Below are 115,343 nucleotides of genomic sequence, written 5' to 3'. Positions count from 1 at the left end.
TCCTTAGGTAACTCACAAGGCAAATTATCTACTGCCATCACTACTACGGCTTCCGGATCTTTGAAATCCACTTCTTCTTCTCTACCTGGGTGGTATCCATAAATAGGATCCGCAATAGTAGAAGGCCTAATTGTTGTTGCAACCGGGCCATCAATATCACAAGAAACATCCGCCACTATACTGATATTAAAGTCCTCAGATTTTGCATCTTCTCGAGTGTAGATAAAAGGAGCTCCATCTCCAAAAAAGTGGCCGGCAATATACATATCACTGACTTTGGCAAATCTCATAAAGTCACTAATATATTCTTGTGGATTATCATAAAAATCTTTTTTATCAATCACTTGACCATCCTTACGCTTATTATAATCCAAAACATCAATCTGTGTATAAACCGGTTCATTAAAAGTAGTGTTTAGATAATCACCAACAGAGACTTCTTTGATCTTCATAGCGTCCAAAATTTCTTTGGCTCCACCACCTACTTTTCCTTTTCCGGTAAGTACAATCTTAATGCTTGGCAAATCGATCTTGGATAGTTCTGATTCTAATGCCTTTTGATCGGGCAAAGTTTCTGCTTTGGGAAGCTGGAAACTATCCTTTTTAAGACCTAGTGCCCTAAAACCATTATATGCACCAACAATACCGGCATAACGACCAAAACCAATAAGTCTAAACCCTCTTTCATTAATAATCACCTCATGATCATACAATTCGATGTTTTTATCAAGGATTGCATTAAGCAACTTTCTATTATAAGGTTGTTTTTTAATAGTATGTGAAAAGAAAAAATATTTTTTATTTGGGATCAAAGCATCAATCGGAACTTCTTTTACTCCTAACAAAACATCACAATCAGAAAGATCATTAATAATCTCAAAGCCCGCAGTTGTATAATCTGCATCACTAAAAATTCTAATATCAGAGCTTTCAACCTTAAAAGAGGCCTCAGGAAATTGAGACACGGTGTCACTAAGACCGTTTGGTGAGAAGACTACCCGACGATCTGGCGGGTTTTTTCGTTCTCTGATAATTCCGAATGTAGTCATAAAGTTTTGGTATGTATTTTGTTTATGTAAAAGCGCGGCTAAGATATGACAAATATGATTATCTTTGCCATCCATTTTGAGTGAGGAGTTCAGATTTTTTTTAGAATGTTTTAATAATCTGAATTTGCAATTCTTCATTCGTAATTAGTATTGGGGTCGACTGGTTTTGACAGCGAGATTAATAGAGTGGTAAGCACGTCGAGCGCTGGGATATAGCTCGTAAATATCATATTTCACCTTTTTTAAACGGCGAGAATAACTACGCCCTAGCTGCATAATCTGAATTTTAGTAGGATAATGCCTCGGTCTACAAGGTAGACAAGCAGGATACTCTTCAAAAGCCTTGGTTTATGGCGTTTGGTTTTGAGTATCGTAAAAGTAAACCTAGAAACTATAGTATCTTGATATAGTTTCGAAATTTAATTGAGAATAAGCGATACGTTGGCGGTTTTTGGTCTTTCATATCGACGAAAATTAAACAAAAACTAAGCGTGTAGAAAGCTATTGTATTACTTGTTTGGACGAGGGTTCGAATCCCTCCGACTCCACTTTAATCCTGCCATAAGGCAGGATTTTGTGTTTTCGGGGGATTCCAACAATGCGTCAAACCCTTTTTTTCCTTAAATCATCCATTGATAATTTTTTAACACTCTATAATTTCAACTCAAATTCAAATTTTGCTTGAAGCACACTATATTTTCTTTTAAGAAGTTATCAAAATCATATGTATTTGGTAAGAAACTACATACTTGGGGTAAAATTATAATACACAACTCCAAAAAAAATGGATAAGTTGCATTGTTTAATCAACTTATCATACACACAAAACTCAACAAAATGAAGAGAACATTCATCGTACTGCTCATCTCACTTCTATGCATGACAGTAACTTCGCAAAAAAAAGAACCCGCTAGAAACATTAAAGAAATAATCTCTAATCCGTTTCTGATACAAAAAAATGGTCAAAAAGTAACCTTTGATGATATTATAAAAGAAGCAGATGCTTATTTTAAAATAAGTTGTCCGGGATTGACTTTTGCAGAATTATCACAAGGGGACTTTAGAGACGGTGATTTCGTGAAATATCAAAGGTGGAAAAGTTTTTGGAAACACCATCTAAATGAAAATGGTACTCTAGGAGATTTCACTCAATCTAATATATCCCAAAAACGTTCTTCTAATGCCAATTGTCAAGATTCTGATTTTAATGCACAATGGAGTGCAGTAAACTACAATGGTAATTTTGGTTATCAAATTGATATGGGTAGAGTAAGCAGTATCGGATTTCACCCTACGGACCCTGATACGTTTTGGGTAGGTGCTGCTTTTGGAGGAATCTGGAAAACTACAGATGGAGGTCAATCGTACACCAATTTAAACGACAACTTACCTCACACAGCGGTTTCAGATATTATTGTGGATTCTGCTAATCCGGATAGGATTATTATTGCATTGAGTGATATTGTTTGGTATGGTCCTCCTGGTATTGGTATATACGAATCAAATGATGGAGGCGTAAGCTTTGCACCAACTAACTTAACATTCACCTTACCACAAAATATTAGAATTTATGAAATAGATGTAAACCCCAATAACGCTGATGAATTTTTAGTGGCAACCTCTGATGGACTATATAGAACAACCGATTATTTTAATACTACTACTAAAATAATCAATGCAAATATCAGAGCAGTTAGATATAGTATAAACTCTAATGACGCATATGCAGGTGGGTCTAGCGGTCAGTTCTATTTAAGCACTAACAATGGTCAAAGCTTTAACCTAAATAATGATTTTGGAAGTGGTCAAGTTAGAATTTCAGTTTCAACCAAATCCAATTCCGGGTATGTAGCCATTACTAACGGATCTACGCTTAATGTATCATCAGACTTTGGACAAAACTTTAGTCAAAAAACCTTACCAGAATCTAATTGTGTTGTTTCCTTCGCTAATAATTCTGATTCAAATATCGTTGTTGGTAATTTTGAATGTTATGCCTCCAGTAACGAAGGTGATAGTTTTCAAGCTACAACACAGTGGTTAGGACAAAATGGCCTACCTTTTATACATGTAGATCAACGAAATATTTACACGAATCCATTACAGTCAGATTTTATCTATTATTGTAATGACGGAGGAATATTTAGGTATTCTGTATCCAATAACTCCTTTGCGAACTTATCTTCGGACTTATTTATCACACAATACTATGATATTGCCATTTCTCAAACCGATCCGAATATATTAGGAGCAGGATCTCAAGATAACGGAAACGTAACCAGAAACTCTAATGGTTCTTGGCAAAGTTATGAACCCACCGCTGATGGAATGGGACAAGAAATAGATTTTAATAATCCTAATAACCGATACTATGCCATTCAAAATGGGGCGTTAAGGAAATGGGTCAACGGAACCCGAACTTTCATTTCTCCTCCGGGAGAGGACGGAAATGGAGCTTGGGAAACTCCTTTCAAATTAGATCCTAACAATTCTAATCGCATTATTATTGGATATAATAGTGTATATGCGTCAGATGATCAAGGTACTAATTGGACTATTATTGGTAATAATGTGAGTCCTTCTGATGATTTGGAACAAATCGCAATTGCTAAAACTAACTCTGATAAAATATATGCTTCTCGATTTAATGTAGTTTATGCAAAAGATCCAACTAATTTAAATTGGTCTTCGAATAGCACTCCGCTAAATCAATACATATCTGATCTGGAAGTTCATCCAACGGATGAAAATACGGTCTTCATCTCGTATGGCGGATATACCAATAACGGTAAAGTTTATAAATCGACTGATGGAGGAATTAATTGGGAAAATATATCTTATAATTTGCCAAACATTCCTATTTTATCATTGGAAACTTATGATACCCAAGCGGGTTCTATTTTTATTGGAACATACAACGGTGTATTCTTTCTTGAAAACGAAACACAGGAGTGGAAAAAATATGGATGTCTGCCGAATACATCAGTCAATGATATTGAGATTCAGTATTTAAATGAAGACAAAATATTTATAGGAACGCATGGAAGAGGAATTTTTGAAGCCTCATTATCACCATTACAGTGTGACGAAGTAGTTACTCCATTTGTAAACAACGGAACAGAATGGCTACAACAAAGTACTCTTGAAGTATGTCAGGGAACCAATATTTATTTAGGAATGCAGAATGTAGGATCAGAAAATGTGCAAATACAATATCCGGATGGAATAATCGATGATACTCCGGATGTATCTACAGCGTGGATCTTCAATGACGTTCAACCATCGGATTCCGGTTCGTATCTGGTTTCTTATGATAATGGATCTTGTATTGCACAAGCAACCATCGTATTGAACGTACAGGAACCACTTGCACTGACGCCATTTGTAAATGATGGGGCCAGTTGGTTTCAACAAGATAATCTGGAAATTTGTGAAGGCGCCAGTATTTATCTTGGAGTCCAAAATGCCGGCACATCTAATTTCGAAATCAAATATCCTGACGGAACCATAGATACAACGCCTGATTTATCAACTGCCTGGCAATTGACCAATGTAGCACCATCCGATTCTGGGACGTATATTGTACGGTATAAAAATCAGAATGCCTGCGATGAAGATAGTACTCAAAATCTAATTCTAACGGTATATCCGCTGAATGCAGACTTATCTGACGCTGTCCAAATAAATATAGATAATACTGAATACACTAACATAGCAAATACTACAGAATTGAATATCGATACAGGCAGTGATTTCAGCTTACGATTACCGTCCAACCTATACGATGGTGAATTAACTTGGACAGCTCCAAATAATACTACGTATTCATCAGAAGAGATTTCGTTTACCTCTGTTTCGGATAATGATACTGAAGTAGAAGGTAATTGGACGGCGCAAGTTGATTTTTCAAATGATTGTAACGGAGCTTCCCAAACCATACAATTTACGATCAATATTGAGTCAACCCTGAACATATCAGAATTGGATAAAAACAGTATTAATATTTATCAAAATCCATTACTTAATCTTGTTTATATTAATGGAATTCCAAGCAATTCAGAAATCCATATTTCAGTTTTAGATATCAACGGAAAACTTATACAAAGAACATCTCCAAATTCGTTAAATCAAACTTCACAAATAATTGATTTATCCACATATAGAAATGGCGTTTATATTTTGATTTTAGAATACGGAACCTCAAAATTGATAAAAAAAATAGTCAAAAGCTCTTAGCAAACTATTTTATATAGTAGTTATTAATAACAAAAAAGCTTCTGTTGACAGAAGCTTTTTTGTTATGCTACAATGTTCAATCTCGAAATTTGATAGTAAAGCGATTCGACTTTATTGTAATCAAATCTTTGTTAATCTAGTTTCTCTTAATATCATCAAAAATACTGATCTAGCATATTTCATCTAATATCAACACCATCATTACCTTTGTAAAATCTTTTGACTTCCATATGATTACCTACGTGTACTTTGATTAGGTATAGTCCTTCTTCCAATAAAGAGAGATCGATTTCTCTATCGAGATGTAATTTTTTCTGAATTCTAATGAAACCGGATTTGTCAATAATCTTAATTAACATAGGTTCTTTTACATCAGATAAGATGGTAATAGACTGTTGCGTAGATGTGGCGTCGAGCTCAAAAGAAAATGCTTTATCATTTACAAAAGTTAATACATTAGCTTCAGTGTAACCTATGTTGGAATACAAAGAAGTTAAACCAACAAAAAACAACATAATAAGTAGTACTTTTTTCATAATTTCTATTTTACCTTAAGATACTAACAAACAATATTTTACGTTGTTAAAGATTCCCCAAAAAGCACTAAAACCGTACGTTTTTAGAAAAGTTTATACATTGTTTATGGTATATTTAGCGTTTGATTCAATTAGCCGGTAAAATTTTTAAAAGTAAAACTCAGTTTTTTAGATTATTCAACTTCTGTCAAATGCTATTCAATATTTCAGTATACAATTATCTAAATGGATTTTTAATAACCATTCATTAGACAATCATACTAACTTATGTCTCCAAGTAGATAATTATCAATCAAAATCAAGTAAGTATCAATTTCTATTATTTACAGGGGAAATTGACACATATATTCGTATTTCAATTTAAAATAAATTCACAATGAAAAATACCGAAGGAAAAATCTCCGGTATTTTTGCAATTTGACGATTCGTTTATTTTAGTGTACTTTATTTATTGAGCTAAATAAGGGCTTGTATATGGATGTGCAATATTCCGACTCCATACTAATCTTCTATATAGAATTGCTGCAACTTCTGCTCTAGTTGCATTTCTAGTAGGATTTAATCTACGCTTATTAGCGTAATTAACAATAAGTTTGTTTTTAAAAGCTCTCAAAATAGCTGGTTTTGCCCAGTTAGCTATGGAGTTAACATCACTAAAAAAGTTTAACTCATTAACATTATTTGAATTAGAACCTACTCCATTAGTTAACGCTACAATTACTTCTTGTCTTGTAACATTTCTATTAGGGCGGAAAGTACCATCAGGATATCCAGACATAAATCCTGCTCTTGCCACTTGTTTAATAGCATTCTCTGCCCAATGTCCTGAGATATCTGATAATGTAGGTGCATTGTTAGAAGAGCTTAGCGGAATAGTAGCAACAATCATAGCTGCCAATTCTGCTCTGGTAATAGAATTATTTGGTCGAAAAGTTCGATTAGGGTATCCTCTCAATTTTCCATTACTGATAAAGTGAGCTATTTCATTATAAGCCCAGTTTCCATTAATATCAGTTATTGCATTGGTATCAAATTTATTTGGATACATAAAATCTACAACCTCAATATCTTTTGGACTCAATCCATTACGCTGTACATTAAATGTACTTCCATCTTTTTTTGTAATAGTTGGTTTACGATCATTTGGATTGCTAAAAAAGAAGGAGCCATACATCATAATAGAGCCAAAATCGAAGCTCGTTGTTTCAACTGAATTTGCATTTAGCTTTCTAAAATTCCCTACCCTACCTTGAGGAAATACATTCTCTTCCAGAACGTTTACAAAATTATCCCTTTGAGGATGTCCCTGCTCATGAAACAAACCTATAGCATGACCAATCTCATGGATTGTATTTCCTGTAGAACATCCACTCCCAACAGATATAATTTGCTCACCACCTGCCTCTAATTTTCCAACAATAGAAAAACAACCATTACGTTGCTCAAACTTCACATAATCTCTTTGATTAGTGCGTGGAATAAAACGTATAGATGTTCTCTGTTCCCAATGGCGAATTGCATCATAAACTCTTTCTTTTCTTGGCAAACTAGGATCAACTACATAATGAACTTCGTGAAAATCTCCACGCTGTGGCCATAGACGACTGCTTAGATTTTCGATAACACCTTTAGCAATATTATTTGACTCTTCTACTTGCTTTTTAGTCAAAAGCATATCACCCAGGACATAAAAATTTTCTACCGTATGAAACTCAGTTTCCGCACCAAAAAAACTTTTTGTAAAGACAGTTTCACTATTAATTAATGGATACCTTTCATTCTCAGTGTTGAGCTCCAGTGCAAGCGCATCTACTTCTGAAATATCGGATAAAGACCCCTCATCCGTTTGACAACTTGTGAACATAGCTACTACTATAATTGCACATAAAAAATGTAATAATTTCATATTGTTAGTTTAAGTTACTGAAATATTTGGTGCAAACTTAAACTTGCTATTCTCAATGAAAAAGGTACACTTGACCGTTGGCAATTTTGGCTTGGTAACTGGTGAGTAAATTATAACAACTGTTGGTTACTTGAATACTTTAGGATAGCAAAAAGGCTCTTTTCCCTATATAAAAGTTCTTAATACATTAGAGAATCATATAATTAGTCAATGACGAGTAAATTCTTTCATTTAAGAAACAGTTTTTTAAAGGTTTCTTCTTTTTTAGATTTGGAAATAGATAATACTTTACCATCTTCCATCGTAACACATCCTCCATCGGTTCTGGAGATACGCTTTATAAATTCGGAATTAATTAGACTAGAATGATGTATCCTAATAAAACTAAAGGATTTTAGCAGCTCTTCATAATATTTGAGATTTTGAGAACCTATAATACTACCTCTATCTTTGGTGACAACCTGCGTATAACTGCCATCTGCGATGCAGTATAGTATGGAATTAGCTTTGATCATTTCATAACCATCAGCAGTGGGAACAGGAATGTACTCCTTTTGGGTATTAGGTTGTTTAATTTTAGACAACACATCTTTTGCATGATTAGAATAAGCATCATTACTGATTTTTAGATTTGCCCTATTTACTGCATCAATTAATTTTTTTATATCTATAGGTTTTAGTAGGTAATCGACAGCATCATATTTAAAAGCTTTTAATGCATGATTATGTGCTGAAATAAATATAATTTCAAAAGTTTTCTTTTTTAATTTGGAGATCACATCAAAAATAGTGGAATTACCTATTTGTACATCCAGAAAGATTAAATCAAAATCAATAGTATCAATGATCGATTTTGCTTCTTCTAACGTCTCTCCTGTATTGATGATTTCTAATTGAGGACAAAATTGGGTAATAAGTTCCTCTAGATTTTCTATTCCACTAGGTTCATCATCAATTATTACTGTTTTTAATCTTTTGATCATTGGCTTGTCATTATGGGTAATAAAACGGTAACTTTTGTTCCAGATGGCTTTTTGGCACTATCATAAAGATCTTCAATATTAAAAAAAGAATCTGGATGTCCATTTTTTTGCAACATTTCAATACGCAATTTGGTATTCATACCAGACATAGACAAGTGCTTATTTACTTTTTCCTGTGTTTTTATTACTGAATTTTCTCTACCTATACCGTTATCCTCGATAATACATTTCACCATATTATTCTGCTTACGGATTGTTAATTTAATAAATCCTCCCTCTTTTCTACCCATTAAACCATGAATAATAGCATTTTCGATAATGGGTTGAAGAATCATAGCAGAAACTTGAGTATTATCATTATCTACATCAAAATTTATATCCTCAATATATTTAATTTTATTTCTAAATCGTAATTGCTCTAAATCTACATACATCCTGATTAACAATATTTCTTTGTTTAGCTCTGTAAAAGAGTGCTTAGAATTATTTAAAATTAAGCGTATCAATTCGGAAAATCTATTTAGATAATTGTACGCTTCAAATTTTTCAGATTTTAAGATGAAGTTTTGCACACTATTAAGTGTATTGAAAATAAAATGAGGATTCATCTGAGATCGTAATGCGTGTAATTTACTTTGTAATATTTTCTCCTTATTTTCCGCAATTATTGCTCTATTTCTTAAGGCATAAAATACTATTCCCAAGAACAAGGTCACAATACATACCAAAAGAACAATTCCATATTTATTGTAGCTTTTTTTTAATTCATTTTCACTATTTACTCTATCTATAGAAAGGTTTGCAATCTCCTGATTTTTTTTACTAACCAACTTTTCTGATTCAATTTTATTTATTTTTTGAAAGGTTTGAATATTAAAAACACTATCTCTATACCGAATATATTCTTGATAAAAATGTAATGCTTTTTCAAAATTTCTTTTCTCTTTTTGAATATCATATAATCCCTTATTACAATCAATAAGACCTTCTTTGTAACCGCTTTTAAGAGATAATTCACAAGCTTCCAAAAAATAAGCTTCTGAAATATCATATTGCTTTGTAAAAAAATAAGAGACACCGAGGGTATGCAAAGTATTACTAATATATTCAGGATTACTTTGACTTTCTTTTAAAACTTCTAATCCTCTTATTCCATGAAAAACACTATTCTTATAGTCTTTCATTAAAAAAAAAAGTATATGCCATATTGCTCTGAGAAAGCCCTTTAGATAAAGGTACATTCAATGAGTCTGCAATTCGATAAACTTCTTTGTAATACATTATTGCCTTTGAAAATTGTTTTTCATCCTGGGCAATATTCCCTAAGTTAAGATTAGGTACCAACGAAAATTCTGAGAGTTTAAGAGATTTAGTGATTTTCAAAGCACGGTTTAGGAAGGACTCTGCCTTATCTAATTCTCCCGTAGATAAATAAAAAGTCCCTAAATTATTACAAACTGAATATAGTAAAAAGCTATCTTTTTCATTCTCCAGTAACACCAATGCTTTTGAGGTTGCTTCTAACTCTTTATCATACTTACCTAATCTAGAATAACCAACGCCTATATCTATTAGAACCTCTGCCATTTTGGTTGTATCCTCGAAACGGACATAAAAAGAATATGCGGTATCTAGATACTTGATACTCTTCTCATATACTCTTTGATCGTTATAATAATTCCCATAACTGTCATAAAAAAAAGCAATATGTGCAGAATCCTTAATCTGTTTGGAAAGGTTAAGCCCTTTGTTTATATATTTAGCTGCGGAGTCAGAACTAACATTCCAATAAACTGTGATCAAAGAATCTAACCTATTAAGTTCTCTATACTTTTTATTTAATTTTTGTTCTAATCCCTGAATTTCGGAAATCGAATAATTTTGCGCGAAGCTTTTGAATTCACTAAAAAAAACGCTGCGAAGATCATAGTGATTACTAAAGCATTTGACTTTAATTTCATTCGTATTGAAAAAATAGCTAATGTTGGGAAAAATTGCATATTCTTGGTTCGATATATCTAAAATGTTTAAATAAGAAATCAATTATTAAGTCAATATGGTATGATGTAGTAAACATACTAGTTATTACATCTTGATCCTAAATTTTTAAAAAGATTGAGCAAAACTGCTTAGATTTTTTGCCTTCTAAATAATCATTGGATTCAAGTTATGGCGAAATATAACTAAGATATCAATTCATATTAAGTAAGTATCAATTCTCTTAAAAAATCAATTTATCTAATAGTAACTTTAGTTCATTGATAATACAACTTGGATGGAATGATGCCTATAGTAATGAATCTTAAAGTTGATACAAAATCATACTATTAAGCAATCTAAAGTTTGATTCTAAAGAGTTTAAAAGTTAATTATACAAGTATAATCAACTTATTTCTCATCTAATCACGGAAAATAACAAAATAAACAAGAACGAAAAATCTTACATAAGTAAAAGAAAAAAAAGAAACCCCATTGCTATTAACCTAGTAAATCACTATACTAATAAAGAATCGATTTTAATGTATTCATAAAAATAATGCATTCTAATTACCATAATCTCATTAATTAATCCAAAAAAATACACTTTATATCGAAAACTAAAATTACACTGAAAAACAATAGAAATAAATTTTAACTTTAAAGTGTCACAAATAAAACTAACACTATGCTACATTTAACTTATTATTCCACTCAACACTTATCAAGTACTTTTTTTAAAAAAACAAGAAATCAGGCAATATGCATCTAAACATACTTCGGTTCAATTTTCTTACGAAACCCTGCCAATAATTTTTTGTTTAGTTTATTAATTTTCTTTTGTAAAAAAGTACACACATGAAAGAATACGATGTAGTGGTCGCCTACGATGATCCTCTTAAGCGTCTTGGAATAAGGGCTATGCTAGAAGCTCCCAAAGACATGAAATTTAACCTGTATGAAGACATAAGCAGTCTAGAAACTTTGAAAAAAGTAATTGTAGATCGCCAACCCGACTTCATCGTCATTGACGCTACATTGAATTCTGATAATTCCGGTATAGAATTGGCAAAATACGCTAGACTTCACGCGAATAGAACCAAAATAATCATTATGTCTTTTTCTATGGATGATTGGCTTATTAGAGAACTAAAAAAATTGGAGATCAAGTGGATTCTATACAAAGCTGAAACAGTAGAAAATATAACCAAATGTGCGGGAAGAGCAATTCAAAATAAACCGTATATAAGTAGAGTTTTTAGAGAATCATGGTGGAATGGAGAGGGCAATCCTATACCAAAACCTTCTCATAAAATACAGAACACCTTGTCTAAAACAGAAATAAAAATCCTAAATCAAGTCGCTTCTGGTAAAACAAATAAAGAAATTGCTATTGACCTTTTTAAAAGTGAGAAAACGATCAAAAATCATCGACAAAACATTTGTAAAAAGTTAAATATAAGGGGAACCAATGCATTGTTTAAGTTCACAATGAAGCTAAAGGACATTTACCATTAAATCATATAATCAAAGCTTTACGAGGCAAATTGAGAACAAGTGCCTAATTATTTTTAAAAAAGTGTTCATACATTTCGAACTAATTCTAAAAGCTTATATATTTTCTATAAGTGTTTAGAATTAATATCAAACCACACAAACTCGTCATTATGAAAAACACTACGTTAAATACCCTTTGGGTATTATTGTTCTGCATATCTATCTCCAGTGCACAGGAAATTATTTTTGACCAAAATGGAAAAACATTTTCCTTTGATATAGAAACTAGAAAGAAAAATAACATAACGTCTAAAAACTATAATTCTAACTCCACATTTAAAGCTTTAGACAAGATCGCAATCTATCCAGAAGAAATTTCTACAGAAATAAAACTATCTAACGATTATGACTTATTTCAAGCACTGCAAAGTCCTTTTGATGCAGAGCGTTGGGTTTTCATGGAAAGAGAACAATTCGAAGCTGGTTTTAAACTTACTGAGTTTAACGGTAAGACCTCAAAAAACAGACAACTTCTCATAAATAAAAACACAAGTAGAAATCAAAAAGCATTAAAACCTATTGGATGGATAAATGCTCCTAATAAGATTTTAGTAGAATTATTATATCTGGACAGTGACCGAGAGCATGAAGGTATTTTGATTTATGACCTATCTACTAAAGAAACAAAAAAAATTAATATTCCTTTTCATTATACTAGAACACCCCTAATATCTCCAGATCGCTCCAAACTATTCTTTTTGGGAACATTGGACGATTCCGTTGATTATATTCATGGTAACACGGATGTTCTATATGAGTTTAATATACAAACTGGTAAAGCCAGAACTATTATATCCTCTAAAGGACAATCAATAACTTTAAAAGGTTGGAAACATCAAATTAGCAATTCAACATCTCAAAAAACTCAAAGTAAGTTTTCATCTCTTGATTATTACCTTCCTTGGGATGCTGGAGTAAGTCTTTGTGTATCAAGACACGGAACTCCAGGCCCATCAGGATCTCATGTAAATCAAGGCAGATGCAATATTTTTGGCCCTGGAGGTCATCATGGATATGCAGCAATTGATTTTGCTACTTCGTTGTCAAGTGATCAAAACGTTAGGGCCGCTGCAAGTGGAACTGTTACGTTTTCCGGAGTTAGTGGAAGTCTAAGTTCTGGCTATGGTAGGTTAGTCATCATAAGACACAGTGATGGAACAAGAACATATTACGCCCATAACAAAAGTCTTTTAGTATCTAATGGCCAAACAGTAACAAGAGGGCAAGTGATTGCCAAAGAAGGTACCACGGGAGGATCGACAGGGGATCATATCCATTTTGAGTGGAGAGCAGCAGGAGGAAATGCTTCTACAAAAGGCAGATTTAAGGGAATAGGAGAACCTAGACAGGATTATCGCTATAAATCAAACAATACAGTTGGTACACCTCCTCCATCCTCTGATACCTCAGCTCCTACTACATCGATCAGCGCATCTGGAGGAAATACTCAAGCTGGAGATTTCACTGCCAACTTTTCTGATAATGATAATGTGGGAGTAACTCGTAGGTTTTATCAGGCATTAGAAAAATATGGAGACAATTGGTATGCTAACAGAGGAAATGGATTCTTTAATGACAATTTTAATGTACTCTATTCCGGATATACTACCGGTGCAGGAAACTGGAACATCAACGATAAACACCTGAGACAATCTAATACTTCGTCCGATAATACAAAACTAAGTACCTATCTTTCTCAAAATTCTGGTTTGCCATACCTATATGAATTTTCAGCTAAAACAATATCCACTTCCGGACCGCGTAAATTCGGAATCCATATTATGGCCAGTGATGCAACACAATCACAACGCGGAAACTCATATCTCATTTGGTTTAGTGGAGAAGATAATAAAGTCAGAATATATGAAACTATCAATAATGTTTTAAACTTTAGAGTAATTGCAGACGTTTCTCTCGATAATAACTGGGCGAATTACAAAATTACCTATAGTCCGGGTTTTGGAGTACTGGAAGTATTTAAAAACAACCGCTCTATTTTAAAATGGACAGATAGCTCCCCCATTAAAAACGGAAGCACTATATCACTGAGAACTAATAAAACTGTAGTAGAGTTTGATGACCTTAAAGTCTATAAATTTAGAGCGACAGGAACACAGGGGATTTCTGCAGGAACGGCAGTTACGAAGGATATTCGAAGAAGAAATGGAAAAGTAAAAAGTTTGGTAAGAGATGCAGCTGGTAATTGGTCCCTTCCAGGGAATCTGGATGTAACTATAAGCTCCTTAACCAAGGAAAATCCAAATATCCAGGATGACACTTATATTGAAACAAATGATATTTTGGTATACCCGAACCCTACAGATGGAACAAGTATAATCCTAAACTATCAATCTGCATCCGACGCTTATACCGCCATATCTATTACTGATATTACGGGACGGGTTTTAACATCTTTTTACAAGTATTCTAAAGAATCAGTTCATCAATCTCTGAATCTGAGTAATTACTTTACTTCTTTTAAAAATGGACAATATTTTATTAAAGTAAGTAGTAAAAATGGTTCGAAAGTATTACCCGTCATCAAAAATTAGTTTGAAAATGTGTGTGTAAAAGGGTTCTATCAGTTTGGTTAACGATGATGATAAGAAAATTATCAGAACCCTTTTCTTCTTTTTCAAACCGATGTCTACAACGTACACTTAAAATAAAAATATCTTTATGAAAACAACAAAATTAATAGTGTGTATTGTCATATGCGCTTTATTCAGTTCAATTGTACAATCTCAAATTATTTCTAATAGCAAACCTATAACGAATGAAGGAGAATATAGCACTCCGGTTTGGTCTCCAGATGGACAGAAAATCCTGTTTACAGATAATCATAATGACGCCCTTTATGTATTAAAAATAGGAACTAAACCTAAAATTAGTAAAGTAAAAAGCGCACAAGGAATTGGCTATTTAGCTAATTGGACACCAGATAGTAAAAACATAATTTTTCGAGCAAAACCGAAAGGAGGAACTTTTTCTGATGTACAAGTAAAAAGTATTAATCTTAAGACAAGAAAAGAAAAAATATTAAAAGATGTTCATCCAAATAGTACGAAAATCAATAAATCCAATAAAGACCTTATTGTCTATATAAATCAAGAGACATTAAAACTTGAGGCAAAAGAAGGTATCAATGGAACACCTTGGATAATTAGTAAGGAAGATGGTCAATTTTACCATCCCATTGTTTCTCCTGATCAACAATCTGTTATTGTACACAATGGCCCAATGATCTATTTGTATTCAATTTACAAAAGTCAGGAAAGAAAAGAATTAGGAGTCGGAATAGCAAGTTCCTGGTTACCCGATAGTAAAGGTGTTATTACTTTTGAAGATCAAAGTAATGATGGACATAATGTAACATCATCAGATCTTTACTTTGTTTCGACAATATCTTTAAACAAAAAACAACTGACTTCTACTAAAGATCGAATAGAAATGTGGGGAGATGTTTCTCCGGATGGAAAGAGAATTGCTTTTTCTGATGAAAAAACAGGTAAAATTTTTATTGCAGATTTTAAACTTAAAAACTAAACCAATGAAAAATATATTTTCAAAAAATAATATTCGCTATTATGTTTTCTTTCTTTTTATCCTTTCCCTCACAGCTAATGCGCAAGTAGTAGTTATAGATCCCGGACATGGTTATGCATCTAATGGAATAACCGATCCTGATGGAAGAACAGACACAGAACATGCTACAGCGTTATCTGTAGGGTTAAAACTTCGTAGTAAACTCCAGAATGGTTGTGGTAACTGGACCGTAAGAATGACAAGAACGACTAGAAATGGTTGGATTTCACTTACACAAAGAAGAACCATGTCTAATAGTTGGAACGCGGATCGATTTATAAGTATTCATTGTAATGGTGGTGGTGGTTCCGGTACTGAAACTTTTTGGTGTAATCGTAGCAATTCTAAAGATGCCGATAATAGTCGATTTTCTAGGGAAGTGCAAAATAGAATGGTAGAGAAAGGGCAGTGGAAAGACAGAAGATCCGTTGAAGATGCATCTTATATATTTCACCTTGGAGTTCTTACCAGTAATAATGCTATCGGTGTTCTTAACGAAATTGGCTTTGTGGATTCTTCAGACAAATCAAAATTGTTGAGTGATTCTTGGAGAAACAAATTTGCTGATGCTTATGTAGCTGCTTTAGAGAATAGTATTGGTAACTGCTCTGGTGGTGGTGGCGGTGGATCTGATACCACAGCTCCTACTACATCGATCAGCGCATCTGGAGGAAATACACAATCCGGAGACTTTACTGCCAACTTTTCTGATAATGATAATGTGGGAGTAACTCGTAGGTTTTATCAGGCATTAGAAAAATATGGAGACAATTGGTATGCTAACAGAGGAAATGGATTCTTTAATGACAATTTTAATGTACTCTATTCCGGATATACTACCGGTGCAGGAAACTGGAACATCAACAATAAACACCTGAGACAATCTAATACTTCGTCCGATAATACAAAACTAAGTACCTATCTTTCTCAAAATTCTGGTTTACCATACCTATATGAATTTTCAGCTAAAACAATATCAACTTCCGGACCCCGTAAATTCGGAATCCATATTATGGCGAGTGATGCAACACAATCACAGAGAGGAAACTCATATCTCATTTGGTTTAGCGGTGAAGATAATAAAGTAAGAATATATGAAACTATCAATAATGTTTTAAACTTTAGAGCAATTGCAGACGTTTCTCTAGATAATAACTGGGCGAATTACAAAATTACCTATAGTCCAGGTTTTGGAGTATTGGAAGTATTTAAAAACAATCGCTCTATTTTAAAATGGACTGATAGCTCCCCCATTAAAAACGGAAGCACTATATCACTGAGAACTAATAAAACTGTAGTAGAGTTTGATGACCTTAAAGTCTATAAATTTAGAGCGACGGGAACACAAGGAATTTCTGCAGGAATAGCAGTTACAAAGGATATTCGTAGAAGAAATGGAAAAGTAAAAAGCTTGGTAAGAGATGCAGTAGGTAATTGGTCTACTCCGGGAAACCTGGATGTAACCATCAGTTCCTTAACCAAAGAAAACCCAAATCTTCTGAATGACACTTATATTGAAACAAACGAAATTTCGATATACCCAAATCCTACAAATGGAAAAAACCTAAATATATCGTATCAAGCAACTTCTAATGAATCCACACTCATTCAGATAATTGATATTTCTGGTAAAATTTTAAAATCTATAGAAGATAAAGTAAAAGAAACTGGACCAAGAAATTTAAACTTAGGTGAATATGTTTCTTCCATACCAAATGGTAATTATTTTATAAAAGTTAGAAAAGGAAAGAATACAAACGTCTTTCAAATTATAAAAAAATAATTGTACCTACTATGCACGGTAATATCTACTACACCTTATGAATAAAGAGGTGTAGTAGATATAAAATTAATTCTTAGTAAACTCTTAAAATTCGTTCCATGAAAATCATCAACTATTTCATATTCATAACGCTATACATATTTTTAACAAATTCGGCTTATAGTCAGGAAAAAGAGCGTGACAATTTTAAAGGAGAAGATTATCAGGAAACTAGACTTCTCTTTAATACCAAAAGTATTATAGAAAAAAGTTCGGAAGTTAATCAAAAAGCCACAGAAATATCAACGAATGAAACCGCTCAAGAATCACCTATTTTAATTCTTAAACCTCACAAAATCAAGATAAATGCACCTAAACCTTTTATAGCAGCTCATACCTTGTGGCAAGGAACTAATTTATACAGAAATAATATAATCCTTCACTTTCGAACATCAAAGAATGGAAGAAATTGGTCACATTGGAAAGAGAGTAAATTTGATGGTCATTTTGAAGAAAATGGTAGAAAATTAGCTTCTGTAATGGAATTCTTAGAAGTCGATATACAATACATTCAATACAAAGTGACCTTTTTAGGAAAACAGAAAATAACAATTACGCAAACGACTTTAAGTCAATATAGCCCTGGAGACACTCCTGAAGAAATAAAAACGATCATACAAGAAAGCGGTAATCAAATTGCTAAAGCATCCTGCTCAAAACCAACAGTTATATCCAGAAGCCAGTGGGGAGCAAGGAATCCTGCAAGTAGTTTTCCAACAACAATTGCAACACATTTAATTGTACATCATGAATTAGGTCCAAATTCCAGTAGTGATTGGGCAGCTAGAGTACGATCTGTTCAAAATTTTCATATGAACACAAGAGGTTGGTCTGACATAGGTTACAATTTTTTGATCTCCCCTACCGGTACTATCTACGAAGGAAGAGCGGGTGGCGATCGTGCACAAGGTGCTCATTTCTGTGGAAAAAATGCAAAAACAATGGGGGTTTGTTTGCTTGGAGATTATAGTAACAGCGGTACAAAACCAACCACAAATGCTCAAACTTCACTGAAGAGAATACTAGCATGGAAAGCAAATAAAGAGAATATCAACCCTACAGGGGCTTCATATCATTATTCTATTAATGCAAGTCTTAAAAACATTGCTGGGCATCGTGATGGAGGTGCAAGTTGCTCATCCTGTCCAGGAAACGGAGGATATAGTATTCTAGGAAGCGTAAGAACTGGAGTGAGTAATTTAATAGCTAATGACTGCGGTGGCAGTGGCGGTGGATCTGATACCACAGCTCCTACTACATCGATCAGCGCATCTGGCGGTAATACTCAAGCTGGAGATTTCACCGCCAACTTTTCTGATAATGATAATGTGGGAGTAACTCGTAGGTTTTATCAGGCATTAGAAAAATATGGAGACAATTGGTATGCTAATAGAGGAAATGGATTCTTTAATGACAATTTTAATGTACTCTATTCCGGATATACTACCGGTGCAGGAAACTGGAACATCAACGATAAACACCTGAGACAATCTAATACTTCGTCCGATAATACAAAACTAAGTACCTATCTTTCTCAAAATTCTGGTTTGCCATACCTATATGAATTTTCAGCTAAAACAATATCCACTTCCGGACCGCGTAAATTCGGAATCCATATTATGGCCAGTGATGCAACACAATCACAACGCGGAAACTCATATCTCATTTGGTTTAGTGGAGAAGATAATAAAGTCAGAATATATGAAACTATCAATAATGTTTTAAACTTTAGAGCAATTGCAGACGTTTCTCTCGATAATAACTGGGCGAATTACAAAATTACCTATAGTCCGGGTTTTGGAGTACTGGAAGTATTTAAAAACAACCGCTCTATTTTAAAATGGACAGATAGCTCCCCCATTAAAAACGGAAGCACTATATCACTGAGAACTAATAAAACTGTAGTAGAGTTTGATGACCTTAAAGTCTATAAATTTAGAGCGACAGGAACACAGGGGATTTCTGCAGGAACGGCAGTTACGAAGGATATTCGAAGAAGAAATGGAAAAGTAAAAAGTTTGGTAAGAGATGCAGCTGGTAATTGGTCTGCTCCAGGAAACCTGGATGTTATTATTAGTACACTTACTAAAGAAAACCAAAGCTTGCAAGACGATACATTTGTTGCAAAACTAGATATGATTGTTCATCCAAATCCCACAGATGGCTCTCCCATTGTTCTTACATATCAAGCTCGAGCCAATACTACATCTAATATATCTATTCTGGATATTACAGGAAGGGTTTTAAGATCTTTTAATGAAACTGAAAATGAATCAGGAAGTAAAAGTATACCCCTTGATCAGTATTTTTTATCCTTACCAAGTGGACAATATTTCATAAAGATGCGTAACGGAAAAAACAGCTACTTCTCAACACTGATAAAAAATTAGTGAGAGACTAATAGTATCCTAGAGAATAGATTTTTAAACATGAAAAAGTCTATTCTCTAATAAAAATGGGTTCCAAAACCAATTCTTGATTCAGAATTATCTTAAACAAATATCCAAAAACTCACAAAAGTTATGAGAAAGCTAAGTTTAATTCCAATTTTCATTATTCTCTTTGCGTGTTCTAACGAGTTAGAAACGTTTGAAGATGAAGACACTACAAATGTTGGTTTTGGCATAAAAGCTATTAATACCGCTTCCTGTAATATACAATCCTATACTGTCTATCATAGTTTCGGTACTTCCTGGAGCAGAACAGTTCAGCTACCTGCTACCGGAAAGTTTGTTCAAGAAAGTCATTACGTAACCACCAAGGACAAATTCCCAGGAGGAAGATTATTTGCAAATACAGTGACTGAAAATATAAATAGTCACTTACAAAGGTCATTTAACTTGTATAAAACATATGATTCCAATAAGACGTTTAATCAACTATATTCTGCTTCATTTCAAAAACAATGGACTCCTGCAGAATCTGGATCTATAGGTCAGGGGTCTGTAGGTAATATTCAGACACAAGAACTTACTCCAGAAAAAGAAATGTGGTTTATGACTATGATGTGGGCTCCAGGAACGCGACCAGCAAGAGGTACCAAATTTCTTTTAAGTGCTAATGGTAAAAAAGTAGTCGTAATTGCGGGATATGAAACAGGACCTCGATCTCAGACTTTTTTAGGAGGTTTAACTACAGAGACACATGCTTGGCTAGGAACAAATAATAATTCTCAAATCACAGTATCTTACCTAAAAAATCAAGCTACACCTATTGGTCCCATAGCTTGTGGAAGTAATCCGGATTTAGATACCACTCCGCCTACTACTTCAATAAGTGCTTCTGGAGGAAATACACAGTCCGGAGACTTTACTGCAAATTTCTCAGATAACGATAATGTAGGAGTTACTCGTAGATTCTATCAGGCGTTAGAAAAATATGGGGATAATTGGTACGCAAACAGAGGAAATGGATTCTTTAATGACAATTTTAATATACTATATTCAGGTTATACGACAGGAGCGGGAAACTGGAACATCAACAATAAACACCTGAGGCAATCCAATACATCATCCGATAATACAAAATTAAGCACCTTCCTTTCTCAAAACTCAGGTCTACCCTATTTATATGAATTTGCAGCTAAAACAATATCTACTTCCGGACCGCGTAAATTCGGAATCCATATTATGGAGAGTGATGCAACACAATCACAGAGAGGGAACTCGTATCTCATTTGGTTTAGTGGAGAGGATAATAAGGTACGAGTATACGAAACAATCAATAATAACTTAAATTTCAGAGCAATCGCAGACGTATCTCTTGATAATAAATGGGCTAATTACAAAATCAGTTATAGCCCAGGATATGGAGTATTAGAAGTATTTAAAAACAATCGCTCTATTTTAAAATGGACTGATAGCTCTCCCATTAAAAACGGAAGCTCCATCTCATTGAGAACAAACAAAACCAGTATGGAATTTGATGACCTAAAAGTATATAAATTCAGGGTAGGAAACACTAAGACTATTACTGCAGGAGGTAATGTCACCAAAGATATTAGAAGAAATAATGGTAAAATAAAAAGCCTAATAAGAGATGCTGCCGGAAACTGGTCGACAGCAGGAAATCTAGACGTAAAGTTAGAATTTTAAACCGTAAATACAAAAAAGGAGGTACTATGAAATAAGAATTACATACCAACTATGCACCACAACGTATAACCACTAAACATAAACTCGTAAATCTTATACAATGAAAAAAAACATTCTTTCAATTTTAATGCTTTTAGTAATTTTTTCTTGCTCTACTGAAAGTATGGAAGACAATACTGATATACAACGAGATAATAGTCAAAAATTACTTTCTATAGCAAAAGTGAATGAATATATCGACAAGGAACTTAAAGAAAACGGAGATTTGGACTGGACAACGGCGCCTGCGGTTTTATTATGGAGTGCAGCAATACATTCAGATGGAATGATTACTATTGGGTACGGCAATGAAGGTGAAAGCTTTTCAGAAAATCGTTCTCCACAATTAATTAATGCTAAAAAAAATATTCTTGATGTAGTTACTTCTATTGAGCAATCGACCAAATCCAATACAGTTCAATATGATGACGATATTTTAAACTTCATAGAATTAAAAGTGAGTAAACTTGAAACGATCAAAGAACTTCAAGAAACAGATAAAATCCGATATATTGAACCTAACTATTCTTTATTCTTACCAAAAGAAGACCAGCGTAACTTTGGGTGTGCCACCGAAGGAAGAATAGTAAACCCGGAAGATTATCGAGTAATTACTCCCAATGCTTGGTTACCGTGGTCATTTGATATTCATAATATTCCTGCAGCTTGGGAGTTTAGTACAGGACGAAATATTACCGTTGGAGTTGTAGATTCTGGAATTTCACAAACTCAAAATTTTTTGGGAGAGGATTTTAACGATGGTTTCTCAAATGGCCGAACAGTTGAACAATACGGCACTTTTGATGGTTCTATTTATGATGATTGTGGCCACGGAACTGCAATGTCTGCCGCAATAGCATCTCCACGTAATGACGATGCCATGCCGGTAGGTGTTGCTTATAACAGTAATTTAATAGTTTATAGAGGTACCGGTGATGTTTTACTCGAGGGAAGTAAAGAACGAAAAGCTGTAAGTAAGGCTATTAGAGAGTTAGGAGATAGACCAGATGTTAAAATAATATCTATGTCAATTGGATGGGTATGGACTGTTAGAAATATAAAAGACGCTGTTAAATATGCATATGCTAAAGACAAAATGATTATTGCTGCTGGTGGAACTTCTACACAATTCACTAATTGGTATGCTGTAATTTTTCCAGCTAGTATGAAAGAAACCGTAGCGGTAACTGGTATCAAGGAAAATGGTAAACGTTGCTTTGTATGTCACGATGGTAAAAAGATTGACTTCACCGTAGCAATGGAAAGAGACGCTGCCAATAATAGAACGCTTCCTGTTTTAGGATTTAGCTCGGATGTTAGGAATGTGGTAGGAGGTTCTTCAATTGCTACCGCTACTACTGCAGGAATTGCTGCTTTGGTTTGGGCAACTAATCCAAACATGACCAGAGAACAAGTACTAAATAAAATGCAAAAAGCGGGAGAATATTATCCAAATCGTAGCAACAAATATGGATACGGAAAAATCAATGTTTTAAAAGCTGTTCAATAAATAATCACTGTTTACAAAAAAGAGATTGCATACTGCAATCTCTTTTTTGTATATAATAACTAGGATAAGAAAGATAATTACTTAACCAATACCTTCCCTTTATATTTCCATTCTGTAATCCCACCATCTAGGTCATAAATCTTAGTAAATCCAGCTTTTTTCATATAAGCAGAACATTTACCACTTCTTCCCCCACGACCACAATACACCGCTACAGGTTTTGATTTATCCACTTCAGAGATCAAAGTTTCAAAGTTCTCATCACTAAAGTCTATATTAATTGCACCTTCAATATGTCCTTCGGCATATTCCTTTGGCGTACGAACATCTACTAATTGTACTTTTTCCATTTCCAGTAGAGAATCCATTTCTTCTACCGTAATAAGTTCTACAGCAGTATCTTTAGTATTATTTTCTTTACAACTATACAATAAAATTGAAAGAATAACTGCGGTTAATATTGTTTTAATTTTCATAAGTATGATTCGATAATGTTATTCGGCAACTTCGCCATCCCAATTCATAAAACCGCCGATTAAATTATATGTAGTTTTGAAACCCATTTGATTCATTAAAGCACATGCTTGTGCACTACGAGCTCCAGAACGACAATACACATAATAGTTTTTAGACTTATCCAGTTTCTCTACTTCATCGAGAAAACCTTGTCCCATACGTATATCAAGATTAAGCATGTTTGGTATAAAACCATCTTCTACTTCCTCTTCCGTTCTTACATCCAGAATTATTGCATTATTATCTTTAGAGATTAGATCTTCCCATTGATCCTGTGTTATATCTTCGGCCATTTTATATTTCCTTTTTTAAAATTGAACTTTTATCCATGCAATTCCTTACAAATATAAGAGTCCTAAACGAATTGTACGAAGCCATACATTCATTTATCCAAAAATATAACATTAGATATGCTTATGCTTTTATACTACAACCAATAGCTTTTGTAGTTTCAACAGGAACTTTTTCTCCTTTAAGCAAAGCATTAACTGCATCTTCTACATATTTTTGATCAGCAGACGATGCATCTTTGTAATTATTATCAATTGCGCCGATGTAGCGAACGACATTACCATTTGCAGTTTTTTCCAGAATATATACATGTGGAGTTTTTGTAGCACCATATTGCGGATAAATCTTTTGTCCATCATCGAATAAATAAGGAAATGTAAATCCTTTCTCCTTAGCCCTAACCTTCATATTATCGAAACTATCTGTGGGATATGCTTTAGGATTGTTGGGATTAATTGCAATTACAGGATAGCCTTTTGATTTAAAAGTTTTATCTAATTCAATAATTCTATCTTCATAAGCCACAGAATACGGGCAATGGTTACAGGTAAAAATGACAATAAAACCTTTGGCATCTTTATAATCTGCTAAAGACACCATAGTATCATCAATATTCTTAAGTTCAAAATCTGTTGCACTATCTCCTATAATATATCCTGCATCAGTCTTCGATATATTAACTTTATCTATCGCAAATGCACTTATGGCAAGTACTAAAACAACTGCTACTAAAATCTTTAAAGTTTTCATTTGTTTGTTCTATTAAGTTTTACTCATTAAGATTGGAAACTCTTACTAATATTATAACATCTTTTTCAGTTCTCTTTCCAACTCATCATATGTAAAAGAACGTTCATAAAAATTTGAAGTATTTCCTTTATATATAATAGTTGCAGGAATAGAGCCTGACCAATTTTCATTTACTTTTGGAATCCAGCTATTAGCATCCGGATCATCTAGTAATACAATTTTACTTTGTATCCGCTGTTTTCTAACAAAAGGGATTAGTTTAGATTCTACTTGATCCGGAAGATCTAAACTCACCAAGATCACCTCCACCTCATTATCTGGATATCTGCTGTCAATCAATTCGAAATAAGGTAATTCGGCAACACAAGGTTTACACCAAGTAGCCCAGAAATTAATAATCCGAGTTTTTCCATCATTGATACTCAGTAAATACTCAAAATTTTTAAAATCATACACAGGTATCTCTACACCTTTGCCAGAAAATACATTGGAAGCCTCTATAGCTACTTTCTGTTCTCCTTTACAATTCACCAACAATATGGCTAATCCTATATATATCCACTTCTGCATTATACTAATGTATTAAAACGCGTCATTACCCAAAAGGAAATTAACAAGGTTTATGTAATTCATATAGAGAATTTTAGGATTTTGGCATTTTTTCAATCCAACAATAATAATATTTAACAATAATAATCATGAGAACTTTAACAAAGAATTAGTATCTATTTATCGTTTCTTAAACATTCAATATCATACATTTGTATATACAAATATTGTACAGACAAATGAATATTGAAGATATCATAAAAACCAAAAAGGAACTTCCACTTTCCAGAAAAGTGATTGTAAACCTATTGTATACCGAAAACTGGATAAGTGATCAGATAAATTCTGAATTGAAGGTTTATGACATCTCTATTCAACAATTTAATGTACTTAGAATTCTTAAAGGTCAAGAAGGTAAACCTGCTAATTTATCTACCATACAAGAAAGAATGGTAAGCAAAATGAGTAACACCACGAGGCTAGTAGATAAACTTATTAAAAAGGATTTAGTAAAAAGAGTTACCTGCGAATCCAATCGCAGAAAAGTAGAAATTACAATCACTGAACAAGGTCATAAGTTTTTGGAAGAAGTAAGTCCTGCCATGAATAATTTCGAAAAAAGGATAACATCTAATCTTTCACAAGAAGAACTAATTACACTAAACAATCTATTGAATAAACTTAGAAATTAATTAAGTAACACAATTATATAATCATTAAATTTTAAAAATCATGAAAACCAAACTTAAATCATTATTCTTAGCATTCACTTTAATAGCTACTGCATCTATCTATGCACAACAAAAGCAAATCAACGCTGCAGAAAGCTCTATTAATTGGACCGGTAAAAAAGTTACAGGCCAACACACAGGAACGCTTAATTTCTCTAGCGGATTCTTAACCTTTGAAAACAATAACTTAAGTGGTGGAGAATTTATAGTAGATATGACTTCTCTTGTAGTTACTGATCTCGAAGCAGGAAAAGGAAAAGAAAAGCTGGAAGGACACCTTACTTCGGATGATTTCTTTGGTGTTAAAAACCACAAAAATGCCAAGCTAGTAATAAAAGAAGCCTCAAAAATGGATGGAGGCTACAAAATTAAAGGAGACCTCACCATAAAAGGAAAAACGAACCCAATCACTTTTGATCTTGCTGTAAACGGAGCTGCTGCCTCAACTACACTAAACGTAGATAGAACTAAATATGATATCAAATACGGATCTGGAAGTTTCTTCGATAATTTAGGAGATAAAACCATTTCTGATGAGTTCGAATTAGCAGTAAACTTAAAAATGTAATTTTTTATTTTTTGAATTACAATAAATTTATATCTTTGACTCAAGAAATTAGAAAATGAATTTAATCTTAACAAATACCTGGTGGTGGTCATCTTATAACGAAAACGTCGTGAGATAGATCCTGTCATATAGTTAAGTAAACATATCAAAGGCTTGTCAAATCACGACAAGCCTTTTTTTTGTTCGTATAAATAAGGGGTTTTTATAAATTATTAATATCAAAATATAACATGAGTTATACATTAACTACACATTTCAAACAAATTCTCGCAGATACTATCACTCCGGTAAGTGTGTATCTAAAAATTAGAGATCGTTTTCCTAATAGTTTGTTATTAGAAAGTAGTGATTATCGAGGAAACGAAAATAGTTTTTCTTATATCTGTTGTAATCCTATCTCGAATATAAAGATAGAAAATGAAACTATTTACGAATCTTTTCCGGATAAAACCAACAAAAAAACCCCAATAACAAAAGATACTAACATTCCATATATCATCGAGGAATTTGGACAGCAATTTAAAACATCCAAAAGTGACTTTAAGTTTATAAACAATGGATTGTTCGGATATATTTCATATGATGCTGTAAGATATTTTGAAGATATCGATATTACTAAAAAAGAAGGAGGATTAAATATTCCAGATATGCAATATACCGTATATCAAAATATCATTGCTATCAACCATTTTAATAATGAAGCCTACATTTTTGCGCACTGTTATGAATCAGAAAGTAATATTGCAGAAATAGAGTCTTTACTCAATGTAAAAAACTTTGCTTCTTACAACTTTGCCACTATAGATGAAACCACCTCTAACTTAGGTGATGAGCAATATAAAGAACACGTTGCCCTAGCCAAAAAACATTGCCAGCGCGGAGATGTTTTTCAACTAGTTCTATCCAAACGTTTTTCTCAGAAGTTCAAAGGTGATGAATTCAATGTGTATAGAGCATTAAGAAGTATCAACCCATCTCCTTACCTATTTTATTTTGATTATGGAGATTTTAAAATATTCGGTAGTTCGCCAGAGGCGCAATTGGTAGTCAAGGACGAAATAGCCGAAATTCATCCAATCGCAGGAACTTTTAAACGAACCGGTAATGATGAACAAGATGCAGAACTAGCTAAAAAATTATCTGCAGATGAAAAAGAGAATGCAGAACATGTGATGCTGGTAGATCTTGCCCGTAACGATTTAAGTCGCAACGGAAGTGAAGTTACCGTAGACACGTATAGAGAAGTACAGTTTTACTCACATGTGATTCACCTAGTAAGTAAAGTAACCGGTAAAAAACATAAGGATACGACAACCATGCAAGTAGTTGCAGATACATTTCCTGCAGGAACGCTAAGCGGTGCCCCCAAACATATGGCAATGCAGCTTATAGAAAAATATGAAACCGTAAATCGTGATTTCTATGGTGGCGCCATTGGTTTTATGGATTTCTCCGGAAATTTTAATCACGCCATTATGATCAGAACATTTTTAAGTAAAAATCACCAACTACATTGGCAGGCAGGAGCTGGATTAGTTAACGAATCAAACGAAGAAAACGAACTACAAGAAGTATACAATAAACTAGGAGCATTAACAAAAGCATTAAAACTAGCTGAAGAAATATAAGGAGCTGATAAACTCCTGAACAATGAGATGAAAAAAGTATTAGTAATTGACAACTACGATTCATTTGTTTACAATCTGGTTCATTATTTAGAAGATCTAGGTTGCGAAGTGACCGTAAAACGTAATGACCAACTAAGATTAGAGGAAGTAGCGCCTTTCGAAAAAATATTGCTTTCACCAGGACCTGGAATTCCTGATGAAGCTGGGCTGCTAAAAGATATTATCAAAACCTATGCGGATACCAAAAGTATATTTGGCGTTTGTCTTGGTCAACAAGCTATTGGCGAAGTATTTGGTGGAAGCCTTATTAATCTGGATGAAGTCTATCATGGTGTTGCAAGCGAAGTAAAACTCACCGTATCAGACGAGCTTCTTTTCCAGGGACTTAATGAAACTTTTGATGTGGGTCGATACCATTCATGGGTAGTAGCAGATACTGATTTACCTTCTTGTCTGGAAGCAACCTCTTTTGATGAAAACGGACAAATTATGTCTCTAAGACATAAAGAGCTGGATGTTAGAGGTGTACAATTTCATCCCGAATCTGTACTTACTCCTGATGGAAAAAAAATGTTAGAAAACTGGGTTAATAACTAATCTTGGAAACAAATAAAAATGAATATTAATTTAAATAACAACCCTGTAATGCTCCCTCTACCCTTTGGGGAGAGGGCTGGGGTGAAGGGCTTATGAAGAATTTATTAAACCGATTAATCAATCACGAAACCATTTCTAAAGAAGAAGCCAAAGGTGTTTTAGTAAATATTTCTAAAGGAGCTTATAACCAAAGCCAGATTGCTTCTTTTCTAACAGTCTATATGATGCGTAGTATTACAGTAGATGAGTTAGAAGGTTTTAGAGATGCATTATTAGAGCTGTGTGTTGCTGTAGATCTTAGTGAATATAACCCTATCGATCTTTGTGGTACAGGAGGAGATGGAAAAGACACTTTTAATATTTCCACACTTTCATCTTTTGTCTCAGCAGGAGCTGGTATTAAAGTAACCAAGCATGGTAATTATGGAGTTTCTTCTAAGTGCGGTAGTTCTAATGTAATGGAACATTTAGGTATTAAATTCAGTAATGATAAAGATTTTCTAAAACGAAGTATTGACGAAGCAGGAATTTGTGTTCTGCATGCTCCCCTATTTCATCCTGCTATGAAAAATGTAGCTCCGATACGAAGAGAATTAGGTGTCAAAACATTTTTTAATATGTTAGGACCGATGGTAAATCCTGCATTTCCAAAAAATCAGATTGTAGGTGTTTTTAATCTAGAACTAGCAAGAATGTATGGGTATTTATATCAAAATACTGATAAAAACTTTACGATTATTCATGCGTTAGATGGATATGATGAAATATCTCTTACCGGAAGTACGAAGACGATTTCTAATCATACGGAAGGGATACTAACTCCACAAGATTTTGGAGTAAATACTCTAAAAATGGAAGAAATAGTTGGGGGAGATTCAATAGAAGAATCCGCAACAATTTTCATGAATATACTTAATGGAAAAGGTACTGAAGCACAAAACAACGTAGTTTGCGCTAATGCTGGTATGGCTATCGCTACTGTAGAAGGACTAGAACCAATACAAGGATTCGAAAAAGCGAAAGAATCATTGCTTTCTGGAAAAGGTTTAGAAGCGCTGAAGAAAGTGCAGGAATTAAGTAGAATTAGTTGATAGTGTCATTCCGGCGAAGGCCGGAATCTATATTAGCAACAAGTAATAATGAGATCCTGAAACAAGTTCAGGATGACAAGTGAAAAAATGAACATATTAGATAAAATAGTAGCAGATAAATACAAAGAAGTCGAACTTAGGAAGAGTTTAATACCTATCCATCAACTAGAAAACTCAGTATTATTTGATCGAAAAGGAAATTCTTTGGCAAAAGTTTTACGTACTAGTGACACCGGAATCATTGCTGAACATAAACGTAGATCACCGTCTAAATCAGTAATCAATCAAAAAGTTAGTGTACAAGACGTAGCTATTGGTTATCAAGAAGCCGGAGCTTGTGGAATGTCTGTTTTAACAGATGGAAAATACTTTGGAGGATCATTAGATGATCTATTATTAGCTCGAGCTTCTGCAACTATGCCTTTACTGCGTAAAGAATTCATTATTGATGAATACCAATTATTAGAAGCCAAAGCATATGGTGCTGATGTAATATTATTAATAGCTGCAGTGCTGTCTAGAGATGAAATAAAATCATTATCAGAGTTTGCAAAGAGTTTATCTCTGGATGTATTGTTAGAAGTCCATAATCTAGAAGAGCTAGAGAAATCAATAATGCCTTCATTAGATATGTTAGGAGTTAATAATCGTAATCTCAAAACTTTTGAAGTGAGTACCGATGTGAGTAAAGAACTAAGCAAACATATCCCAGATGATTTTGTAAAAGTTTCAGAAAGTGGCATCAGTAGTATTGAGGCTATAAAGGATTTACAGCAATATGACTATAAGGGTTTTTTAATTGGAGAAAACTTCATGAAAACTGAAAATCCAGGTGCTAATGCAATAGAATTCATAAAATCATTGAAGGCATGAAACTGAAAGTGTGTGGAATGAAGTATCAAGAAAATATTGAAGCTGTAGCCGCGTTACAACCAGACTACCTTGGATTTATTTTCTATGAAAAATCTCCAAGAAACTTTGATCAAGATATTCCTGAACTACCAGAAACTATCAAAAAAACTGGAGTTTTTGTGGACGTATCCATTGATTTCATTTTAAAAAAAGTAAAAAAATATAATTTTAAGGCAATACAATTACACGGAAATGAATCCGCAGAATATTGTAAAGCATTATCACAAAAATTAAAAGAGGTCTCGACTCCGCTTGACCAGACAGCGTTGACTGTCATATCGAGCGGAGTCGAGATATTCAAAGTCTTCTCTATCAAAGATGAATTTGACTTTGAGATACTCAAACCATACGAAGGTATTGTTGATTACTTCCTTTTTGACACAAAAGGAAAAGAAAAAGGTGGGAATGGATATACTTTTGATTGGAATGTTTTAAAGGACTATAATTCTACTACCCCTTTCATCCTAAGTGGCGGTATTGGATTACAAGAAGTTGACAAAATAAAAGCGATCCTAAAAACAGATTTACCGATATATGCTATTGATATCAATAGCAAATTTGAAATTAAACCAGGATTAAAAAACATACATGATTTAAAAGAATTTAAAAATAAAATAGCTGTCATTCCAGCGTAGGCTGGAATCTAAAAAAATTGCAATATGAGTTATCTAGTAAACGAAAAAGGATATTATGGAGATTTTGGCGGAGCCTATATTCCTGAAATGTTATATCCTAATGTAGAGGAATTACGATCTACGTATCTGAACATTATGAATGAGCCTTCTTTTAAAGAAGAATTTAATCAATTATTAAAAGATTACGTAGGGCGACCATCACCTTTGTATTATGCTAAACGGCTTTCAGAAAAATACAACACCAAAGTATATTTAAAACGAGAAGATCTTAATCATACAGGAGCTCACAAAGTAAACAATACGATTGGACAAATTCTTGTTGCTAAAAAACTAGGTAAAAATCGAATCATTGCAGAAACAGGTGCTGGGCAACACGGAGTTGCTACCGCTACGGTTTGTGCCTTAATGGGGATTGAGTGTATTGTATATATGGGAGAGATCGATATCAAACGTCAAGCTCCTAATGTAGCCCGTATGAAAATGCTAGGAGCAGAAGTAAGACCGGCAAAATCTGGAAGTAAAACGCTAAAAGATGCTACTAATGAAGCTATCAGAGACTGGATCAATAATCCGGTAGACACGCATTATATTATTGGATCAGCCATCGGACCTCATCCATATCCGGATATGGTGACAAGATTTCAATCCATCATTTCTGAAGAGATTAAATGGCAGTTAAAAGAAAAAGAAGGAAGAGAAAACCCGGATTACGTAGTAGCGTGTATTGGTGGAGGAAGTAATGCGGCAGGAACTTACTATCATTTTTTAGATGAACCAAGTGTAGGAATCATTGCAGTAGAAGCAGCTGGAAAAGGAGTAAATAGTGGAGAAAGTGCTGCTACATCTCAATTGGGTAAAGAAGGAATTATTCACGGATGTAAAACCTTATTAATGCAAACACCTGATGGACAAATTACAGAACCGTATTCTATTTCTGCAGGATTAGATTATCCTGGTGTAGGTCCATTACATTCGCATTTATATAAAACAGGTCGAGGGGAATTCTATTCCGTAACGGATGATGATGCCATGACCGCTGGATTAGAATTGTCGCAACTAGAAGGTATTATTCCTGCTATAGAAACCTCGCATGCTTTGGCAATATTTAATGACAAACAGTTTAAACCAGATGACATTGTAGTAATCAGCCTTTCCGGACGGGGAGACAAGGATCTTAATACTTATATAGATTATTTTAAATTATAGAAACAAGCTTGCTTTGTCAATTTCCGTGTAGACGGAAATCTCTAAAGTATATTCGAATGTCCAATAATGAAACTATATTTTATGTTTACATTTTAACTAATAAAAATCATACCGTGCTATATGTTGGAATGACGAATAACCTAACGAAGAGATTAAAACAGCACAAGGGTCGAATCTCTGGAAGTTTCACCAAAAGATATAATATTAATAAGTTGGTATATTTTGAAACAACTATTTATATTAATAACGCAATCAAAAGAGAAAAACAAATAAAGAAATGGAATCGCGAGTGGAAAATTAACCTCATCAATGATCTAAATCCTGATTGGAATGATCTTTCTAGTCGATTTTATTAAAGTTAAAAGATTTCCGCCTTCGCGGAAATGAAAAAATAAATTTTTCAATGAACAGAATTAATACAGCTCTTGAGCAAAATAAAAAACTATTATCTATCTATTTCACAGCAGGATATCCATCACTTAATGACACCAAAAAAATCATTCAAGATCTTGAGAAAAGCGGAGTAGATATGATAGAAATCGGATTGCCATTTAGTGATCCACTGGCTGATGGTCCGACTATACAAGAAAGTTCTACAGCCGCTCTAAAAAATGGAATGACCACCAAATTATTATTTGAACAACTTGCAGATATTCGTCAATCGGTAAAGATTCCTCTAATTATTATGGGATACTTTAATCCAATGATGCAATATGGTGTAGAAGCTTTCTGTGCTAAATGTCAGGAAATTGGTATTGATGGATTGATAATACCAGATCTACCAGTTGCAGAATACCATGAACAATACCAAGAAACTTTTGAAAAATATGGTTTGATTAATGTTTTTCTGATTACACCGCAAACCTCTGAAGAACGAATTAGATTCATAGACAGCGTATCTAATGGATTCATATATATGGTTAGTTCTGCAAGTGTCACAGGATCAACATCCGGTTTCGGAAACACTCAAGAAGCTTATTTTGAACGTATTGCAAACATGAATCTAAAGGCTTCGCAGATTGTAGGATTTGGTATTAGTGATAATGAAACATTTACACAGGCAACTAAAACTGCAAAAGGTGCAATTATTGGATCAGCTTTTATCAAACACTTAACTCTAAATGGAGTTGAAAGTATTGAAGGTTTTATAAAAGGAATTAGATAATATTCATAAATTTCGGAATTAAAAATTAACTGTAATTGTATATATTAGAACCATACATTTAGAATTAATATGATGACTCCAACTTTTTTAATAAGCTTTATATCCATTCCTTTACTAATTGCTATTATCATCATTTTATTATTTATCAAATGGTTGAAACCGGATTTTTTGCAATTCAAAAAAAGCATTACACAAAAACCAGAAGGATTACTGGATATTGATGATCGTTACAACGTAAATAAAATTGAAAAGGAAAAAGAATTAAACCGGTTATTGGATAAAATAAACAATCAGGGAATCGATAAACTTAGTAAATCAGAAAAAGAAAGATTAGAGGAGTTGTCTAAATAAGAATATTATTCTTTAGTAAATAAATTACCCAAGAACTTTTCTAGTTTTTCTCTTTTTAATTGTTGAACATTCAGTTTGATTTTTGTAATAAAACCATATGAATCACCATCAATACCGACAGCACCAGAAATATACAATTCGTTTTTTTCGTCCAATCGTATTTTATGAAGATCAAGAATTGGGTACTTCAATAAAATAGATGCTACCCCATCAACGCCATAATCAGAATCTACATCACCATTACTTAGTAGTTTTTTAATTAATATTTCGAACTCACTATCTAAGCTCTTAGAAATAACAAACACTTCTCCTTTTTCATTCACTACAAAATCCGTGTTGTAAATATCTGTACTATACCCCATTTTTCCAGAATCAAAAAATGATGTGTCCAGATTTCCTTTCTCTCCATATTTACGGATGCGATATACACCTTCAGTCTCATTTTCTATCTGAGATGTATATAGTTTAGAATTTGAAAAAACGATATGATCAAAGGATTGATAATCTTCTTCTATAGTAAGACAGTATAGGTTATCAGATGCCATTTGATTACTATCAAACCCAGCTAAATAAGTGGATTGTTCTTCTCCATTATCTACTGACTCGGAATACCCAAGTAATAAATAGTCATCTTCCATTGCCGAACAATTTAATGTGAAATGATGATCATCATATAGACTGGATGACAAGGTTTCTCCTATATCCGAAAGCTTTAGGATGGCAATTTTTTCTTCCTTTTTCGAAGGATTAAAACCTCTAACTTTAGCAACAACAATTATTTCATCACTAGATGATGCATAAATATATTGACCATAATTATCGTCTAAATTATCTAGTATATTCTTTTTATATACCCCACTACTTCCAAATTCGTTATTAATACTTCCATCTTCATAAAATCCATTTATAGAAATCATCCAGCTATGTCCACTCCAAAAATTGGATAAGACTAAAATGCTTCCGTCTGATTTAGAACTCATAGCTACTGGTATCGTATTTTGATTATCTAAATTAGTAGAAGTTATATCAAAATTAATATCCTTTGTACCATTCTTATAAAGGCGTACCAGGGTTTTTCTAGCATCCGCCTCATACAGGACGTTAATTTTATCCTCTTCAATAACATCAAAATCAATAATATGAGAAGAAACCATGCCTAACTCCTTAAACAACAGTAATCCATTTCTAGAAAACTCGGTATCTATCTGTTGAGCATAACAACTTGTTAGCAGACAATAGAAAAAAATAAACAAGTGATAAATTCTCATAACGAAATATCGTAGTAACTTTATTTAGTCACCTTCGCAAAAGAAGTACATTCAGAAAAGAAGATTAGGGGGACAAAACAAACTTATACAAGCTACTTAAAGTAATTAGTTTGTTTTTAATCAGCATCAAAAAAAAGAATTATTATATTATAATGCAAGATTTTTCTTAATAATAAAAAATTAATTTTGTTAACCTTATCAAAATAAGACCATATGAAGAAGCAAATCATACTCTTACTATTTTTTATAGTTTCTTTATCTCTTTTTGCTCAAGAAGACTTTTACAACCGTTTATCCGATGCCTCCTTATCATTAACCACACAGGACGTAACATACGATCCTGCCTACTTCTCTATCGAGTATCCTAACGGAGATGTACCCAGTAATAAAGGCGTATGTACAGATGTAGTAATCAGAGCATATCGAAAGTTAGGTATTGATCTCCAAAAAGAGGTACATGAAGATATGAAAGCTAATTTTGGTTTATATCCAAAAAACTGGGGATTATCAAAAACTGATAAAAACATTGATCATAGGCGAGTTCCGAATCTTATGACATTCTTTTCCCGATTTGGCAAAGTAAAATCTATTTCTAAAAAAGCACAACATTATCTCCCTGGAGATGTTGTATGCTGGAGTCTAGGAGGTGGACTCACCCATATTGGATTAGTAGTTGATAAAAAATCTGAAGATCAACAACGATATTTAATCGTTCATAATATCGGTGGTGGACAAGTAGTAGCCGATTGTTTATTTGACTATAAAATTATTGGACATTATCGCTACAAGAAATAAAGACCTCCTATAATTTTTAAAACAAACATCGTACTATTGATATACTTTAAATCGTTTTATCGTAAAGATCGAAAAACCTATATTTCCAATACGCACTTTCTTTCCATTTTGTCTCTGTTGAATAGTATTTTGTTAATTTCTCTATATAAGATTGGAATGCATTTTCTAAAATATATCGATATACTAACATGGCGTCTTCTTTATCTAAAAAATAACTTGCTAATGCTTTTCCAGCATAAAAACCTGAAGCGAGTGCAGATGTAATTCCATAAGAAGAAACAGGATCATATGCATAAGCTGCATCCCCAACGGCAATCCATCGATCTCCATATGGTATATCAAGGCAACTAGTCCCTGCGGGCATAATCCTTATCTTTTCGAAATTGCAAGTCATAGGGTTCAAAATTTTGGATATATGCTTCAAATGCAATAATTCCTTTTCTAGAAACATTTCTAATTCTTCTTTCTTCGGAATCAAATCTTTGGTCGTAAAAAACATTAATGTATACTGATTATTACCCTCTGGTGCTACATACCACCATCCATTTTCTGTAGTCTCCACCATAATTTCGTTCGCAATGATCGATAAAGTTTTTACACTAAATGTAATTGCAAATTGCGAATCGATAGCTGTTTTATAAATTCCCAATTTACGACAAACTGATGCCTTACGTCCTGTTCCATCTACAATGTAAGATCCATTGATGGTTATTTCATTTTGAGTATTACTTATGACTGCCTCAATCGCAGACTTACTTCTGGAAACTGTATTTAATTTATATCCTTCATAAAAAGCGGTTCCATTCTTCTTAACTTGTTTTCTTAATTGCTTCTCAAAATACAAACGATCTAACAAATATCCGTATCCATGTATTCCTCGAATAAATTCTTTTTGTTCTAAATCTTCAGACCCCCAACAAACTTTGTTACCATAATATTTTATATGCCTTGGATGCTCTATCAAATGTTGAATCCCTAATTGTTTTAGAATTGGTTTTGCATTAGGAGGTATTGCTTCTCCGCATTTTTTTGTTGGTTCGATCGTTGCTTCTATAATACAATTTGATATTCCGATTGAGGACAATGTTAGAGAGGTAGCGATCCCTGCTGGACCGCCCCCTACAATAACAACTTTATAATAAGAATTATCTTTCGTCACGTCTAAATGTTCTTCTGGCTCTAGTTCTTTCTGGAGCTATTCCTTTTCTTAATAACCCACTTTCTTTTACACTCTCTAATGCCGGAATATCTTCTTTTTCTGCATAAATCACTTGTTCAAAAGTAGGATCTCCACCTGTAAAATGTCGATCTGATTCTTTCCAGGAAACATCAGGAAGATATCCTTCTTTATTATTTGGTATCTCATCTTCAGCTTTAGCTATAATTCCAAGTTCATGCCATTCACTAATCATAAGATTGATTTTTTTCTGATAATTAGATCCAAAATCACGAAGCCAATCTTGTCTATAATCAAAATGTTTTAATCGTTGCGCAATATTTACGTCTCCATCTTGCATCCTTAAATAACTCTGCTCGCTTAATACTTGATTAGGAACACGAGCTGCCCAAAAAGAAGGCAATGGTAAATATGTAGAAGTATCATAACCTGACAAACAGCTAGCTTCATCGGTTTGCCAAGGCACACCTAACCATCTGGTTAAAGATCCCGGACCACTTTTTGACAAAGGGCCATCGGCTCCTAATGCAATTGCTGGAGATAGTAATGGTCCAAAATCTAATCTTGTAGCTTCTCCTTTATCGACTACATTTAGACGATATGGTTTTTCCCACATTCGTTTTATTCTCATAGGCCAAGTAAGTTCTATTCCTGGATGAAAAGGACCTCCTAAACATTCTTCTAATGGAGCTTGATTTAAAGAATGTAGCTGTTCATCCAACGTTTGCTCAGAAAAAGGTGTTGGAACTACTGGTTTCCCTGTTGTAAAATCTCCTTGTGCCCATTTTTTTAAACGTTGGTATTGCGTTCTTGTAATCGGCAAATCTACGAGTGCAATCTTTTCATATTCTCCAAAACCATCTCCATAAAACGGAGGAACTTTGGTAGGTGTATATTCTGTAGAATCCGGATCTCTAAACCAATTAAACACACGCTCCCTTTCATTGGCAGATTGGTCAGAAGGATCTTGCAGAGTTTTTAGCAATGTCGTATTCGTAAAATCGGAGGGAGAATTTTTTCCGAACAACATAAAGAACCCTTGATTTACCCACTGAGTTTCGGTCATACGTCCTAATATTGGATAAATATGATCCCAAAACACAACACCATCTGCGGATGGGTTAGGATACCCCATTTCTCTAATAAACAGGTCTTGTACTACATCATTCATCGTAATAACTCCAAACAATCCTGGTCCAAAATTAGGAGGTGTAACAGCAACCATTGCAGGTGTAGCTTCTAAAACAGTATCTCCAATATGTACAGTTGCTCTGATTACTCCATCACAAGTATCATCATGCCATCCATCATTGTTAGCAAAGGTAATAGCAGGTTTATTATCCTTAGATTGTGCATCTCCATTACCTGGAAAAAACAATAATCGTCCAACTTCATCAGTTTCTACATGTCCTAGATTCACTGGTGTTCCATAAAACTTTCCATCAGCAAAGCTGTTTTTTTCATCCTGTATGCTCGTACCTGATATTTGTACTGGAGATGGAGTAATTGCTAATTGTTTTCGATCATCATCAGTGACTTTTTCGTTTCTATATGCAGAAGGGATACCTGCTTGTGGTAAATCCAATGCATTATTGAACTGGTACCAAGCAGCTTTTATATTCGCGACCTCTATATGCCATTGAATAGTAGCTTCTTTTGCTGTGATTTCACCAAGAACCTCTCCAGCTTCATTAAAGGCATACACTCTGTAACGTACCACTTGTTTTTTAACACGACCGTCCGCATCTTTATAGCCTCCTTCGGGATCCGGTGCTACACCTGGAACTTCTGACGCCATAAAATATTCTGATGAGTTTCCTATACGTGCAATGCCGATTGGAGGATAAATAGCTACACTACTAATTTCATTTTTAATCATTTGGATAGGTTTTGAGTTTTTATTTTTTATTCTTGTGAATCTCTAATTTCAATTTCAATTCGTTTATATTTTCTTACTAGTTTCATAGGCTTTCAACTGTTCTGCAAAAGCAGGAAAAACACTGTTGTAATTTGTATAATAACATTCTCTGATCAAGTGATTATCTTCTTTTGGTTTCCAATACCCCTCTTCTGTCAGGATTGGAGAAGATACTTCATGTGATGGAACAGATCCAGGGTTTATGAACCAAGCGATATTGATCAAATCCCAAATATTCCAGATTTGTCCAAAAAGATTGTTTTTATCTTTTCCATACCAGGTAAATAAAGGGTTGTTCATGTATCGATTATAAAGTGCTTTTCCTATCGGACCTGAGTCCATAAACCAAGCCTCCATATCAGCCTGAGATAAGGTTAATTGTTGACCGACATAAAATCCAGGAATATAAACTAGAGGAACACCACTGCTAAATAATATTTGAGAAGCTTCTATGTCTTGTGATAAATTGAAAGAAGTATTTTGTAAATCCGTTACATTAGTTGGATACCCTGCTGTCCAGGTATATACTACTTTATCTATAATATCTGGCGCTATCATTATAGCCGATGCAAGATTGGTAGCACAGGCAATACCCATAACATAAATTGGATCATCGATAGAAGCGCTACGCGCCAATGCTATAAAATGATCAACCGCTTCGCTTCTCACAGGACAACCATCTTTTAGATAATGTGTAGCGCCCTTTAAAACAGGAATCTCTGGTCTGTCAAAAAGTTTCATGAATTCGAGTAACTTATCATAACTACTCTCCATTCCTTCTTCAGGTGTCATCGCCACATGACTTCCTTTATCCAAAAGACTTTCTGGAGTAATCCCTAGTTTTTCTATAGCCTCTATTTGTCCTTGGTATTTATTTACCAACGCTTGTTCCTCTTCTGTCAGATTATCTGGTGCCGCTTTGATAAGATCATTTGCTCTTAGCAAAGCTTTTAATCTCTCTAAAAATGAAAAAGGTGCTGCATAAATCCCTTCGACCTTAATATTTTCATGAGGTAATAATAACCAGGTTAATGCAAAAAAATCGTCTATTTCATTGTCAAAATCAGTATCTACAACTACTCTTAATGGTTTATTTCTTTTGTTAGGTAATTGCAACAGATTTTTCATCTGCTCTTCTGTTAATTTTGGGTATTCACTCATGTATAAAGTTCGTTTAGTTTTGATTAATTAGCATAATGACCAATCCGGGTTTAAAGTTTCGTCTTCTCCTGCTTTTTTAGTTCTATATTCAATTGAATCCGGGATATCGGTTTTAGGGATATGAACGTGTACGATAAAATTATCATTAGGATATTTATCAATCTGTTGCAATGCTATATCTAGATCCTGCTGTGTCTTAACTTCTAGTCCAATCCCTCCGAAGGCATCCGTAAGTTTTGCATATTTCCAATTATTCAAATCATTATAAGGATACACTTTATTCAGATCTTCCTGAGGATAGTCTATTTTGTCTTTTCCTCTAAATGGATTTGGGTTCACTAACATTTGCTCTATACCATATATTTTATTGTCTAGTACAAATACAACAGTATTATGCTTTAGATGATGTTGGGTTGAAACTGCCTGACAGGTTTCCTGAAAAGCGCCATCTCCTACAAACACCATCACTCTCTGATCGGGTGCAGCACATTTAACTCCTATTGCTGCAGGCACAGAATATCCAATAGACAGCCAGTTTGCCTGTGCAATAAATGTATTTGGTTCTCCTCTATGTAATCCCTGAGCTCCCAGCAAAGGGAATCCTGCATCAACTACCACAGTATTAGCAGCAGTGATATAACTATTCATTTTTGTAAAAAATCGATCATATGTCAACTCATCAGAAGTCTGAACTTGTGCTGACTTTTTTAGTCCATTACTGATCGCTGCATCCATAGAAAATCCTTTGAATTTCTCTTTACGCTGCATCAATTCTTCTCTAAGTGCATCTATAAATGCTTCTAACGACATGTTTGCATAGAATTTTGCACCTACTCTAATTCCAGAATGATTCGCTAAGACGGTATTATCATCCCAAATATTAAATCCACCCAGATTTTTACCTGTTGTCCACGCTCCTATTCCTATTTTAGATCCTGCTTTCGTAAATCGTTCATAGACATCATCTGGAGAAGCGTTCCCATTAAAAACACCTTTAAATAATGGATGATCCTCAGAAACTATTGACTTCCCCATAATAGAAGTCGTAAACTCAATACCCGTATCTTCTACAAGTCGTAAGAATTTCTTTTGAAGCCCTTTACGCTGAATTTCTACTCCTGCCCAAAAAATTGGTTTGTCTTTTGCTTCGATTAAATCAGCTGTAGCTACCGCAGCACTTTTTGCAGTAGAGATACATAGCTCACTATGTTTTCGGGTAATAGGCCGATCAGGTATATCACATTCTGATCTCCAAACATCTTCAAAAACTTCTAAGTACACAGGTCTACCATAACTAATCATAGCATTTAAGACGGCATCTATTTTATAAGGCGCTTCTCCTCCTCCTGTAACTTGTTCTGCTGCGACAGTTACATTTCGAAACACATTAATATTACTATACATATCGCCTGTCATATGCGAAGCCATCAATCCTTCTCCAAGGTTTTTTGATTGTTCAGCATTCGTAGGAGCACCATTAATCACTAAAACAGGATTGTGTTCTACGTAGGATCCTGCTACTGGATTTAAAACACTAAAGGCGCCAACACCGTACGTAACACCAACTGCTCCGATACCTTTTAGTCTTGCATACGCATCTACACAATGTCCGGCATTTATTTCATTGGTATTTCCGATAATCTTAATTTTAGCTTTCGGATCCTCAATAATTGTATTTAGAAAAGGTGCTGAATAGTTTCCTGCTACACCAAAAACTGTATCTAATCCAAGTTCTTCAAGTCGAAGTTGTAGATATTTTGCTACTGTTATTTTGCTCATGACACTAGATTTTTAAAATTCTACAGGAGTTTCATTTACTTCTAATGCTGCTCGAATACCAGATTCGATGGCTCCTTCTATCCACGCATGCTTTAATGATGTATGTTCTCCGGCAAAATGTGCTTTTCCATCCCATTCAGGTTTTTCTATAGCTCCCTGTAATAAATTTAATTGTCCAGGTGTAAAAATGGCTGCCTCGCCAAAGGCGTACGGATTTTGCATCCAAGCTACAGTAGCAGCTCCTTTTATTCCATCTACATACGCTGGATCTTCTGGTGCATCAGGATTAAACACAGATAAGGATTTAATTCTTCTTTGTTCTTCTAAATCATCTGGTGCATGTGCTACGGCTATATTATCTAATGCATATATATAACGGTCTTTGTGACTCATAGAATCCCACTTTCTGGCATCGTCTGCCCAGCAATAGCACGCTAACATTAATCCATTTCCTTCTTTATTAATATGCTGACTTGGATAATAGATAAAACGATTAGACAAATCGGTAATGGTTCCTCCTCCCACAATATTATATGGAGCTTTTTCCCACCATCGTTCTTTAAATTCTATCAACACTTTGGTGGCTGCATCATAATGCAGTTCACGAATTGCTTTTCTTTTGTCCTGAGAAAATTTAGGCCACACATGTACCATTCTGAATGCTGAGAAGGGTATCGTAACTATAACCTCATCAAATTCCATTTCACTTACGGGTACTTCTTGTTTTTTATACCCTATCTTTTCATAATAGGATGGATCTCGTTTGATTTCTATTTCTGTAGAGATTCTTACTTTTCCATCTCTTAGATAAAGATCAGTCATTCTCGTATCAAGATGAGTGATATCCTTTAACTCATGTTTTTCATAAAAAGACTCCGTAATAACATCTGTTCCTCCAACTACCTGCCAAAATACCGTGTCATTTTTGATAATATTAGATTCTATAAAACTCTGTAAGAAATCATAGGACATACGTGATTCCAGATTCTGGATGACTGCAATCATTTCTATAGCATTCTCCGAATAATTGGTAAATTCTTTCAGAAAGCGACGCATGGAGTATTCTCCTAATTTCTCAATCAGTTTTGGCCAGTTTGCTACCGGATCAATAGCGATAAAATCCTTAAGTGGTTGTAGTGCATTATTTAATAATACATTGGCAGTCTGGTTTTCGTCCGGAACATTTGGATCCTTATTTGTTTGTACGTGATAATCCAACAATTTATTAATATCAGCACCTTCTTTATAATACTCACTCTGAACTACTTGTTCATAGTTTACATATAAAAATGAGTTGAATGTTTTCTCTGGAAAAGTAGCACTCTCTTTTTCATAATTCACATAATTTTCTTCTTTGTTTTTTAGTGCCTCTTCTTTGTCTACAGAGACATAATAAAAAGGCTCTAACGGAACCTTAAGTTGCTTACAATACTCCAATACCATATAATGAAAGTTTGGCAAGCGCATGGCTCCTGCCTCGGCATATAAAGAACTATCTTCCCAGTACTTTTTACCTTCCGTATTTCTAAAAGTTTTAACTCTTCCGCCAATTCGGGTATTTGCTTCTACGATGGTGACATTATGGCCAGACTGTCTTAAGGCAGAGGCGGCAACCATCCCTGCCATACCTGCTCCTACAACCAGTACATCTTTTTTCTTCCCTTTGGCTTTGGGGAATCCTGTTTTAATATATTCTAAATATTTCTGAACGATTGGATCATTGTCCTCATCTAATAAACTATGTAAGTATGTTTTCATGAAAAGTGTTTTAGTGCGGTGATAAACCACAGGAATTAATATGATGTATGCTATGCTTAAGCATACTACAATTTACTGCATATCACGATGAAATGAAATAGGGGTTTATACGGGAAATTAAGGGAAAATGCAGTTAAAAAAATTCTTGATACTGCATCACTCTAAAATCTATAGTATTAAATGCTGGGTTTTGATTTTTTAAGTCTTTATAGGATTGTAAACTTCCTATAGATCTATTAGCTGCACCAGATGGTGCTGTTAGAGACACTGTTTGTATGATTCTGTTTGAATGGTCTCTCGACTCCGCTCGAGATGACGGTTTTGAAGGAAGTACGAATTGATGTATTCTGGGAATGTCATTCGACACCAATTCAAATTGTAATTGGTAATCTTTAAGATGTTTTCTAAAGAAATATTCTGGCCCGTTTTTACTATTACCACCTGTAAATAAAAGTGTATCGATTTTAGGGTATTGCTGTAAATATGATACCACATCTCTTAATTGTATGTGTTGCATTCCTAGATCCGAAGCATCAATTTTATCTCGTTTACAACTATGGACAATATCACAAACTCCTATCCCACGAGAAGTTAAGAAATTCTTACGTTGCGCTACAGCTTCCTGAGTGGTTTCGAATTTTAGTTTTAAATCAAAAATACGATCCAACACCGGCCATAGTAATCCACTGATACTGCCATAACAAAAATCAACGTCTCCTTCTTTTAGTTCTCCCGAAGTAAATCGCGGAGGTGGCAAGGTTCCTACTATGAGTTTAGTAGCTCCTTCTGGAAAAAAAGGTTCGTATGGATGGGTGTGATGGAACAAGGTAAATTTTGATTTATGAATTACGATTTACGAAGGTAGTAAGATTTTTAAGATAGTAGTTCGTATTAAGTAGTAAGGAGTTAATGAGGGCTGAGTCTGTGAGAAATGAGAAGACAGGAGAAAAGGAGTTAATAAAATTGAGGTTCACCACGAAGCTCGAAATTCCCCCTCCGAAGGGGGTTAGGGGGATGTTATTTATGAATAATGAATAGTAAGTACAGAAGTCTGAGGGTTGAGCGGAGTCGAAACCCGAAACCTAAAACTCGTCAGGTCGAGTGTCCGCCTTGGGCGGATATATCGAGACCCATCCAGCTCTAAATAATCTAACAATCCAACTGTTTAGTATTAAGTAGTTACTACATAGAATCGCTACACAATTTTGTTTTATGGGGAATTTTACGTTATTTTTAGAATCTATATAAAAAATAACCGTAGAATTAAACGTTTATTATACGTTTGTAATCGTTTATAATTGAATATATAAAAGAAATATGCGTACTAGTACGTATATAACCATGTTGTAGCCAATTACTAGAATCTATATTTAATATTGAAAGAAACGTCCGACATATTCTTTGAACACCAAGCTTCCTTATCTAATAGTAAATGGAACATAAATTTGTTTTATGAAAACTCAAATGAAAAAAGTAAAGAAATTAAGCTTGATAAGGATATTAAAATTATTCCTGTAGCTGAAAGTGGAACATTTAATTCTTTAATAAAAATCAATATTGAGGATAAAGAAACTAACGTTGAAAAAAGTTTCATATTAGTAGGAATCGATGGTGCTTTTATTTTATATCCTAAATCTAATAAGGAAAACGAAGGACAATCTATAGCTTTAAAAAATGACAACCTGATTTTAAGCATTGGATTTACCTTAATCTCTATTGATATAACAAATCTCTCTGTAAATTGGAAAATACGACCTGACATTGCAGAAATATTTGAATTCTATGATTTCGAGAATGACTTATTATTAAGAGGTGAAATTGGAATTCATAGAATTGACTTAAATGGAAATATAAAATGGACATTTAGTGCGCGTGATATATGGGTGAATATGGACGGGAAAGAGGAAGTGAAAATTGAGGATAATGGAATTAGACTTATGGACTTTGAATCCAATGAGTACTTTATCAATTTTGATGGACAATTATTAGAAGATAAACCTATTAAGATTGAGGAAACTCAGACTCGAAAATGGTGGCAAAGAAAAAAATAACTGGCTACAACAACATATATGTGATCATAGCAGCTAAGTGACCAATCGAAAGGTTATTGTATATTTATGAAGGCGCAATGCTTGCAGAAAATAAAAGTTAGCAACCAATGCGCAGTTTTTGTCGAAAATAGGGTAACATTTTGCTCTGCTACGACACATATATTAAACGTTGTGAACAATTTATAAACCTATGAAAGTATTATTCATTTTCGTTTTTATTACAAGTATCGTTTTCGGACAAACCAATACAAGGGAATTCGAAATCAGGACTGATATATCTGGAATTGAATACAGAAAGCAAATTAAAAGTGTTGAATTGGGAACGGAAAAAATGGACATAAAATTTATGCGTGAGCACTTTTACATCCCTTATTACATACCTATGGAATTTGTGAACAAAAAATATAGCAATGAAACTATTGTTATCTGGAATAACGAAAACGGTAAAAAGGATTACACCGAAAATTGGACAAATAGCTACACTTATGACACTTTATCGCGCATAACTGAATATTCATACTCAGGTTGTATATCTTGTTCAAGTATGCCCTACAATTACAAAGTAACATACAACCTAAAAGGTCAAGTAGTCGAATTGAAAAACACCATTGCTGAGAAAGAATCATTTGAGTTTAAATATGATGAAAATGGAAATATCAAAGAAATGAAATCCTTATCTTCTAATGGAAAAATTGAAAAAATAATTGGAGCTCTGGAATAAAACTGTTCACAACATTATATATGAAATCAGAGCAAAGTTTAGTGCTAGATCAAAAGGTCATTTCCTTTTTGCAGTGGCGCCAGATTTTTATAAATTAAACAAGAAATAAAAATGCGCAGATAGATCGATTGGTTCAGGCATACTTGCCTTGCTCCGATTCATATATTTGTCGTTGGCAACCATACAGAGAAATACTTATAAAATGCAATTAGTAAAAGTAAATAAAGAAGATTTCAAAATATATAATTGCGATAATGAAGAAACTGAATTTGAATATAATAATTTCAAATATAAATTACGACTGGCTGATCTAGCCGAAATCGGAATGTCAAATTACATTTATTTTGACGTAAAATTCTTCAAAGAAAATAAATTATTGATGTCAGGAGAAATGCAACTACCTGATAAGTATTATAATCCTATTTCACCAAATAAAAAATTCATTTATATTCCAATTAAAGGTGGTTCTGAATTAATCAATCTTGACTCTGAAAAGAAAATCGAAAGTTCTGTAAGTTGGTTTAATGGTAATATTTATAATAGTGATTCTTCCAAAATGATAATCAATGGCTCAACTGAATTTAAAGTAATTGATTTAATAGAAATGAAAGAAATATATCATTCTAATTCTGAAAAAGAATATCTAAATGACGCTTTTTTCATCAACAATGATATAATATGGAGATTTCTAACTAATGGAAAGATAGAAGAACTTAATCTACAGACAAAGGGAATAAGATTAATTTCAATGGAATTACCTTTCGAAAAGTATAATATTGAATTGAGTAGATATCAAAGCTTGATTGTTGAAAAAACACATTGTCTTGGATTGCCAAATGGAGGAATGGCATACTCAGGGAATCTCAATAGCTGGAGTTATTTAAACACAAAAGACAAATTAGTTTTTGAAACTTTAATTCCGACATCGGACATAAAATATAGTAAGAATTACAATCGAGACTATTGTCTTGTAGAATATAAATATGTTGAATTAATAAGTACGGTTGCCAACAATGTATAAGAAAACATAGAGCTTTTGAGGTTAATCAAAAGGTCTTTGTCTATTTGCAAAGTCGCCAACTATAAAATTTGGCATTTTCAACAAAAAAGATAAAAGCAAAATATTATATTTGGCTTAGTACCAATCCGAAACGTATCGCTTATCACCTGCCCTACGTTTCTTATACGAGACGTTAAATCTGCAATCTTCGCTTCGCTCGCTTGCAGATTTAACGTTGTGCATAATAACCACTCAATCGAAATCTAGCTAATTAATGAAATCTGAAGAAGAAAAAGAATACGAAAAAAGAGTAAAAGCTAGAGTTCTAATTTTAAAAGAATATCTTGAAAAAGGCGATAAAAAAATAAATATCGTAAATAAAGAAGATGCAGTAAATTTTGAGGAAAGTTTTCGAAAAATCCGCTTTGACTCAATAGGAGAACCAATATTAGAAACTGTAGATGGTAGAATTAGGTCACTCGCTTTGGTTATAGAGCAAGTTGACCATAGAGACAAAATGAAAAGTGCCATTTCCCTTCAACAAATTCAAGAAGGGTATTTCAATAGAATTGAAGGCAACTTTAATCATTTCTATAAGATAATGCTAGAAAATAATGTTTCACCACATCAAGTGGCAAATGTTATTGCATACGGAGAACAATCAATAGACCATTTAGATGAAGTTATAAGTCCTATTTTAAAAGACCTTGAGGAATTTTGGGAATTGGTTGCAGAATCAGGCTATTTGCACCTTGAAGATGATTATGATTCAATTAAAGCAGTATTTGGTGGAGATTTATTTCCATCTAATGAAGAAAACATAGCTTCCAAATGTGGAATTTATACAGATACAATAATACTTCCTTGCCCATTTATACGGTCAAGACATATGTTTGATGTTTTGGATAAAAAGCAAAGAGTATATTATTTACTAAAACACGCTTTAAACATCTTACAATATAAAGAACTTGCATTAACAGAACTTGATAAACCAATAATAGCAATACTTCCAGACAAAGAAATGATGGATGAATTTGCATATGAGAAAGTATCGAAACTAGGAGAAAAAGACGCACTTTATCACGCTGGAAAAGTTTTCGATAGAAAATTTGAAAGTATAGATGAACTTCTAGATTTTGGAAAAAGCCTAGATACTATAGAAAAAGTCACTAATGAAATAAAAGACCGAAATCGTGTATTATTTGATACAGAGTTTAAAGATTCTTTAGAGCTACAAATAAAAAATCATATAGAAGGTGATTCTGCAAAAGCTATGAGAACCGATAATCCTGGAATTTTAGTTTCAATGATGGGATTTGGTAGAATGAGTGTTTGTAACGAACTACTATTAAAATCATCCAAAGTAGGTGGAATTCCACTAATTGACGCACCAACTTCTTGGGAATATTTCAAATGGAAATTAGAATATGATTCCGAAAGAACTTATCCTGATAAAGATTATTCTAAACTTCATATTGTAAAAGGATTAAATGGTCTTGACAGTTCTAAATTACAATGGATTGGAAAAATTCCACCCAAAGGTCTTATAGAATTAAGAAAAAATGGTGCAATTAATGAAATTAGAGAAATTCTACTAAAAGGGATTGATGAATTAGTAAATGCGAATCAATTTGATTTTACAAGTACATCTCATAAAGTATTTAACAACTTGAATTTTGCATTTAATCAACATCAAGAAAACATAAAAAAATTAACAAATAAAAAGTGGAAAATAGCAGGAAAAGATTTTGGTTCTTGGTTAGTTATGGGTTCAGTTGAGATAGCTTCTGCTTGTTTAGGAACTCCTTTATATGGACTTTCAACAGTAGCTTTAAATCAGATAATTGATGCACCAAAAATAAAGGATTTACCCAAAACGGTTGAAAGCATAAAACAAACTGAAAGAGAAAAAGAGCAACTTAAAAAATCACCATTAGGCTTGATGTTTAATTATAGTAAATAAAAAAATTACTATGCACAAGCCGTATATAATTTATTGCTAGTTATAGCCTACTTACGAAAATACTCGCGGATTTTCTATTCGGTTTTTATTTGCTAAATTAGGTGCTTAACCACGCAACAAACCATATACAACAACGTTGTACACAATTATGAGAAACATCCCTTACTCTTTTTAAACTGTAACAATTTGGTTTAAAAGTACTCTTATATTTAATCAACCTATTAAATATAAAAACATGAATTCTTCAATCAAAAAAATCAAATCGCCTTCTTTCTTAAATCTATTTCTTTTACTGTTCTTAATTTTTTTATCAAGTAATGTTTTTGCGCAGAAAGAAGAACTTTGGTTTGGAACTTATACAGACGACAATGGGAAAGTACATCAAGGAAGGTATAACATAATTAAAAATGGCAGAGCCTTGACTAGTATAATTCTTGCACCTTATGGAAAACCTGCAATGGAACTTACTGTAATTAAAAATGATACTATTCAACGATTTGTTGAAATTTCATGGCCAAATAAACCTAATAGAATTGCAACACTTATTCAATATACAGATGGATATTACGCAGGAAATTTTGAGGATGGGACTAAAATACTTCCAATTGTTATAAAAGAATTTAACTTTCAAGATGCCCAATTACAAGGTAACTGGTTTAAACCAAGTCAAATTGAAGTTAAGATAATTGAGAACACTATCAAACTACTTGACTCTAATGATGTTTGGAATAAAAACGACAATCGAATATGTAATGCTTCAAACATTAATAGCCTATTCTGCGCAATATATAAATCCTCAATCGAAATTGATGGAGAATATCGCCACTTAAGACCTGCTGTGAAATTTATTCGAGATGCTATACAAGAAAAGTATCCTAAAAAATATGACCACGTTTTAGTTGACTTTAATAATGCTAAAGAAATAACTTTAAAAGACTTACATGAAATTTTGAAGCTAGCTAAAGATAATCTAATTAAAGCTATAAAATAACTGTGTACAACGTGTATAATTAATTGCTTTGGTCGTTGCTTATTTGGAAAATTCCTTCGGAATTTTCTCGCGTTCGTTTTTGTTTACTAAATTAGTTGCTGAAACACGCAACTAACCATACACAAGACATTGTAGATAATTCGGTCGATATTTTGAATAGACTAATAAAAAACAAATTAATTCTTTTCCCAACTATAATGATTTTGGGACTTATTCTATTTTATAAGTTTATGACTTATGATAGAAATTATACTTGGTCAAAAGAATATTACTTTGAAATACAAAACATCGTTGGAGATTTAAACTTTGAAATTCGAGAACCAATAAAAATTGACCCAAAAAACGTCCAACTTTCAAAAGAGAAATCAATTAAGCTCAATATTCAAAAAGTATTGAGTAAAGTTAATCTAATGAATTATGGAAGTGAATATGGTGAAAAAATTGTCCTAAATTCAACTAACTCTGACCAAAAAATCATCTTTAAAAGTTGGTGCTTAAGTGATCACTTAATCGGAATTGAAATTGAATATGAAAATTGGGATCCATCTTCATTAGAAAGAATAAAGAACTTGTTTGAAAAGCAATTCTCAAATTATGAGATCATATGGAATGAAATATAAAAACTATCTACAACAACATATATGATGTCATAGCTACTACGTGATCAATCGAATCGTTATTGTATTTTTGGTATGGCGCAATGCTCGCTCCAAAAAAGTTAGCAACCAATGCGCAGATTTGTCCAAAACTAGGGTAACATTTTGCTCTGCTAAGACACATACTTATAACGTTAGTAGCAAAACAATGAAAATATCTACAGCCGAAAAAAAAGACCTCAAAGCAATATTAGAATTGCAAAAATCTTGCTATGTAGAAGAAGCGGAACTATATGATGATTTTTCAATTCCTCCGCTGACTCAAACTTTGGAATCTATTGAACTTGATTATGAAAAAGAAAAAATCTTAAAAGTTGAATTTGATGGAAAAATAATAGGTTCAGTTAGAGCTTTTTTGGAATCTAACACTTGTAAAATTGGCAGACTGATTGTAGACAAGGATTTTCGAAATAAAGGGTTAGGCAAACAATTGATGAATCAGATTGAAAATGAGTTTGACAATGCAAATCGCTTCGAATTATTCACTGGACACAAGAGTGTAAGGAACTTATCTTTATATAATAGACTTGGATATACCGAATTTCGTAAACAACGGATAAATGAAAAACTGGAGTTAATTTTCCTTGAAAAATCTAAGAACTTGGACAAATGAAAGTAAGCCTGCTACTAACACGGTGTATAAAACATAGCTAATAAGTGCTAAACCGAAAGGTTTGTGAGTAGAAATCAACTACCACACACACAAATCCCTTACAACCCAGCTTTATTTAGTCAAAGTCAAACCATCAACTTTCCAAAGATCTAATACTCTAAAAATCCAACTTTCTAAAAAAACTCCAAAAACACTGGTAACAATTCTATAGTTCCATACACAATGGTATAGTGACTCGCTACAAAAGCGAGCACATAATAAGAATACTAATTATAAAAAAAATGAACGTATGGCACAAGAGAACCAAATTAGTGTAGTCATTCCACAAGAAACTATTGATGAAGTAGCCACTAAACTACAAGAATGTAAAACCGCTTTAGCCCCTTTTTTACAGGCGTTAACAGCAAACGAACGATCAGGGCTTTTTAAAATGGGAGATAAATCCTTACCTACCGTACAAAAGGTAAAAGGATATACAGAAACCAATCCGGAGTTTATGCCGGGCTATATGGATAAAGACGAATTCTTAAAAGATGAAACCGTAGTATCCCAATTAACACCTATTGCTAATGTGCTGGAACAATTGTTTTCTGATGTAGATGACACGCGACTATTAGCCGGTAGTGAAGCCTTACAAGCTGCATTATTGTACTACGGGCAGGTAAATGAAGCCAACAAAAAAGGAGTGCCTAGCGCCAAACCGGTTTATGAGGACTTAAAAAAGCGGTTTTCTAAAAAATAATTTTTCGATCAAAAAAATCCGGTAACATAACCAGAAAGATTCGTCCTTGAGTCTTTCTGGTTTTTTTATGAATATCCGATACTTGAAGTTGAGTAAAAAACACTCGACATTGAGTATAAAAGACTCAAGCTTGAGTATAAAACATTCAAATTTGAATATAAATGACTCGAATTTGAGTAAAAAACATTCAAAATTGAGTAAAAAACACTCAATGTTGAGTATTCATGACTCGAATTTGAGAAAAAAACACACGACCTTATTTTGGCAAACCTTCAACTAATTATCAACTTTTGTACTCAGATAACATCTCGATACATCCGCCAGAGGCGGACACTCGATGTGACGTATTAGTACGAATTAGTAAGGAGTTAATGAGTGGTGAGTTTGTGAGAAATGAGAAGACAGGAGAAAAGAAGTTAATGAGGGTTGAGAGTTAAGCGGTCCTACTGAGGCGGACAGGTCTCGAAACTGTCAGTCTGAGCTTGTCGAAGACCAAGAAACCTAATAACAATACGCTTTCTAAAACTGAAAATAAATAAATGGTTGGAAATCGGCAGCATAGGTTTGATAACAGATTATAGCCACAATCGTAGCTATTAATCCTTTAATCACGATATTACTTTTAATAAACTGATCTAGCAACCAATCTTTTGTTTTATAGGGTAGCCAATGTGTAATATATCCGATCAGCATTACAATAAAAACTACTCTATATTCCCAAAGTACGACCAATGCATTCGTCCAATCCATATTGGTCATTATGGATTGATAGAAACGATCGATATGATCCATACTATTCCCTCTAAAATAAATCCGGGTAAATGTGATGAAAATAAAAGTAAAGGTAATCTTCCAGATAGTCGCTAACCATGCGTTGGAGTTTTCATAAGGGCTTATTTGGCGCCAATATTTATAAGCAACAACCCCTAGACCATTAAGTCCGCCCCAGATGACAAATTTCCAAGACGCTCCGTGCCATAACCCTCCGACCAACATGGTGATCATAATATTTACGTTCCTATTAAAATGCCAAGCCAGTTTAGCCGAAAACAATGTTACTATGAGTAACAACCCTATTCCGGCAGTAGCGATAATGGCAATACCAAAGTCTGCGTAGGCAAATGCTCCTAAAAAAGTAAAAACAATAATGAATACGTATGAAAAGATACTTCCGTTACGGTTTCCTCCTATTGGAATATATAAATAGTCTTTTAACCAACTGGATAGTGAGATGTGCCATCGTTTCCAGAAATCTCCACAATGTATGGCCTTATAGGGTGAATTAAAGTTAATAGGTAATTTATACCCCATCAGCAATGCTAATCCAATAGCGATATCGGTGTACCCTGAGAAATCTCCATAAATCTGCAATGAATATCCAAACATTGCCATGATATTCGTAAACCCAGAAAACATCTCTGGAACATCGAATACGCGATCCATAAAATTCATAGCAATGAAATCTGCGAAAAGCATCTTCTTTATCAGTCCTTTGAGAATCATAAAAGTTGCATTGCCAAAATCTTCTTTGGTAATATTGATCTCTTTTCTGATCTGTGGTACAAAATCCGCTGCACGAACAATAGGACCAGCCACTAACTGAGGAAAGAAACTCACGAAAAAACCAAAATCAATAATAGAATTCAACGGTTTTATCTGTTTCCTATAAATATCCACACTATAACTTATCGTCTGGAAGGTATAAAAAGAAATTCCTACGGGTAATATAATAGTATCAACAGTAAAGTAATCCGCATTTGCCCAAGTATTAGCAAACTGGGCCAGATAATTGATGACCTCATAATCTGTATTAAAAAGATTATTATACGATTCTGTAAAGAAGTAGGCGTATTTAAAATAACAAAGTGTTCCTAGATTAATGATTACACTTATTGCTACCAATGTTTTCTTTACTGCAACGGAAGTACTGTGATAAATAGCTTTACCTAAAAAGAAATCATTTACCGTACTGAAAAGCAAAATCCCAATAAACAAACCACTCGTCTTATAATAAAACAATAAGCTAATGGCAAAAAGATACGCACTACGGAGACTCTTTTTACGATATATTATCGCATACAAAAAGTAGATTGCTGCGAAAAATATCCAGAAATCTGCTTGTGTAAATATCAAAGGAAAATCCTCTGAAAAAGAAAAAATATCTTTTAATCTATTCATTAATAATTTGATTCAAAACAGAATTTGGCTCTAACTGTAATTCTTTTTCCCACGAACTAGTCAATGCCTGTAATAGTAAATCTGCTTTAATTCTATATCCCAACTGTGTAAAATGTATTCTATCTCGTGGCATCAATTTATTCTGATACCAATTTTTGGAGGAATTAAAACCTCCCATTATTTCATAAAAATCCCAAACTGCCATCTTATGCTTTTTTGCCAAATCGTAAATAATCTTCTGCATCACTCTTGTTCTAGGATTTGGGAATTTTCGCTTATAATAAGAATCATTAGGCACTGTAAGTAGCACTGCACAATCAGGATTAGCTTTTTGAGCAGTTAAAATAAGAGTTTCATAATACTTCCTATATTCCTCTGGCTTAAAATCAGGATGATATCCATCATTAGTTCCGACAGAAACTATAAACAGATCCGGTTTATAGAGCATCAATTGTTTATTAAAATACTTACATCTATTATAATAGTTAAAACTTGCTCCATTCACCCCTATCGTCGTATATTCTACACCTTTATTGTCATTCATCAATTCCATCCCCATCATTAGGAACTCAGGATTTTCGGGATTTCCTATTCTTTGTACACAAAACTCTAATTCTTCTAATGTTTGTGTAAGTATGAATTCAATAAAATGGGCTTCTTTATTTACTTTGGTATCCGCAATTAATCCTGATTCTTTAAAATTAATTTCATAGTCATCGCTCCAATTATCATAAAAGACTCTGATCCTATTAAAATCATATTGTTGCGCATCATAGCCTCTATGATTTGCTTTGATCTTAATATTAGCAATAGAATCTTTAAAAACAGCACTTACTCCTGCCATTCCCCAAGCTACACTATCCTTTTTTATAGAACAACGATATCCAGCCCAGTCTCCATCATACTCGACATTATAATTGCTGGGATTATTAGTACCGGCAATTTTATATGGATAAATAAACCCGCGTTGACCTTTGGCGGTCGGACTCATATGCTGTAAATATGTTCTCAATCTATTCGAATAAATATCTGCCTGAATATGTGATCCTCCAATATGAAAAACATGAACATCTTCTTCACTTCCATTGACAATGGTATCCAGCTTACGAAATAACTTGGCAAATGATGGCGCATCTTCCGCGAACTTGATTTGATTAGCTTTCCAATTCACAAAAGGATATTTATTCTGAATTGTATCCAAAACATAGTCCTGAGCCAATATTGAAGAACTCACTAAGAATAAAGAGAAAAATAATATGCTATGTCTCATCATTTGGTTCTTCTTTTAGGTCAAGGTATAGGGCTGTAAAAAATAATTCCGAAATAATTTTGGTTCCTTTCCAGGTAAAATGCATATAATCGTTAGCAGTAAGCTTTTCTTCTACCCAAAAAGGCATGGATCCTTTTCCTCCCATGGCATCATACATACTCCAATACGCTACATTATTCTGAGAACAAGTTTCCATTAATTTAGCATTTAGATATGGTAGTAAAGGATATGTTTCCATCTTACCATTTACAGGAAGACACATATCTGTAGGTCCGATAAATATAAAACTTACATTTTTAGTTCTTCGTCTCAACCAGTTTATTTGATTGGTAATAGATTTAGCATAATTATCCACTTTTGTAGAATCCTTAAGATAGGGCATTGTATTACCTCCATACTGCATAATGATGATCTTAGGTTTTAAATTCCTTGTCATCTGCCCATATATAGCAGCATTTGTACTAGAAAAAATCGTTCCTGAAGAACCGCGCATCGCCACATTATCCATCTGTACTCTTGATCCTCCATCTAAGGTTACTCCATAAAAATCAGCACTTACTTTTCCTTCTAACTCAATTTTTAGATTACTTGGAGTGGTATTCGTTTTTATTCTGTATTTATGATATTTCCCATCCGGAATCAAACTATCTTGTTGAATTAACTTTCCGTCATTATACACCGAAATTTTTATTGGAACATTACAATTACCGTAGTGCAATCCAATGCTAGTAAACCTTCTAAATTTAGCATACGCTTTTTTAGATTTACCAATGGTTACTGAAGCCTTCACTAATGGTAAAGAATCTAATGTAACACTATCCGGAAGTGTCTTTTTATGTTCTGTAAATCTAGATACTGACATATATGCCCCGTACTTTCTATGCTTAAATTTCTTTTGTGTAGGATCAAATCTGGCGTATCTGAACCAGTTCTCACTTGGTTTTACTATTGCTGCAATTTGCTTATATACTGGTTTCACAGGAATAAATCCAGGACCACTACCTCCGTACATTCCTTGTAATCTATTTCTAACGTACCCTGTAATTCTATCTCCTTCAATCTGAGAATCTCCATAATGAATAATTCTACAAGATCTGGAAGATAATTTAGCTTTTAATTCGTCTGCAAAATTGGGATTATCGGCAGGATATCTGATCCTTTCAATTCTTGTTGTATCAATTTTGGAAAAATCAGGTCTCTGAAGGCTATCTTTTTTAGCTACTGCATCAGCCGTTAGGGTTTCTGGTTCTATATCCGATTCATCCGCTACAGGCACGACTGTTTCAGTAACTTTAAGGATATCTTGTTTCTTGATAAGAGATGAGTCCTTTTCTAAGGCCAAAAACGTTTTATAGGTAGGGTATTTAAGAGAAACTCCTTCGTAAGAGAAACCATCTTCTTGTATTTGTTCTTTTTGGATTCCTCCTTTTTCGCTTAAAAACATTAACCCAAATAATCCTCCCAATACGAGTATCAAAAACAGGGATATTTGAATAGGTTTGATTTTCAAGACTATCGGGGACTATTGATTTTTGTAAAAATAGAAAGTTTTTGCGAAATGCAAAGAAATTATTAGCCTATAGTAGAGAAAAGATACACTACGTTTCAGTTTATACAAAAAAAGCTGCAATGTTTCCATTACAGCATATTATTAAACTTTGGTGTTTTATTTAGGCAAATATTCCGCCTCCACCTCCAGAACCACCTCCACACTGTCTGGCATTATAAATAATTGCCGGATAATTTAGAAGACAATACTGACTTGCTCCTGATGGTTGTCTGGCAGTAGTTCCCGGACAATTGCAGTTTAATCTACAAGGTCCTAAATGAAAGAATGGATAACAATTACCTCGTGACGAGCCACCGTTAATTGTTTGTTGTTCTTTCTTAGTAATTGCTTGAGCCCCGTTTAGTTTTAAGAGATTTTTAAACATAATAAAAAATGAGTTAATATTTAGTATTCCTTGAACCATTATAAAGGCAATCAAGGTTTTGCCTCTATAAGGAATAGTTTTAATAGACAATCTAACGATTAGTCAAAATGAAATTCCTCATTCTTAAAGATAGTATAATTTGGGGAAAAATCAACCTTCTGCCGGAAGCATAACATTTTATTATTATAAGGAAGACGCTAATTTCTTTACATCGTTAACTACTCCCCTATACTTATTCCGATTGGGTTTAGACATATGCTGGGATTCTAATATGATCTCTTCTAAAATATTTTTAGCTTCTGCAGTTTTTCCTTTCTTATCAAGGAATTGAGCTAAAGTATAACGTTCTTTATAATTAGAATATCGCTGATCGATTGGTTTTAGGTTTTCTTCTGCTTCTTTAGACCTTCCTTTTTCCTCTAAAGCTATACCGTAAAGAAACTGACTTCTGGAACCTCTAAAATCGGATCTGGAATTAATTTGCTCCGCACAAAAAATAACTTTGTCGAATTGATTTGTTTGATGATATCCTTCAAGTAATTTTTTAACAACACCTGTGTCCTGATTATAATTACCTTTTAAAGCAATTTCATACTCTCCAATACCTGAATTATAATCACCCATCTCATAAAAAGCATCACCAAGATATATTCGATTCTGGAATGTATCTGCAAATTCTACTTGTTTCTTAAGATCATTTACTTTCTTAGTAGGATTAATCACACTCACGATCTCATTTTGAACCACATCCAAATCTTTTTTATTAAATACCTGAGTTACCAAATAGATTATACTTCCGATAACCGGTAAAAATAAAATCAAAAAGTACCAATAGTACTCATTTCTGTTCTTAATAGCGTGATAAATACAAAATCCTTGTAAAGCGATGATCAAAAAATATGGCATTTGGCAAAAATAGTAAAACTCTACTATTTTACACTAAAGCTACCCAAAGCCTTGAAGTTAAAAATAAAAAGTTCAAATAATTATCGAAAAGCGTCACATCTGCGATATTCTTTTGAAGTAATTTTGGCCACAAAATGATCCAATTTCATTGTTAAAGTTATTAACAAAAAATAATTATCTATATTTACGCCGTAAACATTTAATAACCTTAGAGTCATAATAGTAGACATCCTTATACAAATAAGCCCCCTATCTACATTGTTAATAACTTTTAAATGGAGTGTTAACAACTCAAAAAGGTGTATTTAAAATACTTAGAAAGTGAAAAAAAATATACTTGTAATTGCAATATTTCTTATTGCATATACTAGCTTTGGTCAATGTTCTATGGAGAACGATGATGACCAGTTGATTAGTGCAACTCCAAACACAATCCGAGCAGGGCAAAGTTTTACTGCCTCTTGTAATGGAATTTTGAATTCTATTGGTATTCTCACGTTTATCAACGAGTCTGTCAACGTAACCATATACGATGGAGAAGGATATAGTGGCTCAATCTTAGGAACAATTACCAATCAGCCTACGAGTCCATTTGCTACTTCTTCTGACTATTCTTTTATTGATTTTTCAGCATTGAATATTACCTTGATTGCGGGTCAGAAGTACACTTTTGACATTTCCAATTTAAGTTTTGCTATTGCTTTTGATAATGAGTCGACTCCTGATTATACGGAAGGAATACGTTTTTCAGGAGGAAGTCCTCAACTTGATTCTACTGACTTACTGTTTTTGGTAAATCTTGATGCAATTCCTTGCACAGATCCAGATGTTCCAACCGTTACGCATGCTCCAACCACTATTTGTGATGGAGACAGCACTACACTTACTATTTCTGGAAATCTTAACGATGCTACAGAGTGGCATATATATACTGGATCTTGTGGTGGTATGGAGATAGGAACTACAACTTCCGCTACTTTTATCGTAACCCCATCTATACCAAGTACCACTTATTTTGTAAGAGGTGAAGGTGGCTTATGTGTAATACCGAGTTCATGTGGAACTGTCAATGTTAATGTTACCGCAAATGATGTCGTTTCGTATACAGCTCCATCAGATCTGTGTGTTAACGAAGGTTTGCAATCCGGATTAGGCGGAGGAAGTCCTGTTGGAGGTATATATACAGGTCCTGGTGTAACGGATGATGGTAATGGAATGACCTATAGCTTTAACCCTGCAATAGCAGGTCTAGGCACACATATAATTACCTATACAAGTGCTGGCACTTGTAGTGACAGTGCAAATGACACTGTAGAAGTATTTGATTTACCAACAGTAACTTTTACTGCCCCAGCTGATCTATGTATTGATGTAGGTGTACAAAATGGGTTAGGTGGAGGAACCCCAACCGGAGGAATCTATTCAGGAGCTGGGGTAACTGATGATGGAAATGGAACAACCTATTCTTTTAATCCAACAACAGCCGGTATAGGAGTTCACACAATAACATACAGCCTTACTGATGCTAATGGATGCTCTAATGCTGCTTCAGATACCATAGAAATATTTGATATACCAACAGTAACTTTTACAGCTCCAGCAGATCTGTGTATTAATGCAGGTGTACAAACTGGATTAAGTGGCGGAACTGCAACTGGTGGTGTATATTCAGGAGCTGGAGTTACTGATAATGGTAACGGAATGACATTTTCTTTTGATCCTGCAACTGCTGGTGTTGGTATTCATACAATAACATACAGCCTTACTGATGCTAATGGATGTTCTAATGCTGCTTCAGATACCATAGAAGTATTTGATGTACCAACAGTAACATTTACTGCTCCTGCAGATCTGTGTATTGATGCAGGTGTACAAACAGGATTAAATGGTGGAACTCCAAATGGTGGTATATATTCAGGAGCTGGTGTAACTGATGATGGGAATGGAATGACATTTTCTTTTGATCCTGCAACTGCTGGTGTGGGTGTTCACACCATAACATATAACTTTACGGATGCTAATGGATGTTCTAATGCTGCTTCAGATACCATAGAAGTATTTGATGTACCAACAGTAACATTTACTGCTCCTGCAGATCTGTGTATTGATGCAGGTGTACAAACTGGATTAAGCGGTGGAACTGCGACTGGTGGTGTATATTCTGGAACTGGAGTGACTGACAATAGTAATGGAATGACATTCTCTTTTGATCCAGCAACTGCTGGTGTAGGTGTTCATACAATAACATACAGCTTTACGGATGCTAATGGATGTTCCAATTCAGCATCTGATACTATAGAAGTATTTGATGTACCAACAGTAACATTTACTGCTCCTGCAGATCTGTGTATTGATGCAGGTGTACAAACTGGATTAAGCGGTGGAACTGCAACTGGTGGTGTATATTCTGGAACTGGAGTCACTGATAATAGTAATGGAATGACATTCTCTTTTGATCCTGCAATTGCTGGTGTGGGTATTCATACCATAACATATAGCTTTACGGATGCTAATGGGTGTTCTAATTCAGCATCTGATACTATAGAAGTATTTGATCTACCAACAGTAACGTTTACAGCTCCTGCTGATCTGTGTGTTGATGCAGGTGTACAAACTGCATTAAGTGGCGGAACTGCAACTGGTGGTGTATATTCTGGAACTGGAGTCACTGATAATAGTAACGGAATGACATTCTCTTTTGATCCTGCAATTGCTGGTGTGGGTATTCATACCATAACATATAGCTTTACGGATGCTAATGGTTGTTCTAATTCAGCATCTGATACTATGGAAGTATTTGATATACCAAATGCTTCAGTAGACGATTCTTCTGCGCCTACTTTTACCGCTAATACAAATGGAGGATTCTATCAATGGATTAACTGTGATACGGACACACCTATTATTGGAGAAAACAACCAGTCTTTTACTGCTACTGAAAATGGTAATTACGGGGTAGAAATAACAATAAATGGGTGCACGCAAAGATCTTCTTGTTTTGTTGTTGCAACCCTTAGTACAGAAGAGGAAGAACTTACGATTGATCAGTTACGTGTATATCCTATTCCGACTATAGGTTTAATTAACATTTCAATTCCAATAAAAAAGGTAACTGTATATAATATAGTGGGTAAGAAAGTATTTGAAACACTTAATAATCCTTTTGATATTTCTGAATTAAGTTCTGGAATATATTTTATTAATATCGAAGGAGAAAAAGGAAGTATTATAAAACGAATTATTAAAGAATAGCATCTATTTTAAATTAAAATAGAAAAGCCTCTTAGTTTCCTATGAGGCTTTTGTTTTTATTGGTAGCACCAAAAAATTATTATTTTAAGGTTATCACCAAATCATCTGCTTCAACCATCGTCCCAGATTTAAGCACTACTTTTTTAATCGTCGCGTCTTCATTAGCAGTAATAGTCGTTTCCATTTTCATAGCTTCAATAATAAACAATGGATCGTTCTTCTTCACTTCCTGACCTGTCTTTACCAATACCGAGGATAAAGATCCTTGCAGTGGCGCCCCAATCTGCTTAGTATCTGTTTTATCTACTTTTGAATGTACTACTTTATCGACCTTAATGGAATTGTCTTTAATCTCTACATTTCGAGTCTGACCATTTACTTTAAAGAATACAGTCACCATCCCATCATCGTGAGGTTCTCCGATTGAGATTAGCTCAATCAATAAGATTTTTCCTTTATCTAATTCTATAATAATCTCCTCTCCAGGAGTCATTCCGTAAAAGAAGTTTTTAGTCGGAATATTCATCACATTACCATACTTAACGTGGTGATTATATGCGCCTGTGAACACCTTTGGATATAATTTGTACGAAAGAAAATCTGTGATATCCAGTTCTCTACCCATTCCTTTTTTGAAGACTTTTACAAAATCTTTGAACTCTGTTTCAAAATCTACAGGTTCCAGATGTGCATTCGGCCTATTGGTAAATGGCTTCTGATCCTTTAGTACTGATTTCTGAAGATCTTTCGGGAATCCTCCTTCTGGTTGTCCTAATTCTCCTTTGAACAGATTAACTACAGATTGCGGAAAAGAAATGGTTTCTCCTCGTTCTTTTACATCCTCTATAGTAAGATTATTACTTACCAGATATTGCGCCATATCCCCAACCACTTTGGAACTTGGTGTTACTTTCACAATATCTCCAAAAAGTGTATTCACCTCACCATACATCTTGGTAATTTCATGAAAACGATCTGCCAAGCCTAATCCTTGTGCCTGAGGTTTTAAATTAGAATACTGTCCTCCCGGAATTTCATGCTGATAAACCTCTCCAGTTCCTGCCTTCAGACCAGATTCGAAAACATAATAATATTCACGTACTGCTTCCCAATAATTAGAATATTCATTCAATTTTGTCATGTTCATTGGATTCTCACGTTCGTGGAACCTAAGCATTTCCATAATTGCATTAAAATTAGGTTGTGCAGTTAATCCAGAAAGTCCTCCTAAAGCAACATCTACTACATCCACTCCTGCTTCAATCGCTTTTAGATAGGTAGCCGATTGTACTGAAGAAGTATCATGAGTATGCAAATGAATAGGAATATTAATTTCAGATTTTAATGCCGAAACTAATTCATAAGCCGCATATGGTTTCAACAAACCAGCCATATCTTTAATTCCTAATATATGCGCTCCTGCATTCTCAATATCCTTTGCCAATTGCACATAATACTCTAATGTATATTTAGTTCGTTTTGGATCTAAAATATCTCCAGTGTAGCATAAAGAACCTTCAGCCAGGCCTTGTGTACGGGTTCTAACGTGTTCAATACAAGGAGCGATGGATTTCATCCAGTTTAATGAATCGAAGATTCTGAAAACATCGACTCCATTTTCCCAAGATTGCTCCACAAACTTTCCTATCAGGTTATCGGGATAAGCAGTGTATCCAACACCGTTTGATCCTCGAATTAACATCTGCAATAACAGATTAGGCATTGCTTTTCTTAATTCACGAAGACGTTCCCAGGGATTTTCTCTTAAAAACCTAAGGCAAACATCAAACGTTGCTCCACCCCAAACTTCCATACTAAAAACTTCTGGGTGGTTTTTAGCAAATCCTTCTGCCACTTTTTGCATGTCATAAGTACGCATTCTAGTAGCCAGTAAACTCTGATGTGCATCTCGCATTGTGGTATCCGTAAAATGAACTTTCTTTTCATTTTTTAACCAAGTTGCAAATTTCTCAGGTCCTAATTCCGTTAATAAATCTTTGGTTCCTTTTTTATATCCATTCGTTTGATCGAATTCCGGAACTTTCGGAAGAACAAAAGTCTTTGTTGGATCCACGGTCTTTACATCAGGATTACCGTTTACAATAATGTCTCCTAAAAAGTTTGCCAATTTGGTAGCCCGGTTTCGAGATTCTTTAATAGTGAATAACGTTTTTGTATCTCTGATAAAATTAACCGTAACTGCTCCCCTTCTAAAAGTTTCATGCTTCAGGATATTGTCTAAAAATGGCATATTTGTTTTTACACCACGAATCCTAAATTCTGAAAGAGCTCTGCGCATTTTTCTACATGCTCCGTCTAAGGTCCTACTATTAGCAGAAACCTTTACAAGCATGGAATCAAAGAAAGGTGAAATGGTAACACCTTGATATACACTACCGGCATCTAATCGAATACCAAACCCTGAAGCACTTCTATACGTGGTAATAGTTCCGTAATCAGGTTTAAAGTCATTTTCGGGATCTTCGGTTGTAATCCTACATTGTACCGCATACCCATTTACTTTAAGATTCTCTTGGCTTTCTATTTTTATTTGTGTATCAGATAACTTATAACCACCTGCAATAAAAATTTGGGCTTTGATCAAATCGATACCCGTTACTATTTCGGTAACTGTATGCTCTACTTGAACTCTAGGATTTACTTCTATAAAATAAATACTACCATCGTCATCAACCAAAAATTCTACAGTACCAATATTATTATAATCTACTGCTTTACATATTGTTAAAGCATACTGATATAAATTGTCTAGAATTTCCTGCTCAACCCCAAAGGAAGGAGCATACTCGATCACTTTTTGATAACGTCGCTGCACAGAACAATCACGTTCAAAAAGATGTACCATATTGCCATGATGATCGGCAACGATTTGTATTTCTATATGTTTTGGGTTTTCTACGAACTTCTCAAGAAAAACGGTATCATCCCCAAACGCATTGAGAGCTTCTCTCTGGGATTCAGGATATGCTTTTTCTAATTCTTCTACACTACGGATCACACGCATTCCTCGACCACCACCACCTGAAGCAGCTTTAAGCATTACTGGAAATTCAATTCGCTTAGCTTCTTTGATTGCTACCTTTACATCTGTAAGATCCTCTATATTACTTTGGATAATCGGAATATCGTTGGCAATAGCGACTTCTTTTGCCATGATCTTGTCACCTAATGAACGAAGTACTGATACTTTAGGCCCAATAAAAATGATATCGTTTTCCTCGCATCTCTGTGCAAAATCAGCATTTTCCGAAAGGAAACCATATCCCGGATGTATTGCATCTACATTGTTCTTTTTTGCAACCTTAATAATTGCTTCAATATTTAAATACGGTTTTAACGGCTCATTATCTGCTCCTATTTGATACGCTTCATCTGCTTTATATCGATGTAAAGAATATCTATCTTCATAGGTGTAAACTCCTACGGTTTGTAACCCAATCTCTGTACAAGCTCTAAAAATTCGAATAGCTATTTCCCCTCGATTGGCAACTAAAACCTTTTTGATTTGCATGATAATAATTTTGTGTTTAAATAATATTTAGCGAACATTCGCTGCGAAGATATTGATTAGAATGAATACTTCCAATACATTTTAATCAGAATAAATCAAATAATTAATTTTTACATTAATAATTAACTAATTCTTCTAAGGTGTTATCTAGAACACTTTAAGAATGGCAATTAAAAAAAATAACCGTGTCGAAATTTATTTCTGAATTTTATTGTAGTAGGCTTTTTCAGTTATTTCGGACCATTTAGATATTCTGTTTTGAAAACTAGAATAGCTCTCATATACCTCTTTGGATAAAGGATCATCCCCTATCATTTCCTGTATAGCTTCATCAGTAAAACCCCTTAATGCATCAAGCGTTTCTTTAGAAAATTCTCTGATTTCAACTCCTTCTTCATTAACTAACTTGTCTAGATAAATACCATTTTGTTTATCAAATTCTGACAACACCCAAACTTGAGCTCGTTTAGCGGCCGCCTGTAAAACAGCTTGTAAATGTGGAGGCAAACCATCATGAAGATTTTTATTAATAAAAAACTCTAATTGAGAACCCGTTTCATGCCAACCAGGCGTATAATAATATTTCGAAATTTTATGGAATCCCATTTTATAATCATGATATGGGCCAATCCATTCTGTAGCGTCAATAACTCCACGTTCTAAACTTGTATAAATCTCACTACCGGCTACCAAAACAGCAGCTCCTCCAGCTTTTTCTAATACCTTTCCTCCAATTCCTGGTAAGCGCATTTTTAACCCTTTAAAATCTTCTATTGAATTAATTTCCCGATTGAACCATCCACCCATTTGCACTCCCGTATTCCCTCCCATATAAGGCACCAAATTAAATTTCGCGTAGGTCTTTTTCCATAGTTCATAGCCGCCACCTACTTCTAACCAAGAGGTAATTTGCTGACTATTCATACCAAAAGGAACTGCTGCAAAGAACTGTGCCGCCGGAGTTTTCCCTGCCCAATAATACGCAGCTCCGCATCCCATCTCGATTGTTCCTTGCGAAACTGCATCAAAAGCTTCTAGCGGTGGTACTAATTCTCCGCCTCCATACACTTTAATTTTGATCTGACCATTAGAGAGTTCATCCACCCATTCAGCGTACTTCTCAGCTACTTCTCCAACAACCGGAAAATTAGGTGGCCAGGTGGTTGTCATTTTCCAATGAAATACTTTATTAGGTTTCGTCACATCATAGGATGAAGGGTTATTCATACTTGCCGGTGGTTCTCCTAAGCAGGATGAAAAAAATGAACTGACTAATAATAATACGAATAACCTTTTCATATCATATGTTCGGAATAGTTGTATTAAAATAGAATTCATTTTTTGATTTTTATTAGGCTCTCAATTTATAATTATTCCTAATTAAATACTATTTCTTGTTCTAAGAATTCTTTTTCCTATCAAATATTCAAAACGAAAATGTACTTCTTTGGTTTCATTTATGACTAAACCATTTTGAAAACCTAACAACACTTATTAATAATCAGACGAAAAAACAGGCTATAGTTTTATATTAATTTTAATATTTAAAAACTCGATAGGGAATGAAGTTTGATCGTTAAACAATGATCATTATTATACTTAAAATTAATAATTATAGAATATATGCTAACATATACCCATCTAACTCCCCACTTAAAATGTCTTTATTCAAAAAAAACCGTACGCCTTTACTTACAAAAAGAGATGAATTATATAAAACCATTATTTCTAAACTCCCTATTCAAAATCGTATAGATTATTGCGAATCTTTAATTTGTAGAATTCAATTCGATTTATTGAAATCAAAATGTAGAATACAAAAGAGAAAATTTAAAAAACAACTAAAAGCCGCCAAAACTGAAATAAACAATCTAAAAAAACTTTAATTATAACTTAAAAACATCTAATAGATTTTTCAATTTACTTCGAACTAAAAATAATCTCCGGAAAAAACATCACTAAACTAACGATGATTAGTTGAATTACAATAAAAGGAATAATTCCTCGATATATCTGACTGGTTTTGACCGTTGCTGGCGCAACTCCTTTTAAATAAAACAATGCAAATCCAAAAGGAGGCGTAAGAAATGACGTTTGTAGGTTTAATGCCATCAAAATTCCCACCCAAAGCATATTCATATCAAAAGCATTAAAAATCGGAGTCACAACAGGAACTATTATAAATATAATCTCAATAAAATCGATAAAGAATCCTGCAATGAAAATTACTAGCATTACTAATAACAGAAACATCAAAGGAGTTAACTGAGAAGACATGATCAATTCCTGAAGGTATTGATCTCCTCCTAATGTTCTAAATACTAATGTAAAAGTCGTTGCGCCCAACAAAATAAAAAACACCATGGAGGTTAACTTTGTGGTTTCTTGGGCAACTTCTTTTAGAATTTTAAAAGAAAACTTTTTCTGAACAATGGTTAGAATGGTTGCTCCCAATGCCCCAATTGCAGAAGCTTCTGTTGGAGAAGCTACTCCCGTAAAAATCGAACCCAAAACGATTACTATCAACAAGACAGGTAACAAGAGTACTTTAAGTACCTTAGGGATGAAATTATCTTCTCTAAATGCTGCAATTTCTTCGGCTGGAATACTTGGCGCATCATCCTTATGGATAAATGATTTTACTAAAATGTATACTATATATAATCCAACTAAAATCAACCCAGGAAACAAAGCTGCAGAAAACAATGTTCCTACATCTACCGATGCAGCTCCTCTTGAAGAACTATTGATAGTATCTGCCAATAATACTAAAACAATAGAAGGTGGAATAATCTGCCCCAAAGTCCCTGAAGATGCAATTACTCCTGCCGCTAACTCCGTTTTGTATCCTCGTTTTAGCATTGTAGGCAAACTAATTAATCCCATAGTTACTACAGTTGCTCCCACAATGCCTGTTGAAGCAGCCAATAAAGCTCCAACAATTACTACAGAAATTGCCAGACCACCTCGTATTCGTCCAAACATCATGGCCATAGTTTCTAATAAACTTTGTGCAAGTCCTGATTTCTCAAGCATTATCCCCATAAAGATAAACAAAGGAACTGCCATCAAAACGTAGTTATTTACCACTCCCATAATCCGAGAAGGTAATAAATAGAAAGTGGACATGGTAAAATATTCTGGTGCGAAAATCGATACTCCAAAAGCAAAGGCTACAGAAATACCTCCTAATGTAAAAGCAACAGGATACCCTTTCAGTATTAAGATAAAGATAATTACGAATAAGATGATTGCTAAAAACTCCATTAATTATCTCTATTAAAAATGATCTGAATTGATTTTAGCATTTCGGAAACACCTTGTATAAGTAGAAACACGAAACCTAAAGTGATGCAAAACTTAAGCACATATAACGCTGGTAATCCACCTGTTTGCGCAGAAGATTCTCTTATCATAAAGGAAGACAATCCGTAATACCAAGAAGAAACAATTACCACATAACACCAAGGTATTAATAAAAATGCGCCTCCTAACAGATCGATCCAGGCTTTGCCTTTTTCTGACATTTTGGTATAAAAAACATCTACTCTCACGTGCTTTCCATACTTGAAAGTATATCCTGACCCAACCAGAAACAAGATCCCAAATAGATAGATCTCTGTCTCAATCATCCAAATAAACGTAAACTGAAACACATATCGAATAATCACATCTACTCCAATAACAAGGGCTAAAAGAACTGCAACCCAACTTACAAGCGTTCCTATTTTTTCACCAACCCAATCGAGAAAGTTTATAATTTTTTGCATCTAACGATTTGTGAGATATATGTAAGGGATGAAGATACTAAAATTAGACACATCTGAAAATCGAAATACTAGCCTATTACATCCTTTACCATAAAATATAACTCTATCCAAGTATACAGGAAACCATTATGATTTTTGTTTAATTCTTTTTTATGGTCGTGATTTCATATTTGGTAAAAGATTTTTTATAGTCAGAGTTAATTAACTGCTTTACAAATAAAAGAGTCTCTTTCATTTTTCCATCCTTCACATATAACTTAACATTAACTGCTCTTTCGTCTTTATAATAAAACTCTTTTGGCTCTGGAATAAATACTTCTGGTTGTAAATAGCCCGAATGAGCTTTTATTTCAACCAAAGAAGAAAAAGGTATTTTCTTACCATCTTTAGGATTTAGATAATCTAAATACGTTACATTTTGAAAATTTTTAGAACCACTATTCAAAGAATCTTCAACTTCTTTTAATCGTTTACTAAATTTATCAATTGGAATATCAAGTCTTTTGACAGCAGACGTATCTATAGTCAATGACAAGGTCGAAACAGGAATTGGAGTCCCATAAAATTTGATACTATCTAACAGTTTAGATGCTTCTAGATCTTCTTTCAGTTTTGGACAAAAATGGGGTAAGGGTAATGCGTATTCATCATAAATAATTAGGTCTACAACTTTTTCACTACCGCAAGAACTTATAATCACTGCTAAAAAAACCCAAAGAACTTTGGCCATATCTGAAAACAAAATTTAAAAATATTTTATATTCCTACCTAACAAAAACCAATTCGTTTGGTTTAGAAGTATGTTCTTCACTAAAGCTATAGCCTTCATAATCGAACCCTTTCAGATCCTCTATTGTTTCTGCACCAGTATCAATGATATAACGCACCATCATACCTCTTGCTTTTTTTGCAAAGAAACTAATCATCTTTAATTTATCACCTTTCCAATCTTTAAATTGCGGAGTAATAATCGGAACTTTTAATGTCTTTTTATCAATTACGCTGAAGTATTCGTTACTTGCCAGGTTTACAAATAACTCATCATCTTGAAGTTCTTGATTTAACTGCTCGGTTACCTGCTTTTTCCAAAACTCATACAGATTATTCTTTCGCCCCACCTTAAGTTTGGTTCCCATCTCTAATCGATAAGGCTGCATTAAATCCAATGGTTTTAAAATTCCATATAACCCAGAAAGTATTCTTAGTTTATCCTGCAGTATATCCAACTTATCTTCTGGAATTGTGTAGCTATCCAATCCAATATATACATCTCCTTTAAAAGCATACACAGCGGGCCTGGCGTTTTCTGAAGTAAAAGGAAGTTGCCAATCTTGATTACGCTGCCAATTTAGTTGTGCGAGATTATCACTAATACTCATCAAATCAGAAAGCTTCTTAGGAGTCTTCTTCTGAAGAACGGTATTTAACTTTTTTGCCTCCTCTAGAAAAGATGGCTCTGTATATTTTTTTGTTGGTAACGAGGTTTCAAAGTCTAAAGACTTGGCTGGTGATATTACAATTTTCATTCGGGTAACTTTTGTTTTCTCAAAAATACAATAGTGTATTGATAAATAAAATCAACTAGCGTAATTCTTGTCTATTCGGATATTGAAATGTTCTATGTACTAAACTATTTCAAGTAGTATTATAACATTCTATTTTATATAACTCTCTTTTTTAAACCAATCAATGGTTTTTTGAATTGATTCATCTATAGACACTATTGGTTCATACCCGAGATCTCTTTTTGCTTTTTCTCCATTAAGAAACTGTCCAGCAGACATTACTGCAATGGCGGTATCATTAAGTAAAGGAAGTTCTCCTCCAAACATTTTATATTTTGCCATTTTAATCTTGGATACAATTTTCGCAAGGCGAATTGAAACTTTTTTGGGCATTTGTGGAAGTTTAGCAGTTTGAACTATTTTCTTAACTAAATTTTCCATGGATATATTCTCGCCAGTAATTAAATACCGTTCTCCTATTCTTCCATTCAGGCAGGCTAATAACAACCCTCTTGCAGCATCACCAGCATATACTACATTTCTATTTCCATCAACATACCCTGGTAATGTCTGGTTTACGATATTAGTTATAAGTCGTCCGGTTGAAGGGCCGTAATCAAACTCTCCAAAAGTCATGGTGGGGATTCCGATTACGATAGGCGTTTCAGATTTTGCTGCTTCTCTGGCTATTTTATCCATTACCCATTTAACCTGCACATAGGCTGATTTATTTTCTGGACTATTCTTATATATTATTTCCTCGCTACCAATTCCACTTTTCGATTTAGGAATTGCAATTGCTCCGCCTAAATACAATCCTTTTTTTACACTGCTTTCGTTAATTGCATTAACGAAGTTATTCATTTGATGTTCTGCAATTTTAATTTCTTTTTTTAGCGGTTTCGGATTGGTAGGGTAATATGCTCCACAATTTAAAACATAGTCTAATCCAGCGCATGCTTTTGTTAAACTATCACTATCATTTAAATCTGTAATACTGCTTTCAAATTTCAAATCCTGTATGGTTGAAAGATTGGAAGTTTTTCTATGCAAGACAACTAGTTCATTTTCCGGATTATCTAGAACAGCTTTCGCAACATGATGACCAATCATACCTGTAGCTCCTATCACTCCTATCTTATTCATCTATATAAACGTTTATGTAAAAAAAGAACATTCCTTTAATTTATACTTATAATAAAACTAAGGTTTTTTCAACAATTGCTCATTATTAGTAAAAACAAAAAAAGCCTATCCAAACGGACAGGCTTATGTTTTAAAAAAGTCAATATGTATATTATAATACTTTCACGTTTACCGCGTTCATTCCTTTTTTACCTTCTTTAAGTTCAAACTCTACTTCGTCACCTTCACGAACTTCGTCGATTAAGCCTGAAATGTGTACAAAATGGTCTTTGTTTGATCCTTCTTCTGTGATGAATCCAAATCCTTTGGAGTCATTAAAAAATTTTACTGTTCCTTTGTTCATTGTAAATAATTAAAGCGCAAATATAATATTATTTGCCAACCAATCCTTATTTATTTAAAAATAAAGTTTTTAGTAACGTTTATTTAATATTGATGAGACCCTTTTTTAAGTAAAATGAAGATAACAATTCTCAAATCAATTGATTCTTAGCATAATTCCTCCAACGTTCTACGCACTGTTCCATATCATCAGGTACTGAAGTTTCAAAATGCATTTTCTCGCCAGTTACAGGATGTACAAATCCTAAAGTTCGGGCATGTAAAGCTTGTCTTGGTAAAACTTTAAAACAATTCTCTACAAACTGCTTATATTTAGTAAAAGTGGTTCCTTTAAGAATCTTTTCTCCTCCATAGCGCTCATCATTAAATAATGTGTGACCTATATGTTTCATATGCACACGAATCTGGTGCGTTCTTCCGGTTTCTAATTTACAAGAAACTAAAGTTACATATCCTAAGCGTTCTATGACTTTATAATGTGTAACTGCTGGTTTTCCTTTATCAGCCTCATCTCCTTCAAAAACAGTATTCTGTAATCTATTCTTAGGGTGACGTCCTATATTACCTTCAATGGTTCCTTCATCTTCGTTCATATTACCCCAAGCAATTGCCACGTATTCGCGTTCTGATGTTTTATCAAAAAACTGCTTTGCTAAGTGAGTCATAGCCTCTTCAGTTTTGGCAATTACCAATAATCCGCTTGTATCCTTATCAATACGATGCACCAATCCTGGACGATCACTACTATTGTTAGGTAGGTTATCAAAATGATAAATTAAGGCATTAATCAAAGTCCCCGAATAATTTCCATGACCTGGATGCACTACCATTCCTGCAGGTTTGTTAACGACCAAAAGCACATCATCTTCATATACAATATCTAGCGGAATATCTTCTGGAGTCAATAAATTCTCATACGGAGGATGCGAAAACAAAACCCGAACCACATCATTTGGTTTTACCTTATGATTTGACTTTACTGCCACATCATTAACAAAAACACTTCCATCTTTGGCAGCTTGTTGTATTTTATTTCGTGTAGCATTTTCAACAAAATTCATTAAGAATTTGTCTACACGAAGAGGCACCTGTCCCGCTCCGGCTACGAACCGATGATGTTCATATAAATCATCTTCATTAGGTCCTAAATGTTCAATATCCAGATTCTCTTCCAAAAGTATTTTGTTTATGATATTAGTTTTATTGGGAAAGTCTTAGATTCCCGCTCTCATCACCAACTACCAGATCGATAGTGGAAGTTTTCATTATTTTATCTCCCGGTTTTAATGCCTTTCCTTTATACCTAAGCTCAAGCACCTGATCCGATGGATCCGGTTTATATGTAATCGAACCTATCTTAAATCCTAAAGCAACAAGTCTTGGCTCTACCTGTCTTCTGGTCTTACGAATCACATTAGGAACCTCAATCTTGCGATAACCAGATGGATTTAGCGTAACATAGATTTTTCTATTTTCTTTGACCATATTACCAGCCACAGGATTTTGTTCTATTACAGAATATCTAGGAAAATCCGGATTAAAATTGGCAGAATCCTGAACCTCATATCTCAAATCCTTAGATTCTAAAAGTGTTTTCACTTCATCTAATGTCTTCTTACTCAAGCTCGGTACCACAATTCGCTGATCGTGGTTCGTAGAACTATCCAACCACTTTAATGCGACATAGCATAAAATTACAGTCATTGCAATTGCAATTACAAGTTGAATAAGAAATGTTTTACTCCAAATAAATCTCAAAAGGCCTTTTATAAAATCCATGTATCGGTTGATAGTTTCGGCAAAGATATAAAAACGGAAACTTTTTAGCTTTTGTTGTGAGATAAATGATATTTTTGTTTGTAAACAGTACTCAATGAAGAAGAATATTGCCATCCTTATGGGAGGTTACTCCAGTGAATTTGATATTTCTATCCAAAGTGGAAACGTAGTATACAAGCATCTGGATAAAAATTTATACCAACCTTATCGCATTCATATTACTAAAGATTCCTGGTTTTATGTTGATGACAATGACCAAAAAACCAATATAGACAAAAATGATTTTTCACTATTTCTTGATGGTTCCAAAATCAATTTTGATGCCGCCTTTAATATCGTTCATGGCACTCCAGGAGAAGACGGTTTGTTACAGGCATATTTTGAATTAATCGGGATTCCACAAACAGCTTGTGATTTTTATCAGGCTGCTCTTACTTTTAATAAAAGAGATTGCATTAGTACTTTAAAACCATACGGAATTCCAACCGCCAAAAATTATTTCTTAAATAAAGGAGATGTAATACACACCGAATCTATAATCAATACTGTAGGTTTACCTTGTTTTGTAAAAGCTAACAAAGCTGGCAGTAGTTATGGAGTTTCTAAAGTTAAGACCATAGAAGAACTGCTACCTGCCATTGATTTAGCCTACAAAGAAGATAACGAGATTATCATAGAATCTTTTCTAAGTGGAACAGAAGTTTCTGTAGGCGTGATTACTTATAAGGGAAAGGATACTGTGCTTCCAATTACAGAAATTGTTTCTGAAAACGAATTTTTTGATTACGAAGCAAAATACTTAGGAAAATCACAAGAGATAACACCTGCCAGACTCAATGAAGAAGATGAGAAAAAGGTAAAGGATTTAGCTTTAAAAATATATCAGATACTTAAAATGAAAGGTTTCTCTAGAAGCGAATATATTTTTCATAACGGAGAACCTCATTTTGTAGAAATGAACACTAACCCAGGATTTAGCGAAGCTAGTATTTTACCTCAACAAGCAATTGCTGCAGGTATTAGTTTGCCAGAATTATTAACCAATACTATTGAAGAAGCAATAAAAGCGGATAAATAGTTGACATCCTAAATTAGATATAAAACTAATTTTTTACTTCGTAACTTTACCTATCTTTATATAAACTATCACAAATCACTTATGAGAAGAGCTGTTTTTCCAGGTTCATTTGACCCAATTACCTTAGGACATTATGATATTATCGAAAGAGGATTGACTCTTTTTGATGAAATCATATTAGCTATCGGTGTAAATGCTGAAAAGAAATATATGTTTTCCTTAGAGGAACGAAAGCGTTTTATTGAAGAAGCTTTTAAAGGTGAACCTAAGATTAAAGTAATGACCTACAAGGGACTGACTGTAGATTTTTGTAAGCAGCAGGATGCCAATTTTATTCTACGAGGACTTAGAAATCCGGGAGATTTTGAATTTGAAAAAGCCATTGCTCATACAAATAGAAAACTAACGGAAATAGAAACTGTTTTTCTACTTACCTCATCTGGAAAAAGTTATATTTCATCATCTATCGTTCGTGATGTTATTAGAAACAATGGTGATTACACGGGATTAGTCCCCGATACAGTGAGAGTAAAAAAAATATAGAATTCGTTAAACCCCAAAAATTATACTTATGCAATCTATACCTAGCACCTCTAAATTAATACTGATCTTTTCTATTGTCACAATATTTTACTCTTGTAGTAGTGATGAAGCAACTGATAATACTATAGATCCTGTAACTTGTCAAGATGCTAATGCTACTATTTATGAAGAAAAAGATGGATTGATTGCTGTCGAATTTGAAAGTATTAAGGATCATAATGATTGGATGAAAGAAAATACAATTCCTGGGTTTCTAGGGACAAACTATCTAGTTTGGACAGGAGATCAATTTACAAATGCTCCTGGCAATGGCCTGCTTACTTATAAAATAAAAATCAACAATCAAGGTACTTACAGGTTTATCTGGAGATCTAGAGTAACTAGTGGTACATCCGGATCTGAGCATAATGACTCATGGTTACGATTTGCAGATGCTTCTGGTTTTTATGGTAAAAAAGGAGAAAGTATTGTATATCCAGCGGATACTGGCCAATCCCCTACTCCAAATGGCTCTAGTAAAGACGGTTGGTTTAAAATTTATAAAAGCGGTGCTGCAGATCAATGGAAATGGCAATCCTCTACGAGCGATAATGACGGACATAATATTTTTGTTCAATTTGATACACCTGGAATATATACCATGGAGGTTTCTGCAAGATCTAATTTTCATGCACTTGATAGGTTTGTTCTTTTCTCTGAAAATGTAGCCCAAAATGACACTATAAATGAAACTACCGTTTTGAGTGAAATAACCTGTAATTAATAATGAAAAGAAGTATTGGAGCTATTACCCTAGTCGTTAAAAACTATGACGAAGCTATTCATTATTATTTAGCTAAGCTGAACTTCAAACTTATTGAAGACACTAAACTAAGTGATAAAAAACGTTGGGTTACCATTGCTCCTGACAATAGTTCTGAAACTACAATTCTACTGGCAGAAGCTGCTACTCCAGAACAGAAAAAAGCGATTGGAAATCAAACAGGTGGTAGAGTTTTCTTATTCCTACAAACCGATGATTTTTGGAGAGATTATAATGATATGAAATCCAAAGGAGTATCTTTTCTTGAAGAACCTAGAGAGGAAATTTATGGAACAGTTGTAGTTTTTGAAGATCTGTATGGTAATAAATGGGACCTTATAGAACATAAAAATTAAAGCCCTTATTAAACCTTCTACCTAAATCACAGTCCTAACATACAAAGCCTGTGATTATGAGTACTTCTTTATCAGATAAACAGATACAACATCTTTATTGGAGAACTGGTTTCGGGATTTCTTCATCAGAATTAAAATCTATTAGAGAGCTTTCTAAGCAAAAAATTATAGATCGTTTGTTTTCCGAAAGTAAACAAGAAGCTCCGTTGACACTTGATTTTGGTGCTTTACTTAAAAATCAAAGAGATCTATCTCGCGAGGAACGCAAAGAATTAAGAAAGCTTCGTAATCAAAAAATGTTAGAACTTAATGTGCTTTGGCTAAAACAGCTTACCGAAACAAAACAAGTACTAAGAGAAAAAATGACTTTATTTTTTCATGACCATTTTGCTGTTCGATTAAAAACTCCAAGAGCTAGTCTTCACCTCAATAATGTTATTAGAAAACACGCATTAGGAAACTTTGGAGATATGTTAATGGAAGTTTCAAAATCTCCTGCAATGTTATTGTTTCTTAACAATAGACAAAATCGAAAAAATAGTCCAAACGAAAACTTCGCTCGTGAGGTCATGGAGCTTTTCACACTTGGCAGAGATAATGGATATACGGAAAAAGATATCAAAGAAGCAGCAAGAGCCTTTACTGGTTGGAACTTTAATAAAACTGGTTCTTTTGTTTTTAGAAAAAACCAACACGATTATGAATCTAAAACAGTTTTAGGAAAAACCGGAAATCTTACTGGAGAAGATGTTATTAAAGTTCTTCTGGATCAAAAACAAACCGCTAGATACATCACAGAAAAGATCTATCAATATTTTGTAAACGAAAAAATAAATCCAAAACATATTGAAGAATTAGCAACTACTTTTTACGAGTCTAATTATAGTCTGGAAATCTTAATGCGAAAGATATTCATGAGCGATTGGTTTTATGAATCTCAAAACATTGGGATCAAAATAAAATCTCCTGTAGAATTGATAGTAGGATTAAGTAAGCCATTTCAGGTAGTATATAAAGATCCGAAAGTTCTCCTCTATCTGCAGCGTAAACTAAACCAAACACTATTTCTTCCACCTAACGTAGCAGGTTGGCCTGGCGGAAAATCCTGGATAGACAACTCTACATTGATGCTTCGCTTAAAACTAGCTTCTGTTACCCTGAATAACGGAGTAATCGAATGGCATGACCAGAATGATATGGAAGCAACTATGATGATACGTCAAAAATTCTATAAAAAGATGAAATCCCAAGTTGAGAAAAAAGTAAAAGCTACACCAAATTGGGAAAGCTTTCTTACTTCTCTTGAAAAAAGAGATAAAGAGGAATTAGTAAATTTTATAATACAGCCTAAGCTATCTATTGGAGCAAATGCTATTATAAAAAAGCTTGATTCCTCTAACACCAAAAACTTTATTGTTGAATTAATGAGCTTACCCGAATATCAACTTTGCTAAAACCCTTAGATTATGGACAGAAGAGATTTTTTAAAACAATCCGTTTTTGCCTCAGGAATGGCATTAGTTCCTTCCTTTCTAAAGGGAATGGAATTTTTAACACCCGATCAGTTATCAGGATATAAAAATGTAATAATCATACAGCTCTCTGGCGGAAATGACGGTCTAAATAGCATCATTCCCATTAGTAATGATATATATCACAGTTTAAGACCAACGATTTCTAAAAAAGAAACGCAAACTCTAAAAATAACAAACGACCTGGCTTTTAATAATAATTTAAAAGCAATAAAAGAATTATATGATCAAGGAGAAGTATCTATCATTAACAATGTAGGATATCCTAATCCAAACAGATCACATTTCAGAAGTACGGACATCTGGCAAACGGCCAGCGATACTAACCAGTATTTATCAACAGGTTGGGTAGGCAGATATCTCGACGCCAATTGCCAGCATCCGTATCAAGCAATCGAAGTTGACAATTCACTATCTCTTACTATGAAGGGAAATCAAATGAACGGCATGGCTGTGTCTGATCCTAACCAATTATACCGCACTACGAGAGAACCTTTTTTTAATAAGCTCGTGGACAACACGCATAAAGATATGTTAGATGAAGATAATAAGGGATATCTATACAAGACAATGCTTGAAACTTATTCATCTGCATCGTACATCTATGAAACTTCTAAAATATATAAAACCAATACCGAATACCCACAATCACCATTTGCAAAAAATCTAAAAACCATTGCTGATTTTATTGTTTCTGGATTAAAGACTAGAGTTTTCTATAGTTCTCTAGGTGGTTTTGATAGTCATGTTAATCAAGTAAATAGTCAAGATAGATTATTAGGGATATATTCTGAAGCTGTTCGTGCCTTAGTAAAAGATTTAAAAAAGAATAATAGATTTAAAGATACTTTGATTCTTACTTTTTCTGAGTTTGGTCGTAGGGTAAAACAAAATGGAAGTCGCGGAACGGATCATGGCGCAGCTAATAATGTAATTGCTATAAGTGGTTCTCTAAAAAAGGCAGGCGTTTATAACGAACTACCCAACTTGTCCAATCTGGATACCAACGGTGATATTAAATACAGTGTAGATTTTAGGAGTATATACGCGACTATACTGGGTGACTGGCTAAAAGTTGATGATAAGAACATCTTGAATAGAAATTTTAGCAAACTAACATTCATATAACAAATTCATCAAAATAACATTAGCAAATAAACCCTTTACCGTTATTTGTAGTCTACCGATTACAAGATAAATATTACAAATAGTTAAACACAACATCCATTTCATTAAAAATAAACCAATCTCTGACATAAATCGCTAGATTTAAAGGATTATAAGTAAGAAAAAAATGCATAAATGCATAAAAAACGACAAAATAAAATACGGTTAAACCGTAAAATATGTGCTGTTTATCGATATAAAAGATCGCTTTATCTAAAAGATCTCAAATCATTTTTTTTCATAACTGTTTGATTGTAAATTTGCTACAGATCAAGTAATAACTTCATTAAGCCCCAAAAATTATGAAAACTATTATTCTTACGATTATAATCTTATTTTCTTTCTCTAATGTAAACGCTCAAGAAGCGACTTCTATAGAACCTACTAAAGAGGAATCTAATAACGTTAAGAATACTAAGATTGATTTTTATGAAACGTTGATCGCTGTGAATAATTTTGACATCAAAATCAAAAAAACTAAAACAGCTACTACCGAAACCAAAACTGACTTCTATAAAGAATTGATGATCAAGAATGGATTTACTACAGACAGTAAAGAAAATACTAGATTAGCAAGCAATGACAAAAAAGAAAAAGACAGTATAATTACTGATACCACACAAATTACCGGATTATTGCCATAATTTTCAACATAAATATGTTATAAACACCGCTCTTTTCTTGCTTGGAATGGCGGTGTTTTTTTATGTCCATACTTAAAAAAACAAAACATTAATACTTAATAGAATATTTTTGATAATTTTAGAAATCAATATATTATAATAGTATGCAAATCCATGAAACCGCCTTTGTAGTATCTACATATAGATCACATTATGAAGATATTAGCAAAGATATATATGCTAAACTTTGGAACAATCCCTCTACCGATAGTTTGATTCCTGAGATTCTAGAAAACGTTTCTGCATATGAAGCAATCCTACACAGCCTTAGAAATAGATTTTTTTATGAAAGCATGAAATATTTTTTTGAAAGTAATAAAGGTGGAACTCTGATAAATTTTGGATCTGGTTTTAGCATGTATCAATTCTTAATGGATGATAACGTTTCAACTATTGAGATTGATAAAAAAGATATTATTGACTACAAAAAGAAAAAAATAGATCAATGGATCCAAGAAAAGAAGTTACCCAATCGTCATATACTATACGTATCACTAGATTTTAACACTCTTTCGGAAGAAGAAATTGTAGAATCACTAAAACCATATATAAAAAAAGGGCCTGTTTTTATACTATTAGAAGGAGTATTATTCTTTTTGGACCGACAAACAACGAAAAAATTATTCAAGGTTTTCAAAAACATACAACGATCAGGTGACATAGTAGGAAGTGTATCCTATCTTCCGGAAATAGAAAACACTGAAGTTTACAAACGACTACTTCATTATTTTGATAGTCATAATGATACTAACGACTCTTTTTCTCATCAAACCATATCCAATTCATATTATGAAAACATAGATGGATACACCTTAAAAGAGCAAGTTGACGAATATAGTCTAGCAAAAACGTATGCTTCAGAATTTGGTATTAATGACAAAAATCAAATTCTTAATGAACACCTGTACCTCTTAGAAAGAGATTAATTTTGGCTTATCAATGCTCCACAAATTCCTAATCCAATCACAAGATAAACCCCTGCAAGAATAAAAAAGACTTTTCCCGCTTTGCGGTTTTTAGTTCTAAAAAGAATTAGTCCTATAAGTGCTAAAAATATGGGAGGACCCAGTAATATTAATAATATCAAATAAATCAACCCATCAAGATTCCCCACTTCTAATAAAATTGAATTTGTTATCATACCGTTTCTTTTCTTAATTGTTCAAGATATTCCTTTTTATCATCTCTATAAAATAGATTCATGGTCTCAAAAGGGATAATTTTATAATCCTTATTCACGATGTGCACACAAGATTTCTTAACAGCCCTTACATCAAAATTATAAGCATCAATGAATTGCATAATGATAATCCTAAATAGATTATCATATCCTAAATCCGGTGCATCAATCTCAGGCAGACAGCACATAATAGATTTTAGATTCTCTGAAGCCACATCTACAGAGTTTCCGGTACTAAATAACTCCAGCATTTTACCATGCAATTCCGTATCCTGTTCATAAACAATAGTATTCTTACCATTATCTAACAAATCAGCAGGGTTAATATATCGTGTTAAAGGAATGATCCCTTCCTCATTCTTCAATGCATACCCCATTACCAGAGCATCTGGATTACATGGAACCGGAATTAAATCATCTGATTCAAAAACAGGAAACTGCTCTAATATTTTTCTACGAACCTCTGTTAACGTAATTCGATTTTCTTGGGTGTCAAAATCTTCTAATCGACCGGCAATTTGAGTTGGTTGTAGAGTCACTCCTCTCACACATTTCTGTTGGGTAGCAAATGATATGATATCGCCTATTTCTGAATCATTTAATCCTTTTTCTAAGGTAACTACTAAAGTTGTAGAAAGATTAAATTGATTTAAATTTTCAATAGCTTGCTTTCTAATTTTGGTAAGATCTTCGCCTCTTAGCTTTTCCAAAACCTCAGCTTTCAGAGAATCAAACTGCAGATAAATTTCAAAATCTGGCATATACCCTGCTAATCGCTCAGCAAATCTAATATCCTTAGCAATTCTGACTCCATTTGTATTCACCATTAGATGTCTAATAGGCAATTTCTTTGCGTAATCAAGTATCTCAAAAAAATGAGGATGTATTGTTGGCTCACCACCACTTATCTGAACCACATCAGGTTCTTTCTCATTTTCGACAATAGTGTCCAGCATTTTTTTTATTTCATCCAGTGTTCTATGCCTGCCATAATGAGGTGATGAGGATGCATAGCAAGTAGGACATGTCAAATTACATCTATCCGTAACCTCAATAATAGATAAACAAGAGTGCTGCTCATGATCAGGACATAACCCACAATCATATGGACATCCGTAATCAGTTGCTGTATTGAATTTATAAGGAAATTCTGAAGGTTTATTATAATTCCTGATATTCTCATAATATTCGATATCATCAGCTATCAATACTTTAGATCTGCCGTGTTCTGGACAACGCTTTAACATAAAAACCTTGTCATCTTCAAAAACAATTTTGGCATCAATTCTCTTAAGACAGGTAGGACATAAACTTAATGTAAAATCGTAATACGTATAATTTCTAGTTGGCATAAAAGAATTTTCGGATAGTTTTTTGGTAGTAAATCAAGCATAAGATACATAAATACTGAATACTACTAAGCCCTAAAACAAAAAAAGTATTCGGTTTTAAAAACTCTATCGAAAAACGAAACAAAAAATAAGAAATCATGAAATATTTGAAAAGCATACCTGATTCCGAATTCAGTTTCTTTTGAAATCGCTTTAAAACAATCCATAATAGTATTAAAAAAATCACTTCGAAAAGCGCAATTGGATACCTTAAAACACCATCTCCTAAATCCATTCCTAAAAAAGAAGATGTTTCTTTTCCGTAAGTAAACTCGTTGATTCCTGCTAAAAAACAACCAACTCTGCCAATAACAATTCCCAGCATAATAGGAAATGTAAATAAGTCACCTGATGATTTTTTTTCTCCAATTATTTTCTTGGCTAGTTCAACTCCAAGCAAGCCTCCAAAAAGACCACCCATAATGGTTTTAGCACTTAACAACTGAACTAGATACTCTAGACTAAACGATAAAAAAGAAGGATTTTCTAAAAAACCAATGATTCTAGATCCTAAAAATGCTCCAAAAACAGCACCTATAATTATCGATAACCTATTCGAAGAAGATATTGGGTCTGTTGCATCCTTTTTTAGAATTAGATAATACCGAAATCCAACAAAAAAAGCAGCGTATTCTAAAACCAAATGGATATTCACTTTAATACCAAAAACTACGGGTTCAAAAGGAATATCCATTTAATACTTATTTCGACTTAACTATCGAAATATACATTTTATTTATTGTTTAGCCTTAGCCATCACATGATATCTTGGATCATCAATATCATGTTCTATAACACTAGCCAATCTAGGAGAAGCTTTAATCATCAATGCCTGACATTCTTCGCTTAGGTGTTTTACACGAACTTTTTTACCAGCTTCTTCATACTTACCAACTAGATTAAAAATAGCTTCTAGTGCGGAGTGATCACTTACACGTGATTCTATAAAATCAATCTCTACATTCTCAGGGTCATTAGCCACATCAAATTTAGCATTAAAAGCCTGTATGCTTCCAAAGAATAGAGGACCCCAAATTTCGTACACCTTAGTACCATCTTCTTTAATATGTTTTCTTGCACGGATTTTTTTAGCATTTTCCCAAGCAAATGCCAATGCAGACATAATAACACCTGCAATTACAGCCACTGCCAAATCAAAAAAGACTGTTAGCAAAGAAACTGAAATCAGCACAATAGCATCAGTTAATGGAATTTTATTCAATATTCTAAAACTGGACCAGGCAAAAGTACCAATTACTACCATAAACATCACACCTACTAATGCTGCAATAGGAACCTGCTCGATTAATCCTGAAGCAAATAATATAAACATTAATAGTGTCACCGCAGCAACGATTCCAGATAGTCTGGTACGTCCACCTCCTTTAATATTGATAATTGATTGCCCAATCATAGCACAACCACCCATTCCTCCAAAAAGACCAGTTACAATGTTCGCTCCACCTTGAGCAAGACATTCTCTATTAGAATTTCCGCGCGTTTCTGTTAGTTCATCTATAAGGTTTAATGTCATCAACGATTCTATTAAACCAATTGCAGCTAGAATTATCGCATAGGGACCTATAAACCACAATGTCTCCCAGGTCATAGGTACTTTATTGAATATATCAAACTGAAATTGAGGCAAACCACCTTTAAGACCTTCTCCTCCTCCATCTCTAATAAAACTCCCCACAGTAGCTGCATCTAATTTTCCAAGAATTACTATTGCAGAAACTACCAAGATTGCTATCAAAGCTTCGGGTAATTTAGCCGTAGCCTTAATTTTAGGCAACCCCCACATAATTCCCATTGTTAACAACACAAATCCAAGCATCAAAAACAAGTTAGATCCTTGCATCCAAACCTTTTCTCCACCTACATATTCCTTAAACATACCCAACTGAGAAAGAAAAATCACGATCGCTAAACCATTAACAAATCCCATCATTACCGGATGTGGAATCAAACGTACAAATTTACCAAGCTTAAAAACACCTGCTAACATTTGGATAACACCCATCAATATTACCGTTGCAAAAAGATAATACAACCCTAATTGTTCTCCTTCAGTTCCCATAGCATTTCCTTCGGCCACAAGGCTCACCATTACTACTGCCAATGCACCAGTAGCTCCAGAAATCATCCCTGGACGTCCCCCAAAAATAGAAGTGATCAATCCAATCATAAATGCTGCATATAACCCTACCAAAGGATCTACTCCTGCAACAAAAGCAAAAGCCACAGCTTCAGGAACTAAAGCCAAAGCTACCGTTAAACCGGATAGAATATCATTTTTGGCATTTGCCACTCTTTTTCTTACAAACTCAGTCATAATCAGTCTATTTTGAGGCAGCAAAAATACAGTTATTTTATGTCCTGACAAGTAAAATCAATTGCTATTCTACACAGAATACACAACTAAAACGTTATAGAACATTCAAAAATAGCAAAACTTAGTATATTTATCCCTTACACATATCACCTATGCGAATTACACTGCTCACTATCAGTTTACTAACAATTATTTCTTGTAATACTTCTGACAAAGAATCTGCTAAAAATATTGATTTCACCACAATTTTCGAAAAGAGTAATGGCACTGAAACACCAACTTATTCCGAAGTAATTATTTATTATAAAAATCTTTCTGAAGCATATCCAGAAATCGACATTCAAGAAATTGGCATGACCGATAGCGGCTACCCTTTACATATAATTACTCTTAATCCTGATGCAGCGTTTGATTTCGAAAAAATTCGAAAAACCAAACGTATCTTATTAATCAATAATGGAATTCATCCTGGAGAAAGTGATGGTATTGATGCAACAATGTTGCTTTTTAGAGATATTGCCAAAGGAACTATTGAAGCGCCAAAAAATACAGTCTTAGCAACTATACCTATCTATAACATTGGTGGTGCGTTAAATCGTAATACCGGAACTCGAACCAATCAAAATGGTCCTAAAGCATATGGTTTTAGAGGAAATGCTCGTAATTATGATCTAAATCGTGATTTTATAAAGAACGACACAAAAAATGCACAAACCTTTGCAAATATTTTTCATTTAGTACAACCTGATGTTTTTATTGACAATCACGTAAGTAATGGAGCTGATTATCAATATACGCTAACACATTTATTTACCCAACATAATAAGTTAAACGGTAAACTCGGTGAGTATTTACATAACGAAATGCATCCACAACTAGAAGCGTCTTTAAATAATAAAAACTGGGATATTACACCTTATGTAAATGTTTGGGGAACTACTCCCGATAAAGGCTGGACACAATTTATGGACTCTCCTAGGTATTCTACGGGATATACAACTCTATGGAACACTTTAGGAATGATGGTGGAAACTCATATGCTCAAACCTTATAAACCTAGAGTAGAAGGCACGTATGAATTAATGAAATCCATGATTGACATTACTGAAAAAGATGGTAAAAAAATCAGATCACTTCGTGAGCAGGCTTTTACTGATTTACCAAAACAAAAAATATATCCTGTAAACTGGAAAGTAGATACAACCAAAGCAACTACATTTAATTTCAAAGGATATGAAGGCGAATATGTAAATAGCGAAATTACGGGATCCAAACGACTAAAATACGATCAAAACAAATCCTATTCTAAACAAGTGCGATACCAAAATTACTTCTCACCTACAACTGAAATTCTAATCCCTGAAGCCTATATAATCCCTAAAGGATGGTGGAGTGTGATTGATAAATTAGACCTCAACCAAATATCATATAAAACCTTAGAAAAAGATTCTACTATATCGGTAGAAGTGTATCATATAAAGGATTACAAAAGCCGGAAAACACCCTATGAAGGTCATTATTTACATTATTCAACCACAGTTAATAAAAGCGTAGAAGACATCATTTTTAAAAAAGGAGATTTGATCATTCCTACGAATCAAAAAGGATTTAGATATCTAATGGAAATATTAGAACCAGAAGCTCCTGATTCATTTTTTAACTGGAATTTCTTCGATACTATTTTACAACAAAAAGAAGGGTTTTCTCCATATGTTTGGGAGGATAAAGCTGCAGAACTATTGAAGAATAATGAAAAGTTAAGGAAGAAGTTCGAAGAAAAGAAAAAAGACACTGCTTTTGCTAAGAATTGGTACACTCAACTAGATTGGATTCATAAACAATCTGATAATTATGAAAAAGCACATATGAGGTATCCTGTTTACAGAATTCTGAAATAATCATTACTTTAAATCTAGCTTATCTATTTTCACCTCAATACCAGAGGCCTGCATCTCCTCTTCAATACTTTTAAACTGAAGCTTATCCACGCTTTTCACAATACTACCATTTTTTAAATAATGTAGATAATCACAAGTTTCATACAACGTAGAAAAAATATGTGATGACAAAATCACTATTTTATTAAGTTCCTTTAGTTTTGTTAGAACCTGATTAATAATTGTGTTACTATATATATCGACTCCATTAAACGGCTCATCCAGAATAAAAATATCATTGTTTTGCATTAGCACACCCGTTAATGCTAACTTCTTTTTCATTCCTGTAGAATATGTTTCTGCATAGTGATGTAATGGCAAATCAAAAATATTTTTTTCTTCAAAATCGAAAACTTCGACATTCCTAGCATTGCATAATAATTGCAAATATTCCTTCCCTGTGATTTTGGATAAAAAATATGGATCTGTTGGTAAAAAACCCATTGTATTTTTAATTTCACCTTTGGTATACTCTACAGTTCCTTTAAAATTCTCCATTCCTGAAATAGACCTAAACAAAGTTGTTTTTCCGGCACCGTTTTCACCTACAACACCATGAATTTCTCCAGGATTAAATTTTAGATTAATATCTTTAAGCACCTGATTATTGACATAATATTTATGTAATGATTTGATTGATATCATTTCAGTAATAGATCTAAATTATTTATTGCTTTCGTATAAAAATAAGGTATTGTAATTACCATAATTGGTGGAAACAAAAGACACAACACACCGACAACTCCTTGAAAAAGTTCTAATCCTTGATTCTGAAAAGCATATTTCATGAGTAAATACATAACTAAATACAACCAACCCATAATCAGAAAAAATAAGGTTATATGTATCTGATCGAGATAAAAAACCGATAACACAAAAAGAATAGGAGCCGTTAACATAAAACTATATTTTATCGCTATTACGATTTTATGTTTTAGAAAATCTCTAGAATTCATAGCATGTATCCAAATATAGAAATCTGGATCCGGCTTCATATAATAACTAGAGCATACAAAAAAAATCGAAACTAATGAGAATACTCCTAAGTTAAAATTGCCTTTGTATGTAGCTATAGCAGCCAAGCCATATATTAATAAAAACAACCAAAACGTTTTTCGAAAACCAATAACAAACTCAGAAGGTTTTTTACCAAAAGGGGTTGGTATTGTTAAGGAAACCCTACTCCTTTTTTTTGCTAAGGAAACAAAAAACGCTAATGCATACACCAAAAACACTTCAGTATAATATGTTTTGTATAGTAAGAAGATTGCGAATGGCGTTACCTTTAGCATATTATTCATCACTACAATTTTTCGATAGTTAACAATCGAAAAATGCTGTTTTATAAATCTAGCATGCTCAGAATTACCTACTGCATAAGCAAAAAGAGTACTGATTAGAACATATATATAATTTGCATATAATACGTTTTCAAAAATACTTGAGGACATCAAGTAGAACAAAACAACAATTATTGGATATCCTATAAAAGGTTCTGTTCCGAAATCCTTAAAACTTCGATGAATACGCTTGTATTGTAATAAAAAGTAATACCTCAAAGATTATGGATTAAAAAAATGTAACAATGTATAACATATGTCACATTACGATTATAAAAGTTACAATCTTTTTTCTTTTCTGAACTTTTCGGCATAAAATTCTGTCAGAATATAGAATTATAAACCTGTATATTATAGTAGTTTTATAAGTTATAAAACTTTTCTTGATTTAATATATGCAGCTTCTAAAATCAATCTACAGGCTTTAGAGAAATTTGGACTTCTGTTTTCACCTTTATATCCAGGAGAGTGTAATTTATATTTTATGCTATTAAAAGAATTACCATACTCAATCTCACAGCTATAACCATCACGAAAAGCCATTCCAATATTTTCATAAATCTTCAAAGAATCAATACTAGTAATTGCTTTAACTATATTTTCAAACTCCTCTATCGTTATTTCATACTTTTCTCTAGAAGTCATATCCTTTGGAGCCTTTTTTATTAATTTTAAGGAATCTTCTTTTGTTTGTGCAGCTTCAAGAGCTCTCCTCCAAGCATATGCTTCTACATTGTCATATACCCCACTACTATCCTTAAAAACATTAATTTCACAATACCTACCGGTTCTTTCAATGACAATCTCTATCTTACTATATCCAGGTCCTGAAGTACGCATTGATTCAGCATAGTTAAAAACAATTTTTTGATCTGATTGCTGAGCCGATAAATCGTCAGTATTAAGAATAGCAAAAAGAAAGAGCAATAATATTCTTATAAAAAACCTCATTTAATATAGAATCAAGAATTAGTTATGACAAATAATCATGCGAAAAAAGCTTTTTTATATTCGCATAAGAGTTCGTTAATGCTTTTTTTGCTTTTTTCTTATTTTTCCATTTCACTTTAGTAATTCCTTCATTTTTCTGAGGCACCAATTCTCCATCAAACTCCGTTTTCATCTCAAACCAGTAGGTAACTTTTAATCGAAATTCTCCATTTCTTTTAAACACATGAAAAGTTTTATACAGAAACTTAGTAATCTCCAACCCTGTAACTCCTGTCTCCTCCTCTACCTCGCGAATTGCGGCAGTTTCCAAATGTTCTTTTTTCTCTACCTTACCTTTTGGCAAATCCCATTTCCCATTACGCCGAATAAACAAAATTTCTTTATCAGCATTATACACCTTTCCTCCTCCTGCAACGACAACAGGCAATTTAGCATACAAATGCTCTAGAAGTTTTTCTTCATTTTTATGATAGAAATGATATTTTGCTTCTACATCCTCATCCTCTTTTCGCAAAATATCCCTTATAATTTTAGGAAATTCTACTTCTTTGATATGAATTGTTTCATAATCTTCAATACCCTTTTTTGTAGATAGAATAATAGGCGTATTATTCACAAAAACTTTATACATTTGCAACTATGATTTTTGATAAAAATACAGCAAAAAAAACTGCTGAACTATTATTGCAAATTAATGCAATTAAATTACAACCGCAAGAACCTTTTACTTGGGCTTCAGGATGGAAATCTCCAATCTATTGTGATAATCGTGTTACGCTCTCGTATCCTGTGATTCGCAACTTTTTAAGAGAGAACCTTGCTAAATTTATCGAAGAAAAATATGGTAAACCCGATGTGATAGCCGGTGTAGCTACTGGTGCCATTGGTATCGGTATGCTAGTCGCTGAACAACTAAACCTACCATTTATTTATGTTCGACCAGAAGCAAAAAAACACGGAAGAAAAAATCAAATAGAAGGAATTGTACCTTCAGGAAAAAATGTAGTTGTAGTAGAAGACCTGATAAGTACTGGAAAAAGTAGCCTTAATGCAGTAAAAGCATTAAATGAAGCAAATGCGAACGTAAAAGGAATGGTCGCCATTTTTAATTACGGTTTCGATATTGCTTCGAAAAACTTTGAAGAAGCGGCATTATCTTTGCATACCTTAAGTAATTATGAAAATCTTCTGGAACAAGCACTAGACACTAACTATATTACAGAAGAGCAACAAAAAACGCTACAAAACTGGAGAATTAATCCAGCAGAGTGGAATCAATAAATTTTTAATCTCAATGAATTTAGAAAGCCCTACAGTTACTGTAGAAAAAACTCAACAAGAAGTATTTGAATTTTTAACAAAAGTCGAAAACTTCGAACAGCTAATGCCAGAAAGCAAACAAAAATTTGAAAAATTAAGCGACTCTAGATTTCTTTTTCAATTAAAAGGAATGCCGGAAATCGTTTTAGAACAAAAAGGAAGTACGGAACACTCTACTGTCGTTCTTGGTGCAGCCAGTGAAAAGTTACCTTTTACACTTACTGCAAATATCGTAGATATCGAAGGAGGAAAAAGTACAACTCAACTTATTTTTGAAGGTCAGTTTAATGCAATGATAGGTATGATGATCAAAAATCCAATCCAGAATTTTATTAATACACTAAGTGAAAATATTGGTAAACTTTAGATTTAGTATTTGAGTAAATATATATTTGAATCTTAATAAAGCAACCTTACTTCTTTCAGATCAAAACTTTGTATGATTTCATCTTCTAAAAGTATTTGAAGTTTACCAAACGCAGTAACGTCTTGAATAATACCAACAAAAGAATTGCCCTTTGCATCCAAAAATGTAGAGGGTTTGTTTTTTCTAAAAAGCAATGATTCATATTCTTTCTTAAGGATTGAAAAAACAGAAGTATTAAGGGCAGAGAATCGGTATTCTAGCTTTGTTAACAGTGCGGACAATATCTCATCCAAATTAAAACTCTTTCCCAAAAGTCTCTTAATAGACCCTGCACGCGGAAGATTATCAAAATTTTGTTGATTTACATTTATTCCAATACCCACAATAGCACCTCTTAATCTGCCATTATTAACAACATTTTCTATTAATATACCACAAATCTTAAACCTGTCTGACAGAATGTCGTTTGGCCATTTTATAGATAATTTGGGGAGCATTAACCTATCTAAAACATCATATACTGCTAGAGAAACTGTCATAGAAATATAAAACTGATCCATCACATCAAGTTCATCAACAGGCATAAACACACTGCACGTAAGGTTTTCTCCAGGGTTACTTTGCCAAGTTGTTCCTATTTGCCCTTTACCTTTCAGTTGTTCTCTAGCAACAACACAAACAGGTTTAATTAAATTTTTCTCACGATTCATATCACGAAGAAAAGTATTTGTAGAGTCAATGGCATCAACTTTGATTATATCCATAAATAACGATGTGAAAGTTTTTACAAATGTCCACAAATACGGACATTAAAACCATAAAAAGTAATAACTTTACACAAATTAAAAAAATGCATGACTAAAAAAGAAATCGGTACTGATCAATTAATAACTCAAATTATTAAAGGTATTGAAGAAGTAAAGGGTAATGACATTAGTATATTAGATTTAAGAGAAATCGAAAATACCGTTTGTAATTATTTTGTTATTTGTAACGGAACCTCTAATACCCAAGTAAATGCCATTGTTAATTCCATCCAAAAAACAGTAAGCAAATCACTTAAAGACAAGCCTTGGCATGTAGAGGGTAGCGAAAATGCAGAGTGGGTATTAATTGATTACGTAAATGTAGTTGTACATGTTTTCCAAAAACACATCAGAGAATTTTATGACATTGAAGGATTATGGGGAGACGCGAAAACAACAACTATTGAAACAAACTATTAAAAAAAGCGTAAATGGCTAAAGAAAATAAAAAAGTAGAACCTAATAAAAAACCGAAATTTAGTGCATATTGGATTTATGCAATTATAATTATTGGATTTTTAGCATTAAATTTTTTAGGCGGTAGTAATATGGGATCAGCTCCCGAAACCACCCCTTCAGATTTCAATAATTTCTTAAGTAATGGCGAAGTAGAACGTGTATTGATCATCAATAGAAGAAAAGCAAAGGTTTTTCTGACTCAAGAAGCTAAAAGCCAGGAAAAACATTCCAAAAACAAAAAGAATTCTATCTTACCTCAGAGTCCTAATGACCCTGATTATGAATTCGAATTTGGAGATTTACAAAACTTTGAGAATGAAATTGCTAGAATCAAAAGCGATAATGGCGTATCTACCGAAGTAGGTTATGACACCGAAAGCAACATGTGGGGCGATCTTTTTATCACTCTACTTCCATTTGCACTAATTATTGGTGTATGGATATTCATTATGCGAAGAATGAGTGGTGGTGCTGGTGGTGGTGCTGGAGGACAGATTTTTAACATAGGTAAATCCAAAGCAAAACTTTTTGATCAGAATACAGATGTAAAAGTTTCTTTTGAAAATGTAGCTGGTCTTGAGGGAGCAAAAGAAGAAGTACAGGAAATTGTTGATTTTCTAAAAAATCCTGAAAAATATACCTCATTAGGAGGAAAAATACCTAAAGGAGCATTATTAGTAGGCCCTCCGGGTACAGGAAAGACATTATTAGCAAAAGCAGTAGCGGGTGAAGCCAAAGTACCTTTCTTCTCTTTATCAGGATCCGATTTTGTAGAAATGTTTGTAGGAGTTGGTGCTTCGAGAGTCCGGGACCTTTTTAAACAGGCAAAAGAAAAATCTCCTGCCATTATTTTTATTGACGAGATTGATGCTATTGGTCGAGCAAGAGGAAAAAGTAATTTCTCAGGATCTAATGATGAAAGAGAAAACACTTTAAATCAGCTTCTAACAGAAATGGATGGTTTTGGCACAAATACTAATGTAATTGTTATAGCTGCCACTAACCGTGCTGATGTATTAGACAAAGCCTTGATGAGAGCAGGTCGTTTTGACAGACAGATATATGTAGATCTACCTGATGTTAGAGAACGTAAAGAAATATTCGAAGTACACCTTAAGCCTTTAAAAAAGGAAGAAGGACTAGATACAGATTTCTTATCTAAGCAAACACCTGGATTCTCTGGTGCAGATATTGCCAATGTTTGTAATGAAGCCGCACTTATCGCAGCTCGTAAAGGAAACAAAGCAGTTGGTAAACAAGATTTCCTTGATGCAGTAGATAGAATTGTTGGTGGATTAGAAAAGAAAAACAAAATAGTTACGCCTGGAGAAAAACGTGCAATCGCATTCCACGAAGCAGGTCACGCTACAGTTAGTTGGATGCTAGAACATGCAGCCCCATTAGTAAAAGTAACTATTGTTCCTAGAGGTCAATCTCTGGGTGCTGCCTGGTATCTTCCTGAAGAAAGACTCATTGTGCGTCCTAATCAAATGTTAGATGAAATGTGTGCAACTCTTGGAGGTCGTGCAGCAGAAAAAGTAATCTTCAATGAAATTTCTACAGGAGCTTTGAGCGACTTGGAAAAAGTAACTAAACAAGCTCGTGCTATGGTAACCATCTACGGTCTTAATGATAAAATTGGAAATTTAACATATTATGATTCTTCTGGTCAAAACGAATATGGTTTTACCAAGCCATATAGTGAGCAGACCAGTGAGCTTATAGACAAAGAGATATCCAATATTATTGAAGAACAATATCAGCGTGCTATTAAATTATTAGAAAACAATAAGGACAAATTAACGGAGCTTGCAGAAGTATTGTTAGAGAAGGAAGTTATCTTTAAAGATAATTTAGAGAAGATTTTTGGAGAGCGTCCGTTTGATAAAAAAGAAGAGACAATAATAGAACCTTCCTAGTATATTATAGTAATTTTTACTAGTAAAATAAAAAAATCTTAATCTAATAAGAATATTAGATTAAGATTTTTTTATCTTTGGAAGTATTGTTAACCCGTAATCCCCGATCGAATTTAAAAGATGAGTCTATTTAGAAGAATATTTTCCTCAAAATCTAAATCAGACCAAAAGAGTAAGGAACGTCACGCTGAAGATCGCAGTAAATACATGCCCGAAATCAATCTTCCGGTTGATGAAAGCTTTATGATTAATTTCAAAAGAAATGGAGGCAAATTTCTGTATTGCGATAGTGAAGATGAAGTACTTGACTCTTTTGACAAGATCCTTTTAGAAAATGATTGGTATGAACAAGATGTATGCTGTTTCGATATGGGACTGGAGCATAAATTTTCTGGATTCAATCTTAACTATGTAAAAAAACTACCTTCATCGTTCTTTTTTGCTACTTGCGAGTATCTTATTGCAGATAGCGGAGCAATCCTTATCTCTTCTAATCAATTAAGAGAAAAAAAATTAACTGAACTACCCGATAACTTTGTGATACTAGCATCTACAAGTCAACTAGTTAACACTATAGGAGAAGGTTTAAAAGGAATTAAAGAAAAAAACAAAAACTCAATTCCTTCGAACATTACTACTATTAAAAACTTCGAACCGCAAAAAGAAAAAGACTTCTTAAGCTACGGAAGTAGCTCAAAAAATCTATATTTGCTGCTGCTGGAAGATTTATAATATGAAGGAACTGCTTACAAGGTCTTTATCGGGGTTTTTATATATCTCGATATTATTAATTTCTATATTTATTCATAAATATACCTTCATTGGAGTATTTCTTATCTTTGGTATTATTTGTATTTATGAATTTCAGAAATTAATTCATTTAAAAAAAGCCTGGCTCTACTTCATATTTATCGGATTTCTTCTCTTATTTCATACTCCTAATTTTCAGACACCGTACACAATTACTTTAATTGTTCTAGGACTTACTATAATCACACAGTTATTTTTAGTTAGAGATCTTATTACAATTCGGATAATTCCTATGTTCGAAAAAAGAAAATACTTTACCAGTATATTTTACCTTATTACCTCAATAGTTTTTTTAACACTTATACCATCTTATAATAACGAATATAATCCTATTATGGTAGCGGGACCACTTTTAATGATTTGGACGAACGATACGTTTGCCTATTTGGTTGGTAAAAATTTTGGAAAGCATAAGTTATTAGAACGTATATCTCCAAAAAAAACTATTGAAGGATTTGTGGGAGGTTTTCTTTTTACTTTATTAGCCGGATACTTAATAGCTATATTTTCTGACACATTATCGATTATGATCTGGTTGATTATAAGTATAATTATGAGTATTTTTGGTACGCTGGGTGACCTTATACAATCTAAATTCAAAAGGCAAGCCGGAGTAAAGGATAGTGGATCAATAATGCCTGGTCATGGTGGGATTTTTGATCGTTTGGATAGTATTATTTTTGCTAGTCCATTTTTATATGCATTTTTACAAATATTGAAGCATGTTTCATAAAGAAGGTTATAAAATTATTTCAGTAGCATTAGTACTTTTTCTTGGTATTAATGCAGCATCTTACGTATCAATTCAGATAGACGAATGGATCATCGCTATATTTTCGGTTACCTTGGTCTTTTTGATATTAATATTACAGTTTTTTAGAAATCCAAAAAGACATACTGATGTAAATGACAATACAGTCGTAGCTCCGGTAGATGGTAAAGTAGTAGTAATAGAAGAAGTGTTTGAAAAAGAGTACTTCAAAGAAAACAGACTACAAGTTTCTATTTTTATGTCTCCAATTAATGTTCACGTGACCAGACATCCAATTAATGGAGATGTAAAATTAAGCAAATACCATCCTGGAAAATATCTTGTTGCTTGGCACCCCAAAGCATCTGAGGAAAATGAACGAACAACAGTTGTTGTAAAAAATAGCTTTGTTGAGATTCTTTATCGACAAATTGCTGGGGCATTAGCAAAAAGAATTGTAAATTATGCTAAAGAAGGTGAAAAAGTAACCCAAGGTTCTGATAGTGGGTTTATTAAATTTGGCTCCAGAGTAGATGTATTTTTACCAATAGGAACAGAAATTAATGTTTCGCTAAACCAAAAAGTTAAAGGAGGAGAAAGTATTATCGCTAGCGTATAGTTATGACCAATGAGGAATTAAATATCACTTTCCAAAAGGCTTTTGAAAAAGCTTGCAATACCAAAATTGAATTGCCGCCTGATGTTATGCTACATTTCTATGCGTACTATAAACAAGCAACATATACAGAAGGTTTTTATACTCCATCCGGAAGTAGTGAGCTTAGAAATGCATTTAAACTCAATGCACTGTTTCAAGTAAAGAACCTTACTCCAGAAGAAGCTAAATTAAAATATATAGAACTGGTTAATAAGCATATCACTGACGTATAAAAAAAGCACTTTAAATCATTAAGATCAAAGTGCTTTTTATCCGCTGCTCAATTTAATAACTATCCCAAACTAGAAAGACTAGATTTTAAAGTAGCTATTTTCGCTTCCGCATCTGCTTCTTTCTTTCGTTCATTAGCAATAACCTGTTCGGGCGCATTGTTTACAAAGCGTTCATTTTGGAGTTTTTTCTGAACAGATTTTAAAAACCCTTCAGTATATGTCAATTCCTCTGTAAGTTTCTTAATCTCATCTTCGATATTAATGGCTCCAGAAATTGGAATAAAATACTCATTAGATTTTACTCTAAACGAAAGCGCTCCATCAACCTTATCATCCACGTAACTTAAGGAAGAAATATTTCCAAGCTTAGACACTACGGAATCAAAAGTAGCTGGAGTATTCTCATTATTCACTATTGATAATTCTATTGTTTCTTTAAACGATATATTCTTTTCTTTACGAATCGTTCTAATTCCGGAAATCACATCTGCAGCAATCTCGAACTCTTTTATTAAACTTTCATCAACAGAAGTCATCTTGGGCCAACTTGATATGATTAATGCCTCTTCGGGAGTTCTCTTAGTAATATCTTGCCAAATCTCTTCTGATATAAAAGGAACAAAAGGATGTACGATTTTCAGAGTATTTTCTAATATCTCAATTACTTCTTTATAGGTTTTCCCGTCAATTGGGCTTTGATAAGCAGGTTTGATCATTTCCAATAACCAACCACTCAAATCATCTCTAACCAATTTATAAGTAATCATCAATGCATCACTAATTCGATATTTAGCATAAGCATCCTCTAATTCTTCTAAGGACTTTTGAAACTTAGATTGATACCAGGTTATTGCTACTTTAGAAGCTTCTGGTTGCTCTATGGATGAATCTATCTCCCATCCACTAATCAAATTATAAGAACTGTGTATTTTATTTACAAAAGACTTTCTTCCTTGATCACAAAGATCTTCATCAAACATTAGATCATTTCCTGCTGGAGAACTTAATAACATTCCAACTCTGATAGCGTCAGCTCCATATTTAGATATCAAATCTAGAGGATCAGGAGAATTACCTAAAGACTTAGACATTTTTCGCCTTTGCTTATCCCTTACAATACCGGTAAGATACACATTGGTAAAAGGTTTCTCTTTTCTATATTCGTATCCTGCTATGATCATTCTTGCTACCCAAAAGAATAAAATTTCTGGCGCCGTTACTAAATCATTGGTTGGATAATAATAATTGATCTCCTTATTATCTGGCTCTAAAATACCATTGAATACACTCATTGGCCATAACCAAGATGAAAACCAAGTATCTAAAGCATCTGGATCCTGTTTTAGATCAGCATCGGTCAAAGAAGTATTTCCGGTTTTTTCTTTTGCTAAAACCAATGCTTCTTCCTTACTCTCCGCCACTACAAAATCCTCTTTACCATCACCATAGAAATATGCCGGAATTTGATGCCCCCACCATAACTGGCGTGAGATATTCCAATCTCGTACATTCTCCATCCAATGACGATATGTATTGATAAATTTCTCAGGAACCAGATTCACATCTTTTTCTATAACCGCATCCAAAGCAGGTTTGGCCAAGTCTTCCATTTTTAAAAACCACTGATCACTCAACTTTGGTTCTATTACAGCTTTAGTACGCTCACTTGTTCCAACTTTATTAAGATGCGTTTCTGTTTTTTCCAGAATACCTAGGCTTTCTAATTCTTTTAGAATCTCTTTTCTTACCACAAATCGATCCTTTCCTTCATAATGCAATCCAAAAGAATTTAGCGTAGCATCATCATTAAAGATATCTATCACCTCTAATTTATGCTTATCTCCTAAAACCTTATCATTTTGATCGTGTGCAGGGGTTACCTTAAGACATCCAGTACCAAACTCCATATCCACATACTCATCTTCAATTATTGGAATAGTTCTATTGGCGACAGGTACAATTGCTTTTTTTCCTTTTAGATGCGTAAAACGTGTATCATTTGGATTAATACAGATCGCAGTATCTCCCATGATCGTTTCCGGACGTGTTGTAGCAATTGTTAATGTATCATCACTTCCTTCTATCTCATACTTTAAATAATAAAGATTTCCTTGTTTTTCTTCATAAATAACCTCTTCATCAGACAATGTAGTCTTAGCTTCAGGATCCCAATTAACCATTCTATATCCTCTATAAATAAGGCCTTTATTGTACAAATCAACAAAAACTCTAATTACAGACTCAGATAAATTCTCATCCATTGTAAACGCAGTACGCTCCCAATCACAAGAAGCTCCTAGTTTTTTAAGCTGTTCTAGGATAATCCCTCCATGTTTATGAGTCCATTCCCAGGCATGCTCTAAAAACTCCTCTCTTGTAAGGTCATTTTTATCGATTCCTTCTTCTTTTAACTTTGCTACCACTTTAGCCTCTGTTGCAATAGAAGCGTGATCAGTACCAGGAACCCAACAAGCATTATACCCTTTAAGACGAGCTCTTCTAATCAATACATCCTGTATTGTATTGTTAAGCATATGCCCCATATGTAGTACACCTGTTACATTTGGTGGAGGAATGACAATAGTATATGCCTCTCTTTCATCAACTTCAGAATGGAAATAATTGTTCTCCATCCAGTAGTTATACCACTTATCTTCTATTGATTTTGCATCATACTTTCCTGCTAAAGCCATAGTTTGGTCCGGTTTTTGGAATTTAGAGTGCAAAAGTAATTATTATATAGACAACGTGAAAGTCTTTCGCAATTTTGAAGTTGGATAAAAAGTAACTACTTTTACACATTATAAAAACCTACGTTATGAGAAATGTAATGATGATTTTATTTATTGGTTTTCTGGGGATTACCCTAAACGCCCAGGAAGCTAAAGCAAAAATCGAATTTAAATCAGAAGTGATCGATTATGGGGAAATTACCAAGGGTAGTGATGGTATTCGCCAGTTTGAGTTCACAAATACAGGAAATGCTCCATTGATCATTTCCAGAGTATATTCTAGTTGCGGATGTACCATCCCTAAAAAACCTGAAGACCCAATTGAACCTGGAGCAACAGGAGTTATAGAAGTGAAATATGATACAAAAAGAGTTGGACCGATCCGTAAAACTATCACAGTGTATTCTAATGCTGAGGAATCTACCAAAGCTATTAAGATAAAAGGTACTGTACTTGACGACACGAAAAGTGTTCTGGAAAAAAAGAACTAGAAGTACACTAACATATACTGACAAAGGCTCTGCGAATTAACGTAGAGCCTTTTTTAAATGACTTTTTTAAGAAAAAACGTAAATTTCATTTCTACACCAAGACGTTCTACTTTAATTGTAATTTTCTTTCCTTCTTCTGAATAAAACAAATCATTCAAATCCGAAAGTTTATACAGATAAGACTTTCTACCATTTACCCCTAGTACTTTATCTCCCTTTAATAAACCAGCTATCGCTGCAGGTGAATTTGGTCTAACCTCAGTGATTCTGTATTCTGGCTGTAACGAATACACAAAAGTACTTGCATCAGCTTTAAGAACATTAACCAAGATTTTACCATTATCCTTGGTTACAAAACCTAATGATGGTTTAGAAGGAGCTTTACGTATATTATAGTCTTTAGAAACTCTTACTCCACTATGCTGAATGGTAAGACCACTCATATTATAATGGAAAGGTTTATAAAAAAAATTATTCTTTTTAAAAGTTATCTTTTGATTAGGATAATCCATAATCATATTAAATCTTCTTAGCACACTACCGCCGATAGAGCCTTGACGGTTTTTTAATGAAATTCCCTGTATATAAAGAGAATCTGGAAAAGACGCTGTGACTTCATTAATTTTAAAATCTCCTATATGTAGGCTTTCAACTTTTGTTTTTTGTCCATATATATCTCCATTGAACCCTGTTCCTAAAAAATCTTCAAAAGAATCTTCCGGAACATTAAGATTAATCTCAGGGTTTTCAAACAGCCATAGTGCCGAACTAGATCCTGAATCTAATAAAAGGTTTACGTCAATTAGACCTTTATCTGTTTTGTATTTAGCCTTAATTAAAGGTCTCTTTCTACCATTACTTAGATTTAAATCTGTCTGGTAACATCTTTTGCATTTTTTATATTTATAGGATTTAGAATCAAATATTTTAATGAATTCTTTTGAATAATTAATATCCAGAATAAATTCTTTAAAAAAATCATAACCTATAATCCCATGAACTGGAAATCCCATCATAGGAGAAAAGTTCATAGTCTCATCAAAGATCATATACACAGTATGATCATTACTATAAGAATTTCCTATTTTTAATAAATTGCCTGTGGATTTTATTGCCTCTGCAGGTTCATCATTTCCTAATCCTCTAAGGAGAATTTTTGAAGCATTTTTTAATTCTAAAGATTCTCTTTTGTCTATACTAAAAAGAATAGTAGAACCTACTCCTGTATCTAAAATAAAAGACAATTGAACTCCATTAAGCTCTACTGGTATTATAATAAGATTATTAGCCAATTCAAACTTAATCTTATCACTACGCAGGTCATCGGGTAGCTTAAACCCCTCTTGACCGCTACAAGCAAAAGAAACAATTAAAAATAGAATTAGGGCTTTTTCTTTAAGAAAATGATAAAAATCTAGGTACAAAATCTCCATTACACTAAATATAGAAAAATACTTGAAAATTCATGATAATAATTAACTTAAATCCTAAATAATTTAGGAAATTTACTGCTATTTTATTTTAAAAATTAAAAAGAATGCCTGTAATATCAAGTAAAGGTAAGGCGATGCCCGAATCACCGATTCGCAAATTAGCTCCTTTTGCAGAAAAAGCGGTAAAAGAAGGAAAACATATTTTTCGTCTTAATATCGGCCAACCCGATATCAAAACGCCCATAGAAGCCATGAATGCTGTAAGAAATCACAAATTAGATGTTCTTGCCTATAGCCACTCTGCAGGTTTTGAAAGTTTTAGAAAAAAATTAGCCGGATATTATGCAAAACATGATATTACGATATCTTCTGATGATATTTTAATCACTACAGGAGGTAGCGAAGCATTAATTTTCACAATGGGTAGTATTACGGATCCAGGTGATGAAATTATTGTTCCTGAACCGTTTTATGCTAACTACTACAGTTTTTCTACCCAGTCAACAGTGACTGTGGTGCCGGTAATCTCTAAAATTGAGAATGGATTTGCATTACCACCGGTAAAAGAATTCGAAAAGCTTATTACAACTAAAACAAAGGCTATTCTTATTTGTAATCCAGGTAACCCTACAGGTTATTTATATAGTAAAGAAGAAATACAGCAGTTAGCCAAACTAGCTATTAAATATGATTTATTCCTAATCTCAGATGAGGTATATAGGGAGTTTGTATACGGAGATTCTGAACATTACTCGATTTTGCAAGAAAGAGCTCTTGATGATCACGCCATAGTGGTTGATTCTGTTTCTAAGCGATATAGCATGTGTGGTGCTAGAATAGGCTGTATGGTAAGTAAAAACAAAAGTGTTATGGAAACAGCCATGAAGTTTGCACAAGCCAGACTAAGCCCTCCTACTTTTGCGCAAATTGCCAGTGAAGCGGCACTAGAAGCTCCAGAATCATATTATATTGAAACTGTAGCAAAATATAAGACAAGAAGAGATACACTAGTTGAAGGATTAAGACAAATTCCTGGTATTAAAGTAGCTATGCCAAGTGGGGCTTTTTATTGTATTGCAGAATTACCAATAAAAGATGCAGATCATTTTGCTAAATGGCTATTAGATGAGTTTCATGTAAATAACGAAACCCTCATGTTAGCGCCTGCTTCAGGATTTTACTCTAGTCCTAATGTAGGGTTGAATCAAGTAAGAATAGCTTATGTTCTAAACAGAAGGGATCTTAAAAAAGCTATTAATGTTCTAAAACTGGCATTAGAGAAATATACTGACCAGAAAGCAATTACAGTTGCCGAAGAAAATATTACCTTATAAAACTATAAATAATCATATATTTCGGAACTTAAAGTAAAAAGAAAATAGTAGCTAATCTAAATTCCATCTTTTTTTGAAAATAGAACGTAACAAATCTCTTAAAGAACATAATACATTTGGTATTAACGTAAAAGCAGCAGAGTTTATAAAAATCAACTCTGAAAAAGAGCTTACGGAGACGCTTTCTATACATAAGGATAAAAACATTTTCATTCTCAGTGGTGGGAGCAATATGTTACTTACTCAAAATCTAGAAGCGCTGGTTTTATACATTGCTATTAAGGGAATTACAACTAATATTCAATCTGATAGCTCCGTGTTAGTTTCTGCTAATGCCGGAGAAAACTGGCATGATTTTGTTCAATTCTGTATCGATAATAATTTTGGAGGTTTAGAAAATCTGTCGCTAATACCTGGATATGTTGGCAGTGCTCCGATTCAAAACATCGGTGCATATGGTGTAGAACTAAAGGATAGTTTTATCAGTTGCGAAGCTATTCATGTTACTAGTGGTGCAAAAAAACACTTCACAAAAGAAGAATGCAATTTTGGATATAGAAATTCTATTTTTAAGAACGAATTAAAAGGAAAATATATAATTACGAAAGTGACTTTTAGGCTAACTACTAAAGATCATGTTTTGAATACAAGCTACGGAGCTATTGAAAACGCATTAAAAGAAGAAAATATTACATCCCCAACAATTAAAGACGTTTCAGAAGCAGTCATATCTATCCGTAAAAGCAAATTACCAGATCCCAAAGAAATTGGTAATAGTGGAAGTTTTTTTAAAAACCCTGTAATTCCTTTAAAAAAATTTGCTGAGCTTCAAAAATTGCACCCAGACATTCCTTTTTATCAAGTAGACAAAAATAACACTAAAATTCCGGCAGGATGGCTTATCGAACAAAGTGGGTATAAAGGGAAACGCTGGGGTGATGCCGGCGTACACACTAAACAAGCGCTAGTACTGGTAAACTATAATAATGCCAGCGGACAGGAACTATTAGAACTCTCTAAAAAAATTCAAGAAACCATTAAGGAAAAATTTGGCATCCTATTAGAAACCGAGGTAAATATAATTTAAGTTTACTCGTGTTTTTTTTAGGTCTGAATATGAATCTAATTTTCTATAAAATATAATTTCAGCTATTTTTCTTCGTATCTTTGCACACTAATTTAGATAGTATTAAATTATGAAACTGGTATTACTTACAGTTGGTCTTCTATTAATAGCCTTTGCAGGAATTGCCATTAAACTATGGGCCAAAAAGGATGGAAAATTTGCAGGAACCTGCGCAAGCCAAAGCCCTTTCCTCAACAAGGAGGGTGAATCTTGTTCTATGTGCGGCAAGACTCCAGATCAATATGCTAACTGTAATGAAACAGAGCACTCCAAATAATTGATCAACGATTTCCATTCAAAAACACTTCATTGGAAAAAGAACTATTAACACTATCAGAACACATAAATAAGGCCAAAGAAGGCAAGCAAGCATCTTTTAATTATCTTTTAGATACTTTTTGGAATGATGTCTTTAATTTTCAACTTAAGAGAACTCAAAACGAGTATGAAGCAGAAGATATATCTATTCAGAGTTTTTCTAAAGCATTCGATAAAATAGACACATTTAAAGAAGAATATAATTTTAAAACTTGGTTAATCCAGATTTCTAAAAATATTCATATTGATCTATTAAGGAAAAAAAATGCATCAATCCGCTCTAAAACAACTACCGAGGTTGATGATGTAGTTTATAAAATAATAGATGACACACCAACACCCGAAGATAAATTGATTACCGAGCAAAATCTTGCTCAACTACTTAGGTATATCAAACAACTCAAACCACATTATCAAGAGGTTATAAACCTAAGATATTTTCAAGAATTGAGTTATAAAGAAATTTCTGAAGTATTAGATGAGCCCATGAATAATGTAAAGGTAAAATTACTAAGAGCCAGAAAACTTCTTGCAGAAATTATTACCAATAAAAAAGAGAGTTAATTAGATTTCAAAAATCTAATTAACTCTCTTTTTGTTCTTCTTAATAAATCACTTTAATCTATCTAAGGCTAAAAGTGGCTATTCTTTTTAAGACCTCGTGTAATGGATTAATCCATTTATCGTTTATTTTCTTATCGTATTTAATAAATTTCTGTACGAGTCCTTTAGGAGCAGATATTTCTTTTTCAATACCGGTTATATTAATAAAATTCTGATTACTAATTAACCACTTTTCTACTCGTTTCCTGTTTTTTTGTAATTGTTTCTGTTGTTCTAAATCTTCTTTTGACATTTGTGTTTGGTTTTTTAACTTTTTTTTAATGAATAAAAAATGGGGTTAAGCTAATTTTAACCATGATTTAAAGTATTTCTACTCAAAATTATGTAAGCCAAAAATATGAAAAGAAATCATATTATGCACAAAAACCGCAAAAAAAATACGGTTTTACCATAATTTTTATTCAAGATACCAAAGAAAATATCCCTGAAAACGTCATCAATGTTTAAACCAAAACCAATATAATTGCTTGAAAATCAATTTAAAACATTTTATCGTTTTCTAAAAAAATTAAACAATTACTAATTTCATAATTCTCAATTTTTTTTATCTAAAAATTCCCTCCGAAGTGTGTTTTGTAAGGATAATACTACCAAAACAAGGTTATTAGAAAATCAAAACTTCTAGATAATCCTCATGATAACATATAAGATTCTGATCATTACAATTAGATTTATAAGAACCAAACCAAAATCCAGAAGAATATCTAAAACTATATTTTAATCTAAGCTTTCTTTGTATTTTTGTGCAAAATATTGCTGAGTATGAATAATGACGTTACTACTGTAGCTCCTCCAAAAGGAAAACCAAAATGGTTACGGGTAAAATTACCAACCGGAAAAAAATATACCGAACTTCGTGGTTTAGTCGATAAATATAATTTACATACGATATGTACTTCAGGAAGTTGCCCTAATATGGGCGAATGTTGGAGTGAAGGTACTGCTACTTTCATGATACTAGGTAATATCTGTACCAGATCTTGCGGTTTTTGTGGTGTAAAAACAGGAAGACCAGAAACTGTAGATTGGGAAGAACCTGAAAAAGTTGCCCGTTCTATTAAAATTATGAATATTAAACATGCCGTGGTAACCTCTGTGGATAGAGATGATTTAGCAGATGGAGGATCAATTATCTGGGCAGAAACGATTCAGGCAATTCGTCGAATGAATCCAGAAACTACCTTAGAAACTTTAATCCCTGATTTCCAAGGGAAGACCAAAAACATCGATAGGATTATTGCTGTAAAACCAGAAGTTGTTTCACATAATATGGAAACAGTGAAAAGACTTACAAGAGAAGTCCGTATTCAGGCTAAATATGAACAAAGCCTTCAGGTTCTTAAATACCTAAAGGATAACGGTATCAATCGTACAAAAAGTGGAATCATGCTAGGTCTTGGTGAAACTGAAGAAGAAGTTATACAAGTTCTTAAAGACTTAAGAGCCGTAAATCTTGATATCGTAACTATCGGACAATACCTACAACCGAGCAAAAAACATTTACCAGTAAAACAATTCATTACACCAGATCAATTTAAAAAATACGAAGAGATAGGGTTAGAAATGGGCTTCAGACATGTAGAAAGTGGAGCTTTGGTTCGCTCTTCTTATAAAGCTCAAAAGCACCTGACTTAATTTTTTTACAAGTAATCAGTAATGAACACACCCATAAGAGTAGCTATTAACGGATTTGGAAGAATCGGTCGTAATCTTTTTAGATTATTAATCAATCATCCAGATATCGAAGTTGTAGCGATAAATGATCTTGCCGATGCCAAAACACTAAGCCATCTTCTTAAATACGACAGTATACATGGAGTTGTGACTCATGATATATCTCATAAAGACAATTCCGTTGTAGTTAATAACAAATTAATCCCTTTACTAAACGAAAAACATCCTGGTGACTGCAACTGGAAAAAACACAATATTGATATCGTAGTAGAAGCAACAGGAAAATTTAAAACTAAAGAAGCTGTTCAACAACATATTACTGCAGGAGCCAAAAAGGTAATTCTTTCAGCTCCTCCCCTAGAAGATTCCATAAAAACTATTGTATTAGGTGTCAATGAACATATTCTCAATGGCAAGGAGACCATTATATCTAATGCATCTTGCACAACCAATAATGCTGCTCCAATGATCAAAGTAATAGATGAACTTTGTGGTATTGAGCAAGCGTACATAACAACAGTTCATAGTTATACAACCGATCAAAGTTTACATGATCAACCCCATAGAGATCTAAGAAGAGCTCGAGCTGCAAGTCAATCCATAGTCCCCACGACAACTGGAGCAGCAAAAGCATTAACAAAGATTTTTCCAAAATTGAGTAATGTTATAGGAGGATGTGGGATTAGGGTTCCTGTTCCGGATGGATCACTAACTGATATAACATTTAATGTAAAAAAAGAAATTTCTATAGAAGAAATTAATATTGCTTTTAAGAATGCTTCAGAATCTCATCTAAAAGGTATTTTAGCCTACACAGAAGATCCAATTGTATCCGTAGATATCATAGGAAATCCACATTCTTGTGTTTTCGACTCTCTAATGACTTCAGTTATCGGAAAAATGGTTAAAATTATAGGTTGGTATGATAATGAAATAGGATATAGTAACAGAATAATAGATTTAATTATCAACATTTGTAAGAAATAACTATATTAGTTGAGTTATTTCAAGGAAAATGCCAACCCAAATCAAACATTTTATATTTATACTTTTACTTAGTTGTAGCTTCATGGCTTCTTCACAAACTGGAGAAATCCAAGAAAACAGGGGAGTTAAGGATTCTATTGAGAATTATCTAACCAAAGCTTCTTATGCTATAAATACAGCTCAATTAGCGACTGCTTTAGAAAATATCACGCTAGCGAAAGAACTTGCCGTAGAAAATCAAAATAAAACATATAGAGCTAAAACAAATCGAGTTTTAGCAGAACTATATCTGGAATTAGGTGATCTCAAAAGTGCAAAAGAACAAATAACAAGTGCAATAGAGATCCAAATTGAGCAGGAAGATGAAATTGCGTTAGCTAATTCCTATAATGTCTGTGGATCAATACACACAAAGCTTAAAGATTTCGAAAATGCTAAAAAACATCTGGAACTTGCATACTCATTAATTGAGAAAAACAATCTGGAAAGATTGGAAGGCCCTGCAAAAATTAATGCAGGTCTTTTAGCCCTAGAAATGAATCAACCAGAAGTAGCAATCAAACATTTTAATAGTGGGCTTCCGAAAGTTGATTTTCTCGAACAATCTTATTATAAAGCAAAACTCTACACAAATAAGGCAAGAGCTCAAATGGCACTAGATTCATTAGATGATGCTATAGCGACTAATGATTTAGCAATGCAGATAGGTTCTGAAATGGGATATTTCGAAATACAATCAGAAAGTTTTCAATTGTATAGCCAGATCTACGAAAAGAAAGAAGAATTCGAAACATCGCTTGCCAATTTAAGATCTCATCAACAATTCAAAGATTCTTTATTTAACATTAACAAAGAAATAATTGCCCAAGACGCAAGAGCAAAATTAGGTCTAGGTGATGATAAAGTTAAAATAGAAGAGCTTACAGAAGAAAACAAACAACAGCAAAAGTCACTTAAACTTGGACGACTTACCACTATTTTAAGTATTGCACTAATAACAATTCTATCACTTCTTACTCTTTCTCTATACAAAAACAACAACTTGAGAGCAAGAGCCAATGAACTGCTGCAAAATAAAAATACAGAACTAATTTTGGCAAAAGAAAATGCAGAACGAGCTAGTGAAGCAAAAGTTCAATTCTTATCCACTATTACACACGAACTACGAACGCCCTTATATGCGGTTACAGGATTAACCCATTTATTGCTCGAAGAAAGCCCTACTCCTAATCAAAAAGAACACCTAAATTCTCTTAAATTTTCTGGAGAATACCTACTTTCTTTAATCAATAATATCCTAGACTTAAACAAACTAGAAGCAAACAAAGTGGAGATAGAAAACACTTCGTTTAATCTACAGAAAAGAATTAATGATGTTTTAATAGCCTTAGGAAAGTCAGCAAAAGATCGTAATAACAACCTTCATTACGAATTTGATAAATCAATACCTACTAAGCTTAAAGGAGATCCTCTGAAGATCTCACAAATTCTCATCAATCTTATAGGAAACTCTATTAAGTTTACTCAAAATGGAGATATTTGGATTAAGGTTAAGATGATCAACCATATTGAAAATAAGGTTTTTCTTAATTTCGAAATCAAAGATAACGGAGTTGGTATATCTGATAAAAAGCAACTGAGTATTTTCGAAAACTTCACACAAGGATCCGTTCAGATTAATAGAAAATTTGGAGGTACTGGCTTAGGATTATCAATAGTTAAGAACCTACTATCGCTAATGGATAGCGAAATCAAATTAGAAAGTGAATTAGGACAAGGATCCAGATTTCATTTTGATCTTAAATTTGAAGTGTTTGAAGATGTTATCTCTAATTATCAAGAAGAAGCAAAAAAGATCGATTATAGTGTAATGGTAGACAAAAGAGTTCTAGTTGTAGAAGACAACAAAATCAATCAACTTATAACTAGAAAGATTTTAGAAAAAAATAAAATGATCTGTGATGTAGCTGACAATGGTGATATTGCTGTCAATAAAGTAAAAAATAGTGAGTTTGATTTAGTCCTTATGGATATTCATATGCCAGGAATAAGTGGAATCGAAGCAACAAAACAAATTAGAGAATTTAATACAGAAATTCCTATTGTAGCATTAACCGCCGTGACACTGGATGATAATTTAGATGAATTCTATAATAATGGCTTCAATGACATCATTCCGAAACCATATAAAACGGAAGAGTTTTTTACTAAATTACATAAAGCTTTGTCAAAAAAACAAACCACTTCTTAAAGGTTTGGCATATCTATTGATTAGCATATAACTCAGCATAAGAGATCTTTATTTTCTTTGTTTGAGTTAGCCAAAATATATAAAATGAGGTCACGTATATGACCTCATTTTTTTATATAACTTAATATCCTACTATCAAAAACATTTCGGTTTTTGATAAATTTCATCTCAATTGGTTGATACCATAATACGTCTTCAGAAAAATTAGGAGCTAACCTTACATAATCCTTTTCTGTAGTAATTATGAATGTATGCTTTTTTAACTGATCAAGTTCAGCATCTGTAAAGTTATGATGATCCGGATAATTAATATGACTAAAATTAAGACCTAAAGAATGATAATAATCTATTAAAGGTTTTGGGTTAGCGATTCCCGTAACCAAGGTGAACGAAGTTTTTTTGAGAGTATCTAATAATCGCTTGCCCGATGCATTAACAATATTATCTCCATAATCAATTGTAGAAAACAACAATGTCTGAGAAGGTTTTACTCTTAATTTCTTTTCAATTTTCCCCATGGTTTCATCTCCTAAATTATTCGGACATTTGGTAACCACAATAGTATCCGCACGATCTGCACCACTTCTAGGTTCTCTTAAATTTCCTGTAGGTAATACTATATCATTACAATACAAATCATAATATGGAGTAAGTAAAATATAAAATCCTGCTTTCACTTTACGATGCTGATAAGCATCATCTAACAAAATAACTTCAAGATTAGGATTCTGGGTTTTTAAGTTCTTTATACCATTACGCCTGTCTCCATCAACAGCCACTATAACATTAGTAAATTTAGTTTTAAACTGTAATGGCTCATCCCCTACCTCTTTTGCAGTAGCATTGACTTGCACCTCCAGAAATCCTTTAGTTTCTCTTTTATAACCCCTACTAAGTGTTGCTAGCGCTACTTTATCCTTTAGCAATCGAATAAGATACTCAACCATAGGTGATTTACCAGTTCCACCAACACTTAAATTACCCACTGCGATCACCGGAAAATCATATGAAACTGATTTTTTCATTCCTAAATCATACAATTTATTACGTAACCAAGTCACGAAATAGTAGACAGGGACAATCGGTAAAAGTATTTTTCGTAATAAATTCAAACGCTTATACTTACTATTTATAATATTCTAATGACAAATGTATAAAACGAAACTTTGATTATTGGCAAAAGTTTTTTTACATTCAATTTATATTTAAAAACATTCGCAAATGCAGATTAAAGAGGTCATACAACACCTTGAAACTTTAGCTCCAACGAACTACGCTGAAGATTTTGACAACGTAGGGTTATTAGTTGGAGATAAAAACACAACTGTTACAGGAATTCTTGTTACACTAGACACTTTAGAAATTATCATAGACGAAGCTATAGAAAAAGATTGCAATCTTATTGTTAGTTTCCATCCAATAGTTTTCAAAGGCATTAAAAAATTTAACGGCAATACTTATGTAGAGCGTGTGGTTATGAAAGCCATCAAGCATGACATAGCTATTTTCGCTATCCATACAGCACTTGACAATGCCTTACACGGAGTAAATGATATGATTTGTGAACAACTAGGATTATTGAATCGAAAAATTCTAATTCCGCAAAGCGGAAACATAAAAAAGTTAGTCACGTTTGCACCTAATAAAGAAGCTGATTCGTTACGATCTAAACTATTCGATGCAGGAGCTGGCACTATTGGCAATTATGATCATTGTAGTTTTTCATCAGATGGAACTGGAACTTTTAGAGCTTTGGAAAACGCAAAACCATCTATCGGGCAAATCGGTAAAACGCATTATGAAAACGAAACTCAAATACAGATTACCTACCCTAAACACAATGAAAATAAAATTTTAAAAGCGTTAATGGATCATCACTCTTATGAAGAAGTTGCTTACGAAATCACGACTTTAGAAAACGGAAACCAACATATTGGCATGGGAATGATTGGTGAGCTACCCGAAGAAATGAATGAGATTGCATTTTTAAGGCATATCAAAGAAATTTTCCGAACGGGCTGTGTTAGACATTCTGCATTGCTAGACAAACCAATTAGAAAAGTTGCTGTATTAGGTGGCAGTGGTAGTTTTGCTATTAAAAACGCCCAAAACGCTGGAGCAGATATGTTTATAACAGCTGACCTGAAATATCATCAGTTTTATGAAGCAGAAAATAAGCTTATTCTAGCGGATATTGGTCATTATGAAAGTGAACAGTACACAAAAAACCTAATTGTTAGCTATCTTAGAAAAAAAATTAGTAATTTTGCAATCATTTTATCGGATAAAAACACCAATCCCATTCAATACATCTAAAATATGGCAAAGAAAGAAGTTACTGTTGAGCAAAAATTAAGAGCATTATACGATTTGCAATTAATTGACTCTAGAGTTGATGAGATTAGAAACGTGCGTGGAGAGCTTCCATTAGAAGTTGAAGATCTCGAAGATGAAGTAGCCGGATTAAACAAAAGATTAGAAAAATTAAACGTAGATCTTGAAACTATCGACGAAAGCATCAAGACTAAGAAAAACCTAATCGAAGAAGCTAAATCTTTAATCAAAAAATACGGAGAGCAACAAAAAAATGTACGAAACAATCGTGAATACAACTCTCTTAGTAAAGAAATAGAGTTTCAGGAACTAGAAATTGAGTTATCTGATAAACATATTAAGGAGTTTAAAGCACAGATAGTTCAGAAAAATGAGATCATCGATCAGACTAAAGAACGTCTTTCCGAAAGAAACAAACACCTTAGTCATAAAAAAGGTGAGCTTGATGCCATCCTTGCAGAAACTGAAAAAGAAGAGCAAGCTTTAATAGCTAAGTCTGAAGATTTTCAAAAACAAATAGAAGAAAGATTAGTAGCTGCTTATAACAGAATCAGAAATAATGTGAAGAATGGACTAGCAGTTGTGCCGATTGAACGTGGAGCTTCTGGAGGTTCCTTCTTTACAATTCCTCCACAAGTTCAGATGGAGATTGCTTCTCGTAAAAAAATCATTACTGATGAGCATAGTGGCCGTATACTAGTAGACCAAGCTTTAGCACAAGAAGAAAAAGAAAAAATGGAGACAATGTTTTCTAAACTGTCATAAATTTATTTTTTTTACATAATATTATAGCCTCAGAAATTTCTGAGGCTTTTTTTATTTTTATAAGAACAACAAATGAACAGCATTCTCATCATAGGCAGTGTCTGGCCAGAACCTAATTCATCGGCAGCAGGAACCCGAATGCTACAACTAATACAACTATTCTTATCCGAAGATTGGAAAATTACTTTTGCAAGCGCAGCCGCAGAAAGTAATCACATGCATAACATCGAAACACTTGGTGTCACTAAAGCCAACATCGAAATTAATAATAATGATTTTGATAATTTCATTAGTAAATTAAACCCTAACATTGTAGTGTTTGATAGATTCATGACAGAAGAACAATTCGGATGGAGGGTTGCAAAACACCTTCCAAATACTCTTAGAATTTTAAATACAGAGGATTTGCACAGTCTTCGGAAAACAAGGCAAGAAATATTTAAAGCAGGAACTATATTTAACTATTCAGATTTAAAGAATAGCGATATCGCAAAAAGAGAAATTGCCAGTATCTATCGCTGCGACCTCTCTTTAATTATTTCTGATTTCGAAACAAACTTATTAAAAACGGAATTCAACATCAACGAAAAGCTAGTACACTACCTTCCTTTTCTCATAGACTCAATTACAGAAGAAACAAAACAAAAGTGGCCCGTATTTAGCAAAAGAAATGATTTTATAACTATAGGAAATTTTCGTCATGAACCGAACTGGAATAGTGTTCTATATCTTAAAGAAACTATCTGGCCGTTAATAAGAAAACAATTACCTGAAGTAGAGTTACACATATATGGCGCTTACCCTCCTCCAAAAGCAACACAATTGCACAATCCACAGCAAGGCTTCCACATCAAAGGCTGGGTAAAAAATGCGCAAGAAGTTATGAAACAAGCACGTGTATGCCTTGCCCCCTTACGTTTTGGAGCAGGAATCAAAGGTAAATTAGCAGAAGCAATGTTATGTGGAACTCCTAGCGTTACCTCAACAATTGGAGCAGAAGGTATGCTCGGAGAAGACTCTGACTGGAATGGATTTATTAAAGACAAACCAGAAGAATTTGCAAATGCCGCTATAAAACTATACAACAATCAAAACATTTGGCATCAAGCACAACAAAATGGTATAGAAATCATTAATACACTATTTCAGAAAGAAAAATATAGTAATCAATTTATTCGACACATAACTGAACTACAGAACAACTTAAAAAGCCATCGTTCCAAAAACTTTATAGGATCCATGTTACAATACCACACAATGCGAAGTACAGAATTTATGTCGCGCTGGATTGAGGAGAAAAACAAATAGAATACCTAGTCTTAATCCTTAATCTCTTTATGAAAACCGTGAGAAATAACAATTCCAGAAGAAAACTCTTCCGGAATATCTTTTTTCTCTTCAAAATATAAATGAAGAACCTTGTCTTTAGTAGCGCTATTTGCTAAATCAAAATGAGTGACCAATAATTCTGGCAAAACAAACCTTAATAAATCAATATATGGATCCAATCTTTCCTTTTTTTTAGCAAAGATCTTATTCTTATTTTAATTCACACACAACTTTTAGAAATGATCCCTAATTAATCCTACCTTTCTTTTGTTATAAAAGAATAACAAAAAAAGCCTCTCCACATAAGTGAAGAAGCTCCAATATCTTAAAACTCTTTTAATTAAAGAGCTGCTACGTATTTAGCTAACTTAGATTTTATATTAGCAGCTTTATTATCATGGATAATATTACGTTTTGCTAATCTATCAATCATAGAAACTACAGAAGGAAACAAAGCCTCAGCTTCTTTCTTATCAGCTTCACGTAATTTTTTAATAGCATTACGTGTAGTTTTATGCTGATATTTATTTCTAAGACGTTTAGTCTCACTATTTCTAATTCTCTTTAATGCTGACTTATGATTTGCCATCTTCTCTTTGTTAAATTTCTTTATTATAAAATTCGTAGCCCGTAGGGGAATCGAACCCCTCTTACATGGATGAAAACCATGCGTCCTAGCCGATAGACGAACGGGCCTTTTTTCCTTTTCCAAGGATTGCAAATTTATAGCTTTCACTCTAAACTTGCAATTAATTTTTTAATTCGTAGCCCGTAGGGGAATCGAACCCCTCTTACATGGATGAAAACCATGCGTCCTAGCCGATAGACGAACGGGC

Annotated in this window: 104 protein-coding genes, 2 tRNA genes and 1 other RNA gene (1 of these 107 running past the window's edge); 58 read left to right on the top strand and 49 right to left on the bottom strand. The window is 33.5% G+C overall.

Features of this window, described 5'->3' with window-relative positions; translation table 11 throughout:
• Nucleotides 1–1,049 carry the 5' portion of an NAD(P)-dependent oxidoreductase gene (locus Q0910_RS06345; RefSeq protein ID WP_299214595.1) on the bottom strand. It extends 160 nt beyond the left edge of the window, so the window shows 1,049 of its 1,209 coding nt (coding positions 1–1,049); its start codon is at nucleotides 1,047–1,049; its stop codon lies beyond the left edge, outside the window.
• A 152-nt stretch (nucleotides 1,050–1,201) separates the two neighbouring features.
• Between Q0910_RS06345 and ssrA the strand changes: the two genes are divergently transcribed.
• Together ssrA and Q0910_RS06335 are read left to right on the top strand one after the other, a co-directional pair.
• Nucleotides 1,202–1,600: a transfer-messenger RNA gene (ssrA, locus tag Q0910_RS06340) on the top strand.
• A 286-nt stretch (nucleotides 1,601–1,886) separates the two neighbouring features.
• Entirely contained in the window at nucleotides 1,887–5,285 is a 3,399-nt protein-coding gene (locus Q0910_RS06335; RefSeq protein ID WP_299213701.1) for a T9SS type A sorting domain-containing protein, read from the top strand.
• A gap of 179 nt (nucleotides 5,286–5,464) precedes the next feature.
• Here Q0910_RS06335 and Q0910_RS06330 read toward each other — a convergent pair whose 3' ends face one another.
• From Q0910_RS06330 to Q0910_RS06310, 5 genes are all read right to left on the bottom strand, one after another.
• Entirely contained in the window at nucleotides 5,465–5,821 is a 357-nt protein-coding gene (locus Q0910_RS06330; protein WP_299213699.1) for a T9SS type A sorting domain-containing protein, read from the bottom strand.
• 448 nt (nucleotides 5,822–6,269) lie between these two features.
• A complete protein-coding gene (locus Q0910_RS06325) occupies nucleotides 6,270–7,727 on the bottom strand; it encodes a M12 family metallopeptidase (protein WP_299213697.1) in 1,458 nt (485 codons plus the stop codon).
• 227 nt (nucleotides 7,728–7,954) lie between these two features.
• A complete protein-coding gene (locus Q0910_RS06320; protein WP_299213695.1) occupies nucleotides 7,955–8,710 on the bottom strand; it encodes a LytTR family DNA-binding domain-containing protein in 756 nt (251 codons plus the stop codon).
• The gene (locus Q0910_RS06315; RefSeq protein ID WP_299213693.1) at nucleotides 8,707–9,894 is read right to left on the bottom strand and encodes a histidine kinase; all 1,188 of its coding nucleotides are present in this window, start codon (nucleotides 9,892–9,894) and stop codon (nucleotides 8,707–8,709) included. The genes Q0910_RS06320 and Q0910_RS06315 overlap by 4 nt, the downstream gene beginning before the upstream one ends.
• Entirely contained in the window at nucleotides 9,881–10,513 is a 633-nt protein-coding gene (locus Q0910_RS06310) for a tetratricopeptide repeat protein (RefSeq protein ID WP_299213691.1), read from the bottom strand. Before Q0910_RS06310 ends, Q0910_RS06315 begins: the two co-directional genes overlap by 14 nt.
• Nucleotides 10,514–11,545: 1,032 nt before the next feature.
• Between Q0910_RS06310 and Q0910_RS06305 the strand changes: the two genes are divergently transcribed.
• The 7 genes from Q0910_RS06305 to Q0910_RS06275 all read left to right on the top strand — a co-directional run bounded on the left by Q0910_RS06305 (nucleotide 11,546) and on the right by Q0910_RS06275 (nucleotide 23,294).
• Complete coding sequence (locus Q0910_RS06305; protein WP_299213689.1) at nucleotides 11,546–12,205, top strand: response regulator transcription factor; 660 nt, start codon at nucleotides 11,546–11,548, stop codon at nucleotides 12,203–12,205.
• 149 nt (nucleotides 12,206–12,354) lie between these two features.
• On the top strand, nucleotides 12,355–14,796 hold the full coding sequence (locus Q0910_RS06300; protein WP_299213687.1) for a peptidoglycan DD-metalloendopeptidase family protein: 2,442 nt from the start codon (nucleotides 12,355–12,357) through the stop codon (nucleotides 14,794–14,796).
• A 127-nt stretch (nucleotides 14,797–14,923) separates the two neighbouring features.
• Nucleotides 14,924–15,790 (top strand): hypothetical protein, encoded by an 867-nt coding sequence (locus Q0910_RS06295; RefSeq protein ID WP_299213685.1) that lies wholly within the window; start codon nucleotides 14,924–14,926, stop codon nucleotides 15,788–15,790.
• 4 nt (nucleotides 15,791–15,794) lie between these two features.
• Nucleotides 15,795–17,612, top strand: a complete 1,818-nt coding sequence (locus tag Q0910_RS06290) for an N-acetylmuramoyl-L-alanine amidase (RefSeq protein ID WP_299213683.1) — start codon at nucleotides 15,795–15,797, stop codon at nucleotides 17,610–17,612.
• A 98-nt stretch (nucleotides 17,613–17,710) separates the two neighbouring features.
• Nucleotides 17,711–20,041, top strand: a complete 2,331-nt coding sequence (locus Q0910_RS06285; RefSeq protein ID WP_299213682.1) for an N-acetylmuramoyl-L-alanine amidase — start codon at nucleotides 17,711–17,713, stop codon at nucleotides 20,039–20,041.
• A gap of 132 nt (nucleotides 20,042–20,173) precedes the next feature.
• Complete coding sequence (locus tag Q0910_RS06280; RefSeq protein WP_299213680.1) at nucleotides 20,174–21,745, top strand: hypothetical protein; 1,572 nt, start codon at nucleotides 20,174–20,176, stop codon at nucleotides 21,743–21,745.
• Between the two features lie 100 nt (nucleotides 21,746–21,845).
• Nucleotides 21,846–23,294 carry a S8/S53 family peptidase gene (locus Q0910_RS06275; protein WP_299213678.1) on the top strand — a complete coding sequence of 483 codons (1,449 nt, stop codon included), beginning with the start codon at nucleotides 21,846–21,848 and terminating at the stop codon, nucleotides 23,292–23,294.
• A gap of 77 nt (nucleotides 23,295–23,371) precedes the next feature.
• On the opposite strand, the gene Q0910_RS06270 is transcribed toward Q0910_RS06275, so the two are convergent.
• The 4 genes from Q0910_RS06270 to Q0910_RS06255 form a co-directional block, all read right to left on the bottom strand.
• Complete coding sequence (locus Q0910_RS06270; protein WP_299213676.1) at nucleotides 23,372–23,770, bottom strand: rhodanese-like domain-containing protein; 399 nt, start codon at nucleotides 23,768–23,770, stop codon at nucleotides 23,372–23,374.
• A gap of 18 nt (nucleotides 23,771–23,788) precedes the next feature.
• Nucleotides 23,789–24,103 (bottom strand): rhodanese-like domain-containing protein, encoded by a 315-nt coding sequence (locus Q0910_RS06265; RefSeq protein WP_299213674.1) that lies wholly within the window; start codon nucleotides 24,101–24,103, stop codon nucleotides 23,789–23,791.
• A 121-nt stretch (nucleotides 24,104–24,224) separates the two neighbouring features.
• Entirely contained in the window at nucleotides 24,225–24,851 is a 627-nt protein-coding gene (locus Q0910_RS06260) for a thioredoxin family protein (protein WP_299213672.1), read from the bottom strand.
• Between the two features lie 51 nt (nucleotides 24,852–24,902).
• Entirely contained in the window at nucleotides 24,903–25,421 is a 519-nt protein-coding gene (locus Q0910_RS06255; protein ID WP_299213670.1) for a TlpA disulfide reductase family protein, read from the bottom strand.
• 218 nt (nucleotides 25,422–25,639) lie between these two features.
• On the opposite strand from Q0910_RS06255, the gene Q0910_RS06250 reads away from it, so the two are divergent.
• The 11 genes from Q0910_RS06250 (at nucleotide 25,640) to Q0910_RS06200 (ending at nucleotide 34,284) form a co-directional block, all read left to right on the top strand.
• Complete coding sequence (locus tag Q0910_RS06250; RefSeq protein ID WP_299213668.1) at nucleotides 25,640–26,092, top strand: MarR family transcriptional regulator; 453 nt, start codon at nucleotides 25,640–25,642, stop codon at nucleotides 26,090–26,092.
• A 40-nt stretch (nucleotides 26,093–26,132) separates the two neighbouring features.
• Nucleotides 26,133–26,699 (top strand): YceI family protein, encoded by a 567-nt coding sequence (locus Q0910_RS06245; protein ID WP_299213666.1) that lies wholly within the window; start codon nucleotides 26,133–26,135, stop codon nucleotides 26,697–26,699.
• A gap of 230 nt (nucleotides 26,700–26,929) precedes the next feature.
• Nucleotides 26,930–28,327 (top strand): anthranilate synthase component I family protein, encoded by a 1,398-nt coding sequence (locus Q0910_RS06240; protein ID WP_299213664.1) that lies wholly within the window; start codon nucleotides 26,930–26,932, stop codon nucleotides 28,325–28,327.
• A gap of 27 nt (nucleotides 28,328–28,354) precedes the next feature.
• Complete coding sequence (locus tag Q0910_RS06235; protein WP_299213662.1) at nucleotides 28,355–28,924, top strand: aminodeoxychorismate/anthranilate synthase component II; 570 nt, start codon at nucleotides 28,355–28,357, stop codon at nucleotides 28,922–28,924.
• 92 nt (nucleotides 28,925–29,016) lie between these two features.
• Nucleotides 29,017–30,015: an anthranilate phosphoribosyltransferase gene (gene trpD, locus Q0910_RS06230; RefSeq protein WP_299213660.1), complete on the top strand. Its 999-nt coding sequence runs from the start codon at nucleotides 29,017–29,019 to the stop codon at nucleotides 30,013–30,015.
• A gap of 87 nt (nucleotides 30,016–30,102) precedes the next feature.
• Complete coding sequence (gene trpC / locus Q0910_RS06225) at nucleotides 30,103–30,888, top strand: indole-3-glycerol phosphate synthase TrpC (RefSeq protein ID WP_299214592.1); 786 nt, start codon at nucleotides 30,103–30,105, stop codon at nucleotides 30,886–30,888.
• 17 nt (nucleotides 30,889–30,905) lie between these two features.
• Nucleotides 30,906–31,562, top strand: coding sequence for a phosphoribosylanthranilate isomerase (locus tag Q0910_RS06220; RefSeq protein WP_299213658.1), 657 nt, complete (start codon nucleotides 30,906–30,908; stop codon nucleotides 31,560–31,562).
• A 24-nt stretch (nucleotides 31,563–31,586) separates the two neighbouring features.
• Nucleotides 31,587–32,768 carry a tryptophan synthase subunit beta gene (trpB, locus tag Q0910_RS06215; protein WP_299213656.1) on the top strand — a complete coding sequence of 394 codons (1,182 nt, stop codon included), beginning with the start codon at nucleotides 31,587–31,589 and terminating at the stop codon, nucleotides 32,766–32,768.
• A 56-nt stretch (nucleotides 32,769–32,824) separates the two neighbouring features.
• Nucleotides 32,825–33,124 carry a GIY-YIG nuclease family protein gene (locus Q0910_RS06210; RefSeq protein WP_298543688.1) on the top strand — a complete coding sequence of 100 codons (300 nt, stop codon included), beginning with the start codon at nucleotides 32,825–32,827 and terminating at the stop codon, nucleotides 33,122–33,124.
• Between the two features lie 47 nt (nucleotides 33,125–33,171).
• Nucleotides 33,172–33,933: a tryptophan synthase subunit alpha gene (gene trpA / locus Q0910_RS06205; RefSeq protein ID WP_299213653.1), complete on the top strand. Its 762-nt coding sequence runs from the start codon at nucleotides 33,172–33,174 to the stop codon at nucleotides 33,931–33,933.
• A gap of 72 nt (nucleotides 33,934–34,005) precedes the next feature.
• Nucleotides 34,006–34,284, top strand: a complete 279-nt coding sequence (locus Q0910_RS06200; RefSeq protein ID WP_299213651.1) for a DUF6576 domain-containing protein — start codon at nucleotides 34,006–34,008, stop codon at nucleotides 34,282–34,284.
• Between the two features lie 5 nt (nucleotides 34,285–34,289).
• On the opposite strand, the gene Q0910_RS06195 is transcribed toward Q0910_RS06200, so the two are convergent.
• Nucleotides 34,290–35,552, bottom strand: coding sequence for a hypothetical protein (locus tag Q0910_RS06195; RefSeq protein WP_299213649.1), 1,263 nt, complete (start codon nucleotides 35,550–35,552; stop codon nucleotides 34,290–34,292).
• Nucleotides 35,553–35,765: 213 nt separating this feature from the next.
• On the opposite strand from Q0910_RS06195, the gene Q0910_RS06190 reads away from it, so the two are divergent.
• A complete protein-coding gene (locus tag Q0910_RS06190; protein WP_299213647.1) occupies nucleotides 35,766–36,347 on the top strand; it encodes a DUF1287 domain-containing protein in 582 nt (193 codons plus the stop codon).
• A gap of 46 nt (nucleotides 36,348–36,393) precedes the next feature.
• On the opposite strand, the gene Q0910_RS06185 is transcribed toward Q0910_RS06190, so the two are convergent.
• The 6 genes from Q0910_RS06185 to Q0910_RS06160 form a co-directional block, all read right to left on the bottom strand.
• Nucleotides 36,394–37,506 carry an NAD(P)/FAD-dependent oxidoreductase gene (locus Q0910_RS06185; protein ID WP_299213645.1) on the bottom strand — a complete coding sequence of 371 codons (1,113 nt, stop codon included), beginning with the start codon at nucleotides 37,504–37,506 and terminating at the stop codon, nucleotides 36,394–36,396.
• Nucleotides 37,493–39,403, bottom strand: a complete 1,911-nt coding sequence (locus Q0910_RS06180) for a LodA/GoxA family CTQ-dependent oxidase (protein WP_299213643.1) — start codon at nucleotides 39,401–39,403, stop codon at nucleotides 37,493–37,495. The genes Q0910_RS06185 and Q0910_RS06180 overlap by 14 nt, the downstream gene beginning before the upstream one ends.
• Nucleotides 39,404–39,466: 63 nt before the next feature.
• On the bottom strand, nucleotides 39,467–40,603 hold the full coding sequence (locus tag Q0910_RS06175; RefSeq protein WP_299213641.1) for a nucleoside hydrolase: 1,137 nt from the start codon (nucleotides 40,601–40,603) through the stop codon (nucleotides 39,467–39,469).
• A gap of 27 nt (nucleotides 40,604–40,630) precedes the next feature.
• The gene (locus tag Q0910_RS06170; RefSeq protein ID WP_299213639.1) at nucleotides 40,631–42,382 is read right to left on the bottom strand and encodes a thiamine pyrophosphate-dependent enzyme; all 1,752 of its coding nucleotides are present in this window, start codon (nucleotides 42,380–42,382) and stop codon (nucleotides 40,631–40,633) included.
• Nucleotides 42,383–42,394: 12 nt separating this feature from the next.
• The gene (locus Q0910_RS06165) at nucleotides 42,395–44,140 is read right to left on the bottom strand and encodes an FAD-dependent oxidoreductase (RefSeq protein ID WP_299213637.1); all 1,746 of its coding nucleotides are present in this window, start codon (nucleotides 44,138–44,140) and stop codon (nucleotides 42,395–42,397) included.
• Nucleotides 44,141–44,273: 133 nt separating this feature from the next.
• Nucleotides 44,274–44,966 carry a uracil-DNA glycosylase family protein gene (locus Q0910_RS06160; protein WP_299213635.1) on the bottom strand — a complete coding sequence of 231 codons (693 nt, stop codon included), beginning with the start codon at nucleotides 44,964–44,966 and terminating at the stop codon, nucleotides 44,274–44,276.
• A gap of 550 nt (nucleotides 44,967–45,516) precedes the next feature.
• Here Q0910_RS06160 and Q0910_RS06155 point away from each other — a divergent pair.
• The 8 genes from Q0910_RS06155 to Q0910_RS06120 all read left to right on the top strand — a co-directional run bounded on the left by Q0910_RS06155 (nucleotide 45,517) and on the right by Q0910_RS06120 (nucleotide 52,877).
• A complete protein-coding gene (locus tag Q0910_RS06155) occupies nucleotides 45,517–46,191 on the top strand; it encodes a hypothetical protein (protein WP_299213633.1) in 675 nt (224 codons plus the stop codon).
• Nucleotides 46,192–46,381: 190 nt separating this feature from the next.
• The gene (locus Q0910_RS06150) at nucleotides 46,382–46,912 is read left to right on the top strand and encodes a hypothetical protein (RefSeq protein ID WP_299213631.1); all 531 of its coding nucleotides are present in this window, start codon (nucleotides 46,382–46,384) and stop codon (nucleotides 46,910–46,912) included.
• Between the two features lie 202 nt (nucleotides 46,913–47,114).
• Nucleotides 47,115–47,933, top strand: coding sequence for a hypothetical protein (locus Q0910_RS06145; protein WP_299213629.1), 819 nt, complete (start codon nucleotides 47,115–47,117; stop codon nucleotides 47,931–47,933).
• A gap of 253 nt (nucleotides 47,934–48,186) precedes the next feature.
• Nucleotides 48,187–49,875 (top strand): hypothetical protein, encoded by a 1,689-nt coding sequence (locus Q0910_RS06140; RefSeq protein WP_299213627.1) that lies wholly within the window; start codon nucleotides 48,187–48,189, stop codon nucleotides 49,873–49,875.
• 235 nt (nucleotides 49,876–50,110) lie between these two features.
• Nucleotides 50,111–50,866 (top strand): hypothetical protein, encoded by a 756-nt coding sequence (locus tag Q0910_RS06135; protein ID WP_299213625.1) that lies wholly within the window; start codon nucleotides 50,111–50,113, stop codon nucleotides 50,864–50,866.
• 203 nt (nucleotides 50,867–51,069) lie between these two features.
• On the top strand, nucleotides 51,070–51,486 hold the full coding sequence (locus Q0910_RS06130; protein WP_299213623.1) for a hypothetical protein: 417 nt from the start codon (nucleotides 51,070–51,072) through the stop codon (nucleotides 51,484–51,486).
• Nucleotides 51,487–51,670: 184 nt separating this feature from the next.
• On the top strand, nucleotides 51,671–52,135 hold the full coding sequence (locus Q0910_RS06125) for a GNAT family N-acetyltransferase (protein ID WP_299213621.1): 465 nt from the start codon (nucleotides 51,671–51,673) through the stop codon (nucleotides 52,133–52,135).
• A 289-nt stretch (nucleotides 52,136–52,424) separates the two neighbouring features.
• Entirely contained in the window at nucleotides 52,425–52,877 is a 453-nt protein-coding gene (locus Q0910_RS06120; RefSeq protein WP_299213619.1) for a hypothetical protein, read from the top strand.
• A 519-nt stretch (nucleotides 52,878–53,396) separates the two neighbouring features.
• Here Q0910_RS06120 and Q0910_RS06115 read toward each other — a convergent pair.
• From Q0910_RS06115 to Q0910_RS06095, 5 genes are all read right to left on the bottom strand, one after another.
• Nucleotides 53,397–55,055, bottom strand: a complete 1,659-nt coding sequence (locus tag Q0910_RS06115) for an MBOAT family O-acyltransferase (protein WP_299213617.1) — start codon at nucleotides 55,053–55,055, stop codon at nucleotides 53,397–53,399.
• Entirely contained in the window at nucleotides 55,048–56,325 is a 1,278-nt protein-coding gene (locus Q0910_RS06110; RefSeq protein WP_299213615.1) for a GDSL-type esterase/lipase family protein, read from the bottom strand. Before Q0910_RS06110 ends, Q0910_RS06115 begins: the two co-directional genes overlap by 8 nt.
• Entirely contained in the window at nucleotides 56,315–57,802 is a 1,488-nt protein-coding gene (locus Q0910_RS06105; protein WP_299213613.1) for a lipase, read from the bottom strand. Before Q0910_RS06105 ends, Q0910_RS06110 begins: the two co-directional genes overlap by 11 nt.
• Nucleotides 57,803–57,995: 193 nt before the next feature.
• Complete coding sequence (locus Q0910_RS06100) at nucleotides 57,996–58,259, bottom strand: hypothetical protein (protein ID WP_298543628.1); 264 nt, start codon at nucleotides 58,257–58,259, stop codon at nucleotides 57,996–57,998.
• 183 nt (nucleotides 58,260–58,442) lie between these two features.
• Nucleotides 58,443–59,153 carry a hypothetical protein gene (locus tag Q0910_RS06095; RefSeq protein WP_299213611.1) on the bottom strand — a complete coding sequence of 237 codons (711 nt, stop codon included), beginning with the start codon at nucleotides 59,151–59,153 and terminating at the stop codon, nucleotides 58,443–58,445.
• A 333-nt stretch (nucleotides 59,154–59,486) separates the two neighbouring features.
• On the opposite strand from Q0910_RS06095, the gene Q0910_RS06090 reads away from it, so the two are divergent.
• On the top strand, nucleotides 59,487–62,417 hold the full coding sequence (locus Q0910_RS06090; protein WP_299213609.1) for a T9SS type A sorting domain-containing protein: 2,931 nt from the start codon (nucleotides 59,487–59,489) through the stop codon (nucleotides 62,415–62,417).
• A gap of 79 nt (nucleotides 62,418–62,496) precedes the next feature.
• Here Q0910_RS06090 and Q0910_RS06085 read toward each other — a convergent pair whose 3' ends face one another.
• The 10 genes from Q0910_RS06085 to Q0910_RS06040 all read right to left on the bottom strand — a co-directional run bounded on the left by Q0910_RS06085 (nucleotide 62,497) and on the right by Q0910_RS06040 (nucleotide 74,491).
• Complete coding sequence (locus Q0910_RS06085; RefSeq protein WP_299213607.1) at nucleotides 62,497–65,949, bottom strand: pyruvate carboxylase; 3,453 nt, start codon at nucleotides 65,947–65,949, stop codon at nucleotides 62,497–62,499.
• 195 nt (nucleotides 65,950–66,144) lie between these two features.
• Nucleotides 66,145–67,287, bottom strand: a complete 1,143-nt coding sequence (locus tag Q0910_RS06080) for a TRAP transporter substrate-binding protein (RefSeq protein WP_299213605.1) — start codon at nucleotides 67,285–67,287, stop codon at nucleotides 66,145–66,147.
• Nucleotides 67,288–67,869: 582 nt separating this feature from the next.
• On the bottom strand, nucleotides 67,870–69,216 hold the full coding sequence (locus Q0910_RS06075) for a TRAP transporter large permease subunit (protein ID WP_299213603.1): 1,347 nt from the start codon (nucleotides 69,214–69,216) through the stop codon (nucleotides 67,870–67,872).
• The gene (locus Q0910_RS06070; protein ID WP_299213601.1) at nucleotides 69,216–69,719 is read right to left on the bottom strand and encodes a TRAP transporter small permease subunit; all 504 of its coding nucleotides are present in this window, start codon (nucleotides 69,717–69,719) and stop codon (nucleotides 69,216–69,218) included. Before Q0910_RS06070 ends, Q0910_RS06075 begins: the two co-directional genes overlap by 1 nt.
• Nucleotides 69,720–69,858: 139 nt before the next feature.
• Nucleotides 69,859–70,449, bottom strand: coding sequence for a hypothetical protein (locus Q0910_RS06065; RefSeq protein ID WP_299213599.1), 591 nt, complete (start codon nucleotides 70,447–70,449; stop codon nucleotides 69,859–69,861).
• Nucleotides 70,450–70,483: 34 nt separating this feature from the next.
• Nucleotides 70,484–71,245: a peroxide stress protein YaaA gene (gene yaaA / locus Q0910_RS06060; protein WP_299213597.1), complete on the bottom strand. Its 762-nt coding sequence runs from the start codon at nucleotides 71,243–71,245 to the stop codon at nucleotides 70,484–70,486.
• Between the two features lie 129 nt (nucleotides 71,246–71,374).
• The gene (locus Q0910_RS06055) at nucleotides 71,375–72,370 is read right to left on the bottom strand and encodes an NAD-dependent epimerase/dehydratase family protein (protein ID WP_299213595.1); all 996 of its coding nucleotides are present in this window, start codon (nucleotides 72,368–72,370) and stop codon (nucleotides 71,375–71,377) included.
• 151 nt (nucleotides 72,371–72,521) lie between these two features.
• Nucleotides 72,522–72,713, bottom strand: coding sequence for a cold-shock protein (locus Q0910_RS06050; RefSeq protein ID WP_027392365.1), 192 nt, complete (start codon nucleotides 72,711–72,713; stop codon nucleotides 72,522–72,524).
• Nucleotides 72,714–72,843: 130 nt separating this feature from the next.
• Nucleotides 72,844–73,887, bottom strand: a complete 1,044-nt coding sequence (locus Q0910_RS06045) for an RluA family pseudouridine synthase (RefSeq protein ID WP_299213592.1) — start codon at nucleotides 73,885–73,887, stop codon at nucleotides 72,844–72,846.
• 25 nt (nucleotides 73,888–73,912) lie between these two features.
• The gene (locus Q0910_RS06040; protein WP_299213590.1) at nucleotides 73,913–74,491 is read right to left on the bottom strand and encodes a PASTA domain-containing protein; all 579 of its coding nucleotides are present in this window, start codon (nucleotides 74,489–74,491) and stop codon (nucleotides 73,913–73,915) included.
• 94 nt (nucleotides 74,492–74,585) lie between these two features.
• On the opposite strand from Q0910_RS06040, the gene Q0910_RS06035 reads away from it, so the two are divergent.
• From Q0910_RS06035 to Q0910_RS06000, 8 genes are all read left to right on the top strand, one after another.
• Nucleotides 74,586–75,569, top strand: a complete 984-nt coding sequence (locus Q0910_RS06035) for a D-alanine--D-alanine ligase (RefSeq protein ID WP_299213588.1) — start codon at nucleotides 74,586–74,588, stop codon at nucleotides 75,567–75,569.
• An 81-nt stretch (nucleotides 75,570–75,650) separates the two neighbouring features.
• The gene (gene coaD / locus Q0910_RS06030) at nucleotides 75,651–76,112 is read left to right on the top strand and encodes a pantetheine-phosphate adenylyltransferase (protein WP_299213586.1); all 462 of its coding nucleotides are present in this window, start codon (nucleotides 75,651–75,653) and stop codon (nucleotides 76,110–76,112) included.
• A gap of 28 nt (nucleotides 76,113–76,140) precedes the next feature.
• A complete protein-coding gene (locus tag Q0910_RS06025; protein ID WP_299213584.1) occupies nucleotides 76,141–76,875 on the top strand; it encodes a hypothetical protein in 735 nt (244 codons plus the stop codon).
• A 2-nt stretch (nucleotides 76,876–76,877) separates the two neighbouring features.
• A complete protein-coding gene (locus Q0910_RS06020) occupies nucleotides 76,878–77,270 on the top strand; it encodes a VOC family protein (protein ID WP_299213582.1) in 393 nt (130 codons plus the stop codon).
• 56 nt (nucleotides 77,271–77,326) lie between these two features.
• Nucleotides 77,327–78,724, top strand: coding sequence for a DUF1800 domain-containing protein (locus Q0910_RS06015; protein ID WP_299213580.1), 1,398 nt, complete (start codon nucleotides 77,327–77,329; stop codon nucleotides 78,722–78,724).
• A 12-nt stretch (nucleotides 78,725–78,736) separates the two neighbouring features.
• Complete coding sequence (locus tag Q0910_RS06010; RefSeq protein WP_299213578.1) at nucleotides 78,737–79,930, top strand: DUF1501 domain-containing protein; 1,194 nt, start codon at nucleotides 78,737–78,739, stop codon at nucleotides 79,928–79,930.
• Nucleotides 79,931–80,271: 341 nt separating this feature from the next.
• On the top strand, nucleotides 80,272–80,613 hold the full coding sequence (locus Q0910_RS06005) for a hypothetical protein (protein ID WP_299213576.1): 342 nt from the start codon (nucleotides 80,272–80,274) through the stop codon (nucleotides 80,611–80,613).
• 143 nt (nucleotides 80,614–80,756) lie between these two features.
• A complete protein-coding gene (locus tag Q0910_RS06000; RefSeq protein ID WP_299213574.1) occupies nucleotides 80,757–81,578 on the top strand; it encodes a class I SAM-dependent methyltransferase in 822 nt (273 codons plus the stop codon).
• Here Q0910_RS06000 and Q0910_RS05995 read toward each other — a convergent pair.
• The 4 genes from Q0910_RS05995 to Q0910_RS05980 are packed head-to-tail and all read right to left on the bottom strand — an operon-like array spanning nucleotide 81,575 to nucleotide 85,558.
• Nucleotides 81,575–81,793, bottom strand: coding sequence for a hypothetical protein (locus Q0910_RS05995; RefSeq protein ID WP_299213572.1), 219 nt, complete (start codon nucleotides 81,791–81,793; stop codon nucleotides 81,575–81,577). The genes Q0910_RS06000 and Q0910_RS05995 overlap by 4 nt on opposite strands.
• A complete protein-coding gene (locus Q0910_RS05990) occupies nucleotides 81,790–83,184 on the bottom strand; it encodes a radical SAM protein (protein ID WP_299213570.1) in 1,395 nt (464 codons plus the stop codon). The genes Q0910_RS05995 and Q0910_RS05990 overlap by 4 nt, the downstream gene beginning before the upstream one ends.
• Nucleotides 83,174–83,917: a prolipoprotein diacylglyceryl transferase family protein gene (locus Q0910_RS05985; protein WP_299213568.1), complete on the bottom strand. Its 744-nt coding sequence runs from the start codon at nucleotides 83,915–83,917 to the stop codon at nucleotides 83,174–83,176. Before Q0910_RS05985 ends, Q0910_RS05990 begins: the two co-directional genes overlap by 11 nt.
• 42 nt (nucleotides 83,918–83,959) lie before the next feature.
• Nucleotides 83,960–85,558, bottom strand: coding sequence for a SulP family inorganic anion transporter (locus Q0910_RS05980; protein ID WP_299213566.1), 1,599 nt, complete (start codon nucleotides 85,556–85,558; stop codon nucleotides 83,960–83,962).
• Nucleotides 85,559–85,710: 152 nt separating this feature from the next.
• Here Q0910_RS05980 and Q0910_RS05975 point away from each other — a divergent pair, with 152 nt between their 5' ends.
• On the top strand, nucleotides 85,711–87,456 hold the full coding sequence (locus Q0910_RS05975; RefSeq protein ID WP_299213564.1) for a M14 family metallopeptidase: 1,746 nt from the start codon (nucleotides 85,711–85,713) through the stop codon (nucleotides 87,454–87,456).
• Nucleotides 87,457–87,459: 3 nt separating this feature from the next.
• Here the strand turns inward: Q0910_RS05975 and Q0910_RS05970 are convergent, their stop codons facing one another.
• The 4 genes from Q0910_RS05970 to Q0910_RS05955 form a co-directional block, all read right to left on the bottom strand.
• Complete coding sequence (locus tag Q0910_RS05970; RefSeq protein WP_299213562.1) at nucleotides 87,460–88,140, bottom strand: ABC transporter ATP-binding protein; 681 nt, start codon at nucleotides 88,138–88,140, stop codon at nucleotides 87,460–87,462.
• The gene (locus tag Q0910_RS05965; protein ID WP_299213561.1) at nucleotides 88,137–89,054 is read right to left on the bottom strand and encodes a hypothetical protein; all 918 of its coding nucleotides are present in this window, start codon (nucleotides 89,052–89,054) and stop codon (nucleotides 88,137–88,139) included. The genes Q0910_RS05970 and Q0910_RS05965 overlap by 4 nt, the downstream gene beginning before the upstream one ends.
• A 150-nt stretch (nucleotides 89,055–89,204) precedes the next feature.
• Entirely contained in the window at nucleotides 89,205–89,786 is a 582-nt protein-coding gene (locus Q0910_RS05960; protein ID WP_299213559.1) for a hypothetical protein, read from the bottom strand.
• Nucleotides 89,787–89,808: 22 nt separating this feature from the next.
• Nucleotides 89,809–90,417 (bottom strand): NUDIX domain-containing protein, encoded by a 609-nt coding sequence (locus tag Q0910_RS05955; protein WP_299213557.1) that lies wholly within the window; start codon nucleotides 90,415–90,417, stop codon nucleotides 89,809–89,811.
• A gap of 8 nt (nucleotides 90,418–90,425) precedes the next feature.
• Between Q0910_RS05955 and pyrE the strand changes: the two genes are divergently transcribed.
• Together pyrE and Q0910_RS05945 are read left to right on the top strand one after the other, a co-directional pair.
• Complete coding sequence (gene pyrE / locus Q0910_RS05950) at nucleotides 90,426–91,067, top strand: orotate phosphoribosyltransferase (RefSeq protein ID WP_118461407.1); 642 nt, start codon at nucleotides 90,426–90,428, stop codon at nucleotides 91,065–91,067.
• A 13-nt stretch (nucleotides 91,068–91,080) separates the two neighbouring features.
• Entirely contained in the window at nucleotides 91,081–91,473 is a 393-nt protein-coding gene (locus tag Q0910_RS05945; protein ID WP_299213555.1) for an SRPBCC family protein, read from the top strand.
• 32 nt (nucleotides 91,474–91,505) lie between these two features.
• On the opposite strand, the gene Q0910_RS05940 is transcribed toward Q0910_RS05945, so the two are convergent.
• On the bottom strand, nucleotides 91,506–92,237 hold the full coding sequence (locus Q0910_RS05940) for a biotin--[acetyl-CoA-carboxylase] ligase (RefSeq protein WP_299213553.1): 732 nt from the start codon (nucleotides 92,235–92,237) through the stop codon (nucleotides 91,506–91,508).
• Nucleotides 92,238–92,327: 90 nt separating this feature from the next.
• On the opposite strand from Q0910_RS05940, the gene rsfS reads away from it, so the two are divergent.
• The 6 genes from rsfS (at nucleotide 92,328) to Q0910_RS05910 (ending at nucleotide 97,109) form a co-directional block, all read left to right on the top strand.
• Nucleotides 92,328–92,699, top strand: a complete 372-nt coding sequence (gene rsfS, locus Q0910_RS05935) for a ribosome silencing factor (RefSeq protein WP_299213551.1) — start codon at nucleotides 92,328–92,330, stop codon at nucleotides 92,697–92,699.
• Between the two features lie 11 nt (nucleotides 92,700–92,710).
• Entirely contained in the window at nucleotides 92,711–94,657 is a 1,947-nt protein-coding gene (ftsH, locus tag Q0910_RS05930; RefSeq protein WP_299213549.1) for an ATP-dependent zinc metalloprotease FtsH, read from the top strand.
• A 120-nt stretch (nucleotides 94,658–94,777) separates the two neighbouring features.
• A complete protein-coding gene (locus tag Q0910_RS05925) occupies nucleotides 94,778–95,389 on the top strand; it encodes an LUD domain-containing protein (RefSeq protein WP_299213547.1) in 612 nt (203 codons plus the stop codon).
• Between the two features lies 1 nt (nucleotide 95,390).
• Nucleotides 95,391–96,200, top strand: a complete 810-nt coding sequence (locus Q0910_RS05920; protein WP_299213545.1) for a phosphatidate cytidylyltransferase — start codon at nucleotides 95,391–95,393, stop codon at nucleotides 96,198–96,200.
• Nucleotides 96,190–96,837 carry a phosphatidylserine decarboxylase family protein gene (locus tag Q0910_RS05915; RefSeq protein ID WP_299213543.1) on the top strand — a complete coding sequence of 216 codons (648 nt, stop codon included), beginning with the start codon at nucleotides 96,190–96,192 and terminating at the stop codon, nucleotides 96,835–96,837. Before Q0910_RS05920 ends, Q0910_RS05915 begins: the two co-directional genes overlap by 11 nt.
• Before the next feature lie 2 nt (nucleotides 96,838–96,839).
• Nucleotides 96,840–97,109, top strand: coding sequence for an acyl-CoA-binding protein (locus Q0910_RS05910; RefSeq protein WP_299213541.1), 270 nt, complete (start codon nucleotides 96,840–96,842; stop codon nucleotides 97,107–97,109).
• Between the two features lie 59 nt (nucleotides 97,110–97,168).
• On the opposite strand, the gene Q0910_RS05905 is transcribed toward Q0910_RS05910, so the two are convergent.
• Nucleotides 97,169–99,802 (bottom strand): valine--tRNA ligase, encoded by a 2,634-nt coding sequence (locus tag Q0910_RS05905; RefSeq protein ID WP_299213539.1) that lies wholly within the window; start codon nucleotides 99,800–99,802, stop codon nucleotides 97,169–97,171.
• Between the two features lie 125 nt (nucleotides 99,803–99,927).
• On the opposite strand from Q0910_RS05905, the gene Q0910_RS05900 reads away from it, so the two are divergent.
• A complete protein-coding gene (locus tag Q0910_RS05900; RefSeq protein WP_298318268.1) occupies nucleotides 99,928–100,332 on the top strand; it encodes a DUF1573 domain-containing protein in 405 nt (134 codons plus the stop codon).
• Between the two features lie 53 nt (nucleotides 100,333–100,385).
• On the opposite strand, the gene Q0910_RS05895 is transcribed toward Q0910_RS05900, so the two are convergent.
• Nucleotides 100,386–101,765, bottom strand: a complete 1,380-nt coding sequence (locus Q0910_RS05895; protein ID WP_299213536.1) for an aspartyl protease family protein — start codon at nucleotides 101,763–101,765, stop codon at nucleotides 100,386–100,388.
• A 104-nt stretch (nucleotides 101,766–101,869) separates the two neighbouring features.
• On the opposite strand from Q0910_RS05895, the gene Q0910_RS05890 reads away from it, so the two are divergent.
• From Q0910_RS05890 to Q0910_RS05875, 4 genes are all read left to right on the top strand, one after another.
• Nucleotides 101,870–103,099 carry a pyridoxal phosphate-dependent aminotransferase gene (locus Q0910_RS05890; protein ID WP_299213534.1) on the top strand — a complete coding sequence of 410 codons (1,230 nt, stop codon included), beginning with the start codon at nucleotides 101,870–101,872 and terminating at the stop codon, nucleotides 103,097–103,099.
• A gap of 73 nt (nucleotides 103,100–103,172) precedes the next feature.
• Nucleotides 103,173–104,186, top strand: coding sequence for a UDP-N-acetylmuramate dehydrogenase (murB, locus tag Q0910_RS05885; RefSeq protein ID WP_299213532.1), 1,014 nt, complete (start codon nucleotides 103,173–103,175; stop codon nucleotides 104,184–104,186).
• 109 nt (nucleotides 104,187–104,295) lie between these two features.
• The gene (locus Q0910_RS05880) at nucleotides 104,296–104,502 is read left to right on the top strand and encodes a membrane or secreted protein (protein ID WP_118461379.1); all 207 of its coding nucleotides are present in this window, start codon (nucleotides 104,296–104,298) and stop codon (nucleotides 104,500–104,502) included.
• Nucleotides 104,503–104,534: 32 nt separating this feature from the next.
• A complete protein-coding gene (locus tag Q0910_RS05875; RefSeq protein WP_299213530.1) occupies nucleotides 104,535–105,107 on the top strand; it encodes a sigma-70 family RNA polymerase sigma factor in 573 nt (190 codons plus the stop codon).
• 58 nt (nucleotides 105,108–105,165) lie between these two features.
• On the opposite strand, the gene Q0910_RS05870 is transcribed toward Q0910_RS05875, so the two are convergent.
• A complete protein-coding gene (locus Q0910_RS05870) occupies nucleotides 105,166–105,399 on the bottom strand; it encodes a hypothetical protein (RefSeq protein WP_299213528.1) in 234 nt (77 codons plus the stop codon).
• A 530-nt stretch (nucleotides 105,400–105,929) separates the two neighbouring features.
• On the opposite strand from Q0910_RS05870, the gene lipA reads away from it, so the two are divergent.
• The 3 genes from lipA (at nucleotide 105,930) to Q0910_RS05855 (ending at nucleotide 110,079) form a co-directional block, all read left to right on the top strand.
• On the top strand, nucleotides 105,930–106,802 hold the full coding sequence (gene lipA / locus Q0910_RS05865; RefSeq protein WP_298318282.1) for a lipoyl synthase: 873 nt from the start codon (nucleotides 105,930–105,932) through the stop codon (nucleotides 106,800–106,802).
• 21 nt (nucleotides 106,803–106,823) lie between these two features.
• A complete protein-coding gene (gene gap / locus Q0910_RS05860; protein ID WP_299213526.1) occupies nucleotides 106,824–107,828 on the top strand; it encodes a type I glyceraldehyde-3-phosphate dehydrogenase in 1,005 nt (334 codons plus the stop codon).
• 82 nt (nucleotides 107,829–107,910) lie between these two features.
• Nucleotides 107,911–110,079 (top strand): response regulator, encoded by a 2,169-nt coding sequence (locus Q0910_RS05855; RefSeq protein WP_299213524.1) that lies wholly within the window; start codon nucleotides 107,911–107,913, stop codon nucleotides 110,077–110,079.
• Nucleotides 110,080–110,183: 104 nt separating this feature from the next.
• On the opposite strand, the gene lpxK is transcribed toward Q0910_RS05855, so the two are convergent.
• Nucleotides 110,184–111,191, bottom strand: coding sequence for a tetraacyldisaccharide 4'-kinase (gene lpxK / locus Q0910_RS05850; protein ID WP_299213522.1), 1,008 nt, complete (start codon nucleotides 111,189–111,191; stop codon nucleotides 110,184–110,186).
• 109 nt (nucleotides 111,192–111,300) lie between these two features.
• On the opposite strand from lpxK, the gene Q0910_RS05845 reads away from it, so the two are divergent.
• The 3 genes from Q0910_RS05845 to Q0910_RS05835 all read left to right on the top strand — a co-directional run bounded on the left by Q0910_RS05845 (nucleotide 111,301) and on the right by Q0910_RS05835 (nucleotide 114,486).
• A complete protein-coding gene (locus Q0910_RS05845) occupies nucleotides 111,301–112,395 on the top strand; it encodes a Nif3-like dinuclear metal center hexameric protein (RefSeq protein WP_299213520.1) in 1,095 nt (364 codons plus the stop codon).
• A 3-nt stretch (nucleotides 112,396–112,398) separates the two neighbouring features.
• The gene (locus Q0910_RS05840) at nucleotides 112,399–113,178 is read left to right on the top strand and encodes a C4-type zinc ribbon domain-containing protein (RefSeq protein WP_298543503.1); all 780 of its coding nucleotides are present in this window, start codon (nucleotides 112,399–112,401) and stop codon (nucleotides 113,176–113,178) included.
• Between the two features lie 72 nt (nucleotides 113,179–113,250).
• The gene (locus tag Q0910_RS05835; RefSeq protein ID WP_299213518.1) at nucleotides 113,251–114,486 is read left to right on the top strand and encodes a glycosyltransferase; all 1,236 of its coding nucleotides are present in this window, start codon (nucleotides 113,251–113,253) and stop codon (nucleotides 114,484–114,486) included.
• A gap of 11 nt (nucleotides 114,487–114,497) precedes the next feature.
• Here the strand turns inward: Q0910_RS05835 and Q0910_RS05830 are convergent, their stop codons facing one another.
• From Q0910_RS05830 to Q0910_RS05815, 4 genes are all read right to left on the bottom strand, one after another.
• The gene (locus tag Q0910_RS05830) at nucleotides 114,498–114,686 is read right to left on the bottom strand and encodes a hypothetical protein (protein WP_299213516.1); all 189 of its coding nucleotides are present in this window, start codon (nucleotides 114,684–114,686) and stop codon (nucleotides 114,498–114,500) included.
• 161 nt (nucleotides 114,687–114,847) lie between these two features.
• Nucleotides 114,848–115,096 carry a 30S ribosomal protein S20 gene (gene rpsT, locus Q0910_RS05825; RefSeq protein WP_299213514.1) on the bottom strand — a complete coding sequence of 83 codons (249 nt, stop codon included), beginning with the start codon at nucleotides 115,094–115,096 and terminating at the stop codon, nucleotides 114,848–114,850.
• Between the two features lie 35 nt (nucleotides 115,097–115,131).
• A tRNA-Glu gene (locus Q0910_RS05820) sits at nucleotides 115,132–115,203 on the bottom strand.
• A 69-nt stretch (nucleotides 115,204–115,272) separates the two neighbouring features.
• A tRNA-Glu gene (locus Q0910_RS05815) sits at nucleotides 115,273–115,343 on the bottom strand.

The organism is uncultured Aquimarina sp. (genome assembly GCF_947495315.1).
Taxonomy (GTDB): Bacteria; Bacteroidota; Bacteroidia; order Flavobacteriales; family Flavobacteriaceae; genus Aquimarina.
Note: the sequence above shows the minus strand (reverse complement) of the source record. Positions and strands in the feature narration are given on the sequence as shown.

Bases quoted from the DNA above. Each gene is read 5' to 3' on its own strand.
- pyrE (WP_118461407.1), top strand. From the start codon at position 90,426: ATGATTTTTGATAAAAATACAGCAAAAAAAACTGCTGAACTATTATTG.
- Q0910_RS06195 (WP_299213649.1), bottom strand. From the start codon at position 35,552: ATGAGAATTTATCACTTGTTTATTTTTTTCTATTGTCTGCTAACAAGT.
- Q0910_RS06080 (WP_299213605.1), bottom strand. From the start codon at position 67,287: ATGAATTCTATTTTAATACAACTATTCCGAACATATGATATGAAAAGG.
- trpC (WP_299214592.1), top strand. From the start codon at position 30,103: ATGAACATATTAGATAAAATAGTAGCAGATAAATACAAAGAAGTCGAA.
- Q0910_RS05925 (WP_299213547.1), top strand. From the start codon at position 94,778: ATGAGTCTATTTAGAAGAATATTTTCCTCAAAATCTAAATCAGACCAA.
- Q0910_RS05835 (WP_299213518.1), top strand. From the start codon at position 113,251: ATGAACAGCATTCTCATCATAGGCAGTGTCTGGCCAGAACCTAATTCA.
- Q0910_RS05900 (WP_298318268.1), top strand. From the start codon at position 99,928: ATGAGAAATGTAATGATGATTTTATTTATTGGTTTTCTGGGGATTACC.
- Q0910_RS06020 (WP_299213582.1), top strand. From the start codon at position 76,878: ATGAAAAGAAGTATTGGAGCTATTACCCTAGTCGTTAAAAACTATGAC.
- Q0910_RS05990 (WP_299213570.1), bottom strand. From the start codon at position 83,184: ATGCCAACTAGAAATTATACGTATTACGATTTTACATTAAGTTTATGT.
- Q0910_RS06055 (WP_299213595.1), bottom strand. From the start codon at position 72,370: ATGAATAAGATAGGAGTGATAGGAGCTACAGGTATGATTGGTCATCAT.
- Q0910_RS05955 (WP_299213557.1), bottom strand. From the start codon at position 90,417: ATGTATAAAGTTTTTGTGAATAATACGCCTATTATTCTATCTACAAAA.
- Q0910_RS05940 (WP_299213553.1), bottom strand. From the start codon at position 92,237: ATGGATATAATCAAAGTTGATGCCATTGACTCTACAAATACTTTTCTT.
- Q0910_RS06275 (WP_299213678.1), top strand. From the start codon at position 21,846: ATGAAAAAAAACATTCTTTCAATTTTAATGCTTTTAGTAATTTTTTCT.
- Q0910_RS06145 (WP_299213629.1), top strand. From the start codon at position 47,115: ATGCAATTAGTAAAAGTAAATAAAGAAGATTTCAAAATATATAATTGC.
- Q0910_RS05910 (WP_299213541.1), top strand. From the start codon at position 96,840: ATGACCAATGAGGAATTAAATATCACTTTCCAAAAGGCTTTTGAAAAA.
- gap (WP_299213526.1), top strand. From the start codon at position 106,824: ATGAACACACCCATAAGAGTAGCTATTAACGGATTTGGAAGAATCGGT.
- Q0910_RS06010 (WP_299213578.1), top strand. From the start codon at position 78,737: ATGGACAGAAGAGATTTTTTAAAACAATCCGTTTTTGCCTCAGGAATG.
- Q0910_RS05985 (WP_299213568.1), bottom strand. From the start codon at position 83,917: ATGGATATTCCTTTTGAACCCGTAGTTTTTGGTATTAAAGTGAATATC.
- Q0910_RS06025 (WP_299213584.1), top strand. From the start codon at position 76,141: ATGCAATCTATACCTAGCACCTCTAAATTAATACTGATCTTTTCTATT.
- Q0910_RS06200 (WP_299213651.1), top strand. From the start codon at position 34,006: ATGACTCCAACTTTTTTAATAAGCTTTATATCCATTCCTTTACTAATT.
- Q0910_RS06210 (WP_298543688.1), top strand. From the start codon at position 32,825: ATGTCCAATAATGAAACTATATTTTATGTTTACATTTTAACTAATAAA.
- Q0910_RS06015 (WP_299213580.1), top strand. From the start codon at position 77,327: ATGAGTACTTCTTTATCAGATAAACAGATACAACATCTTTATTGGAGA.
- Q0910_RS06100 (WP_298543628.1), bottom strand. From the start codon at position 58,259: ATGTTTAAAAATCTCTTAAAACTAAACGGGGCTCAAGCAATTACTAAG.
- Q0910_RS05915 (WP_299213543.1), top strand. From the start codon at position 96,190: ATGTTTCATAAAGAAGGTTATAAAATTATTTCAGTAGCATTAGTACTT.
- Q0910_RS06085 (WP_299213607.1), bottom strand. From the start codon at position 65,949: ATGCAAATCAAAAAGGTTTTAGTTGCCAATCGAGGGGAAATAGCTATT.
- Q0910_RS06285 (WP_299213682.1), top strand. From the start codon at position 17,711: ATGAAAATCATCAACTATTTCATATTCATAACGCTATACATATTTTTA.
- Q0910_RS05855 (WP_299213524.1), top strand. From the start codon at position 107,911: ATGGCTTCTTCACAAACTGGAGAAATCCAAGAAAACAGGGGAGTTAAG.
- Q0910_RS06295 (WP_299213685.1), top strand. From the start codon at position 14,924: ATGAAAACAACAAAATTAATAGTGTGTATTGTCATATGCGCTTTATTC.
- Q0910_RS05880 (WP_118461379.1), top strand. From the start codon at position 104,296: ATGAAACTGGTATTACTTACAGTTGGTCTTCTATTAATAGCCTTTGCA.
- ftsH (WP_299213549.1), top strand. From the start codon at position 92,711: ATGGCTAAAGAAAATAAAAAAGTAGAACCTAATAAAAAACCGAAATTT.
- Q0910_RS06035 (WP_299213588.1), top strand. From the start codon at position 74,586: ATGAAGAAGAATATTGCCATCCTTATGGGAGGTTACTCCAGTGAATTT.
- Q0910_RS06305 (WP_299213689.1), top strand. From the start codon at position 11,546: ATGAAAGAATACGATGTAGTGGTCGCCTACGATGATCCTCTTAAGCGT.
- Q0910_RS05895 (WP_299213536.1), bottom strand. From the start codon at position 101,765: ATGGAGATTTTGTACCTAGATTTTTATCATTTTCTTAAAGAAAAAGCC.
- Q0910_RS06120 (WP_299213619.1), top strand. From the start codon at position 52,425: ATGGCACAAGAGAACCAAATTAGTGTAGTCATTCCACAAGAAACTATT.
- Q0910_RS06110 (WP_299213615.1), bottom strand. From the start codon at position 56,325: ATGAGACATAGCATATTATTTTTCTCTTTATTCTTAGTGAGTTCTTCA.
- Q0910_RS06040 (WP_299213590.1), bottom strand. From the start codon at position 74,491: ATGGATTTTATAAAAGGCCTTTTGAGATTTATTTGGAGTAAAACATTT.
- Q0910_RS06270 (WP_299213676.1), bottom strand. From the start codon at position 23,770: ATGAAAATTAAAACAATATTAACCGCAGTTATTCTTTCAATTTTATTG.
- Q0910_RS05890 (WP_299213534.1), top strand. From the start codon at position 101,870: ATGCCTGTAATATCAAGTAAAGGTAAGGCGATGCCCGAATCACCGATT.
- Q0910_RS06180 (WP_299213643.1), bottom strand. From the start codon at position 39,403: ATGATTAAAAATGAAATTAGTAGTGTAGCTATTTATCCTCCAATCGGC.
- yaaA (WP_299213597.1), bottom strand. From the start codon at position 71,245: ATGAAAATTGTAATATCACCAGCCAAGTCTTTAGACTTTGAAACCTCG.
- trpA (WP_299213653.1), top strand. From the start codon at position 33,172: ATGAACAGAATTAATACAGCTCTTGAGCAAAATAAAAAACTATTATCT.
- Q0910_RS06240 (WP_299213664.1), top strand. From the start codon at position 26,930: ATGAGTTATACATTAACTACACATTTCAAACAAATTCTCGCAGATACT.
- Q0910_RS06050 (WP_027392365.1), bottom strand. From the start codon at position 72,713: ATGAACAAAGGAACAGTAAAATTTTTTAATGACTCCAAAGGATTTGGA.
- Q0910_RS06235 (WP_299213662.1), top strand. From the start codon at position 28,355: ATGAAAAAAGTATTAGTAATTGACAACTACGATTCATTTGTTTACAAT.
- Q0910_RS06005 (WP_299213576.1), top strand. From the start codon at position 80,272: ATGAAAACTATTATTCTTACGATTATAATCTTATTTTCTTTCTCTAAT.
- Q0910_RS06125 (WP_299213621.1), top strand. From the start codon at position 51,671: ATGAAAATATCTACAGCCGAAAAAAAAGACCTCAAAGCAATATTAGAA.
- Q0910_RS06245 (WP_299213666.1), top strand. From the start codon at position 26,133: ATGAAAACCAAACTTAAATCATTATTCTTAGCATTCACTTTAATAGCT.
- Q0910_RS05870 (WP_299213528.1), bottom strand. From the start codon at position 105,399: ATGTCAAAAGAAGATTTAGAACAACAGAAACAATTACAAAAAAACAGG.
- Q0910_RS05840 (WP_298543503.1), top strand. From the start codon at position 112,399: ATGGCAAAGAAAGAAGTTACTGTTGAGCAAAAATTAAGAGCATTATAC.
- Q0910_RS05945 (WP_299213555.1), top strand. From the start codon at position 91,081: ATGAATTTAGAAAGCCCTACAGTTACTGTAGAAAAAACTCAACAAGAA.
- Q0910_RS06135 (WP_299213625.1), top strand. From the start codon at position 50,111: ATGAATTCTTCAATCAAAAAAATCAAATCGCCTTCTTTCTTAAATCTA.
- Q0910_RS06000 (WP_299213574.1), top strand. From the start codon at position 80,757: ATGCAAATCCATGAAACCGCCTTTGTAGTATCTACATATAGATCACAT.
- Q0910_RS05975 (WP_299213564.1), top strand. From the start codon at position 85,711: ATGCGAATTACACTGCTCACTATCAGTTTACTAACAATTATTTCTTGT.
- rsfS (WP_299213551.1), top strand. From the start codon at position 92,328: ATGACTAAAAAAGAAATCGGTACTGATCAATTAATAACTCAAATTATT.
- lipA (WP_298318282.1), top strand. From the start codon at position 105,930: ATGAATAATGACGTTACTACTGTAGCTCCTCCAAAAGGAAAACCAAAA.
- Q0910_RS06070 (WP_299213601.1), bottom strand. From the start codon at position 69,719: ATGCAAAAAATTATAAACTTTCTCGATTGGGTTGGTGAAAAAATAGGA.
- Q0910_RS06250 (WP_299213668.1), top strand. From the start codon at position 25,640: ATGAATATTGAAGATATCATAAAAACCAAAAAGGAACTTCCACTTTCC.
- Q0910_RS05905 (WP_299213539.1), bottom strand. From the start codon at position 99,802: ATGGCTTTAGCAGGAAAGTATGATGCAAAATCAATAGAAGATAAGTGG.
- Q0910_RS06260 (WP_299213672.1), bottom strand. From the start codon at position 24,851: ATGAAAACTTTAAAGATTTTAGTAGCAGTTGTTTTAGTACTTGCCATA.
- Q0910_RS06190 (WP_299213647.1), top strand. From the start codon at position 35,766: ATGAAGAAGCAAATCATACTCTTACTATTTTTTATAGTTTCTTTATCT.
- trpB (WP_299213656.1), top strand. From the start codon at position 31,587: ATGAGTTATCTAGTAAACGAAAAAGGATATTATGGAGATTTTGGCGGA.
- Q0910_RS06150 (WP_299213631.1), top strand. From the start codon at position 46,382: ATGAAAGTATTATTCATTTTCGTTTTTATTACAAGTATCGTTTTCGGA.
- rpsT (WP_299213514.1), bottom strand. From the start codon at position 115,096: ATGGCAAATCATAAGTCAGCATTAAAGAGAATTAGAAATAGTGAGACT.
- Q0910_RS06075 (WP_299213603.1), bottom strand. From the start codon at position 69,216: ATGGAGTTTTTAGCAATCATCTTATTCGTAATTATCTTTATCTTAATA.
- Q0910_RS06220 (WP_299213658.1), top strand. From the start codon at position 30,906: ATGAAGTATCAAGAAAATATTGAAGCTGTAGCCGCGTTACAACCAGAC.
- Q0910_RS06325 (WP_299213697.1), bottom strand. From the start codon at position 7,727: ATGAAATTATTACATTTTTTATGTGCAATTATAGTAGTAGCTATGTTC.
- Q0910_RS05845 (WP_299213520.1), top strand. From the start codon at position 111,301: ATGCAGATTAAAGAGGTCATACAACACCTTGAAACTTTAGCTCCAACG.
- Q0910_RS06300 (WP_299213687.1), top strand. From the start codon at position 12,355: ATGAAAAACACTACGTTAAATACCCTTTGGGTATTATTGTTCTGCATA.
- Q0910_RS06265 (WP_299213674.1), bottom strand. From the start codon at position 24,103: ATGGCCGAAGATATAACACAGGATCAATGGGAAGATCTAATCTCTAAA.
- Q0910_RS06280 (WP_299213680.1), top strand. From the start codon at position 20,174: ATGAGAAAGCTAAGTTTAATTCCAATTTTCATTATTCTCTTTGCGTGT.
- Q0910_RS05970 (WP_299213562.1), bottom strand. From the start codon at position 88,140: ATGATATCAATCAAATCATTACATAAATATTATGTCAATAATCAGGTG.
- Q0910_RS05995 (WP_299213572.1), bottom strand. From the start codon at position 81,793: ATGATAACAAATTCAATTTTATTAGAAGTGGGGAATCTTGATGGGTTG.
- Q0910_RS06320 (WP_299213695.1), bottom strand. From the start codon at position 8,710: ATGATCAAAAGATTAAAAACAGTAATAATTGATGATGAACCTAGTGGA.
- Q0910_RS06175 (WP_299213641.1), bottom strand. From the start codon at position 40,603: ATGAGTGAATACCCAAAATTAACAGAAGAGCAGATGAAAAATCTGTTG.
- Q0910_RS06065 (WP_299213599.1), bottom strand. From the start codon at position 70,449: ATGGCCAAAGTTCTTTGGGTTTTTTTAGCAGTGATTATAAGTTCTTGC.
- Q0910_RS06330 (WP_299213699.1), bottom strand. From the start codon at position 5,821: ATGAAAAAAGTACTACTTATTATGTTGTTTTTTGTTGGTTTAACTTCT.
- Q0910_RS06170 (WP_299213639.1), bottom strand. From the start codon at position 42,382: ATGAGCAAAATAACAGTAGCAAAATATCTACAACTTCGACTTGAAGAA.
- Q0910_RS06115 (WP_299213617.1), bottom strand. From the start codon at position 55,055: ATGAATAGATTAAAAGATATTTTTTCTTTTTCAGAGGATTTTCCTTTG.
- Q0910_RS06335 (WP_299213701.1), top strand. From the start codon at position 1,887: ATGAAGAGAACATTCATCGTACTGCTCATCTCACTTCTATGCATGACA.
- coaD (WP_299213586.1), top strand. From the start codon at position 75,651: ATGAGAAGAGCTGTTTTTCCAGGTTCATTTGACCCAATTACCTTAGGA.
- Q0910_RS06165 (WP_299213637.1), bottom strand. From the start codon at position 44,140: ATGAAAACATACTTACATAGTTTATTAGATGAGGACAATGATCCAATC.
- Q0910_RS06290 (WP_299213683.1), top strand. From the start codon at position 15,795: ATGAAAAATATATTTTCAAAAAATAATATTCGCTATTATGTTTTCTTT.
- Q0910_RS06140 (WP_299213627.1), top strand. From the start codon at position 48,187: ATGAAATCTGAAGAAGAAAAAGAATACGAAAAAAGAGTAAAAGCTAGA.
- Q0910_RS05920 (WP_299213545.1), top strand. From the start codon at position 95,391: ATGAAGGAACTGCTTACAAGGTCTTTATCGGGGTTTTTATATATCTCG.
- Q0910_RS05960 (WP_299213559.1), bottom strand. From the start codon at position 89,786: ATGAGGTTTTTTATAAGAATATTATTGCTCTTTCTTTTTGCTATTCTT.
- Q0910_RS06255 (WP_299213670.1), bottom strand. From the start codon at position 25,421: ATGCAGAAGTGGATATATATAGGATTAGCCATATTGTTGGTGAATTGT.
- Q0910_RS06315 (WP_299213693.1), bottom strand. From the start codon at position 9,894: ATGAAAGACTATAAGAATAGTGTTTTTCATGGAATAAGAGGATTAGAA.
- trpD (WP_299213660.1), top strand. From the start codon at position 29,017: ATGAAGAATTTATTAAACCGATTAATCAATCACGAAACCATTTCTAAA.
- Q0910_RS05980 (WP_299213566.1), bottom strand. From the start codon at position 85,558: ATGACTGAGTTTGTAAGAAAAAGAGTGGCAAATGCCAAAAATGATATT.